Annotated in this window: 98 protein-coding genes, 1 tRNA gene and 1 pseudogene; 55 read left to right on the plus strand and 45 right to left on the minus strand. The window is 65.3% G+C overall.

Translation table 11 applies throughout. The features are described 5' to 3' along the window. A partial coding sequence (locus BLQ71_RS17125) for a hypothetical protein (RefSeq protein WP_133066214.1) occupies positions 1-821 on the minus strand: 821 nt, incomplete at its 3' end. Positions 822-1,216: 395 nt separating this feature from the next. On the opposite strand from BLQ71_RS17125, the pseudogene BLQ71_RS25805 reads away from it, so the two are divergent. Beyond that, a pseudogene (locus BLQ71_RS25805) lies at positions 1,217-1,936 on the plus strand (IS5 family transposase); the annotation flags it as partial. Positions 1,937-1,976: 40 nt separating this feature from the next. Here BLQ71_RS25805 and BLQ71_RS17135 read toward each other — a convergent pair. Further along, positions 1,977-2,813, minus strand: a complete 837-nt coding sequence (locus BLQ71_RS17135; RefSeq protein WP_198548559.1) for an amidohydrolase family protein — start codon at positions 2,811-2,813, stop codon at positions 1,977-1,979. Between the two features lie 227 nt (positions 2,814-3,040). On the opposite strand from BLQ71_RS17135, the gene BLQ71_RS17140 reads away from it, so the two are divergent. The 13 genes from BLQ71_RS17140 (at position 3,041) to BLQ71_RS17200 (ending at position 14,100) form a co-directional block, all read left to right on the plus strand. Beyond that, on the plus strand, positions 3,041-4,345 hold the full coding sequence (locus BLQ71_RS17140; protein WP_074622580.1) for an ABC transporter substrate-binding protein: 1,305 nt from the start codon (positions 3,041-3,043) through the stop codon (positions 4,343-4,345). 61 nt (positions 4,346-4,406) lie between these two features. Then, positions 4,407-5,303, plus strand: a complete 897-nt coding sequence (locus BLQ71_RS17145; protein ID WP_043141412.1) for a carbohydrate ABC transporter permease — start codon at positions 4,407-4,409, stop codon at positions 5,301-5,303. A gap of 3 nt (positions 5,304-5,306) precedes the next feature. Beyond that, positions 5,307-6,173 carry a carbohydrate ABC transporter permease gene (locus BLQ71_RS17150; protein ID WP_043141416.1) on the plus strand — a complete coding sequence of 289 codons (867 nt, stop codon included), beginning with the start codon at positions 5,307-5,309 and terminating at the stop codon, positions 6,171-6,173. Positions 6,174-6,176: 3 nt separating this feature from the next. After that, the gene (locus BLQ71_RS17155; protein ID WP_074622581.1) at positions 6,177-7,262 is read left to right on the plus strand and encodes an ABC transporter ATP-binding protein; all 1,086 of its coding nucleotides are present in this window, start codon (positions 6,177-6,179) and stop codon (positions 7,260-7,262) included. Between the two features lie 3 nt (positions 7,263-7,265). Continuing rightward, positions 7,266-8,378 carry a mandelate racemase/muconate lactonizing enzyme family protein gene (locus BLQ71_RS17160; RefSeq protein ID WP_074622582.1) on the plus strand — a complete coding sequence of 371 codons (1,113 nt, stop codon included), beginning with the start codon at positions 7,266-7,268 and terminating at the stop codon, positions 8,376-8,378. Position 8,379: 1 nt separating this feature from the next. Beyond that, positions 8,380-8,709 carry an L-rhamnose mutarotase gene (locus tag BLQ71_RS17165; RefSeq protein ID WP_074622583.1) on the plus strand — a complete coding sequence of 110 codons (330 nt, stop codon included), beginning with the start codon at positions 8,380-8,382 and terminating at the stop codon, positions 8,707-8,709. After that, positions 8,702-9,766 (plus strand): Gfo/Idh/MocA family protein, encoded by a 1,065-nt coding sequence (locus BLQ71_RS17170; RefSeq protein WP_074622584.1) that lies wholly within the window; start codon positions 8,702-8,704, stop codon positions 9,764-9,766. The genes BLQ71_RS17165 and BLQ71_RS17170 overlap by 8 nt, the downstream gene beginning before the upstream one ends. Continuing rightward, positions 9,759-10,205 (plus strand): MaoC family dehydratase, encoded by a 447-nt coding sequence (locus tag BLQ71_RS17175; RefSeq protein WP_074622585.1) that lies wholly within the window; start codon positions 9,759-9,761, stop codon positions 10,203-10,205. Before BLQ71_RS17170 ends, BLQ71_RS17175 begins: the two co-directional genes overlap by 8 nt. Beyond that, the gene (locus tag BLQ71_RS17180) at positions 10,202-10,516 is read left to right on the plus strand and encodes a UxaA family hydrolase (RefSeq protein ID WP_198548558.1); all 315 of its coding nucleotides are present in this window, start codon (positions 10,202-10,204) and stop codon (positions 10,514-10,516) included. The genes BLQ71_RS17175 and BLQ71_RS17180 overlap by 4 nt, the downstream gene beginning before the upstream one ends. Beyond that, positions 10,513-11,712 carry a UxaA family hydrolase gene (locus BLQ71_RS17185; protein ID WP_074622587.1) on the plus strand — a complete coding sequence of 400 codons (1,200 nt, stop codon included), beginning with the start codon at positions 10,513-10,515 and terminating at the stop codon, positions 11,710-11,712. The genes BLQ71_RS17180 and BLQ71_RS17185 overlap by 4 nt, the downstream gene beginning before the upstream one ends. Before the next feature lie 13 nt (positions 11,713-11,725). Beyond that, positions 11,726-12,463, plus strand: a complete 738-nt coding sequence (locus BLQ71_RS17190) for an SDR family oxidoreductase (protein WP_069209415.1) — start codon at positions 11,726-11,728, stop codon at positions 12,461-12,463. Between the two features lie 23 nt (positions 12,464-12,486). Continuing rightward, on the plus strand, positions 12,487-13,326 hold the full coding sequence (locus BLQ71_RS17195; RefSeq protein ID WP_074622588.1) for a fumarylacetoacetate hydrolase family protein: 840 nt from the start codon (positions 12,487-12,489) through the stop codon (positions 13,324-13,326). Positions 13,327-13,551: 225 nt separating this feature from the next. Beyond that, entirely contained in the window at positions 13,552-14,100 is a 549-nt protein-coding gene (locus BLQ71_RS17200) for a peroxiredoxin (RefSeq protein ID WP_043141444.1), read from the plus strand. A gap of 64 nt (positions 14,101-14,164) precedes the next feature. Here the strand turns inward: BLQ71_RS17200 and BLQ71_RS17205 are convergent, their stop codons facing one another. Both BLQ71_RS17205 and BLQ71_RS17210 read right to left on the minus strand, forming a co-directional pair. Further along, positions 14,165-15,301 carry a CaiB/BaiF CoA transferase family protein gene (locus BLQ71_RS17205; RefSeq protein WP_074622589.1) on the minus strand — a complete coding sequence of 379 codons (1,137 nt, stop codon included), beginning with the start codon at positions 15,299-15,301 and terminating at the stop codon, positions 14,165-14,167. Then, positions 15,298-16,437 carry an extracellular solute-binding protein gene (locus BLQ71_RS17210; RefSeq protein ID WP_074622590.1) on the minus strand — a complete coding sequence of 380 codons (1,140 nt, stop codon included), beginning with the start codon at positions 16,435-16,437 and terminating at the stop codon, positions 15,298-15,300. The genes BLQ71_RS17205 and BLQ71_RS17210 overlap by 4 nt, the downstream gene beginning before the upstream one ends. A 155-nt stretch (positions 16,438-16,592) precedes the next feature. Here BLQ71_RS17210 and BLQ71_RS17215 point away from each other — a divergent pair, with 155 nt between their 5' ends. After that, positions 16,593-17,381, plus strand: coding sequence for an IclR family transcriptional regulator (locus tag BLQ71_RS17215; RefSeq protein ID WP_043141937.1), 789 nt, complete (start codon positions 16,593-16,595; stop codon positions 17,379-17,381). Positions 17,382-17,460: 79 nt separating this feature from the next. Here BLQ71_RS17215 and BLQ71_RS17220 read toward each other — a convergent pair whose 3' ends face one another. After that, positions 17,461-18,345 (minus strand): LysR family transcriptional regulator, encoded by an 885-nt coding sequence (locus BLQ71_RS17220; RefSeq protein WP_229754793.1) that lies wholly within the window; start codon positions 18,343-18,345, stop codon positions 17,461-17,463. A 132-nt stretch (positions 18,346-18,477) separates the two neighbouring features. Here BLQ71_RS17220 and BLQ71_RS17225 point away from each other — a divergent pair, with 132 nt between their 5' ends. The 8 genes from BLQ71_RS17225 (at position 18,478) to BLQ71_RS17260 (ending at position 38,716) form a co-directional block, all read left to right on the plus strand. After that, entirely contained in the window at positions 18,478-19,653 is a 1,176-nt protein-coding gene (locus BLQ71_RS17225) for a cytochrome P450 (RefSeq protein WP_043141454.1), read from the plus strand. A 13-nt stretch (positions 19,654-19,666) separates the two neighbouring features. Further along, positions 19,667-19,990 carry a 2Fe-2S iron-sulfur cluster-binding protein gene (locus BLQ71_RS17230; protein ID WP_043141456.1) on the plus strand — a complete coding sequence of 108 codons (324 nt, stop codon included), beginning with the start codon at positions 19,667-19,669 and terminating at the stop codon, positions 19,988-19,990. Between the two features lie 39 nt (positions 19,991-20,029). Beyond that, the gene (locus BLQ71_RS17235; RefSeq protein ID WP_069209410.1) at positions 20,030-21,082 is read left to right on the plus strand and encodes a TRAP transporter substrate-binding protein; all 1,053 of its coding nucleotides are present in this window, start codon (positions 20,030-20,032) and stop codon (positions 21,080-21,082) included. Positions 21,083-21,608: 526 nt separating this feature from the next. Beyond that, positions 21,609-22,340, plus strand: a complete 732-nt coding sequence (locus tag BLQ71_RS17240) for a L,D-transpeptidase (RefSeq protein ID WP_157923317.1) — start codon at positions 21,609-21,611, stop codon at positions 22,338-22,340. Between the two features lie 655 nt (positions 22,341-22,995). Then, complete coding sequence (locus tag BLQ71_RS17245) at positions 22,996-23,916, plus strand: MotA/TolQ/ExbB proton channel family protein (RefSeq protein WP_157923316.1); 921 nt, start codon at positions 22,996-22,998, stop codon at positions 23,914-23,916. A 14-nt stretch (positions 23,917-23,930) separates the two neighbouring features. Continuing rightward, positions 23,931-24,542 carry a hypothetical protein gene (locus BLQ71_RS17250; RefSeq protein ID WP_133066174.1) on the plus strand — a complete coding sequence of 204 codons (612 nt, stop codon included), beginning with the start codon at positions 23,931-23,933 and terminating at the stop codon, positions 24,540-24,542. Position 24,543: 1 nt separating this feature from the next. Beyond that, positions 24,544-25,236 carry a hypothetical protein gene (locus tag BLQ71_RS17255; RefSeq protein WP_074622593.1) on the plus strand — a complete coding sequence of 231 codons (693 nt, stop codon included), beginning with the start codon at positions 24,544-24,546 and terminating at the stop codon, positions 25,234-25,236. Positions 25,237-25,390: 154 nt separating this feature from the next. Continuing rightward, positions 25,391-38,716, plus strand: coding sequence for a hypothetical protein (locus BLQ71_RS17260; protein ID WP_133066172.1), 13,326 nt, complete (start codon positions 25,391-25,393; stop codon positions 38,714-38,716). Between the two features lie 118 nt (positions 38,717-38,834). Here the strand turns inward: BLQ71_RS17260 and BLQ71_RS17265 are convergent, their stop codons facing one another. From BLQ71_RS17265 to BLQ71_RS17320, 12 genes are all read right to left on the minus strand, one after another. After that, positions 38,835-39,587, minus strand: coding sequence for a hypothetical protein (locus tag BLQ71_RS17265; RefSeq protein WP_074622595.1), 753 nt, complete (start codon positions 39,585-39,587; stop codon positions 38,835-38,837). Further along, a complete protein-coding gene (locus BLQ71_RS17270) occupies positions 39,580-41,766 on the minus strand; it encodes an AAA family ATPase (protein WP_074622596.1) in 2,187 nt (728 codons plus the stop codon). Before BLQ71_RS17270 ends, BLQ71_RS17265 begins: the two co-directional genes overlap by 8 nt. 57 nt (positions 41,767-41,823) lie before the next feature. Further along, entirely contained in the window at positions 41,824-43,371 is a 1,548-nt protein-coding gene (locus tag BLQ71_RS17275) for a hypothetical protein (RefSeq protein ID WP_133066171.1), read from the minus strand. A gap of 427 nt (positions 43,372-43,798) precedes the next feature. Next, positions 43,799-44,341 (minus strand): rhomboid family intramembrane serine protease, encoded by a 543-nt coding sequence (locus tag BLQ71_RS17280; protein ID WP_198548557.1) that lies wholly within the window; start codon positions 44,339-44,341, stop codon positions 43,799-43,801. Positions 44,342-44,433: 92 nt separating this feature from the next. Further along, the gene (locus BLQ71_RS17285; RefSeq protein WP_074622724.1) at positions 44,434-47,478 is read right to left on the minus strand and encodes a hypothetical protein; all 3,045 of its coding nucleotides are present in this window, start codon (positions 47,476-47,478) and stop codon (positions 44,434-44,436) included. A 105-nt stretch (positions 47,479-47,583) separates the two neighbouring features. After that, positions 47,584-48,828, minus strand: a complete 1,245-nt coding sequence (locus BLQ71_RS17290) for an enolase C-terminal domain-like protein (protein ID WP_074622599.1) — start codon at positions 48,826-48,828, stop codon at positions 47,584-47,586. Beyond that, on the minus strand, positions 48,821-49,975 hold the full coding sequence (locus BLQ71_RS17295) for an enolase C-terminal domain-like protein (RefSeq protein WP_074622600.1): 1,155 nt from the start codon (positions 49,973-49,975) through the stop codon (positions 48,821-48,823). Before BLQ71_RS17295 ends, BLQ71_RS17290 begins: the two co-directional genes overlap by 8 nt. Further along, positions 49,972-50,841: an alpha/beta hydrolase gene (locus BLQ71_RS17300; protein ID WP_074622601.1), complete on the minus strand. Its 870-nt coding sequence runs from the start codon at positions 50,839-50,841 to the stop codon at positions 49,972-49,974. The genes BLQ71_RS17295 and BLQ71_RS17300 overlap by 4 nt, the downstream gene beginning before the upstream one ends. Beyond that, the gene (locus BLQ71_RS17305) at positions 50,838-52,541 is read right to left on the minus strand and encodes an ABC transporter ATP-binding protein (RefSeq protein ID WP_074622602.1); all 1,704 of its coding nucleotides are present in this window, start codon (positions 52,539-52,541) and stop codon (positions 50,838-50,840) included. Before BLQ71_RS17305 ends, BLQ71_RS17300 begins: the two co-directional genes overlap by 4 nt. Next, positions 52,516-53,715, minus strand: a complete 1,200-nt coding sequence (locus BLQ71_RS17310; protein WP_083342289.1) for an ABC transporter permease — start codon at positions 53,713-53,715, stop codon at positions 52,516-52,518. Before BLQ71_RS17310 ends, BLQ71_RS17305 begins: the two co-directional genes overlap by 26 nt. Then, entirely contained in the window at positions 53,708-54,694 is a 987-nt protein-coding gene (locus tag BLQ71_RS17315) for an ABC transporter permease (RefSeq protein WP_074622603.1), read from the minus strand. The genes BLQ71_RS17310 and BLQ71_RS17315 overlap by 8 nt, the downstream gene beginning before the upstream one ends. 88 nt (positions 54,695-54,782) lie before the next feature. Next, positions 54,783-56,705 carry an ABC transporter substrate-binding protein gene (locus tag BLQ71_RS17320; RefSeq protein WP_074622604.1) on the minus strand — a complete coding sequence of 641 codons (1,923 nt, stop codon included), beginning with the start codon at positions 56,703-56,705 and terminating at the stop codon, positions 54,783-54,785. Between the two features lie 126 nt (positions 56,706-56,831). Here BLQ71_RS17320 and BLQ71_RS17325 point away from each other — a divergent pair, with 126 nt between their 5' ends. The 6 genes from BLQ71_RS17325 to BLQ71_RS17350 are packed head-to-tail and all read left to right on the plus strand — an operon-like array spanning position 56,832 to position 62,249. Then, positions 56,832-57,545 (plus strand): FadR/GntR family transcriptional regulator, encoded by a 714-nt coding sequence (locus BLQ71_RS17325; protein WP_074622605.1) that lies wholly within the window; start codon positions 56,832-56,834, stop codon positions 57,543-57,545. Next, positions 57,546-58,427 (plus strand): SMP-30/gluconolactonase/LRE family protein, encoded by an 882-nt coding sequence (locus BLQ71_RS17330; RefSeq protein WP_074622606.1) that lies wholly within the window; start codon positions 57,546-57,548, stop codon positions 58,425-58,427. A 4-nt stretch (positions 58,428-58,431) separates the two neighbouring features. Beyond that, positions 58,432-59,610, plus strand: coding sequence for a mandelate racemase/muconate lactonizing enzyme family protein (locus BLQ71_RS17335; protein ID WP_074622607.1), 1,179 nt, complete (start codon positions 58,432-58,434; stop codon positions 59,608-59,610). A gap of 1 nt (position 59,611) precedes the next feature. Beyond that, positions 59,612-60,523: an alpha/beta hydrolase family protein gene (locus tag BLQ71_RS17340; protein WP_074622608.1), complete on the plus strand. Its 912-nt coding sequence runs from the start codon at positions 59,612-59,614 to the stop codon at positions 60,521-60,523. Then, positions 60,517-61,323 (plus strand): NAD-dependent epimerase/dehydratase family protein, encoded by an 807-nt coding sequence (locus BLQ71_RS17345; RefSeq protein WP_172430876.1) that lies wholly within the window; start codon positions 60,517-60,519, stop codon positions 61,321-61,323. The genes BLQ71_RS17340 and BLQ71_RS17345 overlap by 7 nt, the downstream gene beginning before the upstream one ends. Positions 61,324-61,346: 23 nt before the next feature. Further along, complete coding sequence (locus BLQ71_RS17350) at positions 61,347-62,249, plus strand: 5-dehydro-4-deoxyglucarate dehydratase (protein ID WP_198548560.1); 903 nt, start codon at positions 61,347-61,349, stop codon at positions 62,247-62,249. 263 nt (positions 62,250-62,512) lie between these two features. On the opposite strand, the gene BLQ71_RS17355 is transcribed toward BLQ71_RS17350, so the two are convergent. Further along, positions 62,513-62,589 (minus strand) — tRNA-Cys (locus tag BLQ71_RS17355). Between the two features lie 324 nt (positions 62,590-62,913). On the opposite strand from BLQ71_RS17355, the gene BLQ71_RS17360 reads away from it, so the two are divergent. After that, entirely contained in the window at positions 62,914-63,465 is a 552-nt protein-coding gene (locus tag BLQ71_RS17360; RefSeq protein WP_069209393.1) for a prolyl hydroxylase family protein, read from the plus strand. Between the two features lie 64 nt (positions 63,466-63,529). Continuing rightward, positions 63,530-65,140, plus strand: coding sequence for a tryptophan halogenase family protein (locus tag BLQ71_RS17365; RefSeq protein ID WP_083342290.1), 1,611 nt, complete (start codon positions 63,530-63,532; stop codon positions 65,138-65,140). Between the two features lie 18 nt (positions 65,141-65,158). On the opposite strand, the gene BLQ71_RS17370 is transcribed toward BLQ71_RS17365, so the two are convergent. Further along, a complete protein-coding gene (locus tag BLQ71_RS17370; protein WP_043141518.1) occupies positions 65,159-65,863 on the minus strand; it encodes a winged helix-turn-helix domain-containing protein in 705 nt (234 codons plus the stop codon). Then, positions 65,838-66,134, minus strand: coding sequence for a hypothetical protein (locus BLQ71_RS17375; protein WP_052244479.1), 297 nt, complete (start codon positions 66,132-66,134; stop codon positions 65,838-65,840). The genes BLQ71_RS17370 and BLQ71_RS17375 overlap by 26 nt, the downstream gene beginning before the upstream one ends. Positions 66,135-66,333: 199 nt before the next feature. On the opposite strand from BLQ71_RS17375, the gene BLQ71_RS17380 reads away from it, so the two are divergent. After that, positions 66,334-66,666 carry a hypothetical protein gene (locus tag BLQ71_RS17380; RefSeq protein ID WP_043141521.1) on the plus strand — a complete coding sequence of 111 codons (333 nt, stop codon included), beginning with the start codon at positions 66,334-66,336 and terminating at the stop codon, positions 66,664-66,666. Positions 66,667-66,747: 81 nt separating this feature from the next. On the opposite strand, the gene BLQ71_RS17385 is transcribed toward BLQ71_RS17380, so the two are convergent. Both BLQ71_RS17385 and puuE read right to left on the minus strand, forming a co-directional pair. Continuing rightward, on the minus strand, positions 66,748-67,233 hold the full coding sequence (locus tag BLQ71_RS17385) for an ureidoglycolate lyase (RefSeq protein WP_074622610.1): 486 nt from the start codon (positions 67,231-67,233) through the stop codon (positions 66,748-66,750). A gap of 71 nt (positions 67,234-67,304) precedes the next feature. Continuing rightward, entirely contained in the window at positions 67,305-68,717 is a 1,413-nt protein-coding gene (gene puuE, locus BLQ71_RS17390) for an allantoinase PuuE (RefSeq protein ID WP_074622611.1), read from the minus strand. A 116-nt stretch (positions 68,718-68,833) separates the two neighbouring features. Here puuE and smpB point away from each other — a divergent pair, with 116 nt between their 5' ends. From smpB to BLQ71_RS17415, 5 genes are all read left to right on the plus strand, one after another. Then, the gene (gene smpB / locus BLQ71_RS17395; RefSeq protein WP_043141528.1) at positions 68,834-69,310 is read left to right on the plus strand and encodes an SsrA-binding protein SmpB; all 477 of its coding nucleotides are present in this window, start codon (positions 68,834-68,836) and stop codon (positions 69,308-69,310) included. A 109-nt stretch (positions 69,311-69,419) separates the two neighbouring features. Then, on the plus strand, positions 69,420-69,710 hold the full coding sequence (locus BLQ71_RS17400) for a hypothetical protein (protein ID WP_172430871.1): 291 nt from the start codon (positions 69,420-69,422) through the stop codon (positions 69,708-69,710). A 115-nt stretch (positions 69,711-69,825) separates the two neighbouring features. Continuing rightward, complete coding sequence (sseA, locus tag BLQ71_RS17405) at positions 69,826-70,686, plus strand: 3-mercaptopyruvate sulfurtransferase (protein WP_043141533.1); 861 nt, start codon at positions 69,826-69,828, stop codon at positions 70,684-70,686. 12 nt (positions 70,687-70,698) lie between these two features. Continuing rightward, entirely contained in the window at positions 70,699-71,883 is a 1,185-nt protein-coding gene (locus BLQ71_RS17410; RefSeq protein WP_074622612.1) for an amino acid aminotransferase, read from the plus strand. Between the two features lie 170 nt (positions 71,884-72,053). Further along, on the plus strand, positions 72,054-75,047 hold the full coding sequence (locus BLQ71_RS17415) for an error-prone DNA polymerase (protein WP_074622613.1): 2,994 nt from the start codon (positions 72,054-72,056) through the stop codon (positions 75,045-75,047). Between the two features lie 24 nt (positions 75,048-75,071). On the opposite strand, the gene BLQ71_RS17420 is transcribed toward BLQ71_RS17415, so the two are convergent. From BLQ71_RS17420 to BLQ71_RS17480, 13 genes are all read right to left on the minus strand, one after another. Next, positions 75,072-76,556: an inorganic phosphate transporter gene (locus BLQ71_RS17420; protein ID WP_074622614.1), complete on the minus strand. Its 1,485-nt coding sequence runs from the start codon at positions 76,554-76,556 to the stop codon at positions 75,072-75,074. 72 nt (positions 76,557-76,628) lie between these two features. Next, a complete protein-coding gene (locus BLQ71_RS17425; protein ID WP_308421213.1) occupies positions 76,629-77,087 on the minus strand; it encodes an NUDIX hydrolase in 459 nt (152 codons plus the stop codon). 245 nt (positions 77,088-77,332) lie between these two features. Further along, positions 77,333-77,944, minus strand: coding sequence for a class I SAM-dependent methyltransferase (locus BLQ71_RS17430; protein WP_074622615.1), 612 nt, complete (start codon positions 77,942-77,944; stop codon positions 77,333-77,335). 109 nt (positions 77,945-78,053) lie between these two features. Next, positions 78,054-78,560: a peptide-methionine (S)-S-oxide reductase MsrA gene (gene msrA, locus BLQ71_RS17435; protein ID WP_043141546.1), complete on the minus strand. Its 507-nt coding sequence runs from the start codon at positions 78,558-78,560 to the stop codon at positions 78,054-78,056. Beyond that, positions 78,557-79,006, minus strand: coding sequence for a peptide-methionine (R)-S-oxide reductase MsrB (gene msrB, locus BLQ71_RS17440; protein WP_069209387.1), 450 nt, complete (start codon positions 79,004-79,006; stop codon positions 78,557-78,559). The genes msrA and msrB overlap by 4 nt, the downstream gene beginning before the upstream one ends. A gap of 202 nt (positions 79,007-79,208) precedes the next feature. Then, positions 79,209-80,258: a tRNA epoxyqueuosine(34) reductase QueG gene (queG, locus tag BLQ71_RS17445; protein WP_074622616.1), complete on the minus strand. Its 1,050-nt coding sequence runs from the start codon at positions 80,256-80,258 to the stop codon at positions 79,209-79,211. A 99-nt stretch (positions 80,259-80,357) separates the two neighbouring features. Then, the gene (fzlA, locus tag BLQ71_RS17450; RefSeq protein WP_069209385.1) at positions 80,358-81,023 is read right to left on the minus strand and encodes an FtsZ-binding protein FzlA; all 666 of its coding nucleotides are present in this window, start codon (positions 81,021-81,023) and stop codon (positions 80,358-80,360) included. A 167-nt stretch (positions 81,024-81,190) separates the two neighbouring features. After that, entirely contained in the window at positions 81,191-84,253 is a 3,063-nt protein-coding gene (locus BLQ71_RS17455; protein WP_074622617.1) for an FG-GAP-like repeat-containing protein, read from the minus strand. Between the two features lie 175 nt (positions 84,254-84,428). Further along, on the minus strand, positions 84,429-85,589 hold the full coding sequence (locus BLQ71_RS17460; RefSeq protein WP_074622618.1) for a hypothetical protein: 1,161 nt from the start codon (positions 85,587-85,589) through the stop codon (positions 84,429-84,431). Positions 85,590-85,625: 36 nt separating this feature from the next. Continuing rightward, positions 85,626-86,048 carry a hypothetical protein gene (locus BLQ71_RS17465; protein WP_043141559.1) on the minus strand — a complete coding sequence of 141 codons (423 nt, stop codon included), beginning with the start codon at positions 86,046-86,048 and terminating at the stop codon, positions 85,626-85,628. A 116-nt stretch (positions 86,049-86,164) separates the two neighbouring features. Then, on the minus strand, positions 86,165-87,367 hold the full coding sequence (locus tag BLQ71_RS17470) for a tetratricopeptide repeat protein (RefSeq protein ID WP_074622619.1): 1,203 nt from the start codon (positions 87,365-87,367) through the stop codon (positions 86,165-86,167). A 2-nt stretch (positions 87,368-87,369) separates the two neighbouring features. After that, complete coding sequence (locus tag BLQ71_RS17475; protein WP_074622620.1) at positions 87,370-88,947, minus strand: SEL1-like repeat protein; 1,578 nt, start codon at positions 88,945-88,947, stop codon at positions 87,370-87,372. Between the two features lie 76 nt (positions 88,948-89,023). Then, positions 89,024-89,758, minus strand: coding sequence for a prepilin peptidase (locus BLQ71_RS17480; protein WP_074622621.1), 735 nt, complete (start codon positions 89,756-89,758; stop codon positions 89,024-89,026). Positions 89,759-89,870: 112 nt separating this feature from the next. Between BLQ71_RS17480 and gspG the strand changes: the two genes are divergently transcribed. The 7 genes from gspG to BLQ71_RS17515 are packed head-to-tail and all read left to right on the plus strand — an operon-like array spanning position 89,871 to position 94,282. Beyond that, a complete protein-coding gene (gspG, locus tag BLQ71_RS17485) occupies positions 89,871-90,326 on the plus strand; it encodes a type II secretion system major pseudopilin GspG (protein WP_074622622.1) in 456 nt (151 codons plus the stop codon). Continuing rightward, positions 90,311-90,766, plus strand: coding sequence for a prepilin-type N-terminal cleavage/methylation domain-containing protein (locus tag BLQ71_RS17490; protein ID WP_074622623.1), 456 nt, complete (start codon positions 90,311-90,313; stop codon positions 90,764-90,766). Before gspG ends, BLQ71_RS17490 begins: the two co-directional genes overlap by 16 nt. Further along, positions 90,751-91,119: a type II secretion system protein gene (locus tag BLQ71_RS17495; protein WP_162846279.1), complete on the plus strand. Its 369-nt coding sequence runs from the start codon at positions 90,751-90,753 to the stop codon at positions 91,117-91,119. The genes BLQ71_RS17490 and BLQ71_RS17495 overlap by 16 nt, the downstream gene beginning before the upstream one ends. Further along, positions 91,116-91,760 carry a type II secretion system protein GspJ gene (locus tag BLQ71_RS17500; protein ID WP_074622625.1) on the plus strand — a complete coding sequence of 215 codons (645 nt, stop codon included), beginning with the start codon at positions 91,116-91,118 and terminating at the stop codon, positions 91,758-91,760. Before BLQ71_RS17495 ends, BLQ71_RS17500 begins: the two co-directional genes overlap by 4 nt. Then, positions 91,757-92,638 (plus strand): type II secretion system minor pseudopilin GspK, encoded by an 882-nt coding sequence (gene gspK / locus BLQ71_RS17505; RefSeq protein WP_043141574.1) that lies wholly within the window; start codon positions 91,757-91,759, stop codon positions 92,636-92,638. Before BLQ71_RS17500 ends, gspK begins: the two co-directional genes overlap by 4 nt. Position 92,639: 1 nt before the next feature. Further along, the gene (gene gspL, locus BLQ71_RS26070; protein WP_074622626.1) at positions 92,640-93,803 is read left to right on the plus strand and encodes a type II secretion system protein GspL; all 1,164 of its coding nucleotides are present in this window, start codon (positions 92,640-92,642) and stop codon (positions 93,801-93,803) included. After that, entirely contained in the window at positions 93,800-94,282 is a 483-nt protein-coding gene (locus BLQ71_RS17515) for a type II secretion system protein M (protein ID WP_074622627.1), read from the plus strand. The genes gspL and BLQ71_RS17515 overlap by 4 nt, the downstream gene beginning before the upstream one ends. Before the next feature lie 4 nt (positions 94,283-94,286). Here BLQ71_RS17515 and plsY read toward each other — a convergent pair whose 3' ends face one another. From plsY to BLQ71_RS17545, 6 genes are read right to left on the minus strand one after another with little or no spacing between them, the layout of a single operon-like run. Then, on the minus strand, positions 94,287-94,877 hold the full coding sequence (plsY, locus tag BLQ71_RS17520) for a glycerol-3-phosphate 1-O-acyltransferase PlsY (RefSeq protein WP_074622628.1): 591 nt from the start codon (positions 94,875-94,877) through the stop codon (positions 94,287-94,289). Beyond that, entirely contained in the window at positions 94,874-96,175 is a 1,302-nt protein-coding gene (pyrC, locus tag BLQ71_RS17525; RefSeq protein ID WP_074622629.1) for a dihydroorotase, read from the minus strand. The genes plsY and pyrC overlap by 4 nt, the downstream gene beginning before the upstream one ends. Then, positions 96,172-96,558, minus strand: coding sequence for a hypothetical protein (locus tag BLQ71_RS17530; RefSeq protein WP_043141585.1), 387 nt, complete (start codon positions 96,556-96,558; stop codon positions 96,172-96,174). The genes pyrC and BLQ71_RS17530 overlap by 4 nt, the downstream gene beginning before the upstream one ends. Beyond that, on the minus strand, positions 96,555-97,094 hold the full coding sequence (locus tag BLQ71_RS17535) for a hypothetical protein (RefSeq protein ID WP_074622630.1): 540 nt from the start codon (positions 97,092-97,094) through the stop codon (positions 96,555-96,557). The genes BLQ71_RS17530 and BLQ71_RS17535 overlap by 4 nt, the downstream gene beginning before the upstream one ends. Before the next feature lie 15 nt (positions 97,095-97,109). Further along, positions 97,110-97,652, minus strand: a complete 543-nt coding sequence (locus BLQ71_RS17540) for an aspartate carbamoyltransferase catalytic subunit (RefSeq protein ID WP_074622631.1) — start codon at positions 97,650-97,652, stop codon at positions 97,110-97,112. Further along, complete coding sequence (locus tag BLQ71_RS17545; protein WP_069209369.1) at positions 97,649-98,599, minus strand: aspartate carbamoyltransferase catalytic subunit; 951 nt, start codon at positions 98,597-98,599, stop codon at positions 97,649-97,651. Before BLQ71_RS17545 ends, BLQ71_RS17540 begins: the two co-directional genes overlap by 4 nt. A gap of 168 nt (positions 98,600-98,767) precedes the next feature. Here BLQ71_RS17545 and BLQ71_RS17550 point away from each other — a divergent pair, with 168 nt between their 5' ends. From BLQ71_RS17550 to BLQ71_RS17575, 6 genes are all read left to right on the plus strand, one after another. After that, on the plus strand, positions 98,768-99,562 hold the full coding sequence (locus tag BLQ71_RS17550) for a uracil-DNA glycosylase (RefSeq protein WP_074622632.1): 795 nt from the start codon (positions 98,768-98,770) through the stop codon (positions 99,560-99,562). Further along, on the plus strand, positions 99,559-100,167 hold the full coding sequence (locus BLQ71_RS17555) for a LysE family translocator (RefSeq protein ID WP_074622633.1): 609 nt from the start codon (positions 99,559-99,561) through the stop codon (positions 100,165-100,167). Before BLQ71_RS17550 ends, BLQ71_RS17555 begins: the two co-directional genes overlap by 4 nt. Continuing rightward, positions 100,167-100,760 carry a metallophosphoesterase family protein gene (locus BLQ71_RS17560; protein ID WP_074622634.1) on the plus strand — a complete coding sequence of 198 codons (594 nt, stop codon included), beginning with the start codon at positions 100,167-100,169 and terminating at the stop codon, positions 100,758-100,760. Before BLQ71_RS17555 ends, BLQ71_RS17560 begins: the two co-directional genes overlap by 1 nt. 7 nt (positions 100,761-100,767) lie before the next feature. Beyond that, positions 100,768-101,310, plus strand: coding sequence for a molybdenum cofactor biosynthesis protein B (gene moaB, locus BLQ71_RS17565; protein WP_074622635.1), 543 nt, complete (start codon positions 100,768-100,770; stop codon positions 101,308-101,310). 82 nt (positions 101,311-101,392) lie between these two features. Beyond that, on the plus strand, positions 101,393-102,844 hold the full coding sequence (locus BLQ71_RS17570) for an efflux RND transporter periplasmic adaptor subunit (RefSeq protein ID WP_074622636.1): 1,452 nt from the start codon (positions 101,393-101,395) through the stop codon (positions 102,842-102,844). Positions 102,845-102,847: 3 nt separating this feature from the next. Beyond that, a complete protein-coding gene (locus BLQ71_RS17575) occupies positions 102,848-106,555 on the plus strand; it encodes an efflux RND transporter permease subunit (protein WP_074622637.1) in 3,708 nt (1,235 codons plus the stop codon). 33 nt (positions 106,556-106,588) lie between these two features. Here the strand turns inward: BLQ71_RS17575 and BLQ71_RS17580 are convergent, their stop codons facing one another. Further along, positions 106,589-107,386: a protein-disulfide reductase DsbD domain-containing protein gene (locus BLQ71_RS17580; protein ID WP_074622638.1), complete on the minus strand. Its 798-nt coding sequence runs from the start codon at positions 107,384-107,386 to the stop codon at positions 106,589-106,591. 141 nt (positions 107,387-107,527) lie between these two features. Here BLQ71_RS17580 and BLQ71_RS17585 point away from each other — a divergent pair, with 141 nt between their 5' ends. After that, positions 107,528-108,109: a YqgE/AlgH family protein gene (locus tag BLQ71_RS17585; protein WP_043141615.1), complete on the plus strand. Its 582-nt coding sequence runs from the start codon at positions 107,528-107,530 to the stop codon at positions 108,107-108,109. A gap of 306 nt (positions 108,110-108,415) precedes the next feature. On the opposite strand, the gene BLQ71_RS17590 is transcribed toward BLQ71_RS17585, so the two are convergent. Then, entirely contained in the window at positions 108,416-109,357 is a 942-nt protein-coding gene (locus BLQ71_RS17590) for an L-threonylcarbamoyladenylate synthase (protein WP_043141617.1), read from the minus strand. Between the two features lie 122 nt (positions 109,358-109,479). On the opposite strand from BLQ71_RS17590, the gene BLQ71_RS17595 reads away from it, so the two are divergent. From BLQ71_RS17595 to BLQ71_RS17610, 4 genes are all read left to right on the plus strand, one after another. Continuing rightward, a complete protein-coding gene (locus tag BLQ71_RS17595) occupies positions 109,480-111,180 on the plus strand; it encodes an acyl-CoA dehydrogenase family protein (RefSeq protein ID WP_074622639.1) in 1,701 nt (566 codons plus the stop codon). Next, positions 111,180-112,220, plus strand: a complete 1,041-nt coding sequence (locus BLQ71_RS17600; protein WP_074622640.1) for an MBL fold metallo-hydrolase — start codon at positions 111,180-111,182, stop codon at positions 112,218-112,220. The genes BLQ71_RS17595 and BLQ71_RS17600 overlap by 1 nt, the downstream gene beginning before the upstream one ends. A 137-nt stretch (positions 112,221-112,357) precedes the next feature. Then, a complete protein-coding gene (locus BLQ71_RS17605) occupies positions 112,358-112,492 on the plus strand; it encodes an aa3-type cytochrome c oxidase subunit IV (RefSeq protein ID WP_074622641.1) in 135 nt (44 codons plus the stop codon). Positions 112,493-112,528: 36 nt separating this feature from the next. After that, on the plus strand, positions 112,529-113,170 hold the full coding sequence (locus BLQ71_RS17610; RefSeq protein ID WP_308421212.1) for a hypothetical protein: 642 nt from the start codon (positions 112,529-112,531) through the stop codon (positions 113,168-113,170). Between the two features lie 9 nt (positions 113,171-113,179). Here BLQ71_RS17610 and BLQ71_RS17615 read toward each other — a convergent pair whose 3' ends face one another. Both BLQ71_RS17615 and BLQ71_RS17620 read right to left on the minus strand, forming a co-directional pair. After that, positions 113,180-113,497, minus strand: coding sequence for an AzlD domain-containing protein (locus BLQ71_RS17615; protein ID WP_074622642.1), 318 nt, complete (start codon positions 113,495-113,497; stop codon positions 113,180-113,182). Next, entirely contained in the window at positions 113,494-114,219 is a 726-nt protein-coding gene (locus tag BLQ71_RS17620; RefSeq protein WP_074622643.1) for an AzlC family ABC transporter permease, read from the minus strand. The genes BLQ71_RS17615 and BLQ71_RS17620 overlap by 4 nt, the downstream gene beginning before the upstream one ends. Between the last annotated feature and the right edge of the window lie 35 nt (positions 114,220-114,254).

Raw genomic sequence — 114,254 nt, forward strand, 5'->3', positions numbered from 1 at the left:
ATGAACTGCAGGGCCATGACCGCAGGCGCTGGATCCTCTCCGAAGGCATCCGCGACCCGGCGCCCGGCCTCCATCCCGTGCAAGTGCATGAAATATTGACCACCTTCACGGTGCAGGAGATCGAGGGCCCCGGCGCGATCCCCGGCGTGCAGCAGCGCCGCGATCCGCGCGGCTTTCGCGGCGCCGGGGGCGGGTGGTGCCGCAAGCGCTGCCGCGGACCAGGCGTCGGTCGCCGCGCGCAGGACTGCCGCCAGTCCCGGCGTTCGGATCCGCCAAGTGCCGCCCCGACATTCCGAGAGGGGGTCCAGCCAATGCAACAACTTGCGCTGCTCCGCCGGCAGTTCGGCGTCGTCAAACCCGCCTTCGGCGCGGCAGAGCCGGGCCACGATGTCGCGAATGGCCCTGGGGGTCTGCCGCAACAGGGCGCCCGCTTTTTCTGTCAGTGCGCGGTCATCCAGCGGCGCCTGGGCGAGGTGGTCGGACAATGCGGGCCAGCCGCCGGTTTTGGCGAAATGCGGATCCTGTCCCGGTCCTAGGAACAGGTCGCGGTTGCCGATCTCCTGCACGTGACCCATGTCCCGTAGCGCGGACAGGTTCGCCACCTGGTCGGCCCCGGCGCATATCACCGCCGGGGTGACGGATATCACGACGGGCGGATCCTCTGTCGACAACATGGAGCATTGGCAGCCCCCGTCCGGTCCGCCCAGTTTGCGGCGCATCGCCGTGAGGATTTCGGCCCTGCCGGTTCCCGGCAAGGCATCGATCAGCAGCACCAAATCCGCGCTGTGTTCGGCCAGAAAGGGAAGGTCGGCTGTTCTCATGCGGCCAGAGGAATGAATGTAAGGGCCATCGGAGGCAGGCCGTTCTGGCGCCGGGCACAGCCTTGCGATGCGACGATCTGATTTTTCCGGTCTGCCAGAGCCATTTTCCCTGTTAGTGCAAAAACCGCCTGGTTTCCATCCGGATCATGGTCTCGGGCGGTCAACGGCTGAGCACCTGATGTCCACGGACCGTTTGCCTGGCTGAGGACATTCGCGTTTCTAACGAGTTTTCGGGCGACGCCTATGATGACGACTTTGTGTGATTGCCCGGCGCCCCGAAGGCGGCACGCGAGAGGGGTTCCTGTTCGACCCGCAATCAGGCGGACAATCTATGGTCAGGACGCATTGATTTGGTTGGACGAGCGTGAGTCACCTTTCGAAAACGAGCGGTGAACATGTCAGGTCTTTTCTGGTTGAGCGATGCGCAGATGGTGCGTCTGGAACCCTGATTCCCGAAGTCCCACGGCAAGCCGCCGGTTGATAGTCGGTGAGTTCTGAATGGAATTATATTAATTAATCGCAATGGTTTAAGGTGCCGAGATGTGCTGAGGGAATACAGCCCGCACAAGACGCTTTGCAACCGTTGGAAGCGGTGGAGCGACAAGGGCTTCTTTGCGTAGATGGTGGCTGGCCTGGCTGCCCAGCACGGCGAGAAAAGGACGGTGATGATCGATGCTACCTATCTGAAGGTTCACCGAACTGCATCCAGTCTGGGCGCCAAGAAGGGGGGCAGTCGCCTGATCGGGCGGACCAAGGGCGGCATGAACACGAAGCTGCACGCCGTCTGTGACAGCCTGGGACGCCCCCTCAACCTGTTCGTCACGGCAGGACAGGTCAGCGACTGCATCGGTTCGCGGGCGCTTTGCGGCAGTCTGCCGGATGGCGGCCGGCTACTCGGAGATCGCGGCTACGATGCCGACTGGTTCCGGGAAGCGTTGAAAGGCAAGGGGATACGCGCCTGCATCCCCGGCCGGAAACAGCGGAAGACAACCGTCAAATACGACAAGCGCCGCAATCGGATCGAGATCATGTTCGGCAGGCTGAAGGATTGGCGGCGTGTCGCCACCCGCTACGACCGGTGCCCGAAGGTCTTTCTCTCGGCAATCACTCTCGCCGTGATTCACGCAACCCAACGGAAATCAATGGGTCCTGACCCTATAGCGACCAGATCCGCACGGCGTTGTCTGAGGCGATCGCGCGGGCTTCCTCTGCCGAGGCCTCCGACAGAATCTTGTGCGTAACCGCCACCCATTGGTCGAGCGAAGCGTTCAGCGTGCAGACCGGGCTGTCCGACCCCCAGACCACGCGGTCCCATCCGAAACAGCCGATGACATGCTCGACCCAGGGGCGGAGCGTGTCCAGCGTCCAGTTGGCATCCGCATAGGCGGTCACGCCCGAGATCTTTGCATTGACATGGTCGCGCCTGGACAGTTCCGCGATGCGGTCGGCCCAGTCGTCGAAGGCGCCGCCGGCGATGTCCGGCACGCCACAGTGGTCCAGGACAAAGACGGTGTCCGGGCAGGCATCCACAAGCTCGGCTGCAAGGTCGAGTTGCCGCGCCAGGACACAAATGTCGAATGGCAGGCCTTTGCCGCCCAGCTTACCGACATTGGCGCGGAACCGGTCAGAGCGGGACAAATCGTCGGGCATGGTGTGCAGCACCCGCCGAATCCCCTTGACCACGCCGGTGTCGAGCCCGTCGAGAAAGGCGTCGAACCCTTCGTCCTCTGGCCGGGCCGACGAAATCGCGCCGCGGATCAGGCTGTCGGGCCGGGCCATGAGCTCTGCGACCCAGGCGTTTTCCTTGCCGATGTCGCCAGGCGCGCAATCCACTTCCATGTGCAGCGTGCCCCCGATCCCGACGCGCCGAGCCGTCTTTTCGTAGTCCTCGTAGCTCCAGTCGCGGTTCAGCGGCGGGACGTCGGACAGCCACGGATAGCTGATGCGGTCGCGGTCGACGAGGTGAAGATGCGTATCGATCAGCATGGTCATGGTTCTGGTCTTTCCTCGGCCCGGGGTGCGGCATGTCTGCCTTCGCCCGGATTTGGGCGGAGGCGGTTTCTTTGGGGAGTTCAACTTGACTTGGCTGCGAAGTCAAGTTTAGATATGAAAGACGCTTCTGAATATGAAATCCGCGAGGCACGGAAGTGACGGGCGGACTGACATGGGGCGTGGGTGGCCCGGATGCCCGGGCGACACATCATATCGGGAGGAACGACATGACATTGAAAGCAACCGGCGCATCGCTGATCGCGCTTGCCATCGGGATGGCGTCCGGCGCGTCCGCCGCCGAGTTCGACGGCGTGGTCATCGACGCCAAGCTGATCGGCGGCCAGCAGTACGAGGCGCTATATGCGCGCATTGCCGAATGGGAGGAGATGACGGGCGCCACGGTGAACGTGATCTCGAAGAAGAACCATTTCGAGCTCGACAAGGAATTCAAGTCGGATATCGCGGCGCGCACAACCGGCTGGTGCGTCGGGTCGAACCACTCGTCCTTTGCCTCGCAGTATCCCTCGCTCTACACCGACCTTTCGGACCTGATCCCGCAGGAAACCATCGACGGTTTCGTCAAGGCGAACATCGACGCCGCCACTCTGGGCGGCAAACTGGTGATGCTGCCGCGCGCGCAGTTCGACGTTTCGGCGCTCTACTACCAGAAGGATATCTACGAGGACGCCGAACAAGCGGCGGCCTTCGAAGCGGAATACGGTTATCCGCTGGCGGTTCCGGAAACCTGGGATCAGCTCAAGGACCAGGCGATCTTCTTTGCCGATCCGCCGAATTTCTACGGCACTCAATACGCGGGCAAGGACGAGGCCATCGTTGGCCGTTTCTACGAACTGGTGGTCGCCAATGGCGGCAAGCTGTTCAACGATGACTTTTCGCCGGCGTTCAACTCGGACGCGGGCAAGGAAGCGCTGCAATGGTTCGTGGACCTCTACGAGGCGGGCGCCGTCCCGGCGGGCACCACCAACTATCTCTGGGACGACCTGGGCAACGGCTTTGCCTCGGGCACCATCGCGCTGAACCTGGACTGGCCGGGCTGGGCCGGGTTCTTCAACGACCCGAGCGCGTCCAAGGTCGCGGGCAATGTCGGCGTGGCCCCGGCGCCCAAGGGGTCGGCAGGTGTGCGCACCGGTTGGTCCGGCTTCCACGGTTTCTCGGTGACCGAGAACTGTGACAACAAGGAAGCCGCGGCCTCGCTGGTCGCCTTCCTGACCAACGAGGACAGCCAGAAGCTGGAAAGCTCGGCCGGCCCGTTGCCCTCGCGCACGGCGGTCTGGGACCATATCTCGGAACAGGCCAAGGATGATCCCTACCGTTCCGAGGTGCTGGCCGCGTTCAAGGAAACCGCCGCCACTGCCTTTGCGGTGCCGCCGACCGAATACTGGATCGAGGCCACAAACCTGATCTACCCCGAACTCCAGGCTGCCATCCTCGGTGACAAGACCGTGGACGAGGCGCTGGCCGACGCCGCTGATGCCGTCGACAGCCTGATGCAGGAAGAAGGCGTCTACTGACGCTTGCCAAAGGCGGGGGCGGTCAAATCCGTCCCCGCATCCTTCGACCCGGGACATCCGCATGAAATCCTTGAAACTGCCTCCGTGGCTGGTGCTGTTGCTGCCAGCCATCATAATCCTTGCGGCCGTCGTTCTGATTCCGCTGGTGCTGTCGCTCTATTCCAGCTTCACGGCCTACAAGCTGACGCGGCCGGACAGCCTGTACCGCTGGATCGGGACCTTCAACTATGAAAAGGCCATCGGCGACGCCAAGTTCTGGGCCGCCTTCGGGCGCACCGTCCTGTTGCTGACCGTGGCGCTGAACCTGGAAATGCTGTTTGGGCTGGGGCTGGCGCTGATGGTGTCCAAAGTGACACGCGGGCAGCGCGCCCTGCGCACCATGATGATGTTCCCGATGATGTTCTCGCCGATCCTGGTGGGCTTCCAGTTCAAGTTCATCTTCAATGACAACGTCGGGCTGGTGAACAACGCCCTGCAGTCGCTGGGCATCACCGATCAGGCGATCCCCTGGCTGGTGGATGGAAACCTTGCGATGTTCTCGATCATCTTTGCCGAGGTTTGGACCGCCACATCGGTCTTCGCGATCCTGATCCTTGCCGGGCTCTACGCCATTCCCAAGGATCCGCTTGAAGCGGCCAAGGTGGATGGATGCACCGCCTGGCAGTCCTTCCGATACGTGACGCTGCCCTTCCTGATGCCCTTCATCTATATCGCCATGGCGATCCGGTCGCTGGACGTGGCGCGGGCTTATGACATCGTGCAGATCATGACCAACGGCGGCCCCGCGCGGCGGACAGAGCTGCTGTGGACGCTGATCGGGCGCACCGGCTACGTCGATGCCCGCATGGGCTACGCCAACGCGATGGGCTACATCTCGATCTTCCTCGCGATCTTCTTCACCGTCTTCTTTTTCCGCAAGCTCACCGCCGCGCGGGCCGAGCTGGGCATGGGGGTCTGAACCATGGCGAGCAATGCCGCACACCGTACCCGCCGCCGCGCCCTGAAATGGCTGCATTTCTTCGGGCTGTTCCTGGCCATGATGGTGCTCTGCGTGCCGGGGCTTTGGGTCGTCCTCAACTCCTTCCGCCCGACGGTCGAGATCATGGCGAAGCCGCCGGTCTGGATCCCGAACGAGCTGAACCTCGATCACTACCGCGCCATGTTCGGCGGCGTGGGCGAGGGGGGCGTTCCGGTGCTGACCTACTTCCGGAACTCGCTGATCATCTCGGTGACCTCGACGGTCATCGCACTCCTGGTAGGGATGTCGGGCGGCTATGCCTTTGCCCGCTTCCGCTTCAAGGGCAAGGCCTGGATCTTTGTCGGCCTGATGTGCACCCGTGCCGTGCCGGGCGTGGCGCTGTCGCTGCCGCTGTTCATCATCTTTGCCCGGGTCGGCATCATCGACACGCATTTCGGCATGATCCTGACCTATGTGGCGATGAACGTGCCCTTCACGATCTGGCTGATCGACGGGTTCTTCCGTCAGATCCCGCCCTCGTTGGCAGAGGCGGCCCAGATCGACGGCTGCACCCGCTGGCAGGCCTTCTGGCAGGTGGAATTCCCGGTGGCCAAGGCGGGCATCGCCTCGGCGGGAATCTTTGCCTTCCTCACCTCGTGGAATGAATACGCGCTGGCCTCGCAGCTGACACGCTCGGTCACGTCCAAGACGATGCCGGTGGGCCTGCTCGATTTCCAGGCCGAGTTCACGCTCAACTGGGGCGGGATGTGCGCCCTTGCGGTGCTGATGATCATCCCGGCGCTCATTCTCACGTTCCTCGTTCAGAAACACCTCATTGCCGGCCTCACTTTCGGCGGCGTGAAAGGATAACAGATGGCTCAGGTCCACCTCCGCGACGTGGTCAAGAACTATGGCCCGCTTGAAGTCGTTCATTCCATCAACCTCGACATTGCCGACAATGAATTTGTCGTGCTGGTCGGTCCTTCGGGCTGTGGCAAGTCCACGACGCTGCGGATGATCGCCGGGCTCGAGGAGATCTCGGGCGGCGAGATCTTCATCGGGGACAATGTCGTCAACGACCTGCCCCCGCGTGAGCGCAACATCTCGATGGTGTTCCAGAACTACGCGCTGTACCCGCATATGACGGTGCGCGAGAATCTGGGGTTCTCGCTGAAGATCGCCAAGCGCCCGCAGGCGGAAATCGACAAGGCGGTGGACGAGGCGGCGGAGATCCTGTCGCTGACGCCGCTCTTGGACCGCAAGCCCGGCGCGCTGTCCGGCGGGCAGCGCCAGCGGGTTGCCATGGGCCGTGCCATCGTGCGGCACCCGGATGTGTTTCTATTTGACGAACCGCTGTCCAACCTCGACGCCAAGCTGCGCACGCAGATGCGCGTCGAGATCAAGAAGCTGCACCAGAAGGTGCGCTCGACCATCGTCTATGTCACCCACGACCAGGTCGAGGCGATGACGCTGGCGGATCGGATCGTGATCATGCGTGACGGTCATATCGAGCAGATCGGCACGCCGCTGGACGTGTTCGAGAATCCGGTGAACACCTTTGTCGCGACCTTCATCGGCTCGCCGCCGATGAACCTGCTGAACGGGGTCGTGCGTGATGGCGCCGTCGTGCTGGAGGACGGGACCACCGTGCCGGTTCCGCCAGGCTACCAGGCACGCGAAGGGCAGGCGGTGCAACTGGGGATGCGGGCGGACAACGTCATGCCCGTGGGCCATTCCCTGCCGCCCACCGAGCACATGGCGCAGATCGAAATGGACGTGAACCTGACGGAACCGCTGGGCACGGAAACCCTGCTTTTTGCCGAACTGGCCGGGGCGGAGGTGCAGGCCAAGATGCTGAATCCGCGCCCCGTCGAGGCTGGCGAGCGGATGACCTTCCAGGTCATGCTGGACAAGTGCCACCTCTTCGACGCCGAGAGCGGCGCGGCGCTGCGGGGCTGAGTCATGGCACGTATCACCCACGCCCGCGCCTTCATGGTGGACCTTGTGCCCAAGGTCCTGCGCACAGATGCCATCCAGTCGTTCAAGAGCCAGGAGACGATTTTTGTCGAAGTGACGGACGCCGACGGCGCCCGCGGCATGGGCTATTCCTACACCATCGGCGATGGTGGCCCCTCGGTTCTGGCCCTGCTGGAACATACCCTGCTGCCCCGGCTGATGGGGCAGGAGGCGGACGCGATCGAGGCGATCTGGCGCGACCTGCTTTTCTGGACCCATGCGACGGCGGTAGGGCCGATCATGTCGCTGGCCCTGGCGGCCATCGACACGGCGCTCTGGGATCTGCGCGGCCGCCGGACGGGCCTGCCGCTACACCTGCTGGCGGGCGGCGCGAAAACCTCGGTCCCGATGTACACGACCGAAGGCGGCTGGCTGCATATCGCGCCCGAGGCGCTGGTCGAGGATGCGCAGTCGGCACAGGCACAGGGGTTTCGCGGCTCCAAGGTCAAGATCGGCAAGCCGACCGTGGCCGGGGATGCGGCGCGGCTTGGTGCCGTGCGCGAGGCCCTTGGCGATGACTACGAGATCATGACCGACGCCAACCAGTCGATGACCGCGGCCGAGGCGCTGCGGCGCGCGCCGATGCTGGAGGCGCTGAACATCGGCTGGTTCGAGGAACCCTTGCCCTCTGACGACATCGCCGGGCACGCCCGGCTGCAGGCCGGAACGCGGGTGCCGGTGGCGGTGGGCGAGAGCCTCTACAGCCCCGGCCAGTTCGCCGGTTACATCGCGCAGGGGGCCTGCGGCATCGTTCAGGCGGATGTGGCCCGTGTGGGCGGCATCACCCCGTGGCTCAAGATCGCGCATATGGCCGAGGCGCATAACATCGCCATCTGCCCGCATTTCCTGATGGAACTGCACGTCAGCCTTGTCTGCGCGGTGCCGAACGCGCCCTGGCTGGAATACATCCCCCAGCTTGACGAGGTGGCCGCGCCGATGGCGCGGGACGGCGGCCTGGCGCTGGCACCAACCGGCGCGGGGCTGGGAATCGACTGGGACATGGACCGGCTCTCCGCGCAGACCGCGGAGGGCAGCCGCATCGAGATCCGGGAGGAATAACATGCAGAGACACGGGCAACTGATCGGCATCGGGGCCGAGGCCATCGCGGAATACAAGAAACTCCACGCCGAGGTCTGGCCGCAGGTGCTGGAGATGATCACCGCATGCAACATCCGCAACTACTCGATCTTCCTCAAGGAGCCGGAGCACCTGATGTTCTCCTACTTCGAATACGTGGGCGAGGACTTCGCGGCGGACATGGCAAAGATGGCCGCCGATCCGGTCACGCAGGAGTGGTGGGCGATCAACAAGCCACTGCAACGCCCGCTGGATACGCGGGGCGAAGGCGAGTGGTGGGCCGAGATGGAAGAGGTGTTTCACCATGACTGACCTGGCTCAACTGCGGCAGAGCGTCGAGATGCCGGAGAGCCCGAAACCTGTGGTGGTCTTCGGCGCAGGGTCCATCGTGACCGATGCGCATCTGCCGGCCTATCGCGATCTTGGCGTGCCGGTGGCGGGGATATTCGATCCCGACAGCGCAAAGGCGGTCGAGGTCGCCGAGGCATGGGGCACCAAGGCGCTTGCCTCGATGGAGGAGGCCGTGGGGCAGGGGGACGCGGTCTATGACCTCGCCGTGCCGCCCGTGGCGATCCCCGGCATCCTTGAGGCGCTGCCCGATGGTGCGGTGGCGATTATCCAGAAGCCGCTGGGCTCGGACCTCGCCGAGGCCGATGCGATCATCCGCATCCTGCGCCGCAAGGGCATCAAGGCGGCGGTGAACTTCCAACTGCGCTTTGCCCCGATGAGCCTGGCGCTCAAGGATGCGGTGGCGCGCGGTCTATTGGGCGAGATCGTCGATTTCGACGCCTGGCTGGCGCTCGACACGCCCTGGCATCTCTGGGAGTTCCTGGCCGATCTGCCGCGGGTCGAAATCCTGTTGCACTCGATCCACTACCTGGACTTCGTGCGTGACCTGATGGGCAACCCGCAGGGCGTCCATGCCCGCACCATGGGGCACCCGTCCTCGACCGTGTCCAACACCCGCACGGCGATGATGCTGGACTATGGCGACAAGGCGCGCTGTGCCCTGTCGATCAACCACAACCACAGTTTCGGGCGCAAGTTCCAGGCCTGCGAGTTCCGCATCTGCGGCACCAAGGGCGCGGCTTACATGAAGCTCGGCGTGAACCTGGATTATCCCAACGGCGAGCCGGACGAGCTGTGGCTGAATACCGGCGGCGATTGGGAACAGGTGGACCTGCAAGGCAACTGGTTCATCGCCGCCTTCCACGGGCGGTTTGCCCAGGTCCAGCGCTTTGCCGTCGGGCTGGACGACAGGCTCGAAGGTTCCGCCGAAGACGCCTGGCACACAATGGCACTGGTCGAGGCAGCCTATGAAAGCTCTGCCCGGCCGATGCATCCGATCAAGGAGGCACCTGATGCTTGAGCAGGTCAAATACTACGAGGACTACGAGATCGGCGAAGGCCGCGAGACCGTGGGCCGCACCATCACCGAGACCGATTTCGTCGTCCATGCGGGCCATTCCGGCGACTTCTTTCCGCATCATCTGGACGAGGAATTCTGCAAGACGCTGCCCTTCGGCAAGCGGATCGCCCATGGCACCATGGTCTTTACCATCGGGGTCGGTCTGACCGCGACGATCATCAACCCGGTGGCCTTTTCCTATGGCTATGACCGGATGCGTTTCATCACGCCGGTCTTCATCGGCGATACGATCCGCAGCAAGGTCGAGATCATCGGCAAGGAGGTCATGGAGAAACGTCCGGGCTATGGCCGTGTGTCGGAGCGGCTGGCCGTGTTGAAACACAGCGGCGAAACTGCGCTGGTGGCCGATCACATCTACATGGTGGAGATGAAATCGTGAGCGGTCCGTTTCTGTTGTTGCACGAGACGGATAACGTGCTTGTCGCGCGTCAGGTCGCGCCCGAGGGGCTGGAGGTTGCGCTTGAAGTCGGTCCCGTGACGCTCTCGCGCCTGATCCCGCTGGCGCACAAGATTGCGCGGCACGACATCGCGGAGGGCGCCAAGATCCTGAAATACGGCATGCCGATCGGCGTGGCGACGCAGGAAATCGCGGCGGGGGAGCATGTGCATGTGCACAACATCCGGTCCGATTATACGCCGACCCATGCCTTGCAGGATGCGGATGGCGTCAGCGCGGGGGTGGCACAATGACTGACCTGACAGGCTATCCCAGGGCCGATGGCCGCAAAGGCATCCGCAACACGGTTGTGGTGGCCTACCTGGTGGAGTGCGCGCATTTCGTGGCATCGAAAATCGTCACCGGGTTTCCGGACGACGACGTGCAACTGATCGGCTTTCCGGGCTGTTTCCCGAACGACTACGCCGCCAACATGATGGATCGGCTCTGCACCCATCCGAACGTGGGCGCGGTGCTGTTCGTCTCGCTGGGCTGCGAGAGTTTCGACAAGGTGCGTGCCTCGACGGCGGTGTCCGAGTCCGGCCGTCCGGTCAAGACGCTGGTGATCCAGAAGGCGGGCGGCACGGCCTCAACCGTGGAGGCCGGTCGCGACTGGGTGCGCGGCGCCTTGGGCGAGATCGCGGATATCCAGCGGGTGCCGATGGGCATCGACGAGCTGATCGTCGGCACGGTCTGCGGCGGTTCCGACGGCACCTCGGGCATTTCGGGCAACCCGGCGGCGGGTAAGGCATTCGACATGCTGGTGCAGGAGGGGGCCGCCTGCATCTTCGAAGAAACCGGCGAACTTATCGGCTGCGAGGAGATCATGGCGGACCGCGCCATGACGCCGGAGCTGGGCCAGGCCCTGCGCGAGAGCGTGCAGAAGGCAGAACGCTATTACGCGACGCTGGGCTATGGCTCTTTCGCGGCGGGGAACGCGGCCGGGGGCCTCTCGACCATCGAGGAAAAGAGCCTTGGCGCCTATGTCAAATCCGGCGACTCGCCGATTTCCGGGCTGATCAAGCCGGGCGACATTCCCCCGCGCGGGGGCCTCTACCTGATGGACGTGGTGCCGGACGGCGACGTGCGTTTCGGCTTTCCCAACATCTCGGACAATGCCGAGATCGTCGAGATGATCGCCAGCGGCGCGCATCTGTCGCTCTTCGTCACCGGGCGCGGCTCTGTCGTCGGATCGGCGATTTCGCCGGTCATCAAGATCTGTGCCAACCCGGAGACCTATCGCGCCCTGTCCGACGACATGGACGTGAACGCGGGCGACATCATCGAAGGGGTGCGCAGCATCGAGGCCGTCGGACAGGAGATCCGCGACCTCGTAGTCGCGACCGCCGCAGGTGCACAGACCAAGTCAGAGGCCATGGGCCACAGGGAATTCATCCTGACCTACAAATCATTCGCGCCCATCGGGCCGGCCTGCCTGCCCGCTGCGTGAGAAGGAGACAAACGTGAAAAGACTGAAAGGAAAGACCTGCGTCGTCACCGCCGCTGGTCAGGGGATCGGCCGCGCGACGGCAGAGCGGCTGGCGGCCGAGGGTGGCCGGGTGATCGCCACCGATATCAACGAGGCGGCACTTGCCGAACTCAACGCGATCGACGGGATCGAGGCCAGGCGGCTGGACGTGCTGGACGCCGGGGCCATCACAGCCTTCGCGGCAGAGGTCGGCACGGCGGACGTGCTCTTCAACTGCGCGGGGATCGTGCACAACGGCACCATCCTCGAGTCGACCGAGGACGAGTGGGATTTCGCTTTCGATCTCAACGCCAAGGCACAGTACCGCATGATCCGGGCCTTCCTGCCCGCGATGCTGGAGCAGAAAAGCGGCTCGATCATCAACATGAGCTCGGTGGCGGGGCCCGTAACCGGCCCGGTCAACCGTTTCGTCTACTCGGCCTCCAAGGCGGCGGTGGCGGGCATGACGCTGGCCATCGCGAATGACTACGTCACCCAAGGCATCCGCTGCAACGCCATCGCGCCCGGTACCGTGGATAGCCCCTCGCTGCATGACCGACTGCGGGCGACCGGCGACTACGATGCCGCGCTCAAGACCTTTATCGGGCGTCAGCCCATGGGCCGCATTGGCAAGCCCGAGGAGATCGCCGCGCTGGTCGCCTACCTGGCGGCGGATGAGAGCGGGTTCACCACGGGGCAGGTCCACGTCATCGACGGCGGCTGGACCGCCTGAACCGGAAACAAGGGAGTTCCCCCATGAAATTTGCACGATACGGAGAGCGCGGCGCGGAAAAACCCGCGCTGGTCGAAGAGGACGGCACGCTGCGTGACCTGTCGGCCCATGTGGACGACATCGCGGGCGACGCGCTGACCCGGCTGGACACGCTGAAGGCGATCGACCCGGCCAGTCTGCCGAAGGTCGAGGGCACGCCGCGCCTGGGGGCCTGCGTCGGGCGCACCGGCAAGTTCATCTGCATCGGCCTGAACTATGCCGATCATGCCGCCGAAAGCGGGCTGGAAGTGCCGCCCGAACCGGTGATCTTTGCCAAGTACACCTCGGCCATCTGCGGCCCGAATGATCCGATCATCATCCCGCGCGGTTCGGAAAAGACCGACTGGGAGGTCGAGCTGGGCTTTGTCATCGGCAAAAAGGCCAAATACGTCGACGAGGCAAACGCCATGGACCACGTCGCAGGGTTCTGCGTGATCAACGACGTCTCGGAACGCGCCTACCAGATCGAGCGGTCCGGCCAGTGGTCCAAGGGCAAGTCCTCGGACAACTTCGGCCCCACCGGTCCCTGGCTGGTAACGCCGGACGAGGTCGGCGACTTCGACAAGCTGCACATGTGGCTCGACGTGAACGGCGAGCGGATGCAGGATGGGTCGACCGCGACGATGGTCTACCGGGTGCCCTTCCTGATCTCCTACCTGTCGCAGTTCTTCACGCTGGAACCGGGCGACATCATCTCGACGGGCACACCTCCGGGCGTGGGTCTGGGCTTCACCCCGCCGAAATATCTCAAGGCTGGCGACGAGGTTCGTCTGGGGATCGAGAAGCTGGGCGAACAGCGGCAGGTCTGCGTGGCCGACGACTGAACGCCGCTGCATCGGACAGGACAAGGGCGCCCGCCGTGGCGCCCTTTTTCATGCGGGTCGACGGGCCAGGGAATGCCGTCGAAACGGGCGCCGGATCAAAGCCTGTGCATGCATAGCGGGTCTGCGTTCAGCCGGGCCATTTCCCCCGCGTGCCGGATTGCACTCCGGGCCCGTCCCTTCTATGGGCATGATCCGAAAATCCTCCCAATTGAAAGGACTTGTACCATGAAAGCCGGTGCTACCCTGCCCAACGTCACCTTCCACACGCGCGTGCGTGACGATGCCATCGAAGGCCCGAATCCATTTCGTTGGCAGGACATGACCACTGCCGATTATTTCAAGGGCAAGCGGGTCATCCTCTTCTCGCTGCCGGGGGCCTTTACGCCCACTTGCTCGACCTACCAGCTGCCGGGATTCGAGAAGAACGCCCAGGCCTTCCGCGACCTCGGCATCGACGAGATCTACTGCATGTCGGTCAACGACAGCTTCGTGATGAACCAGTGGGCCAAGTCGCAGAACCTCGAGTCGGTCAAGGTCATCCCCGATGGGTCCGGTGAGTTTTCCCGCCGCGTCGGGATGCTGGTCCGGAAGGACAACCTCGGCTTCGGGATGCGGTCCTGGCGCTATGCGGCGATCATCAACGACGGCGTGGTCGAAGCCTGGTTCGAAGAGCCGGGCATTTCCGACAACCACGGCGAAGACCCCTACGGCGAGTCCAGCCCGGAACGCCTGATGGACTACCTTGTCAACGAGAAGGCCGAAGCTGCCGCGTGACCGGGCTTTCAGGGAGGAGTAGGATTGAAACGGGCCCTCGGGCCCGTTTTTTTGTCCCGCGAACCTACCAGCCGGAGTCGAGCAGGGCGTTGGCGTCGCCCAGTTCAGGGGCGGCGGTAGTGGAGGCAGGGCGAACCCCGTCGATGCGGATCGGCAGACGGGTCGTCTGCATGTTGACCTCTTCCCCGCGCGAGATCGGCTGCACCATCTCCAGCGTTTGCAGGACACCGCTTTCAACGACGCCGTCCCAGTCCATCACCGGTGCGGCCCAGATGTCGGCCTCGACGAATTTCGCCATCCAGTGATCCGTCTCCGCCGTCTTCAGGCGCGCAGCCAATCCGGCTTTGATCTCGTCCCGGCAGGCAAAGGCGTCACGCCCGGCGATCTCCGGGTCGAGCCCGGTAATCTGCGCCAACAGGTCCAGCTTGCCCATGGCAATGGCCACATGCCCGTCCGCCGTCTCGTAGACGCCGTAAGGCGCGGCAAGATAGGCATGAGCCGGGTTGTTGGCCGAGCGTGTCGGCGTGCGGTGGCCGTCGTTCAGCCAGGTGGTCAGAAGCTCGAACTGGAGATCGGCCAGCACCTCGATCAGCGAGGTTTCCACCTGTCCGCCGATGCCTTTCACGGCGCGGCGGTAGAGCAGGGCCAGCACCCCCTGCGTCAGCGAGGCCCCGGCCAGCACGTCGGCAATCGGAAGGCCCATGGCAACCGGCCCGTCATCCCGCGCACCTGACAGCCACATGACGCCGGACCGCGCCTGCGCCAGCAGATCCTGCCCCGGAAGATCGACCCAAGGCCCGTCAGAGCCATAGCCGGTCACAGTGCCGTAAACGACTGTCGGATTGACGGCCTTCACCGCCTCGTAGCCAAAGCCCAGCCGTTCCATCACCCCGGGGCGGAAGTTCTGCAGCACCACGTCTGCCTCGCGCACCAGCGTCCAGAGCTTGTCGCGGTCAGTCGCCGATTTCAGGTCCACAGCGAGCGAACGCTTGTTGCGGTTGATGGCGTGGAAGATCGTGCTTTCGCCACCGATCTTCGTATCGGTCAGGTAGAGATAGCGCGACAGGTCGCCCATACCGGCGCGTTCCACCTTGACGACGTCGGCGCCGAGGTCGGCGAGTTTCAGGGCACAGTATGGCCCAGCCAGGAATTGCGAGAAGTCGAGGACCTTGAGACCGTCGAGGGGCAACATGTCGGTCATCCGTCGAAACTCTCGGTGAAACGGGATTGCAGCGCGTCAAGCGCGGCGTCCTGCATGCACTTTCCGGTCAGGGCATCCAGGATGATGTGCGAGGCCGCTTCCTGGAACCCCATGTAGCCCTTGTGCCGGGGCCGCAGCCAGGCAGCTTCGTGACTCATCCGGGTCTGGTGATAGGCCTTGCCGAAGCGGGCGTTGACCTGCGGGTCCGCCCAGGCAAAGGCATTGCCGGGCTGGCCGTTGTTCGCGGTGTAAAGCCCGCGCTGCACCTCTGCCGAGGCGACCCAGAGCGCGAATTCCGTGCAGATCTCCGGGTGTGTCGTACGGGCCGAGACAGCGAGGCCGGTGCCGCCGAGCGCCGAGCCGAGCGGGCCGCTTTCTCCCTCTGCCGGGATGTCGTGGTAGGTGACGATATTCGGGCGATAGCCGTCCTTTGCATAGGGTGCGTAGAGGTATGTGTAGGGGATCAGCGCAAAGCGATCCCCCTCGCTCAGCGCATCCAGTGCGGCGATCGGGTCCATGCCGTGACAGGCCGGGTCCACGAGGTCCGCCAGGGCCTGCATCGCCTCCAGTGTGCGCTTTGCCGCGGCGCGGTCGATGGGCAGGTCGCGTGTCACCGGGAATGCGCTGCCGATATTGGCCATGAGGGTAAAGAAGGACATCAGCACATGCGGCGGGCGCAGGGGCCAGAGCACGCGGCCGTCGCGGGCCTCGGCCATGATCTCTGACAGGCGCTTGGCCGGGGTAGGGCGCAGGTCGGGGCGGATCGCCTGCACCTGGCAGGCGGCATCGACCGGCAGCGCCCATTGGTGCCCGCCGTAGAAATAGCTGTGATAGCTCTTGCCGACGGTTTCCGCCTCCAGCCGCGCCAGCACCTCGGGGGCGCCGTGTCTGTCGATCGGCAGCAGGCAGCCGTCGGCCACCACCTCACCCACATGCGGATGGTCGATGATCATCATGTCATAGGCCTGCGCCAGTTCCTCGACCGGGGTGCTTTCGAACCCCTGGAGGGATCGCTTGTCCCAGGTGATGGTCACATGCGGGTAACGCTCTTGGAAGGCGGCGCTGGCGGCGACAAGCGGATCGTATCCGCGCGGGTCGGACCAGGTCATGCCTTTCAGGGTGCAGGCTTCGGTCAAGGTTTTCCTCCTGTTTTCGCCAGAATAGCGCGGAGACTTCACAAGTGAAAGAGGATTTTATATTTAATAGAGGCACGGTCTGCCATGTTGTCAGCGCAGCGCCGCACTAGGTATAAACGCCGGAGCACATCGGCATGGAAACGCCCGGGGGCAGGATGACCAGCACGACAGAAGAGCGGCCCGAAGAGGAGAAATACCGTGCCCCGGCGCTTTCCAAGGGGCTGGACATACTCGAACTGCTCGCCTCCGAGGCAGAGGGGCTGACCCAGGTGGAGATCGCCAAACAGCTGGGCCGGACCACCCCGGAGATTTTCCGGATGCTGATGGTCCTGCGCCAACGCGGTTATGTCGAACTGAACGCTGATTACGACCGCTACCAGCTCACCACGAAGATGTTCGAGGTGGCCCACAGGCACCCGCCGATCCGGCGCCTCACCTCGATCGCCGGGGATGCGATGCAGCGGCTGGCGGACCAGCTGAACCAGTCGATCCATCTTGGCATCATCCATACGGGGCGGGTGCTGGTGATTGCGCAGGTGGATTGCCAGGACATCAACATTACCTCAGTCCGGCTGGGGGCGCATATCCCGATCTACGACACCGCCTCGGGGAGGGTGCTGGCTGCCTGGATGGACAAGCCGGCGCTGGAGGCACTGATCGCGGAAGTCGGCCGCGAACCCGCAGATAAATACAGTGCTTTCGTTAAGGATCTGCCGGACGTGCGCAAAATGGGCTATTGCGAGTCACCCTCGTTGACCATCGCAGGGGTTCAGAACATCTCGGCCCCGATCTTCGATTTTTCCGGGAAGGTCACGGCTGCGGTCACCATTCCCTTCATCCACCGGCTGACCGGGACTTCTGTCGCCACGGCCGAGGAGTGCCGCGAGCGGCTTGTCGCCATGGCGGCGGACATCTCGCGGCGGCTGGGCGCCGGCGCGCGCTAGGAGGTCACCGGCGCGCAGCGGGCGAATCTTCCATTCCGAATCGACCAACGGACCGGTCGGGCGGCCATGCGCCCTGACCTCAAAGCGATGCCTGGACGACCCTGTGTATCAGCTCCCTGAGCCAGATATGCGGTGCCGAACGGTGGTGCGGCGCGGTCCAGACGAGATCGATGGAAATACGGGTGGCCAGCGGGAACTCGGAGACCTGCACCGAGTGGCCGAGAACCTTTGAAAGACGCTGCGGCACTGTTGCCACCAGATCTGAACCTGAAACCAGCTGCTCCAGTCCTGCCGGACTGGGCACGCGCAGGCCGATCTTCAACGCATGCCCCAGCTCTTTCAGGTCGACCAGATAGCGAGACGTCCAGCGACCACCGTAGGTGACCACGACGTGCAGCAGCGACAGATAGGTTTCCATGTCGAGGCTGGTGCCCGCCGCGGGATGATCCCGGTTCATCAAGCAGACGTAGCGCTCGTGGTACAGACGGCGGCGGTAGAAATCCGGGTCGTCTCTTTCGAAAGGGCCGATCAGGAGGTCCGCCTCGCGGTTTAACAGCCGTTCGTGGCCGATGTCCGACGCGTCAATGATGTCCAAGGTGATGCCCGGCGCCTGTGCGCGGATGGTATGAACGATCTGTGGCACCCAAAGGACACGTTCGTAATAATTGCATGCCAGGGTAAAGCGCTGCTGCGATGTCGCCGGGTCGAAATCCACCGGAGCCGCAAGCTGGCGGAACTCGCCAACCAGCCGCGCCGCCTCCTGCACGATTTCCTCGCAACGCGGCGTCGGATGGATGGCGCGGCCTTGCCGCACGAACAGCGGATCGTGGAAAACGCCCCGCAGCTTCTCGATGGTGTAGCTGACCGCCGACTGGTTGACGCCAAGCTCCTCGGCGGCGCGGGTGAAGGACCGCAGGGCATACACCCGTAACAGCATTTGCAGGGTGCGAAAATCGACGGACATGGGGTCTCGTGGCGTCTGCATGGTGTAGCCGGATCGAATTTATTGATCGTAATGATCTATTCCATCTTGTTGATGGATGAAAGCCGCAGGGGCATTAAGCGGCATCGACTGTGCAATCTTGGGAGGAGGGGCATGGCACAAGCACCAATCAACGAAGCGGTCTCGCTGGCCGATCTCGCCCGCGATCCCTATTCGATCTACCGGCGCATGCGCCTGGAGACACCGATCGTCGAGGTCCCCGCAGCGCGGCGGATCATGCTGACCAAGGCCAAACACACCAGGATGGTGAAGGACAACGCCGAGCTTTACAGCTCGGACGATCCCGTGACACCGATGCAGCGTGCCTTTCAGGCCCATACGTTGATGCGCAAGGACGGCCCCGAACACCGGGCCGAGCGCATGGCGATGCAAAAGGCTCTGTCACCCAAGGTGATCAAGTCCGACTGGGCAGAATTGTATCGAAAGATCGCGTCGGACTATCTCGATCGCCTTCCCCGCGGTGAGAGGGTGGACCTGTTTACCGATCTTTGCGGTCCGGTTGCGGCGCGCATCCTCGCGCATATCCTCGGCCTCGACGAAGCCAGCGACGCCGACATGATGCGCTGGTCGCAGACCCTGATCGACGGGGCGGGCAATTTCGGCTTTGCCGAGGACCCCTTTGCCAAGAGCGATGCCGCCAACGCCGAGATGAACGCCTATTTCGATCGGATCGAGGCGCGCCACAGGGCAGAGCCCAACAACTCGGCTTTCTCGATCATGCTGAACGCGGCCAACCCGTTGCCGATCGGGCAGATTCATTCCAACATCAAGATCGCCATCGGCGGCGGCATAAACGAGCCGCGCGACGCGCTGGCCACGATTCTCTACGGGTTGCTCAGCAACCCGGAGCAGCTGGAAGAGGTGAAGCGGACAGAGGCCTGGAGCGACGCCTTCGAGGAGGGCGTGCGCTGGGTTGCACCGATCCAGGCCTCGTCGCGCCGCGTCACGGAGGCACATCAGATCGACGGCATCGACATTCCCGAGGGCGTGACCCTGATGACGATCCAGGCTTCGGCCAACCACGACGAAGACCTGTTCGAGAATGGGCACCTGTTCGACGTGTTCCGCAAGAAGGCACCGCATCAGGCCTTTGGCAGCGGCCCACATCACTGCTCGGGCGCGCAGGTCGCGCGCAAGACGGTGGGCGAGATCATGCTTCCGATGATCTTCGAGCGCTTTCCGAACATGGAACTGGTGCCCGACGAAAAGGTGATCTGGCACGGGTTCGGGTTTCGCGGCCCGTTGAACCTGCCGGTCACGCTGAACTGAGAAAGGCAAGAGAATGGTTGAAATCACCTTTGTGCATCCCGATGGCAACCGCCGGACCGTGGGCGCGGCCCCCGGAACCTCGATCATGCAGGCAGCACGCGACAACGGCATAAACGAGATCATCGCGGAATGCGGCGGTGCGATGGCCTGCGCCACCTGCCATTGCTACGTCGATGACGCCTGGACGGACCGTGTCGGGCGCCGCGATGATGCCGAGGATGACATGCTGGACTTTGCAGAGGGCGAAGTGCGCGACACCTCGCGCCTGTCCTGCCAGATCGCCCTGAGCGAGGCACTGGACGGAGTGATCGTGCATCTGCCGGACGTTCAGGGATAACCGGATAACAGCACCAAGAAGACAACAGCGGAGGAAACCATGTCTTTCATTAAGCAATGCTCGGGACGAGCGCTGTGCCTTGGCGCCTTCATGGCCCTTGCCGGGCCGGCGGCGGCGCAGGAAGTGACACTGAACCTGCACCAGATGCTGCCGCAGCAGGCGGCGGTGCCGGCGCAAATCCTGCTGCCCTGGATCGAAAAAATCGAAGCGGCCTCGGATGGTCGTATCGCCATCGAGCATTATCCCTCGATGCAACTGGGGGGCGCTCCGCCTGAGCTCTACGACCAGGCGGTCGACGGGGTGGCCGATATCATCTGGACGGTTGTGGGTTACACGCCGGGGCGTTTTCCAAGCACCGAGGTCTTTGAACTGCCCTTCATGGTTTCGGATGCCCGTGCAGCCTCCTGTGCCTACTGGAAGATGTACGACTCCGCCATGAAGGATGGCGAGTTCTCGGACGTCAAGATGCTGGGAACCTGGGTTCATGGCCCGGGTGCGTTTCACACCAACGCGCCGGTCAAGACCCCAGCGGACCTGGAAGGAATGAAGATCCGTGGCGGCTCGCGGCTGGTCAACCAGCTGCTCGAACTGGCCGGGGCAGAGCCGGTCGGGATGCCGGTGCCGGCGGTGTCCGAAGCCCTGTCCAAGGGCGTGATCGACGGGACAACGATTCCCTGGGAGGTCACCTCGGCCCTGAAAGTGCCCGAGCTCGTGAAAAACCACACCGAGTTCGAAGGTCCGGCGCTTTATACACTGACCTTCGTTCTGGCGATGAACCCGGATGTCTATGCCTCGATGCCTGAGGACCTGCAAAAGGTGATCGACGAGAATTCCGGGCTGGAATTTTCGGTTTTTGCCGGAGGCACACAGGCGGATGCGGACGCGCCGGCCCGTGCCGTTGCCGTGGACATGGGCAACAACATCGTCACGATTTCCGAGGCGGATGCCGCCGAATGGCGCGAGCTCGTTCAGCCGGTCTATGATGGTTGGGTCGCGGATCTGGCGGAAAAGGGCCTGGATGGACAGGCCCTGATCGACGAGGCGCAGGCGCTCATGGCGGGCGACTGCCTGAACGCGACCGGATCGCTCTGAACCAGCCTCTACCCTTAATGGGTTTCCGTGGAGGCCGTTTTCTGGCCTGTGCCGATGAACCAGCCCACGCAGTGAGCGTGGGCTGGTTTTCTTCGGACCGACACGGCGCCCGAATGAAATGCCCGCGTCGCCGATGTCTTGTGGCGTGTGACCGGGCGCGTGGTCGTTCTGCGCCTTTTATGCAAAGTCATAGCCAACAGCCGGGCCTTTGGCCGCCCGGTTGTTCAGGAGGCGGCGTGCGCGGCAAGGGAGCATGACGTGGCGCCGAAAGGGTGGGTGCACTGGGCACTCGCCCCCTGAGGCGAATATCTCAAAGCGGCGCCATTCGCTGCGCCGGCGCGTAGCGATGGCAAGGCGGGGGTTGCGGATTTCAAAGGCCGCCACCTTGCGGTCGTTCCGAAATATGCGCGCCGCGCAACCGCTTGTCTGGTTACTTTCGGGGATATTCAGGCGCTGGCAGTGTCCCGCCTCATGAGTTTCGTAAAAATACTCTGTTGGAACTGATGGTCGTGCTATGGTTGTCAGAGTGTTTGATGCGAATCGAAGTTATTTTCTTATTGATCGATATATGATGGACTCGGGGGATTCCATGATAACAAGGCGTTGGGTTTTATTCGGTGGGGTGATTGGTGCTTTGCTCCCGCGCAGCGGGATGGCCAATTCCACCGATCTGGTGATCGAAGTGAATTTGCCTGCGGATCGCTGGCAAGCGGGTATCCTGAGGTTGAAGCGTGCAAATGGTGAGACACTCACCGAGGATCTGACCGTTTACGGAAAAGCTGACAATGGTCGCGCGGCCCAAGAGGGAAACCCTGCGCGCAGCCCGGTGTTGCCTTTTGGCGATACGCCGGAAGGTGGCTATTCCGTGCCCCGCATGGTGTCGACCGGGTCCGGAACTGCCTATACCGACCGCAGCTACGGACCCAATGGTGCGCTGGTGCTGAAACCCGAGTCCGGAGATGCGAAGGTTGCAGAAGGCAACGGGCGTACGGGGTTGCTGATACATGGGGGCGATCTGTCCTCGTCGGGCAAGCTGCGGGCAACGCATGGATGTCTCAGGCTGTCCAATGCCGATATGGACAGGTTGCTGGCCGCGATCCGCGAGGCAGGCAACAATCCGGTATTGCAGCGATGCGAGGTCGTCGAGGTGTCCGTTCTTGTCGGACCTACTGGCGTGGACGAACCCGGCCCCGATGAATCCGATCCTCCGCCGGGGATCGACGCCCTTCTTGAACCATTGGGGTTGCGTCTGAATTAACCACGGGGCCCGCGCCCGGGGACTGGCCAGCAGGCTGGCGGCTGCGCAATCCCGTATAGATTGACGGCCCGTCTTGCGTTTCCAGTTCGGCCAGATCGTGTTGCGGCCATAGATCGGAAGGATTTTCACAGTCTGCGGATAGCGCAGGGAGAGGCATGTGTTTGAAAGAACCTATGAAGAGTCGCGCAGGCGCGCCAAATCCACGTTTGACAAGCGCTTGCAGAAATATCTTCGCGCGAATTCATTGTTCTTTGCGATTCCGGCAATCGCGGTGTCGTGGATATTTGCGCTATTCCTGCTGTTTTTTCTGACCGCCTATCGACCCGAAGCGGCAACCGGTCTTCAAATCGAGTGGTTGACCAAGCAGGTCGATGTCCAGCCGGCCAGTGAGCAGGGCGAAACGAAAGCGCAATACGTCGTGATGCGCAATCGCAATGCGGCATTGTCTTTCCGGGAATATGCCGGTCGGACCGTTGGTGCCATTCCGCCCGCCTGCGCGATCACGGACGGCGAATTGCCGATCCCAAAACCGGATGCGAAGCCCGGCCAACCCATGTTGATCGCGGCGTTCGGCTGGGATCCGGACACACCGGGCCCGGGGGCCTCGAGCGGCGAGAAACCGACTTACGTTCCGTGCAAGTGGCGGGACCACCCGATGAGTTTCATGGCGGCAATCTCTCCGGATGTCGGGCCGGTGCAGAAATTCACCCTGCTGCTGCTGATCATCGCGATGGGAATCCTGCGCCGCAATCGCCTTTTCCGCAGGATCGAAAGCGAGTCCTGGCCGGAGGTTGATGAATACAACGTCGATCTGAACTTTCGGCTGAGCGAGGACGAGAACGGCTTTGAACAGCGTGACCCACGCGTTGCGCAACATCCGATCAGCTTCATCGTGCAAGGCGACAACCGCAACAGCAGCGAGCCGATCTACCCGACCAACCTGTTGCGGCTGGACCCGTTCACCGTCGAGAACTCCAAGACCGCGCGGTTCAACGCGACAGTGTCCTCGGTGCGGGACAAGTTGCTGGGAGCAACCCGGAATCGCAAGTTGGTCGGGCCGTTGGATCTCATCCTTGACGTGCTCAAGGCCGGAGCGCACACGGGCCGTGTCGGCGACGCGGAAAAGCGCATGCGGGTCGCGGTCTATGAATATGGCAACGATCTGTCCGACAGGTTGGAGACCGGGCATTACCTGATGTGGTTGATGCCGACCGTCGGTTTCCTTGGCACCATCTACGGGATCAGCGCCAGCCTTGTCCGTGCCAAGGGTCTGTTCTCCGGATCAGCGGACGGCGAGGCGAGCGAGTTCGAGGAAAAGATCCAGCTCGTCGTTGACGGGTTGGGCGTGGCCTTCGACACAACCTCGATGGCTCTCTTGTGTTCCGCGCTCCTCTACTGGGCGCTGGTCCGGTCGGAATCCGGGGTGCGAGAGGTCGTCGACAAGGCGCGCCGTAGCCTCTCCAACCTACTGATCGACCGCATGGTCGATCGGGACATGCGAGACGTGCCCTATGCCCTGGTGAACACGCCGGGTCCGGCGCCCGAACAGCAGTTCTTCGACCAGAACGGCGAGTGATCCACGAGGCCGCCATGTCCGATTTCCGCCATCTCGAACGCCCCCGGAGCAGGCCGGAAATCTTCGGCCTCTCCACGTTGGATACGGTGACCTGCGCCCTGGGCGGGGCGATCATCTTGATGATCTTCATGGCTGCCCTCACGGACCGCAAGGCCAAGGTGACGCTGACTCCGCACCGCAAGATCCTTGAGAGCGGCGACCGGGAGCCGGCGACACCGACCGCACGGGCGACGGCGACCTCTACCGCCGATCCCAAGGACATGGAAAACTTGGTGGTCGTGTACCTCGATGGGGCGGCAAGCCGGTTGGGACAGGCGCCAAGCATCGAAGCACCAACAAAGGCATGTGTGTCCTTGGATTTCCAGGTGCGCACATTGCGCAGCGCGCCAGAGCATTTCGGCACGGACGGGGATGATTTGCCGGTCGCCTTCTCGGTCTGGGCGGCGGGCGATGCAGCGCCTTGCATGGGCTTTACGCTGCATGTGCCTGCCGTCCATGCGGCGCCCTGCGAGGCGACACTCGTGTCCAGCGGGCATTACCAGACCCGTCAATTCTCGTCTTGTCGGGCATCGATGGTGTTCGAGTCAAACGGCGACAAGGTCTACCGTTTCGAGAGGGAGTACTGAGATGCCCATGCGGCGCGCCGGATTTGCCTGGATGTCCATGATGGACCTTCTGTTCGGCTTGTTCGGGGCGCTGGTGATCCTGACCGTGCTGATCACGCTGAAGCTCGGGGCCGACAGCGGTGTCGAGAAGAAACCCTTTCAGATGTTCACCTTCGAAGTGTTCAGCGACAAGGCCGACGTGCAGTCTGCCCTTGCGCGCATGTCCCTGGGGCTGCGTGTTGCCGTGCCGGACAAGGCGGGCTGTGCGATGGGGGCCAGTTTCGACACGGAGCGCTGCGAGGCGCAACTGTCGGCAACCAGGGACCAGGCGCCGGTCAAGTACCGTACATCGGTGCAAACCGGAGGCGGCGGGGGCGGCCTGCTGTCCGCCGCCCTGTTCATCGGCAACAATGGCCCGCTGGAGCTGACGCCTTTCCTGGCGAACACACCCGTGTTCGAAGAGATGGTGGCGGACCGTGGCAGCAGCCTGGTCACCATTCGGATGGGCCTGAAGTTCGGCGACCTGTTCTGGTCGCCCGCGCCGTTCTGCATGACGGTCGACGACGTGATCAGCCTGGCAAGCACGGACGAACAGGGGCTTGCGCCACTGGATATCTGCACGTTGCAACGGTGCAAGGATGGTCAGCAATACAGCCCCTGTGGAACCAAGGAACGTGAGATCACCACCAAGGGAGGAAAAATTGTCTTTAAGTGACACTTGGCGCCGGATGGCGCGTGCCGTCCTTTGTGGTGCCTTCCTGTTCGCGGCCCCGGTCCCCCCCGTTTCTGCACAAAGCACGGGAGGCGCGGATATCGCGGCCATTCGCGCCTCGACGCAGGCCCTGGCGGCGGGGCTTGGACGACCTGACATGATCCGGAGGACAGAGGAGGTCTCGCTGGACCTTATGTTCCTGTTCCAGGAGATGCAGAACCTGCAGTCCAGCCTGCCGCTCGTCGCGGATCTCTGCGGGCAGGGGCCCCTGACCCTGGAGGCGCTGGGGCGTACGGACTGCCTGTCGGGATTGATCGATGCCGAACGCCGTGCATGGCGGGTGTCGGCCGAGATCGCGGCGCAGATGCACCAGGTGGCGGGCATGTCACTGGCCGCGCGCCTGCCGTTGCCGACCATTCCCGAGGAAGAGCGCACCGAGGAGAGCCTGCGCGAGGTCGAGCTGTGGTGGCGGTACGCGGCGCCCACGGCTTTCGAGGCGGTTTCGCGGATCGGGCGCGAGTGGATGAAACACCGGGGCGGCGAAGCCCCGGACCGGGCCTTGCGCCGGATGGCGCGCGCCTTGCAACAGATCGAGCGCGAACCGGCAATTGCCCAGTTGCGTAACACGTTGGGACATGTGCCCGACTATCGGGAGATGAGTGACGCCCTGCAGGTGGTCGTTAATCCGGATCAGGCACTGGAAGCCCGCGCAGAGGCCGCGATGCGATTTGCCGCCGCCTATGCGGACGCACAGGCCCTCGAACTGGGAACCCTGTTCTCGACGCCAGTAGCGGAGGCGGCCTGCCTCGAACGCCTGCCGGCCGGGATGATCGCCGCCACCCGGGTGGATGGCGCGCTTTGCGTGGCGGCCTTTGAACGGCTGGCCGAGGCGGCGCAGGCGGAGGCGGGAGAGGTCCTGAACGGCGCTTTCGGCGCGCTGGCCCGAGAGGTGACGGCCAGCGCCCGGCAAGACACGGCCTTTACGGCGGCGCTGACAGAGGCGTTCGAGGCCCGGATCCTGACCCTGCGGCTGATGCTGGCCAAGGTCGAGGCGATTCCCGCCGAAGTCGAGTCCTGTGCCGAGGCCGCGCGCCTGATGGCAGCGGCCGATGTCACGGAGAATGCGCGGCGCGGCGGGCTTGACCGTCAGCGCCTGCGATTGATGTCGGAACGCCTCTCCGCCGTGGCGCGGGTATGTGGAGCGCAGGCGGTCACCGACCAACTGGACACCCTGTGTGACCAGGCCCGCGATGCCATCTCCGGCCCGGCCCTGCGGTTGGAAAGGGCTCTTGCCGACGCGCCGCGTGCCTTGCCCGGATGCCCGCGCGCCGGCACCCCGGGCACTGGTCCGGAATGTGCTCGGGACAGGATGCAGGTGGCCTGGGAGAGGTTCGTAAAGGCCGTCGATGTTCCGCAGATCGCCGAGATCTGCAAGTTGGACCCGGATCGGACCCTGGCTGACTGGCAGGCGGCCTCGGACAAGCTGGGCGAGGAGGGCAAGGCGGCCCTTGATGCGCTGGTCGAGGGCGCATTGGCGACGATCCGGGAAGATGCGATCGACGACGTGCGCACTGCCTTGGACCGTATCCGTATTCCTGCCGAGATCGCGGAAGGCGTCGAGCAGGCCCTGGCCGGACTGTGCCGGATCAGTGATCCGGGGCTTGACCGTGCCGGATCTGTTGCGAGGCAACTGGGGGATGCGGTGCTGGCCGAGGTCGGTTTGCTGATCGACGGCAAACGGGCCGAGGAGCTGGAGCCGTTGTGCAGCCTTGTGGCACGGGGTGAGCCCGTCCTTTCAGGGGCTGAATTGTCGGACATCGCGGTCCAGGCGCTGGGCGACGAAGAGGATCAGAGGATCGCGGCGGCGAACCGCGTGCTGGCAGCGCTGAAGACCTTGGGTGACAAGGGGGACGGGTTGATCGGCCGTCTGAGCACGGCGGCCATTGTGCTTGAAGGGGCGGCGCTGCTCGACAATGCGGTGGCTCTTGCCGGAGAGGAGGTCCAATGCGGACCCACGGGTGGGCCCGATCGGTTGCCGGGGTTCGACATGGGCATCCTGTCCAAGGGCGTGACCCGAAGCTTGACGGTCGAGGAGGGCATCTGGGCGATCCGGATCGAAGCGGACCTGGAACTGGCGATTTGCGGTGAGCGCGCCACGAGCGCAGATCAATTGCAGCAGGTCCTGGGCGTCGCGACCGCGACGGCCAGGTTGAGCGAAACCATCGTCATCGGCGAGGAGACCTCGCCTGACGCGGTGCGGCTGCAACTGAGCGATGCAATGCGCAAGGCCGTCGCCGAGGCGCGCATCGAGGCAGATCCCGACAAGGTCGCCGCCCAGTTGAAGCGCATCGTTCAGGCGTCGGGCTTGAGGATGCAGGATTTCGGGGCGCTGAACCTCGCGCTGCTGGAAGATGCCAGTTTCGATCCCGACCACGGGTTGCAGCTGCGGTTCGCCGTGCCCGACCCAGTGAACAGGACCTACTGTCTCAGCGTGCCGATGTCGAAACCCGCCGCCGACTGCCCCTCTTTCGAAGAGGCGGACAAGGTGGCCCGTGACATCGCGCTGGCCCTTGCCGAAGCCGCGATAGAAGATCTGTTGACACAGATCGCGCCGGTGTTTGCCCGGGGCGTGGCAGAGATCGACGCGGCAACGGAATTGCGCGATCTTTTCTCTGAACATGCCGAGGCGTCGGTGGTTCGCCGGACTCACGGCGGAGAGGTGGTCACCGGCCTGCGCATTTCCGTTTCTGCCAGTGCCTTCCGGTCGCTGACCGATGATCTGGGCCTGCCCGAGTTGCGGGGCGCCTATGTGTTCGATCTGGTCCCGTCGGACCGGGGGATCGCACAGGTCCATGTAAAGGCCCCCACCTTCGATTCCGGGGATTTGCTGCGCGCGGCATTGGGTGACGTTTCCGACAAACTGCTTGTCTTCACCGAGGTGGGCGAACCGGGCAAGCCGCCCCAGGGCATGAACCTGTCCGGTCGCAACAGGGAACCTTGCCTCAACGCCTATGTGCATCGTGTCGATTTCGGCTCGACGGCGCCGATGCGCGGACAGTTGGGGTATTTCTGCCTGAGGCCCGAGCAGCCCGATCCCTGGCTGGTGGTCGATGGCAAGGTCAGCGTGACAAGTGTCGACGGCAGCTGGCAACTGGCCTTGCGGGGCGTCACCCAGGACAGCGCGGACACCGACGTCTTTGAGCTTGAGGTCCTGGTGACGTCGCTCAGCCCGCTGTTCGACGGGTTGCGCCGCGTGGAAGGATTGATCGAGGTTACCCTTCGTGACGGGCATTTCACCCTGCCGTGGGACAGGCCCGAGAATGCGGAACTTTACGCCTATATCGAGCGGTCGTTGAGTGCGCAGATGCCGCGCGGTGTCCGCATCCACGGTGTCAGGTTGTCCACGCGCGGCATAGACATTTCGATCGATCCAAGCGGGGCGGCGCAGGATGCCTGGAGAGACCTGCAGAACATGGCGCTGGCGCAAGACGGCCCCTGGCAAGACTGGGCCAGAGATGTCGGCGCGGCCCTTGAAGAGGGGGCAGATTACTTCTGTAATACGGCGGCGCCGTTGCTTCAGTTGGGGCAGACCATCGAAAAGGGCACTTTGGTCGCCCTGCCAGAGATCTGTGGCGGTGCGGTCAACAGCGAAGGTACGATCCGGCTGCGCGGGCCAGAGCTGATCGAATGGGCTTGCAGTGCGGCCGGTGTCGGCGCCGGGTCGCCGGTTTCGGACTGCTATGTGACCTTGCCCGAAGAATTGAATGTCTGCGGGCGGAACATCAACCTCGACTTCGTCTGGGCCGGAGACGGGGGCAACCGCGAGGTGACCTCTCGTGAACTCAGGGATTGTCTCGAAGACCAGGTCGAGGCCCTTTTGCCCGAGGAGGTGGTATCGGTTGAAGGCGTCGAGCTTGGCTTCGAGGGAACCTGTGCCAGCTCGATGGACCTGGTCGATTGTGCCGTGATCGCCCGGATCGAGGTCTCGCTGGAGGACCTGATCGCGGATTACGAGGTCATGGGGGCCGACCTGCTTGCGCGGATCGGCGGTGACGACGGGGCGTGTCACCTGTCCGGGGGGGCGCTCTGGGCGACGGGCGTGGTCTCACTGGACGGGATGCTGCGCTTTGGCAGCGGCGATGCGGGGCTGGACGCTCTGGAAAGCCAGTTCCGCGCCTGCGTGCAGGCCCTGGCCGCAGCAGCGGCCGAGGTTGCGCTGAATGAGGTCAGCAAAGAGCTGGGCAGCGCGCTCTCGCTGGACGAGCTTTACGATGCCCTGGCCCAGGGGGGCGGGACGGTGCTGGATGGCACCCGGCATACCCTGGATGCCGCGCTGGGCGGGGATGTCGCCTGCCGGTTGAAGGGCCGCGATGCGGACTGCGGTGCCCTGACCGGGCCCGACGTCCGCGACGGCACCGTGACCGGGGCGGAAATGGTCGCCCAGTTTGACTGGCTGGATCAACGCCTGGCGCTGAAGGCGGATTTCGCTTGGAATTCGACCCTGATCGACGCGGGTGACCTGCGCCTTGATTTTTCGGACGGTGACGACCCGGCGGACCAGGTAAGGACCCGGGCCGTGAAATGGGCCGAACAGCAATGGCGGCATTGGGCGGATCCCGCCGATGCAAGGCTGTCCCTGTCCTGTCCCGGTACGCAGGATGACGACTGCCTGAACGAGTTGGCGCGCAAACTCGCGCGCAGCCTGTCCGGCGAGGTCCTGCGCTACGAGGGAGGGGCGACCCTGTCCCAGAGCGACACGACATTCGTGCTTTCGCTGCCCTTTATCGCGCAACTGGACCTGCTGGACCTGCGGGCGAATTTCGTCCTGCGCTGCACCCTGGACGTCAAGGCGTTTCCGAAGGTCGGCGCGCCGGAGTGTGACACCAAGGGCGCCAATCCCGAAGACCTGGTCATGCAGGCCCTGGCCAATGCTCTGGGACAGTCCGGCGTGCTGAATGCGGGGGACCGGATCGACCTGGCCATTCTTGAACTGACAATCGTGACCCGGCCAGCCTATGACCCGGTCACGCGCAAGATCGCCGTCACCGCCGAGGCCGGTTTTGCCAATCTCGGTCTGAGTGAAACGGTTCCCGCAAGGATCACGCTGGACCGTAACCTGAAGGTCGACGTGGATGTCGACGCAGAGGTCCTGGCGAGCAAGGTCACCGAGCAACTGGCCTCGGCCATCAACGATCTTGTCGGTGATTATGGTATCGAGATCATCAAACTGTATCCGCGTCCGCTCAGCGGAGGTTTGCCCACCGAACTGGTCATAGAAAGCCAGGCCAATATTGCCGGCTTCTTCGCGATCAGCGCGCCGACGGTCGTTCTGTCGGACAACGGCCTGAACGTCGAAGGCCCCAACCGGTTCGCAATTGCCTTTCCCGACGGCATTTCGATCCCGATACCTCCGATTGCGATCTGTCCGAACGGGGGCGCCATCGAGGACACCAAGCTGTCGATCTTTGCCGCCATCACCGTGGGTGAATGCAGTGCCAGCTACCTGCTGAATTACCGCGGCAGCGTGACGGTGGATATCGAACGGCCACTGAGGGTCGAGACCGAAGGCTCTTTGACCCTGCTCAGCATCATCCCGCTGGGCAGCAACGAGGGCTTGATGGACCTCGGTATCCCCCTGATCGAGCAGCGCGCCGAGATCGGCGGCGCTGTGTCCGACATCTTTGCCATGCGATCGGAATTCAAGATGGACGGCCGGACCCTGACGGTCGAGGCCGATGGCGACGTCAAGGTGTTCCGTGCGCCGGTGGGCGCAGGGACCTTCCTGCTGGACCTGGACGAGGGCATTCTCGACAGCACGCTGAAGTTCGATGTCGGGTTCGCCAAGGGTGACGGCGCCGTGCGCACCCAGTCCGGTTTTTCACGGCCCGAGGCGATGGCAAAGACCAGCATGTCCGTGGCAGGTTTCGATGCATTTGCCGCGGATCTGATGGCGCGCACCAACCTTCTGCGGACGCGGCTCAGCGTGCTGGGACTGCGGCTGACCGTTGTCTTTCCGGGCCTCGACGCGTTGAACCCTGACAAGATCGCCGACCTCATCAAGGATCTGCTGACGCCGAACTTCGAAAACCTGGACAAGGCCCTGGCCGCACTGCTGAGCGGCAATGTGACCATCAATCCCTTTGGCGATTTCGGGTCCGGTGGCGATGGCATGGGCGGCGATGGTGACGGCGACATGGGTGAAAGCGCCGAGGGCACCGGTGCGAGCGACCCGGGCGATGGTCTGGGCGACTCTGCCGATGCGCCTGCCCCCGATCAGGGGGAGCCGGCAGAGGTTCCCCTGGGTGGAACCCCCGGCATCCTGGGCGTCAAGACCGCCGAACTGTGGTTCCTGCCGTTGCAGGGCGACGCTGCCGGCCTGGTCCAGATCGGTACCGGTCCGCGCGGCACGCCGGACGAGGAGAAGGTCGCTGTGGCGCGAATTGCCGATGGCCATTTCGCCCCCGACGGCAAACCGCTGGGGCGTACCTTGTCGCTCTTGCCAGCGGGTTACAGCCAGTTGCAGGGCGGGACCATCGCCGAAGGTGGCGGCTGTGCCGCCGGTCGGGGCGATATCGTCTACCTGTACAGCGGCGATAAGGTCCCCCGTCGCGGGTTCTATGAACCCTGCCGTATCACCGGGCCGGATGGGCGCCCGCTGTCGGGCCTGTCGAACCTGGATGCCGAATTGCGCCGGGATATCATTGGCTTTCATGGGGCGCTGATCAGCGAGATGGGCGTGCGCCCCGAAGAGCCTGACGGCGATTACGGCCGGCTGATGCTGCGGGCCCGCATCGTGGATGCACAGGCCGACCACGGCCTGCGTGGCATGATCGGGTTTCAGCGGGTGGACGAATTGCTGATCGCCATGCGCGGCGCGCTGGACCCGGAGGCCGCGTGTGGTACCTCCGCCGCCCCGGTTCCCGGGGGAGAAATGAAGTCCAAGATCTTCTGGCTGACCGGGATGCGCAAAGGGGACATCGACAACCCTGAAACGGTACTGCAATCGGTGCGGGCGCTGTGGAATTGCGACGAGGGCACGCTTGCGCGGTTCGACCCCGAGAGCAAGCGCCTCGCCACGGCGGAGATCCTGTCCAAGAGCGGCGAAAAGGGATTCGAGCGGGTGTCCAAGATGGACCCGCCCAAAGACCCGCCGGTGACGCCGCCACCCTGGTGCTGCGGGGACGAAGACCCCGAGCCGACCCCGGTTCCGCCAACGCCGACACCCATTCCTCCGATCATACCCTGCGAGACCGGCTGCACCTCTGGCGTGCGCTTTGGGCCCGAGTCCGAGTTCGGTTGCGGTGTCTGGATCGACGACCGCCTCTCGGGCCGGTTTGCAGCGGGCAACCTTGGGGGAGAGGGCTGTGCGCCAGGAGAGAGCGCGCGCGCCCTGAACGCCGTGCCGGGCGGGTACTATCCCCTTGTCCTGGCGGGCGCAGAGAACAAGGCGCGATTGGCGCTGGCGCATGTGGAAAGTGGGTTCAGTGTCACCGCATCGGAAATGGCTTTTGTCACTGGCATGGATTTTGTCCCCGCCCAGTCCGACATGATGAACGGGTTTCTGCGGGTTTACGGGCGGGCGGACCCCTCCGGTCTTGAGAGCGCGCGGCTGTTGTCGATTTCCGCGCAGATCGAGGCGCTGGAGGGGCCGCACCCCTCGGGCGGGCGGCTTTGGTCCCTGCGGTCCGAACACGCTGCCTGGACGATCCGCCAGGCGGGGAACCGGATGGACGACGCCCGGGCGACGGCGGCGGTCGGCGTGCTGACGAAGGACGTGCGGGCGGTCGAGGTGCTGGATGACGCCCGGATGCTCGTGGAACGGCCTACGGGCTTGTGGCCGTACCGCTGGACGGGCGAGCGTTGGGAAGCGCTTGCAGAGGTATTGCGTCGACCGGGCACGGCGATGCTGGAACGGGACGTGGCGCTGGAACTCTATGACCGGATCCCGCAGGCGCCCGAGGCCTATCACAAGGTGCGGATCGTCGACTACGACCCGGCCATCAGTGCCTGGGCCTATGCCATCGGTGATGCCAATGGTGTGCCCGGGCGAATGGTCATTCGGAGAAGCGTCCGGGAAACCTCGGCCTTGGCACCGGAAATCCAAGGGATCTTGAATACGAAAAATCAGGATCATTTTTCGTATTCCGAGGAAAGGGATGCAATTTGGCTGAGGCTGATCGTTCCCGATGATGCAACGATGGCTGCGATTGGTGCGCGGGTCATTGGTGCGCCTGACTTGCCCAGAGTGTGCGTTTATTCGCCGAATGGGGCATTGATCCGCGGTCATCACTACACGGTTTCTGACTTGTCGGTCATGCGCTGGACAGTTCAGGAAAACGCGCGCAGTTCACTCGTCAAAGTCGACAATTTTCGGCGGGGACAAACGGTCATAGTTTCTCGAAGGCTGGAGACCAGGACGCCGAATATCAGCCGCTCCGACGTGATGAGCGGTTGCGTCGACAGTGAAACCAAAGGGGGGCTGGACTACTTCGGCCCTGACCCGCAGGTGACCGAAATCGCGGGTCTTGCATTGGCGCTGGAACGGGAGGGGGCCCTGCGGGCGCTGGCCGGGGACATGCTCGAAAACCCGGACAAGAGCGGGCTTGAGCTGTTCGAACGGGTCACTGTCGATCGCGGCGGCGCAGCTGTTGCCCGCAGCCTGTATCTTGCGGAAACGACCGGTGACGCACTGCTGTTCCACAGGTTCATGCCTGGCAAGGATGGGGTCGATGAGATCGGCGCCATCGCGCGGTTTGCAGCGACACCGCCGCCGCGCCATGCCTGGCCGGCGCTTGCGAAAGAACTGGATACGTCCGACGCCCCCGCGCCGACGATCACCGGCAGCGCGGTCACGATCCCCGTAGTAGAGGTCGACGAGGCCTGGCAAACGCCGCTGCCGCGTCATGAGGGCAACGGGCGCATCGTGTATTTCCTGAGCGACGACAAGAGCCGTTCGGTCGAGCTTGACGGCGCATTCGCCAATGATCGCAACATCGCGGCGGCCGTGCGCTACCTTTTGGAAACCGGGGCACGTCGCCTGACGCTGCTTCGCAACGAGCCGCCGGTTGCCGAAGTGCGCCAGCAGCTGTGCGGCCCCGGCGGGGCCTGTGCCGGCGAACTGGTGCGGCTTGCTCTGGGCGGGCAAACCGCCGTCACCTTGCCCCTGGTCCTGCAAGAGCCGCGCGGGGCGGGTATGGAGAGTGTGGTTTCGATCTTTGCCCGGTTGGCAGAGGAAAGCCCGGACAGGCTGAACGACAGGTTGCCAACCGGCGACCCCTGGGCGCAGCCCGGCGCCCGCGTTCTGCGCCTGACCCGGGACGGGCCAGCGCATGTCATCGCCGACGATGGACGCTGGGCCTGCCTCGATCTCGACAGGGCACTTGCGACCGCGCCGCAGGTGCGCAGCGCGCTTGCCAACTGGCCGTCGGCCCAGCTTTTGCCGGCGCAGACGGCCGCGCCCTGCGATGATCCGCAGGCGGTGACCTGGCGCATCGCCGCCGCCCGCAAGGCGTCCGGGGTGGGGCTGCTCTATCGCCTGGGTGCTGATCAGCCGCTGGATCTTCTGGCACTGAGCGAGACGGCCCCGCGCGTAACGACGCCCGCCCCGGTTCGCGATGCGATGAAAGGCGCGCTGGTCGAGGCCTTGCGCGACCGGATCGGACAGCGGGATGACCTGTCTGTCGTCACCCCCGGCACGGCTCCGACACATATCGATCCGGTTGGGCTTGTCGTCCTTCAGGTGACACGGCCGGGCGGAAAACTGGCCTGGGTGGCGGGCTTTCACCTGCCAAACCCCGATCCGACGGTGCCAGAGCCGCTGAACTGCGTGCTGGGTGAGGTTTCCGCCGAGGTCAGTCGCCCCCTAACCGAGGAGGAAAAACGGATGATGGTCGACCTGGTGGTCGGTGTCATCGATCAACCGGATCAGACCGCCTGCCCGACGGTGGAACGGCGCAGCATCAACCTTGTCGACGGGTCCGGGGGACCGCAGATCTGGATCGAGTACCCGGATCGAAAATCGCCGGGACCCGAGATCAAGAGCATGTTGCAACGCAGCCGCCACGCGCAGGTGACCTCGCCGGCATCGCCGCTGCCGGTCGACGTTTTCTACCGGCAGTTCGACCTGTTCGGAGGCAATGCGAGCCTGCGACTGGACACGCGCCTGTTCGACCAGCTGGAAGAGCCGAGAGCGCGCGCGGTGAGGGACGGGGTACAACGTGCCTTGCTGGAGCTGGCCAAGGCGGCGGGCGACAATCGCGTTCCGGACGCGACGCTTTATTGCCGGCCCGATTGCCGCCAGCTTGTCGGTGTGACGTCGCACGGTGACGGCATGGCGGTCTTGGCGCCGCAGGACGGGCAGGGAGTGCGGATCGTGGTGCTGGAGGATGCGCCACGCCAGTATCCCGACCATGTAGACGGCTTGTCGGCAGGGCTTGCAAGGGTCCATTTCGCGGACTGCGCAGACGCCCTGTGTCTTGCCCGGTTCAGCCTTGGGGTTGCGGGCGGTGCCATCGCGGCGGGAGAGTTGCCCCAAGGCAAGGTCTATGCGCGGTCTGCCAGCGGTACGGACCTGCGCTCTCTCGGTGTCCTGCCGTTGACGCAGGCCACCGGTGACCTTTCCGAGGTCGAAGGGGCGATGCGCTCGGTGCTTCTGGGGCGGATCGCGGCCCGCGGGGCGGCGTTTTCCGTGACGCCGCTGGTGGGGGGCGAATGGGCAGAGCCGGTCGCGCCGGTGCTGCTGGCCTTCCCTGTCGGTGGCGCGTCCCTGACCCGTCATCAGGCGGTCTTTGCCAATGGCGAAAACGGTCCTGCCTTTCACGTGTCCGAGACATCGTTGCCGTCTCCTTTCATTCGAACCGCACGGCAGAGCCTCATGGCCGATGGCGTCGATTGGGGGGCATCGGATCACCTGTTCTGGATGATCGGGGCGCCCTCTGGGGCGCCCGTTCTCTTTTCGCTGGAAGGGGAGCCTGAACGCGATGTTTTGTCGGTGCTGAACCGTCTTGATGCCGATCTCGCCCCCGCAATGACATTCGAAACGCCCTGTCACATCCCTGTGGAGCTGGGGGCGATGACCCTGACGGGGTTGGATCGTTTCGGGCCGCCGGTGTCTGCCGTATCCTGTCATCCGGTCAGCCCGGCGCTGGTATTTTTGGCCAACGACATGCCAGAGGCCGTCGTCGTGTCATTCCGGGGGGCGGCGCAAGTGACCATGTCGGGCCCGGCCGAAGACATTGCCGCGGGTGCCGCCGACCGTGCCGCACGACTGGCGCAGATGTCGGGCCCGGCGCTTGACGCCGGGATCGGGACCTTCGAGGTCGTGGCGACAGGGGATGGCACACTGATAGCCGCCAGCCGCCCGCCGGTCGGGGCCGAGCGGCTGATCTGGCGGCAAGCGCCGGATCTGACGGTCGAGCGTCTTGGCGGCTTTGTCGGGGCCGACCTTGAAGACGCCGACCACCAGCTTCTGCTGGTCGACCTTCGCGGGGTGGCAGATTTCAAGCCGCGTGGCGCGTTTCTGACGGTTGGGGAGCGACAGGGCGTTTTCTTTGACGGCAGGCATCTGAACGTGCCGGGGCAACAGGAGGTCATTCGCCGGTTTGCCTATCTCGGAACAGATCCCGTGAGTCCGGAAGATGATCTGCACCGGATCGCGAAATACCTTGAGGACACCGCCGACGCGTCTGTTCCCGACCAAAGCCATATTGCACATTCGTCGGGGCCGCTTGTCATTCTTGACCACGTGGCGGACCTGCTGGTGCGGGGGTGGGTTCAGCCCGCGCAAGGAGACTCACGATTGCTGGTGACGCCGGAGGCTTGGCCGGAGCAAGTCCCTGCGGGTGAGGTCGACTGGGTTGCCGGGTTTCTGTTGGGCGTGCTGGAACGTGGCAAAGACCTGCGGGCCTTTATCGGTCCCGAAGCTGGGGTCTTTGCCGCCTGTAGTCGTGCGTCACCGACCAGTCTGAGCCTGGATTTGGGGCAACCCGGGCCTTTGGACGTGACCCGCCAAGGAGAGCAGGTCTTGGTCAGCCTGGCCGGTCGCAGCTGTGACACCGCAAGGCGCCACCTGGGGTATGCAGTGCGCACCGTGCGCGCGAAACCGGACTACCATGCGCTGCACCTGCGCCCCGGGCGAAGCCCGACAGTGCCAAACCTTGTTATTGCCCAACAGGCAAAGTCGGATCCGGTGCAGGAGCTCTGGGGGGGCGTCACCGATCAGGAGTTCCTCTGTCGTGCCAGGCTTGACCCGGAGGCCGAGGTCATCGGCGGCTTGGCTGACTGGTTGTTGTCGGGCAAGGCGCCCTGTGACTGGGCGATTCACGATGCGGCGGGTAAGACCGCTCTTGTGTCAGGTCAGGGAGAGCTGGCGGTGATCGCCGGCAATCGTTCCCGGTCTGTCGAGGCGACTGCGCTGGCAGATGAACATCGGCTTTCCACCCTGACATGGTTCAGCGAGGCCGGGCTAAGAGCCTGCGCTGCGAGGCTTTCCCTGTCAGGCCCGCTGGCGACGGGGGCGCGCATCATCGACGATCCCTGCGGTTCACTGGCGATTGCCACGACAGCGGACCCGAGCTTTCGGCCCTTGGTGACGCGGGCACGGCCCGGCGTAGACCCGCTTGATCGCGCTTTGCTTGAGCGCCTCGCCACCGTCCTGGCCACTTCGGCAGAACCCGGCGAAGCGGCACCGTTTTGGCTGGACTTTCCTTACCAGACGCGTCGGACCGTGGTTGCCATTTTCGACGATCCCAAAGCCTCGGAGGTTCTCTTGCTTGGGTCGCGGGGCTGTGCCTGGGTGACCTTGGCCGGGACAACAGGGGTGGATGAGCTGGCCAGATTGCTGGAGCCCGGATTGCCGGGAAGCACGCCCCGGCATATCCAGGTGCAAACGCAGTCTCTTCTTGGTCCCTGGGGGGCGGTGACCCTGGTAGCTCAACGCCCGGATACGGCCTGTGCCAGGTCCGGGCGTGTGGACATGACCCCGCCGGGTTTGGTGATCTACAGCGACAAGTCTCCGCCGTGGACGTTTCGCGGCAACCGCCCGCATGTTGACCATGCATGGTACCCGCTTGACCTGACGGAGACGCCCCGGCAAGTCATCGCCGGCATGGCCACGAACACCAAAGTGGCGGAATATGTCGGCCATCAACTGCGTCCGGGGATCGGGCGCCGCGTATTATGGTTCAGTCCCGCGTCTGACCCGGCTCAGGACAAGGTCCGATACGTCTTGACCTGGGATAGCGACAAAGTGCTGTGCTTTGCCTTGCTGCACAGTCAGGACGAAGGCGCCGCGATTACGCGCGCCGGGTTCGAAAAGGCGGTCCGCCAATTGACGTCACAAGGTTATGGTCCTGAAGAGCTGATCAAGGCGTTGAACACTCTCGAAGGCGGGACGCCGAACGAACGCTGGTACGAGCCGCTTGCCGCCGATCCCAGGGGGCTGTTGGTCCGCGAGGCGGCCCCTGGGTGCCCACTGCAGGGGTGATCACGGCGTCCGGGCTAAGCGCAGTCGCTTGCCAGGTATCCGATTGAAACCTGTTGGGCTCGCTGGATCGGCAAGGGAGGCGGAAGATGGACAATTCAGGACAATTCCGCCGCGTGGTTCAGCGCAGGCGCGCAGAGGCCAGCCCGTCCAGGACGTCCGTAGCGTTTGACCCGTTGATGGGCTGGCAGACGGCCCGAAAAATCATCGGGTAGATATCGAGCGATTTGACGCGCCGCCCGTAGTACCTGACCTTGCACCCGTTTTCCTCGGATACGAAGGCGCCGGCCAGTTCGCCGGGGTCATGTGGCTGGAAGTACTTGAGGTACGACCGGACATCCAGAAAGAGGCTGTCTCGCATCCGAAACTCGACCGAGTCGAATTGCGCCTCGCAGGGGTACTTGCGGCAGGCATAGACGGTCAATTCACCCGGGCGGCCCTCGACAGGGTCAGGCTGGCTGAAGATCAGCACCTCTTCGCGCGAAAACAGCGTGATTGCGGCCGCGTCATAGGCCAGGCGTGCGCCTATGGGAATAGCATGCACGACCAGGTGAAACCCCAGGAAGATCGTGAACAGCGACAAGGCGACAAAGGCCGCGGCGCCGCGCGGCTTGCTGTATTGCTCGCCTCGGAAAGAGAACTTTCGGAACATCCAGCGGCACAGGCGCCAATACCAGCGGAACGGACGGTTGAAGACGTGCCAAGTCGGTCGAAGGTAGCGTTGCCAGACGATCCGTGCCGTGCCGATGAAACGATCCAGGAATAAGCCGATGGGGCCAAGACCCCGCGTCCCACGGTCTTGCTGCGCGGCTTTTTCCGCTTTGCGTTCGCGGATCAGTTGCTCTGCACGGGTTACCGGATCGTCGTCAGCCATATGTCAGCTCCACGCGGCCGCCGTCTTCCGCAGAATAACCGATGACGAGCGTGCCTTCGGTGTCGGGACTCGACAGGATCTTGCGGGCCACTTGCGGATAGACTTGGGACGCAAAAAAACCGGGGATGCCACGCGCGCCGTGGACAGGGTTGTACTGATCGGCGCACAGGGCCGAGACCTGCTCGGGCGCCATCTTGATTGAGACTGCATGGCCAGAGGACTGGATGCGCGTATTGACCTTGGAGATCTCACGTGCGGCGATCTTTTCGATCAATGCCAACGGCAAGGCCTTGAACCCGATGATGTTCTGGCGCCCGTTGAAACGGTTGAGGAATTCCGGGCGAAAGGTCTTTTCCAGCTCCAGCATCGTTTCGGACATGGCGCTTTCGTAGGTCAGGGTCTGATCCAGAAAGTACGGTTGGCCGATGTTTGTCGTCATCAGGATCAGCGTGTTCGCAAAGCTGACGGTCAACCCGCGGTTGTCCGTCAGGCGGCCATCGTCCAACACCTGCAGGAAGACATTGAAGACGTCGGGATGCGCCTTCTCGATCTCGTCGAAGAGGATGATCGCATGCGGATTCCGGCGCACCGAGTTGGTCAGGATGCCCCCGGCCTCGTATCCCTCGTAGCCCGGAGGGGCCCCGATCAGCTTGGCGAGGGCGTGCTTTTCCATGTATTCGGACATGTCGAAGCGCAGCATGGCCTTTTCGCTGTCCTTCAGAGCCATCGCCATCGCCTTGGCGATTTCGGTCTTGCCGACGCCCGAGGGGCCGCAGAACATGAACGAGCCTTGTGGCTTGTCCGGCTCCTTGAGCCCGGCATTGGCCATCAGAACGGCACCGACAAGCGTGTCGACCGCGTGATCCTGGCCAAAAACCCGGGCTTTCAGTGTTGCGTCGAGGGTCAGCAGTTTTTCACGTTCGTCCTGATTGAGCTTGTCCGCGGGGATGCCCGAAATCGCTGAAAACTCCAGCGTCACGGCCTGTGCCGATAGCTCGAGGCCGGCGTTCATCTCGGCTTCCAGCGCCTCGAAGGCGGATTTATTGCCTTCGATCGCCTGGGAGGCTTCGCGGATTTCTCCTTGAATGCGTGCCTCTTCGCGTGACCCGAAGCCTGCTCCGGTCAGCCGGGCGGAAAAGGCGGGCGGCTCTGCAGCAACGGGTTCAGGAGATTTTTCGGCTCGTGCGCGTTCCTCCGAAAGCTGTTCCTCGAGAGCCAGCAAGAGTTCCTCGCCGGACTTCTGGGCGCGCCGCAGCGCAGACAGTTTGTCGATCTTGGCGGTCCAGTCGGCCCTGGCCTCTACCTGCGTAGCGACAAGAGTGGCGCGCTGCGCCTGGAGTTGGGGCGTTGCCCCCTTGGCCAGCGCGGTGTCAAGCTCCGAGAGAGTGGCCTGCAGCCTGGCCAGATGCGGCGGCGTATCATGGGCCGACTGGCGATAAGCGGTCAGGGCGCGGTCGATCAGGTTGAGTGTCCGTTCGGGTTGGGCGCGCGACAGAGACAGGTCGGAAACGTGGTACTTGGCCGTCAGGTCAAGCGCGGCCGTTATGGCATCTTCGGACACCGGCACGCGGTGGTGTGCGGTCAACCGTTCGGATCCGACGCGAATGATCTCGCGCAGTGCGTCGCCGGCGGGTTCCCGTACCTCCATCAGGGTAAAGACTTCGCGCATGTTCGAATGGCACTTGAGGACGATTTCAAGGTCTTCGTCCCGTGCCTCAAGAATGCTCTGATAGCGTCCCTGCATCACATCGCGCATGATGGCGTTGATCAGATGGGTGCAGCCGTTGTTGCGGGCGGCGTCGATGAAATCGCGGAAATCGTCGATGACCAGGACCGATTGCGCCGTACGCAGCAGGGTGCGCCGCAGCTTGTCGAAGCCTTCAGTGATGCGTGCGTGCGACCCCGAGGAAAACAGGCCGTCCGTATCGAGCCAGAAAAACCGCTTGGACAGGATGTCGAACGGCAAGGAGGCATCGGCCTTGGCGGCCTCGAGCCCCAGGCAGATCGACGAGGCGCCCACGCCGCCAGGCCCGACCATCAGCACGTTGGATGCATGTTTTCGCATGAGCATCCCGCAGATTTGGCGCAGTTCGGAACCGCGCCCGACTAGGCGGAAATTCCTGCGGCGGCCAAGCAGATCGGCGCCGCGGATCAGGAAATCTTTGACGGTGTCAGGCATGCTCGGCTCCGGCAGGACAGATGACGAGGGGCAGACCAGGGCGGGATGCGGAACAGGTCAGGACTTGCCCAGTCCAAAGGGGTTGGGCGGTGCGTTCCGCTCTTCGGCTTCTTGCGCGACGTCTGCCGGCGAAGGGTTGCGCGTGCCGCCCTTGCCGCCGGCCACGTCTGCCGCCACCGACAGGGATTCCTTGACCGCGGCCTGCGTCTCGGCGGTCTGCCGTTCGATCTGGGCCAGGAGGTCCTTGGTCTCGGTCAGCCCTTCTCGGGTGATATGGGTCGCGGCCTTGATCGTCTCGCCGTATTCCGAGAGTTCGGACAGGGCATTCGTCAGGTCCTGGTTGATCTCTTTCGTCCCCAGGGCGACGCGGATCACCTCACGCTGGCCAAGCTCGGACGTCGTTCGGTTCATCCGTTCGAGCGACATTTTGGCAGCCTCCGAGCTTTCACCAAGCGCCGCAGCCGAAACCGCCTGCAGAACCGTCGAAAGCTGGTCGGCGACGCCCGCAACACCAGAGGTGTGGAGTTGCCGGGTCTTGGCCACCTGCTGCGCGTTCGCATCCTTCATCGAGTGTATCCGGTGTCCCGACGCGGTCAGTTCAGCCAGGACCGAAGTGGTGTCCACGTTCGAGCGACCGAGGTTCGAGATGTAGTCGTTGATGTCGCGTTCCAGTCGTTCCTGTCCCAGACGTTCCAGATCGCTTTCCGCGGCGTCGATGGCAGAGCGGATTTGCTGACGGCGGGTTTCGTTGGCGCCATCGACCTGCTTGGTCGCGTCGGACAGGATCGCGTACATCGAGCGCATGGTGAAATTGGCCTCGTCGAGGTTGTCGATCTGGCCGTTCATCTTGGTGAAATGCCCCAGAACCGAGGACACCCTGTTTTCGGTGGTGTCGATGAAATCCTGGGCCGAACCGACCAGCGCCTCTTGCCGGGCCTTGTGTTCATCCGAAGTGATGTCCAGAAGTTCGCGCAGTTTCTCCTTTTCCGCGGCGAATTCCGCGAATTCCGAATTGGCCGGGGCCTGCGTCTCCAGTATCTTGATCTCGTCGAGCAGGCTTTGCATCGCGTCGGTATGTTCGTCGATCAGCGCGTCGTTGGCTGCAATCTTTTCCAGCGCGCTTTTCTTGGTGCCGCCAAGCCCGAAAAAACCCTTGTCCTCGCGCAGCATGCCATTGTCAGTCTTCAATCCACGGACTTTGGACTCCAACTGGCTCAGCGTTTGCTTGAGGTCTGCCTTTTTGGTTGTGCGCTCCTTTTCCAGTTCGCGTTCGCGCAACAATTCCTCGAAGATATCGTAAGTCACTCCGTTCATGCGCAACGTGTAAACCGCATCGACGATATCCGTCAGCGGCGCGATCTGGTCTTCGAATGTCAAAAGGGCGGTATTGATCTGTTCGAAGACGTCCTTCAGTTCGCCGAAAGCCTCGGTGTCGGTGAGCGCGATGATTTCCTGCGCCATGCGCTTGCGTTCGAACTGGAGGTATTCTTTGAAGGCATTGAATTCAGACAGGTTTTCGCGCGCTTCGGACCGATCGTCGGTGAAGGTCAGTGCCTGTGTTACCCGCGCCAGCTTGTCTTGTGGCGCCAGGCCTTCGTCAAGCATGATCTTGTAGAATGTGTTGTCCTGTATGGCTGCAAAGGAGCGCTCCGCACCAGAAGGCTCATCCTTGGCCTTCGCGACCTCTGTCTGCCTGGTCTGCGCATTTTGCGAGACAAATTCCTGGGCAGTCGTAATCTTTTTTGCCTTTGGTGTGGATGCGTCTGACATAGGCCCCTCGCCACTTCTACAATACCCAGGGTCAACTGGTTCCTGTTATAAATTTGTGAAACATGTTCACGATGTCTCAGGCAATTCTGATATAGACATGGCAGGTCTTCGATTCCAGAGGGCTGCGTATAGACGCCAAATGTGGTGCCCGGAATACACTATTTGACTGGCGAGACTTTTGGGGTCCGTCCATCGCCGGACAGATTGCAGTTTCAAAACCTGCGGGTCGGCCAATTTCCGTCTTGCCGTGCCCGCCGCCCGTTCAGCCCGCCCCGCGCAAGGCCCTTGCTGCGACGATCCCGGCCAGCGCGCCGAAGAAATGGGATTCCCAGCTGACTCCGGGCTGTCCCGGCAGAACGCCCCAGACCATCGTGCCATAGATCACGGCGACGCCGACCGCCACCAGCAACGGCACAAGGCGTCTTTCGACAAGTCCACGCGCCACGAGAAAGCCGAACCAGCCGAATATCAGCCCCGAGGCGCCGACATGGATCGCCGCGGTGCCGAATACCCAGACGCCCAGGCCGCCCAGGAGGACGATGAGCAGCGAAGCCATGAGCGCCACCGAACGGGCCGTCAAGATCAGAAGCGCGCCCAGCACCGCCAGCGGCGCGGTATTGGCCGCTGCATGGGTGAGGGAGCCGTGCAGCAGTGGCATGAAGACGATGCCGTCCAGCCCGCCCAGCGACCTTGGTTTGAGGCCCAGCCAGCCATTAAGAGCGTAGCCGGTCAGCAGGTTGACTGCCTCCACGCCCCAGATCACGGCCAGAAGGGCGGCCAGCCCCCCGAAGTTCTTGAAATCCAATGTGCCAATCCATCCATGACCACGGCCCCGGCCAGCATCCCGGCCGGGGTTCTTTCATCATGGCCCAAAGATCCGCCCGGCGGAACCGGGCGTCAGGGCAGTTGCGCCGTGTCGCCCTGGATCTTCAGTTTCCAGTTCTCGATCAGCGTGCCCTTGGTCTTGAGCCGGCTGGCAAGGTAATACAGTCGCTGCGTCGCCGGCCCGTCTGGGGCGGTTTCGAAGCGCTGCTTGAGGTAGTAGGGCGGGATCGCCTGCGAATAGAGCGTGGCATGTACGGTCACGCTCGTGGGATCGACACCATCGGGCAGGGCGATCTTGTAGGTCAGCTCGTCCTTGCCCGCCATCACGCCCGCGTCCTCTGCTGCGCGGCCTTCGGGCATCGTGGCCTTCATGAAGGCGGCAGTCACGTCCGAGGTTCCGAACCGTTTCTCAAAGGCCTCTGTCCCCGGTTTCGCGGCGCCCCAGGGCAGCAGGCGGTTGTCCTTGGGGTGATAGACCCGGTGGACAAAGCTGGTGGTGAACTGCTTGTTCGCGTTCTGGGTCAACTCTTCGTAGATCTGCACCTGTGTCTGGTCGTCGATCAGGTCGTGATGCGGTTGATACAAAGCCTCTGTCGCGCCCTCCGGGACAAAATCCAGGAACTCTGTCTTCAGCGGATCGCCGTCCGGCCCGATGATGACTCCGGCGCCATTTGTGCACCCCGAACACCAGACCTGTTTGCCCGTGGCATCGGTCACGCGGACCTCGAGGAAGGCGCGGCGGAAACCGACGCCCGAGGGCAGGCGGTGCCCGGTCTTGTTGTCGACGGTGACAAGTGCCGTCAGGGTGCCGCCGCTGCCAGTCAGGCTCTGGATCTTCACATCCGCCGTTTCGTCCCGCGCCTGCAGGGCCATCGTGTCCATCGACAACTGGGCGCCGTTCGTGGCGTAGGTCATGGGGTCTTTCGGCCCCAGCCCCATTTCCTCGTCGAACTGCGATAGCATGGCGACCATGAAGGCGTTGAGCCCCACGAAACTGTGGCGCTTGTAATTGTCGCGGAAGGGCACCTCGATCTCGTCCTGCGGCAGGGCATGCGGCACGTCGGGCAGGTTGGTGTCCTGGATCGAGGCGATCTGCGTGGTGAGGCCGTCGATCTTGATCTTGCCGTCCAGCGTTTCGAAATTGCCCTTCATGTGGCAATCTTGGCAGGATCGGGCGGTGCCCGCGTCGGCGTATTGGCTGTTCTTCCATTCGAGGAAGGTGGCCTGTTCGACCGAGTGCTGGAACTTGACCAGCGGTTCGCGGTAGGTGGCGCCGTATTGATCGGACAGAAAGCTGACGGCGTTCTGCGCGGCCTTGTTCAGAACCGCCTGTTCGGCAGCGGTAAAGCCGGGCAAGGGGGCATCGGTGGGGGCGTCCACGTTGGGCAGGTTGATGGTGTGGCAGGCGCCGCACATCTCGCTGTCCTTGATATAGTCGTCATGCACCGGGGTGATGCCCATCGCGTTTTCCATCGGCTTCTGGCGGACATCGGCAAAGGGGCCGATCAGCTTGTCCGCCGGGGTCATGCGGAAGACGCCGGTTGTGCCGTTCATCAGGTAGGTGTCCAGCGGGTTGTAGTCCGGCTGTCCCTCGGCCCGTTCCGGGGGCGCGATGTGGTGGCAGACCGAACAGGAAATGCCCTCGCGCGCCAGGTTGCCATAGACGTGGTACTCATAGGTCCCGTCGGCGACCTGCTTGTCCTTTTGCTCGGTCGTCAGGGGTGTGTGCAGCAGCGCGTAGTCGGGTTTGAAGACATTGCCGTCCAGCCCCAGGTCGGGGTTGTCATGCGCGTCGATTTCCAGCTGTCGCTGGCCCATCGCGCCGTGGCAGGACAGGCAGGTGGTGCCAAGGTTGTCCGACAGCTCGCCCGCGCCGGCCTGTTTCAACAGGGCGAATTCGGATTCCAGCTGGGCGTAGAAGATCGGGTCACGCCCGGCGAGGCCCATCGGTGACCAGCGCCATTCGCCGTATTCCGAGATGTTGTAGCCCTTGCCGTAGTCCGACCCGGTCTTGATGAACATGGTCACGCCCGAGGGCGCCCCGCCGAGACCGCCGTGGCAACCGACGCAATTGTCCGAGGTCAGGAAATGCTGGGTGTCGTTCGGGCGGGCGGGGACGTGGTCCAGCCATTCGCTGGGCAGGGTCTGCAACTGCGCCCGCGCGATGTCGATCCCGTCCGTGGGCGGGAACATGGCGGTGAATTCTTTGTTGACCTCGACCGGCGAGGCCTTGGCCGCCGCCACATGCGCGGCGCGCATCGCGCCCGGATCATGGGCGTCACTCAGGTAGGACGTGATCATTGCCGACAGGTCGGCCCCAAAGGCCGGTTTCTGCGGCTTGGGCAGGTCGCGCCAGCTTTCATCGACACGAAAGATCAGCGGATCGTCGGGATAGCCCTCGACGTTTTCCAGCGCGGAAAAGATCAGCTCCTCGGCGGCGGAGGCATGGCAGCGCATGCACATCCCGTCGCCCCCTGCGCCGAGGGGCGGGCTGTAGGGCGGTTCAAAACTGTCGATCACGGGCTTGCGCGCGGCCATGTCGTCCTTGTCTGCGAAATAGACCGAGGCAAAGAACCAGCCGCCGTGCGACAGGGAACTGTCCTTGACCATGACGGTCCAGTTCAGGCCGCCGGTGTCATAGGCGAAATCGGTCAGTTCCGCGTCGACCTTGGCGGGTTCGTCCGGGTACTGCGCCACCAGCGCGGCGCGGTACTCGTTGTAGCGGGCGGCGGGTGGGGTCACCATCTCCTTGATGACGATGGCGCCGTCCGGAATGGCCCCGGTCCGTCCGCCTTCCAGCCAGGTGATGAGCTCGGGCGAGTAGTACATGCGCACCGCCGGGTGGATGCCAAAGCTCATATTGAAAACAAAGGGCCCGGTGTCGCGCCACCGCTTGTCTCGCTTCCAGTTCAGCCCGACGTATTCGCGACGGGCGATCCAGGGAAAGAGGACCTTTTCGTAGTCGATCAGCGGCAGGCTGCCGGGCAAGGGCAGGTCCGCGGGTTTGGCGGTCCCGCCCGGGTCATATACGGGATCGGCCGCCTGTTGGGCGGCGGTCAGGGGGGCCAGAACCTGGCACAGGCACAGAACCAAAGCGAAAATTCCAGGACGCCGCATGATCAACTCCGATTGAAAATCAATCACTAGAGTCGCCTAAAAGGCGATTCGGCGAAACCTGCAGAATGAAAAAAATGTGAGTGGCGTGTTTCGGCCGGCCCGGACTCAGAACTTTGGCCGACCGAATTGCCAGTCCGGCCAGTGCTTGCGCATCTCGGTGGCATCGTCGCGTTCGGTGATCCCGGCGTCCAGGAAATTCTGGTGCAGGCGGGCCAAAGCGGTCCGGTCCAGCGTGACGCCAAGGCCGGGGCCATCGGGGACGCGCAGCCGCCCGTTGCGAAAGGCCAGCTTGCCGCCCTCGATCACCTCGTCCGTCTGCCAGGGCGAATGCGTGTCGCAATCATAGGTCAGGTTCGGGGTGGCGGCGGCGAGGTGGGTCATCGCCGCCAGGCTGATGCCCAGGTGAGAGTTCGAATGCATCGACAGGCCCAGCCCCCAGATTTCGCAGATCTTCGCCAGCTCGCGGCTGGCCTGCAGCCCGCCCCAGTAATGGTGATCGCTGAGGATCACGCGAAAGGCGTCCTGCGCCATGTTGGCGGGCAGGTGGCTGGGATGGACGACATACATGTTGGTTGCCAGCGGAATATCCGTGGCGGCCTGCACGCGCGCGTTGCCCTCGATCCCGACGGTCGGGTCCTCCAGGTACTCGATCAGCCCCTCGAGTTGGGGCAAGAGGCGCAGGGTGGTCTCGACCGTCCAGCCGCCGTTGGGGTCGATCCGCAGCGGCGCCTCGGGGAAGGCGGCGCGCAGGGCGCGCAAGCCTTCGATTTCCTCCTCGGGCGGCAGGATGCCGGCCTTGAGCTTGATGGCGTCGAAACCATGTAACTCCTTGAAACGGTGCGCCTCATCGACAAGCTGTTCCGGTGTCAGCACCTCTCCCCAATCGTCGGGATCGGCGCCGGAATGGCCGGCAAACTTGTAAAAGAGGTAGGCCGAAAAGGGCACATCGTCCCGCACCTGCCCGCCCAGTAGGTCGCAGACCCGCCGCCCGGTGGTTTTCCCCAGCGCGTCCCACAGGGCGACCTCGACCGCGCCGACGACGCGCGGCAAAAGCCGTTCATCGCCGGAATAGCCCTCATGGCCGCCTCTCACGGCCTGCCGGGCGCGCGCCCAGAGGCCGTTCAGGTCGGTCACCACCAGCCCAGGCAGCAAGGGGGCCAATGCCGCCAGCCCGTCCAGCACGGCACGGGTGCCATAGCTTTCGCCAAGGCCGATCACGCCGCCTTCGGTCTCGACCTCGATGATCGAGCGCAGGGCAAAGGGCTGGTGACAGCCCGCGTTGTTCAGGAGCGGCGGGTCGTAGAATGCGATCGGGGTGACGCGCAGCTCGGCGATGCGGGTGTCAGGCATTCACGAGGTTCCCCTTGATGTAATCCATGTTCAGATCCTGACCCAGGCCCGGATCCTCGCGCCCGTGGACATAGCCTTCGGCGTCCATCTCGTCGTCGATGCGGTTCTGGTATTCCTTGGGCGCGTCGTAGTCGATGAACGGATGCAGCAGCCCGCGTTCATAGAAGCTGGTATTGTGGATCGCCAGCGCGACCGACAGGTTGCCGGCGCCGGTGCCGTGCATCTCGGTCGACATGTGGAAACACTCTGCCATGTTGGCGATCTTCATCGCCGGGCTGATCCCGCCCACGTCCCAGACGCCGGCGCGGACGATGTCGCAGGCATCGTGCTTGACCCATTCGGCGCGGGTCCAGTGCTTGCCGGTCATGGTCTCGGGGCCGAGAATGTTCAGGGGCGTGTTCTGCGTCAACCACTTGTAAGAGGACATGGATGCCTCTTCCATCGGCTCTTCCATCCAGCGGAAATCGAGCTCTGCCAGCTTGTTGGCCAGCCAGAGGACCTCTGTTCGCGAATAGAAGTGATGCGGGTCCAGCATCAGGGGAACATCCGGTCCCACCGCCTCTCGCACGGCGGCGCAGGCCTGGTAGTCCTTTTTCGGATCGGGCGCGCCGGGCATTGGGGGCATCCAGCCATGCAGCTTGACCGCCTTGTAGCCGCGGGTATTCACCATCCAGTCGGCAAAGCGGGCGTAATCCTCGGGCGTTGCCAGCCCGTTTTCCAGGTCGTCGCCGCACATGGTCGAGCCATAGGCGAGGATCCTGGGCCGCGCGCCGCCCAGCAGCTTCCAGACCGGCTGGCCCGACACCTTGCCCTTGAGATCCCAAAGCGCGAGGTCGACCGCTGCCAGCACGCGGTCGGTCAACAACCCACCCCCCAGCCGCTGCCACTTGTAGACCTTGTACCAGAGCTGTTCGGTGCAGAGCGGGTCCTGTCCGATCAGGTTGGGCCGCACGAAACGGTCAAGCAGCGGTTCTGCCATGTCCTGCGGCCGGGTGACGACATGGCCCTGGTGGCCGTCATCGGTGGTGATGGTCAGCAGGCCCGAGGTGGTGTCGCTTTCGGGTCCGGGGTGGCCGTGGCCGTCACTGTCGCGGACCATGCTGGTCTTGTGGCGGAAGGTCCTGGCGGTGATCGTCTCGATTTTCATGGCTGCTCCGGATCGGCAAGAAAGCGCGCCGCCCGCGTCAGGCAGGCGTCGGCGGCGGGCACAAGGCGCCCGCGGTTGATGAAACCATGTGTCACGCCGGGTTCGACGTGCAGGCTGTGGGGGATGGAAAGCAGGGTCAGCCGTTCGGCCAGCGTGGTCGTGTCATCGCGCAGCACGTCGATCCCGGCGGCGATCAGGCAGCTGGGCGGCAGCAGGCGCAACTGGCCGTCGCTCGCCTTGAGCTGGCACAGGCGCGGGTCGGTGGCATGGGCGCCCTGCGGGTCGTAGAGCGAGAACAACTCCTGCATCCGGGCGCGGGTCAGGCCGAACCCCTCGGCATAGCGGCGATAGCTGGGCGTTTCGAAATCGTCGCCGAAGACGCCATAGAACAGGACAAGGCCCTGAACGGGGGCGTCGAAGGCCAGGGCCAGCGCCAGGTTGCCCCCGGCAGAGGCCCCGGCCAGCACGAAGGGGCGGTCGGGATAGCGGCCGCGAAACTGGTCCAGCGCGGCGCGGCAATCCTCCAGCCCGGCGGGAAAGGGGTGTTCGGGTGCCAGCCGGTAAGAGATCGAGATCACCGTGCAGCCGCTGTCGCGCGCCATGATCTGGCAGGCGCGTTCATTCAGCGCGATGGAGCCGCCGGTCCAGCCGCCGCCGTGGATATAGAGCATCACCGGGCCGGCGGCCGCGCCGTTGTAGACGCGCGCCGCCTGCGACTGGCCCGCTGCTCCGGTATAGTCGGTGTCCTCGGTCGGCGCCCAGTCGGCGCCCTCGGCCCAGAAGGTCGCGGCCTCGGAGTCGGACAGGTTTTCATGCGTCCGGATCGCCTCGGCCATGCCGGGGGCAAGCTGGTCCTCTTCGGTCATGTTTCGGTCACGTAGCGGTGGCGCTGGCGGGTGCCGCGCAGTTTCGGATCGGGGATCGGGACCGAGGACAGCAGAGCCTTGGTATAGGGGTGCTGCGGGTTGGTGATGATCTCCTCAGTCTCGCCGATCTCGACGATCTTGCCACGGTACATCACCGCCACCCGGTCGCAGAAATAGCGGATCACCGCCATGTCATGGCTGATGAAGATGAAGGACAGCCCCATCTCGGCCTGGAGTTTCAGTAGCAGGTCCAGCACCTGCGTACGGATCGACACGTCCAGCGCCGAGGTCGGTTCGTCCGCGATCACCAGACGGGGTTCCAGCGCGATGGCCCGGGCGACGACGATCCTCTGTCTCTGTCCGCCCGAGAACGCATGCGGGTAGCGTTCCATCATGCCCGGGTCCAGCCCGACCTCGGTCAGCAGTTTCGCGACCCGGTCCTCAAGCTCCTGTCCCTTGGCGATGCCGTTCACGATCAGCGGTTCGGCGATGATCTGCTTGACCGTCATGCGCGGGTTCAGCGAGGCGAAAGGGTCCTGGAAGATCATGCGGATCTGCTTGCGCGTGTCGCGCAGCTGGTTCTTGTTCGCGGCGATGAGGTCGCGCCCGGCATAGTCGATCACACCGGCGTTCGGATCGTAGACACGTGCGATGCAGCGGCCCACGGTGGTCTTGCCCGATCCGCTTTCACCTACGATCCCAAGCGCCTCGCCCTGCTTGAGGTCGAAACTGACGCCATCGACGGCCTTGGTCACATCCGTCACGCGCTGGAAAAAGCCCTCTTTCTTCTCGAAACGCAGTTGCAGGTTCTCGACCCGCAGGATGTTGCCGCTGTCGCCCGCCGGGCGGACCTTGGCCGCCGCCGGTTCCTCCAGTCGCCGCACGGCGTTGAGAAGTTTCTGCGTGTAGGGGTGCTGCGGCGCTTCGAAGATCTGGTGGATGTCGCCCTGTTCGACGACGTGGCCCTTTTCCATCACCACGACCTCGTCGGCGATCTCGGCCACCACGCCCATGTCGTGGGTGATGAACATGATCGCCATGCCAAGTTCGGTCTGGAGGTTTTTCATCAGGTCCAGGATCTCGGCCTGGGTGGTGACGTCCAGCGCGGTGGTCGGCTCATCCGCGATCAGCACGTCGGGGCGGCAGGACAGCGCCATCGCGATCATCGCCCGTTGCCGCATCCCGCCGGAGAATTCAAAGGCGTAACGGTCCACCGCCTTGTCCGGGTTGGGGATCTCAACCTGTTTCAGGACCTCGATGGCCAGGTCGCGGGCCTCTTTTTTCGACACGTCGCGGTGCAGGCGGATGGCCTCGATGATCTGGCTGCCGATGGTGTGGACCGGGCTGAGCGACGACATCGGCTCCTGAAAGATCATCGCGATCCTTCCGCCGCGGATCTGGCGGATCGCGGGGCCGCGCGGGTCCAGCGCGGTCAGGTCGATCTCTGTCCCGTCGGGATTGAACAGGATGCGCCCGCCGTTGATCTTGCCCGGCGGTGGAACCATGTTCAGGATCGTCCGCGCGGTCACGGATTTGCCCGATCCGGACTCGCCCACGACGCAGGTTGTCTTGCCCCGGTGCAGGTCAAAGCTGATCCCGTGCAGCACGTCAAAGACGCCCTGCCGCATGGAAAACCCCAGGTTCAGGTCCTGGATCTGCAGGATGGGTTGCATGTCAGTGGCCATAAGGATCCGCGGCATCGCGCATGCCGTCCCCGAGAAAGTTGAAGGCAAGGACCGCGACGACGACAAAGCCGCCCGGAATGAAGAGCCAGGGCGCCTGGCTGATCGAGATGATGTTCTGCGCCTCTTTCAGCAGCACACCCCAGGAAATCGCCGGGGGTTGCAGGCCGAGGCCGAGAAAGGACAGCCCGGTTTCCGCAAGGATCATCAGCGGTATGGCCAGCGTCAGCGAGGCGATGATGTGCGACGACAGCGACGGCAGCATGTGGCGGAAGATGATCCGCCCCTCTGACGCGCCATCCAGCCGGGCCGCGATGACGAAATCGTCGTTCTTCATCGCCAGGAATCGGCCCCGCACCACGCGGCCCAGTTCTGTCCAGCCGACGAGACTGACGATGAGGGTGATGACGAAATACTGCTGGTAGATCGGCCAGTCAGGCGGCAGGGAGGCGGCCAGCGCCAGCCAGATCGGGATCGTCGGCAGGCTGAGCACGAACTCGATCATGCGCTGGATAACCGCGTCGACGCGGCCGCCGTAATAGCCCGAGAGGCCCCCCAGCGTGATCCCCAGCACCAGGCTGATTGCCACCCCCACCAGGCCGATCGACATGGAAATCCGGGTGCCATAGAGGATGCGGCTGAACATGTCGCGGCCCAGCCTGTCTGCGCCGAAGATGAAGAATTTTTCGCGAGGGTCCTGCGTGGCAAAGAGGTGGCGATCGGTCTCCCACAGGCCCCAGAACTTGTAGTCGGCACCACGTCCGAACAGCGTCAGGTAGATCTTCTCTTCTGATTTGACGTAGCTGACGGCCAGCGAGGCGGGATCGCGCTGGCGGTCCATCTTCCAGACGTAGGGACGGATGCGGATGCCCTCGTCCGTGCGGTCGATCAGGTGGATCATCTGCGGCGGGTGATAGACCGCGCGCCGGTTCTGTTTCGTCGGGTCGTCGGGGGCCACGAACTCGGCAAAGATCGAGACCAGGTACAGGAGCCCGATGATCCAGAGCGCGAAGACCGCCAACCGGTGCCGCTTGAACGCCCACCAGGTCAGCTGCCACTGCGAGGCGATGGCGACCTTGTCGGGCGCCTTGTCCGGGTCGATGGCCGGGGCGTCGTGCAAATGGCTTTCCGCCGGCACTGCCGCGCTGTGCGGGTCGTCCTCGGGGGTGGTGTTCGTGGTCGTGTCACTCATAGCGCACCCGCGGGTCGAGAAGGACAAGAAGGATGTCCGAGATCAGCATGCCGATCACGGTCAACGAAGACAGCAGCAGGACAAAGGCGCCGGCCAGGTACATGTCCTGCGACAGAAGCGCCTGCAGCATCAGCGGCCCCGCGGTGGGCAGCGACAGGACGATGGCCGTTACCACGGCGCCGGACACCAGGTTGGGCAGCACCCAGCCGATGGTCGAGATGAAGGGGTTCAGCGCCACGCGGACCGGGTATTTCATGATGAGGGCAAATTCCGACAGGCCCTTGGCGCGGGCGGTGTCGACATAGGGTTTGTTCAACTCGTCCAGCAGGTTGGCGCGCATGATGCGGATCAGGCTGGCGGTGGCCGAGGTGCCCAGAACGATGACCGGCAGCCAGAGATGTTCGATCAGGTTCCAGACCTTGGCGGCCGACCACGGGGCATTCTGGTACTCGGGGCTGAACAGCCCGCCGACATCGGTGCCGAAGTGGACCACGCCGATATACATCAGGATCAGCGCCAGCAGGAAGTTGGGGGTTGCCAGGCCGATGAAGCCAATGGTCGTGGCGATGTAGTCACCGATGGAATACTTGTGGACGGCGGAATAGACGCCGATGGGAAAGGCCACGGCCCAGGTGAACAGCAGCGTCGCGAAGCTGAGGCAGAGCGTCAGGCCCATCCGCTCCCACACCAGGTCGGACACCGGCTGGCGCCATTCGAAGGACATGCCGAAATCGCCCTGCAGCAGGTTCGCAACCCATTTGAAATACTGGACATAGAGCGGCTGATCGAGCCCGAAGCGCGCGCGCAGGTTGTCGATGGAGGCCTGGTCCAGCAGTTCGTTCGATTCGCCCAGCTTGGCGATATAGGTGGTCAGGTAGTCGCCCGGTGGCGCCTGGATCAGCAGGAAGGCCACGACGGAGACAGCGAACATGAACGGGATCATCCAGATGATCCGTTTGAGGATATAGCGCCAGATCATGGGGAACCTCTTGCGTCAGGCCCGTGACGGTCGCGCGGCCTGCGTCGGGTGGGTGGGGTGCGCAGATGCTGCGCACCCCGGCGGCGGATCACTCCGCGTAAAAGTACGTCTGCGGCAGGGTCGGACCCGGATCGGGGTACATCCACGACCCCGGCAGGGCCTCCGGCACGTTGCGCAGCTTGGCGTTCACGACGCCGTAGACGCTAGGCCGGGTGGTGATGCCGATGATCTCGAACTCTTCCGCCGCGATGCGGTGGATCTCGCGGAAGATGTCCAGCGCCTTGTCCTGGTCGGCCTCGGCCTTGAAGTCATCGTAAAGCTGGAAGCGCTTTTTCATGGACTCGCTGGGTTCCTGTCCGTCCGCGCCGACCGACAGGTGCCAGCGCGCCCAGGGGATGGCAAACCAAGAGGCCTGCGGGTGGATCGCCAGCACGTCGCGCGGGCTCAGCGTCGGGTCCAGGCCACCGGGCGCGCCCCAGACCATGAAGTCATGCTCGTTGGCCTCGCCCCGGTTGTAGTAGATCGACCGTTCCACGCTGCTGGAGTTCAGGCCGATGCCGATCTGCGACCACTGATCCTTGATGATCTCAAGGCTGTCGCCCCAATGCGGCACCTCGACGCCCGGATAGTTGACGTTGAAGATGATCGGCTCTCCGGACGGGAACAGGCGGATGCCGTCGTCGTTGCGCTCGGTATAGCCTGCGGCGTCCAGCAGTTCGTTGGCCCGGTCCGGGTCAAAGTCGGTGTGCTGGCGGCCAAGTTGCTCGTTGTAGAGGATGTGCTGGGGCAGGGGGCCGATCTGCCAGGGTTCACCGACGCCCTGGTAGACGATGTCGATGATCTCTTCGCGGTCGATGCCCAGCGACAGCGCGATCCGCACGTCCTTGTTGGTCAGGAAGGCCCGCATCTCGGGGTCCTTGTGCGTGTGGTTGAAATGGATCGCCATGTCGTTGGAATCCGCCGCGGTGCGCTGGTACAGCTTGTACCCGCCCTTGTCCTGGTTCTGGTACAGCACCGGCTGGTTCGCCAGCGTCGCGATCCGGCGGGCCTGCATGTCGACGTTGCCGGCAATCGCTTCCAGCAGGATCGCCTGCGCGTCCTGCGACACGCCCCATTGCAGCCGGTCGACGTAGGGCAGTTGGTTGCCCTCGGTATCGACCTGCCAGAAGTAGGGGTTGCGCTCCATGATGACCTGGGTGGACCCGGCGGTATAGCCGTCGCCGGTGACGATCCAGGGGTCCAGCGTCGGGCGTTCGGCATTGGCCCAGCGGTTCGGCGCCTCGACCTCGCCGCATTTCAGGCGGTAGAGGCTGGGCCAGTCCTCGACCGCCTCTGTCGCGTCGACCATCTGCTGGACGTCGGCGTTGTACTTCGGGTGGAACTGCTGGCAGTAATGCTTGGCCCAGAGCACCGGTTCCTGCGCCAGAGGCGTGGCAAGCTCGGTCAGGAAGGTGCCGTAGGGGGCGGCGAATTTCAGGGTGACGGTGTAGTCGTCGATCTTTTCCGCCGTCATCACCTCGCCGCCGACGACGAACCGGGCCGGGGCGTTGGGATAGAACTCCTTGTTCTGCAGCAGATCCTCGACGAAGAACATGATGTCATCGGCGGTAAAGGGTTCGCCGTCCGACCATTTCAGGCCCTCGCGGAGGTGAAAGGTGAATTCGGAACTGTCCTCGTTGACCTCCCAGCTTTCGGCGATGTTGGGCACCACGCCCGAAAAGTCCGGCTTCCACCGGGTCAGGCCCTGGGGCATGACGAACCGCAGGATCGAGTTGTGGTCGTTCGAGCCGGACAGGAAACGGCGGATGGTGCCGCCATATGTGCCGATCTCGTTCAGTGGCTCGATCACCTCGGGCTGGTCGGGCAGGCGGGCGTCCACCTCGGGCAGGTCGCCGGCGGCGACCTTGTCGGCCAGCATCGGCGCATCGGTATATGCGGCGGCGGCCAGTGGCATCAGCAAGGCGCCGATAGCCGCAGAGGCCAGCGATGCAATTCGCCAGTGTTGGGTCATGTCTCTCCTCCCTGAACGCGTGAATCGCGCTTTTTCAGTGGCCCGACTCTGCATCACGTTGACAACTTGTCAAACTAATTTTTAAATGTTGTAAGGTGCCGAGGGGCGCTGCTGCTGGAGAAGAAGATGGCTGAGGCACAGGGGGCAAGACCGACACGCGGCGGGACGCGGCTTGAGGAAAGCGTTTATTCCGAATTGCTTGACGCGATCCGGAACGGGACCTTTTCGCTGGGGCAGCGTCTGCCCAGCGAAAACGAGCTGGCGAGTGACTATGGCGTATCGCGCCCGGTGGTGCGCACAGCCCTTGCCCGCTTGCGCGAAGATGGGTTGATCGTGTCGAAGCAGGGGGCCGGATCTTTCGTCAGTGTCGGCCCGCCCAAGGAGGGCGCGGGGTATGAGCCGCTTGGCAGTATCGACGACATTGCCGCCTATTTCCGGTTTCGGCGCTTTGTCGAGACCGAGACGGCGGCGCTGGCGGCGGCGCGGGCCACGGCGGCGGATATCGCCGAGTTGCGTGGTTATATCGCCGATATGCAGGACTTGGCCGAGGCGGGCACGGCAACGGTCGAGCCCGACCTTGCGTTTCACTTCAGGATTGCCAAGTTGTCTGACAACCGATTCCTGCTTGAAACCATGAAGATGCTACGCCCGCACATGCTGTTCATCGGCAAGTTCGTCCGCTCGCTGGGGCGGACAGGCTATGCAAAGGGCAAGCGCGACATGAGCAGCGAACATCAGGCCATCGTGGATGCGCTGGAGGCTGGTGACGCGGCGGCCGCCCGCGCCGCCATGAGCGCGCATATCGACGGCTCGGAAAACCGGGTCTTCAAGGGGGAGTAGATGGGGATCGAGATCACATGCGTTGCGCCGGTGGGCGCCGGGGTTGGCGAGGGCGCGGTCTGGGACGACCGGGCGCAATGTCTCTGGTGGGTCGATATCCCGGCGGGCGTCATCTATCGCTATGACCCGGTCACGGGCGAGAACCGAACCATCGAATACGGCGAACCTGTCGGGTGCCTTGCGGTGCGGGAGCAGGGCGGGCTGGTGCTGGCGACGAAATCCGGCTTCTGGCTCTTCGATCCGGAGACGGGGGCACGCGAGGCGATCCACGACCCGGAAGCACATCTGCCGGACAACCGTTTCAACGACGGTGCGACCGATGCGCAGGGCCGGTTCTGGGCAGGAACCATGAAGGACGGCGGAGAGCCCGAGGCGCTTGGCGCCTTCTATCGGCTGGACCCGGACGGGGCGGTGACGGCCTGGCGCGATGGGATCTTTACGACCAACGGGCTGGCCTTTTCGCCCGATGGGCGCCGGATGTATTTCTCTGACAGCAATCCGGGCGTGCGCACCATCTGGGCCTGCGATTATGACACGACGACCGGAACACCGGGTGAACCAGAGGTATTTTTCGATACGCGTTCGGTGCCGGGGCGCCCCGACGGCGGCACCGTGGACGCCGAGGGGTGTTACTGGCAGGCGGGCGTTTCCGGCTGGCAGCTCTATCGCCTTTCCCCGGAGGGCGAGGTGCTGATGACCATCGACATGCCGGTGGAAAAGCCCACCAAGCCGATGTTTGGCGGCCCGGATCTGGCCACGCTTTACGTCACCTCCATCGGTGCCGGGCTGTCGGACGATCCCGCCCAGCCAGACGCCGGTGGCCTTTTCGCGATCACCGGCCTTGGCGTCACCGGCCTGCCGCAACCTCGTTTCCAGGGATGACCCGATGAAGATCACCGGCCTGCGCAGTTTCATGTCCCGCGACGGCAACCGTCCGCGCGTCATCGTGGCCATCGACACGGACGAGGGGATCACCGGCTGGGGGGAGTGCTATAACCACGGCCCCGACCGGGCCCTGCCGCCGCTGCTGGACTATCTCTATACCCAGATCGAGGGCGAGGACCCGCGCCGGATCGAACGTCTGATCCTCAAGCTCTATCAGCACAGCCGGTTTCCCCCGGGCGCACTGGGCCTGGCGGCGATCTCGGCCATCGACCACGCGCTCTGGGACATCTCGGCCAAGGCCGTGGGCCTGCCGGTCTACATGATGCTGGGCGGGCATGTGCGTGATCGGGTGCGCGTCTACCTCGGTGTCTACTCCGCGCCGGACGCGGGTGAGATCCACGACCATTGCGCCGCCATGCAAGAGGCGCACGGCTTCACCGCCTTCAAGCTGTCACCCTATCGCAACGACATCCATGCCGAGCCCTGGGGCAAGGTGATCCGGGCGACCACGGACTGGGTGGCAGAGCTGACCGCGCTTTGCCCCGATTACGAGTTCGCCTTTGACGCCCATGCGCGCATTTTCGAGCCTTGGCAGGCGGCGGAACTGGGCAACGCGCTGGCGCCCTTCCATCCGCTGTTCTTCGAGGAACCTATGCGGCCTGAGAATATCGAGGCCTGGGGCGCATTGAAATCGCAGCTGCGGGTGCCGCTGGCCACGGGCGAAAGCCTTTATTCCCGGTTCGAGTTCCTGCGCCTGTTGCAGGCGGGCGGGGCAGACATCATCCAGCCAGACATCTGCGCAGTCGGTGGCCTTTTGGAGATGCGCAAGATCGCCGCCATCGCCGAGGCCTTTTACGTCCCTGTCGCGCCGCACAACCCGATGGGGCCGCTTGCGACGGCGGTGAACCTGCATTTCGCCGCCGCCTGTCCGAACTTCAAGATCCTCGAATACCGGCTGCCCGGCACTTCGGCCTTCCTCGGCCGCGACCTTGCTCCGGTCGATGAGGCGGCAGGCTATGTCCGGGATCCCTACATGCCGGTGGACGGCTACCTGGAATTGCGCCCGGACCGACCCGGCTGGGGTGTCGAGATTGACGAGGATTTCCTGAAGACGGATCGCTACATTCATTGGGAGCGCAAGCTGCCCATCCGCCCGGACGGATCGACGGCCTATACCTAGGATGAGCGGCGACCCCGAAACCCTGCGCGCCACGCTGCGCGACTTGCTGGCGCTGCCCGAGGTTCGGCCCGAACCCGTGGCCCAGGTACAAGGGGCCGAGGTGGCCGATACCGGGTCGCGGATCGAGCTGCGGCTGGACGGAAAGCCCGCGACGCTCTGGCTGCCGGAGGGAGAGGGGCCCTTTCCCGCCGTTCTTTATTGCCACGCCCACGGCGGGCAATTCGATCTGGGGCGTCGTGAAGTGGCAGAGGGCGCACGTTGGTTGGCGTCCCCTTATGGTCCCGACCTTCTGGCCGCCGGTCATGCCGTGCTGGCGATGGACATGCCCGGCTTTGGCGACCGCCGGTCCGAAGGCAGCGAAAGCGCCCTGGCCAAGGCCGGGTTCTGGCGGGGGCAGCCCCTGTTCGGCCAGATGGTCGGGGATCAACTGGCGGCCTTCGACTGGCTGGCCGGTCATGACCGGATCGATAGGACCCGCATCGCCGTGCTGGGCATGTCGATGGGGGCCGCGCTGGCCATGTGGGTGGGGGCGCTGGAGTCCCGGGTGGCGGCGGTGGCGCAATTGTGCATGCTGGCCAGCATCGAGGGGTTGATCGAAACCGGCGTCCACGACCGTCACGGCCTGTACCTGATCGTGCCGGGGGTGCTGCGCCACACGGACATGGGACAGGTCGCCGGCCTGATTGCGCCGCGCCCGCAATTCGTGGCTCATGGCCGCGAGGATCCCTTTACCGCCATCCCCGCCGGGGCGCAGGCGACACTGGACCTGCGCCTTGCCTATGACGCCACCGGGCAGACCGACCAGCTGGTGACCTGGATCGACCAGGAGACCGGCCACAAGGAAACCCCGGCCATTCACCATGCGGTCCTGCAGTTCCTGGACCGCGCACTGACCAAGAGGACACCATGCTGAAGAAACTGCTGATCACCGGCGCTACGGGCAACCTCGGCGCCGTCTGCCGCGAGCGGCTGAAGCCCATCGCAGAAACCATCCGCCTGTCCGACCGCCCCGGCGCCGACTTGGGGCAGGCCGCCCCGCACGAGGAACTGGTGCCCTGTGACCTGGGCGACAAGGCAGCGGTCGAGGCGCTGGTCGAGGGCTGCGACGGCATCGTCCACATGGGCGGCCAGTCCGTCGAGGCCAACTGGGACACCGTGCGCAACGCCAATATCGACGGGGTCTTTCACCTGTACGAAGGCGCGCGCAAATCCTCGGTCAAGCCGCGCATCATCTTTGCCAGTTCGAACCATGCCATCGGTTACTACAAGCAGACCCAGCGGCTGGACGCCAACAGCACGCCCCGGCCCGACGGCCTTTACGGCGTGTCCAAGGTGTTTGGCGAGGCGATGGCCAGCATGTACCACGACAAATACGGCATCGAGACCGCAAGCGTGCGCATCGGGTCCTGCTTTCCGGAGCCCAAGAACCACCGGATGTTGTCTACCTGGATGAGCTTTGACGATTTCATGCAGTTGATCGAACGCGTCTTCATGGTGCCGCGGCTGGGCTGTCCCATCGTCTATGGCGCCTCGGCCAACGGGGCCTCCTGGTGGGACAACCGCGAAGTGGCCTACCTGGGCTGGCAGCCGAAAGACAATGCCGAGCAGTTCCGCGCCAAGATCGACGCCGAAATGGACCCGCCGCCCGCCGACGATGTCAACGCGCTCTACCAAGGCGGCGCCTTTTGCGGCGATGGCATCCACGAAGACTGAATGCACGAGGATTCAAAGACATGATCGACCCTATCGCCCTGCGCGACATCATCCGTTCCGGCCTGCTGTCCTTTCCGGTGACGCCCTTCGATGCCGATGACAGGTTCAACCCCACGGCCTTTTCCGCCCATCTCGAATGGCTCAGCCCGCACAAGATCGCCGGGCTGATCGTCGCCGGCGGCACGGGTGAACTGTTCTCGCTGACCCCTGCCGAGGTGGTCGAGGTGGTCAAGACCGCCCGCGCCGCACAGCCCGGCCAGCCGGTGATCGCTGGCTGCGGCTATGGCACCCGCATGGCCTGCGACATGGCGCAGGGCATCGAGGCGGCGGGTGGTGACGGCATCCTGCTTTTGCCGCATTATCTGATCGGCGCGCCGCAGGACGGGATCGAGGCGCATATCCGCACCGTCTGCAACGCCACCAACATGGGCGTGATCGTCTACAATCGGGGCCAGTCGGTTGTCTCTGCCGATACGCTTGCACGCCTGGCCGAGGAGTGCCCCAACCTGATCGGTTTCAAGGATGGCACCGGCGACATCGACACGGTCCGCCGGATCACAATCGGGCTGGGCGACAGGCTGGCCTATGTCGGCGGGATGCCCACGCATGAACTGTTCGCGCAGGCGTTCCGGGGGGCGGGCGTGGATACCTATTCCTCTGCCGTCTTCAACTTTGTCCCCGAAACCGCGCTGGAGTTCCACGCGGCCTTCCAGGCGGGCGACGATGCCAAGTGCGAACGGATGCTGACCGACTTCTACTATCCCTTCGCCAGGGTCCGCGACCGCAAGACCGGCTACGCGGTGTCCGCCATCAAGGCGGGTGTGGCCCTGCGCGGGTTCGACACCGGCCCGGTGAGATCGCCGCTGACCGACCTGACCGGTGAAGAGCGCGAGATGCTGAAGGCCGTGATTGGCGAAAGACGGTAATTCTGCGGGGTTCAGGCGCGAATTATTTGAACGGCGGCAAGGGAATCTGTCGCCGTTTTCTATTCCAGAGTTTTCCGAGTTATTTTCCCGGATTTCAGGGTTTCGAAACGTGTTGTTTCAACACCTGGATCAGGGATTCGGAAAGGTTCAATGGTCAACTCGCCCGACGCAGAGCCCGAACCTGATTCTCCCACTCATCGCTGCGGGCCGGACCGTGAAGCTGTCATGTGGTTGTTAAGCTCATGTTTTGTTGGGGTGATGTTTGGAGATGCAGACGGGACTCGAACCCGCATGCTCCGGATTTGCAATCCGGCGCCATAACCAATTCAGCCACTGCATCCAATGGCGGTAGGCATTGGTCTCGAACCAAATTCTTGGGAAAGAACGCAACGATTAGCAGTCGTGCCCCGCACCTTGCGGGTTTACCTACCGGAGGGAGGTCAGCAACAACTGCGATATGTCATTTGCGTGGTCATGCCAAGACAAATAGGCGGGCGTGTCTCATTGGTCAAGCTATTTGTTCGAATGTGCGGTCCGGAATTCCGGACCCCAAAACGCGCTGCAAAAGAAATGTGACGTTTTCGGCCTTTCATGTCGCAAACAGACCGGTATCCGTCGCGGGCCGGTGGCATGCGGCTCGGATCCTTTCCATCGGGGCATCTGCATGCTGTCACCCTATTCTCTCGACCGGATGTTTTCCGACACCGAGTGCGACCAGATCATCCGCCTGACCCAGGCACAGGACTTCAGCGACGCCGGCCTGGTGCGCGGGCGCCAGAATGAGAACATCCGCGTCGCCCGCATCACCTGGCTGGACGAAGAGGGCGAGGGCGCCTGGGTCTTTCGCCGGGTGATGGAAGTCGTGCGCGACGTGAACCGCGCGCATTTCAACTTTGCCCTGACCGAGTTCGCCGAGCGGGCGCAGGTCGCGCTCTATGCCTCGGACGCGGGCGGGCATTTTGACTGGCATTCCGACATCGGTGCCGGCACCTTTGCCCAGAAGCGCAAGCTGACGCTTGTCGCACAGCTGAGCGAAGGCAACGCCTACGAGGGCGGGCGGCTGGAGCTCAACGGCAACGGGCAGGTGGAAACAGCGGATGCGACACGCGGCAGCGCCATCCTGTTCCCCAGCTTCACGTTGCACCGGGTGACACCGGTATCGCGGGGCCAGCGCTATTCTCTGACCACCTGGGTCCACGGGCCGGAATTCACCTGACCCTTTGCCATTTCGCCGCCTGCCGTTAGGCTGACCCGGCGTAAGTTGCGGGGAGGGCAGCGGCATGGGCGATCCGGTCACATCCATCACCATCGTGGGGGGCGGCACGGCCGGTTGGCTGGCGGCCGTTTTTCTGCGGACGAAATGCGCCCCAAAGATCAAGATCACCCTGATCGAGTCGCCCAACGTGCCCACCGTGGGCGTCGGCGAGGCGACGGTGCCGCACATGCCCGTCACACTGCGCGAGATGGGCATCGACGACCAGGAGTTCATGCGGCGCTGCAACGCCTCGTTCAAGATGGGGGTGATGTTCAACGACTGGAACGTCGACCGCAAAGGCAGGTTCATCCGCTACATGAATCCCTTTGCCAGCCCGCCCCGGATCGAGGGCGTCGAGGCCGGTCACTATTTTCAGGCCTACGGCGCGGGCAACCGGGATTACATCCGGTCCTTTTCGCCGCTCATGGATCTCTTTGAATCCTGGAAATGCCCCTTTTCCCTGAACAAGCAGGGTGAGGATCCCATGCCCCGGGCGGGATATGCCTATCACCTCGACGCGGTCAAGTTCGCAGGGCTCCTGGCAGAGCGGGGCCGTGACCACGGTATCGAACACATCCTGGACGACGTCGACGATGTCGAGCTGGACGAGCGCGGATATGTCGCCGCGCTGGTTTTGCGGGAAACGGGCCGGCACCCGGTGCAGCTGGTCCTCGATTGCACCGGCTTTCGCGGGCTGGTCATCCAGAAGGCGCTGGGCGAACCCTTTGACAGCTATGCGGACTACCTGGGCAACGATCGTGCGATGGCGCTGCAGGTGCCGCATCCCGATCCCGAAAAGATCCGCGCCGCGACGCAATCCACCGCGCTGGGCGCCGGGTGGAGCTGGGCGGTGCCGCTCTTCAACCGCATCGGCACGGGCTATGTCTTTTCCTCGGCCCATCGTACGGACGACGAAGCCGCCGAAGAATTCCTGGCGCATCTGGGCGACATGGCCCCGCCGGGGGCAGAGCCGCGCGTGATCCCGATGCGGGTGGGCCGATCGCGCCGGGCCTGGGTCAAGAACTGCATCGCTCTGGGCCTGTCGGGCGGGTTCATCGAACCGCTGGAGTCCACCGCGATCCACATGATCGACATGGGCCTGCGCTGGCTGTTGCAGTACTTTCCCAGCCAGGACTACGAGGACGCCACCCGCGACGCCTACAACCGGGTGTCTGACGGGATGTTCAACGAGGTGCGGGACTTCATCTGCCTGCATTACCGCCTGAACAACCGCACCGACGATCCCTACTGGATGGATTCGCGCACCCAGCTGAAGATTTCCGACCGGCTGGAGCACCTGCTGGACCTGTGGAAGCACCAGTTGCCCACGCCACTGGACGTGCCCTCGGCGCATCTGTTCACCTACAACGTCTTTACCGCCGTGCTGCTGGGCAAGCAGGTCTATGACAACGGTTATGGCGACGGGCAGTTGAACCGTTCTTTCGCGCTGCCCGAGAAGCCCTGGAAGGCGTTTCTGCGCCAGTCCGCGGCACGAAACCGGGCTGTGCTGGACCACAAGGCGGATCACCGCCGGGTGCTGCTCGCACTACGTGGGGAGTTGCGCGCGGGCATGCGGGCCAGCACGCGCCTTGGTGAGGTCGATGAGTCGGGCGCAGCGGAATCCGCGCTGTTCTGAGATGGCGGTCCGAGCGGTTCAGACCACCTCGATCACGCCCTTGTCGATGGCCAGCATATAGCCCCGGCGGGCGATGTTCTTGACCAGCAACTCGCTGACCATCTGGTTGCCCAGACCGTCGCGCAGCCGCTTGATCCGCGTCGCGCCAGAGGCCTCGTCGCAATCCGCCTCGGCCTTGCCAGAGATCACCGCCTCGATCTGGCTGCCGGTCAGCATCTCGTCGTCCAGCCGGGCTTCGGCCAGGACGGCCAGCGTTTCCATCATCGCATCGGTCAGCTTGAACCCCATCGTGTTCAGGTAGACGGTATTTTCCTCGCGCGAGATGATCAGGCTGGACACCTCGATGCCGGATCGTTCAATCTGGGCCATCCGCCGGTTGAGCGACACCAGCATCACCAGAAAGACCAGCGCAGCGACCAGCAGCGCAGCGGAAAAGACCAGCAGCACGAAGATCACGACGCGGTAGCTGGCCAGCGTGTCGGAAAAGGCGGTGCCGGACTGTGCCAGGATCTCCAGCAGCTTGACCTCGGCCTGGCTGGCAAGGTTGTCGTTTTCCAGGAAGATGCGTTCGACACGCGCGTTGAAGGCATTGCCGTCCGGCAGGGTCAGCAGCAGGACGGCCCCGGCCAGACCCAGGATGGTCACGATGGCGACAATGCCCAGCGTGACGATGCGGCTGCCAGAACGGCGGCTTTCGCTAGCGGTAATAGTGTTGCTTTGCAAATTCGAGTTCCGATGCGGTAGGGGGCGAATTGGTGACCTTGACGATGCCCAGAACGACCCATCCGCCCGATGAAATGCGCGACCGGACGGCGCGTTCCGGCGACGACGGGCAAGAGCCCGAGCTGCGCACGATGCCGTAGTGCAGCCCGTATTTGGGCGTGTCGCGCTTGGCCTTGTAATGGATGTAGCAATCCGCCGCCGCGGCGCCGGGCATGGCCAGGGCGACAATGACGAGAGCAGCGGAAATCAGGCGGGCAAGGGTCGGGGACATGAGGGTACGCCGGGTTTGGGACATGATCCCAAACTGCGCTGCCCGGTCGAGAAATTCAATAACGCGAAGGGCCTGGCAGGGCGGTTATCCAATATCCACGGGCTGATATTGAGCCGCCGGACGGGCCGGCAGGACGCTGGGGTCGGGAGTCGCTGACTTGACGCGGCTCTGACCCTTACCCGTGAGAGGAGAACACCTCATGTCTGCACGTCTCATCACATCCATCGTTGCTGCCGGTGCGCTGGCCCTGTCGCTGACCGCGGCCTCGCCGGCGCAGGCCCGCAACAACGACGACCTCAAGAGGTTCCTCGGCGCTGCCGTCGGACTCTACATTCTTGGCCAGGCGATCGACAATCACCACCGTGGCCGGGTCGTGATTCAGCGTCAGCACAACGGGCACTGGAAGCATCGCCATCACAACGGCGGCAAGTGGAAAAAGCGGCACCACAACGGCGGCAAATGGAAACGCAACGGCGGCCATCACAACGGATGCCGCAACGGTTGGAACCGCCACGGCCAGCGTTGCTGGTAACGCCTCCGGCACCCAGGATCGAGCAGTCCCCGACCCGGGGGAGAGAGGGGTCTCTGCGGAGGCCCCTCTTTCGTTTGATGCTCAGGGCAGGATGATCTCGACCGGCGGGTCGAGCCTGACCTCTTCGAGGTTGGCGGTCTCCCCGATCCGGTCCACCACGGCAAAGAGGCCGGGCGCGGACAGGGGCGTCAGCACGCCATGCCAGGTGCCGCGATGGAAATTCACCCCCTGCCCGGGTCCGGCGAGGAAGGCGTGGATCGCGCCGGGCCTGTCGCCCGGTTCAGCCACGATGACCAGCCAGGGATTGCGGTGCATGGGCAGGAAGGCCTGGCTGCCGTCCGGGTGGCGTTCGACCAGGTCGAGCAGGTAGGGCAGGGCGCGCGGCTCGGCATCGAACAGGCTGATGCCGGCCCGCCCGCCGGGACCGAAATCCAACTGCGCGATGTCATGGTGGCGGCCGCATTTTCCCGCGTTGATCAGCTTGTCGGGCGGTCCCATGACCTCCAGCACTTCGCCGAAAGGGGCAAAGGCGCTTTGCGTCAGCGGTCGTGCGATGATCTGAGGCATGTCCTTTCCTTTCGGTAGAGTGGGCACCGCCCCGCCCTTCGGGATATTTTCACAAAGAAGAAGCCGAGGCGTCAGAGCAGGGCGTCGAGGCGCAGGCGTGCGATCCGTTCGACCTGGCGGCAGGCCTCGGTGAACTCCGTTTCGCTGTCATTGCCAAGGCGTCGTTCGAAAGCGGCGAGAATGCCCTGCTTGTCATGGTCGCGCACGGCGATGATGAAGGGAAACCCGTGCTTTTCGGTGTAGGCGTCATTGAGTTCTGTAAAGCGGGCGCGTTCCTCGTCGGTCAGGGCGTCAAGGCCCGCGCTGGCCTGTTCGGCCGTGCTTTCGGTGGTCAGGCGGCGCGCAGCGGCCAGTTTCCCGGCCAGGTCAGGGTGGGCGCGCAGCACGTCCAGCCGTTCCTGTTCGGTGGCGCGGCGAAAGGCGCGGGCAAGCGCATTGGCCAGCCCGGCGGGGCGGTCGTGCGCCGGACCCAGTTCCAGGTCCCAGGCGCGGTCCGCGATCCAGAGGCTGTGTTCGTAGATGCCCCCGAACCGGGTCACGAAGGTATCGCGGTCCATCTGCGAGGGGCGCTCTGCCGTGATCGGCGGGTGGGTGGCGGCCCAATGTTCGGCGATTTGCAGGCGGGTCGGGGTCCAGACACCCTCATGCGCGGCGATATGGGTGAGAAAGCGTTTCAGCCCGGCGATCTTGCCCGGGCGTCCGATGAGGCGGCAGTGCAGGCCCACGCTCATCATCGCGGGTTTCCCGGCCTCTCCCTCGGCGTAGAGCGTGTCGAAGGCATCGCAGAGGTATTGACCGAAGTCCTGTCCCGTCACCCAGCCCGGCGCGCCGGCAAAGCGCATGTCGTTGGCCTCTAGCGTGTAGGGGATGACCAGCTGGGCACGCCCGCCGATCTCTTTCCAATAGGGCAGGTCGTCGTCGTATGTGTCCGAGATATAGGCAAACTGCCCGGTCTCGGCAGTCAGCGCGACGGTGTTCATGGAACAGCGCCCGGTGTACCAGCCGCGCGGAGGCTCTCCGACGACCTCGGTGTGCAGGGCAATGGCCTCGGCGATCTGGGCGCGCTCTTCGTCCTCCGGCATGTCGCGGTGTTCGATCCATTTCAGACCGTGGCTGGCGATTTCCCAGCCCGCCTCCTTCATGGCCTCGACCTGTTCGGGTGACCGGGCCAGCGCCGTGGCCACGCCGTAGATCGTCAGCGGGATGCCCGCGCCGGTGAATAGGTCATGCAGGCGCCAGAATCCGGCGCGGGCGCCGTATTCATAGATCGATTCCATGTTCCAGTGGCGTTGTCCCGGCCAGGGCGCGGCGCCGGGAATGTCCGACAGGAACCCTTCGGACCCTGCATCGCCGTGCAGCAGGCAGTTTTCGCCGCCTTCCTCGTAGTTCAGGACGAATTGCACCGCGACCCGCGCGCCGCCGGGCCACTGCGGGTCGGGGCGGTGGGGGCCGTGGCCGATCATGTCGCGGGGATAGCGGTTCATCTCTGCCTCTTGGTCTGGGTCTGTCACCTAGGCACTGCGACCGGCGCTGATTGTCAAGTCCGAGACCCGCCGCGGGTGGTGGACAGGCCCCGCGCCAGTGACTATCTAGGCGCATCATGGCCAAGAAACCCGACAGCAACCCGAACTACAAGGTGATCGCCGAGAACCGGCGCGCCCGTTTTGACTACGCGATCGAGGATGACCTCGAATGCGGCGTCGTGCTGAACGGGTCCGAGGTGAAATCCCTGCGCGAGAACACCTCGAACATCGCCGAGAGCTATGCGGCGGTTGAGGATGGCGAGCTTTGGCTGGTGAACAGCTATATCGCGCCCTACGAGCGCGCGATGTTCGGGCATGAGGAGCGGCGGCGTCGCAAGCTCTTGTGCTCCAAGCGTGAACTGGCCCGGCTCTGGAACGAGACCCAGCGCAAGGGCATGACGCTGGTGCCCCTGGTGCTGTATTTCAACCACAAGGGCATCGCCAAGATCAAGATCGGCATCGCCAAGGGCAAGAAGAACGTTGACAAGCGCGAGACCGAGGCCAAGCGCGACTGGAACCGTCAAAAGCAGCGCCTGCTGAAGGAACGCGGCTGACCCCGACGGCGCGGGAGGGGAAAGCCTGCGCGCCATTCCCTTATCGCTGGCCTGCCCGGCCCGCTACCCAGTCCGCGCCCCTTGGTGGGGCGCAGGAAAGGGAGTGGACATGGAACTTTTCATTGCACTGATCTCGGGCGCGGTCGGCGGCAACCTTGCCGGCGGGTTGGTCAAGGGCATCAACCAAGGCACGCTGATCAACTCGATAGCGGGTATTGTCGGGGGTGGCCTGGGCAGTACCCTGCTGGGAATGCTGGGCGCGCCAGACGTGGCCGGGCAGGCCGGTGCTGTGGGTGGGCTGGATATCGGTACGATCATTGGCCAGGTCGCCAGCGGCGGTGTCGGCGGAGGTGTCGTTCTGGCCGTGGTCAGCGCGCTGCGTGGCATGATGTCGAAGTAATGCGCCGGTCTCCGGGGTGGCATTTCCTGCCCCGGAGGACAGATCGCGGCGCGACGCGCTTGCAAGCGGTGGCCCTCTTGCCTAAGCACACGGTAATGACCGCTGTGGGGGGCCCATGTTCGCCGACGATCCCAAAACGCTCGTTTCGACCGAGTGGCTGGCCAAACACCTGAACGATCCCGACCTGCGGATCCTGGATGCCAGCTGGTACCTGCCCGACATGGGCCGCGATGCCCGTGCCGAATACGACGCCGGACATATTCCCGGCGCCCGGTTTTTCGACATCGACGAAATTTCGGATGCGCGGTCGGACCTGCCGCACATGGCGCCGCCGCCGGAAAAGTTCATGTCGCGGATGCGCGCGATGGGCGTGGGCGACGGCCACCAGGTCGTGGTCTACGATGGCGCCGGGATCTTTTCCGCCGCCCGGGTCTGGTGGCTGTTCAAGCTGATGGGCAAAGATGACATCGCCGTGCTGGACGGCGGGTTCGCCAAGTGGCAGGCCGAGGGCCGCGAGATCGAGGACATGGATCCCATCGTCCGCGACCGGCACATGACCGTGCGCCGCCAGAACCACTTGGTGCGCGACGTGACCCAGGTGTCCGCCGCCGCCAAGCTGAAGAATACCGAGGTGATCGACGCCCGGTCGCCGTCGCGCTTTGCCGGCGAGGAACCCGAACCGCGCGAAGGCCTGCGGGCGGGGCATATCCCGGGGTCCAAGAATGTCCATTACCGCAGCCTCCTGACCGAAGACGGCACGTTGAAGGACGCAGATGCGCTGCGTGCGGTCTTCGTGGCGGCGGGCGTGGACCTGGCCAAGCCCGCGATCACCACCTGCGGGTCGGGTGTGACCGCCGCGATCCTGAGTCTTGCGATGGAACGCATCGGCAAGAGCGACCATTCGCTATATGACGGGTCCTGGGCGGAATGGGGCGCCTTCCCGACGCTGCCCGTCGCCACGGGACCCGCGGAATAACCGGAGACAGAGATGTTCGAGACGATCAAGGAACAACCCGCCGACAAGATCCTGATGCTGATGCAGGCCTTCCGCGAGGACCCGCGCGAGGACAAGATCGACCTCGGTGTCGGCGTCTACAAGGACGCCGATGGCAACACGCCGATCATGCGGGCGATCAAGGCCGCCGAAAAGCAGCTTTGGGAAGACGAACAGACCAAGGCCTATACCGGGCTTGCCGGCGATCCGGGTTTTGCCGACGTCATGGTGGCGCTGGTGCTGGGCGATGCGGTCGCGCGTGAGAACGTGGCCGCGGCGGCGACGCCGGGCGGCACAGGCGCGGTTCGCCAGGCCTTTGACATGGCGCGCATGGCCAACCCGAACGTCCGCGTCTTTGTCAGCGATCCGACCTGGCCCAACCACCTGTCGATCCTCAAGCACATGGGGATCGAGACGGTCATGTACCGCTATTTCGACAATGAAAGCGGCGGCGTGAACTTCGACGGCATGATGGCCGACCTCGCGCAGGCGGGCAAAGGCGACATCGTGCTGGTGCACGGCTGCTGTCACAACCCGACCGGCGCGAACCTGAACGCGACCGAGTGGAAGGCCCTGATCGACCTCCTGAACAAGACCGGCGCCACGCCGATGGTGGACCTGGCCTACCAGGGGTTCGGCGACGGGCTGGACGCGGATGCGCAAGCGGTGCGCATGGTGGCCTCCTCGGTGCCGGAATGCCTGATCGCGGCCTCCTGTTCGAAAAACTTCGGTATCTACCGCGAGCGCACCGGCCTGTTGATGGCCGTGGCGCAGGACGGCGGCGCGAAGAAGCTGAACCAGGGCACGCTGAACTATCTCAACCGGCAGAACTTTTCATTCCCGCCGGACCACGGCGCGCGGCTGGTGACCTATGTCCTGAGCGACGATGCGCTGAAGGCCGAGTGGCAGGCGGAACTGGAAGAGATGCGCACCGGCATGCTGGCCCTGCGCGAGCAACTGGCGGGCGAATTGCAGCGCCTGTCGGGGTCGGACCGGTTCGGCTTTCTCGCGCAGCACCGCGGCATGTTTTCGCGCCTGGGCGCCACGCCTGAACAGGTCGAGACCCTGCGCCGGGATCACGGCGTCTACATGGTGGGCGATTCGCGCATGAACATCGCGGGTCTGAACGCGAAGACCGTGCCGCTGCTGGCCGAGGCCATCGTGAAATCCGGCGTCTGAATTAATTGAGCGGGCCCTTCGGGGCCCGCGCTTTGTATCTCGTCGGTCCGCCTCCGGCTCCCTCCTCGGGGTGCCTCCGGCGGGGAGTATTTCCGCCAAGAAGAAGCATGGGGTCCGGGCAGCGTTCTGCGGACTCGAAATGAGAACAAAGGGGGAATATATTGCCCCGCATGTTCGCCGAGCTTTGCATCACCTCGAACTTCTCCTTTCTCACCGGGGCCTCGCACCCGGAGGAGTACATGGAGCGTGCGGCACTTGCGGGGGTGTCTGTCATTGCCCTGGCGGATGTGAATTCGGTTGCGGGAATCGTGCGGGCGCATAGCGCGGGGCGCGAGATCGCGCGGCAGGTGGCGGAGCTGGAGCGGCTGGAGACAGAGGGCGGGGTGATCGGCCCGCCGGCGCCGCCGGGTCTGCCTGTGCCGCCGCGTGCGCCGGTGCGCAACGTGCCCCGGCTGATCCCGGCGGCGCGGCTGGTCTTTACCGAAGGTGTGGAGATGGTGGCGCTGGCGGGGTCGCGCGTGGGCTGGGGGCATTTGTGCCGGATGCTGAGCGCCGGTCGGCTGCGGGCGGAAAAAGGCGCCTGTCACCTGCACCTGTCGGATCTGCCGGAGGGCGTGGAGGGGCTGGAGTTCATCCTCCTGGCGCCGGACCGGGTTGGGGCGGGCTGGTGCGGCCATGTGGCGGCGCTGGTGCGGGGGCAGGGCGCGCGGATGCACCTGGCACTGGCGCCGCGCTATGATGGCGAGGATGCGCGCCGGTTCGACCGGCTGGCGGCGCTGGCGACGGAGCTGGGCCTACCCACCGTGGCCACGGCGGCACCCGTCATGCACCACGGACGGCGGCGGCGGCTGGCGGATGTGCTGACGGCGATCCGCAGCGGGGTCCGCGTGGATCAACTAGGCCGGGCGGCGCTGGCCAACGGTGAACAGCGGCTGCGCTCGGAAGGCGAGATGCGCCGCCTGCTGGGTCCACATGCGCAGGCGGTGGACCGGGCTGCCGCGTTGGCGGCGCGCTGTGCCTTCGACATCGCGTCCCTGCGGTACGAGTACCCGTCGGAGATCGCGCAGGGAGAGACCGCGCAGGCGCGGCTGGCGCGGTTGGCGCATGAGGGGCTGGCCTGGCGCTATCCGCAGGGGGCGCCGGAGAAGGTGCAGAAGATGCTGGCGCATGAGCTGGATCTGATCTCGCGGCTGAACTACGAGCCCTATTTCCTGACTGTCCGGGACATCGTCGCTTTTGCCCGGTCGCGCGGGATCCTCTGCCAGGGGCGCGGCTCCGCGGCCAATTCCATCACCTGCTATTGCCTGGGCGTGACCTCTGTCAGCCCCGAGGTGGGGACGATGGTGTTCGAGCGTTTCGTGTCCGAGGCGCGGGACGAACCGCCCGATATCGATGTGGATTTCGAACACGAGCGCCGTGAGGAGGTGATCCAGCACATCTACGAGACCTACGGACGCCACCGCGCGGGTCTTTGTGCCACGGTGATCCATTACCGGGGGAAGCGCGCCATCCGCGAGGTCGGCGCCGCGATGGGGCTGAGCCAGGACACGATCGGGGCGCTGTCGTCACAGCTCTGGGGGTTCTTCTCCGCGCAGGGGCTGGAACGGCAGCGGATGCGGGAAATCGGGCTGGACCCGGACGACCGCCGCCTGATGCTGACGATGGAGCTGATCCACGAGATCATCGGCTTTCCCCGCCACCTCAGCCAGCATGTCGGCGGTTTCGTCATCACCGAGGGGCGGCTGGACGAACTTGTGCCGGTGGAAAACGCCGCGATGGAGGGGCGGACCGTCATCTGCTGGGACAAGGATGACATCGACGCTCTGGGCATCCTCAAGGTCGATGTGCTCTCGCTCGGGATGTTGACCTGCATCCGCAAGGCCTTTGACCTGGTGGCGCGTCACCACGGGGCGCGGCACACGCTGGCCACCCTGCCGCCCGAGGATGGCGCGGTCTATGACATGCTGTGCAGGGCCGACAGCGTGGGCGTCTTCCAGGTCGAGAGCCGGGCGCAGATGAATTTCCTGCCCCGGATGCGGCCGCGCACCTTCTATGACCTGGTGATCGAGGTGGCGATCATCCGCCCCGGCCCGATCCAGGGCGACATGGTGCACCCCTACATCCGCCGTCGCAACGGCGAGGAAAAGGTGCAATTCCCCTCGGACGAGTTGGGCGAGGTGCTGGGCAAGACGCTGGGCGTGCCGTTGTTCCAGGAACAGGCCATGCAGATCGCCATCACCGGCGCGGGCTTCACCCCCGAACAGGCGGACCGCCTGCGCCGCTCGCTGGCCACCTTCAAGAAACACGGCAATGTCAGCGAGTTTCGCAGCCTGTTCCTGCGCGGCATGGCGCAAAAGGGCTATGACCGGGCGTTTGCCGAACGCTGCTTTTCCCAGATCGAGGGGTTCGGATCCTATGGTTTTCCCGAAAGCCATGCCGCCAGCTTTGCGCTGCTGGTCTATGCCTCGGCCTGGCTGAAATGCCATCACCCGGGGATCTTTGCCTGCGCGCTGCTGAATGCGCAGCCGATGGGGTTCTATGCGCCGGCCCAGATCGTGCGGGATGCGCGCGAACACGGGGTGATGGTGCGGCCGGTCTGCGTCAATGCCAGCTACTGGGACAATGTGATGGAGCCGGACGGCAAGGGCGGGCTGGCGCTGCGGCTGGGCTTTCGCCAGATCAAGGGACTGGCCGAGGAAGAGGCCACCTGGCTGACCCATGCGCGGGGCAACGGCTACATGCAGGTGGCCGATGTCTGGCGCCGGGCCGGGTTGGCGCCCGCGGTGCTGGAACGGCTGGCGGAGGCGGATGCCTTTGCCGCCCTTGGCCTTTCGCGGCGCGAGGCGCTGTGGCAGGCCAAGGCGCTGAAGACGGGCGGGGAGCTGCCGCTCTTCTCGCGGGATCTGGACGGCGAGGCCATTGCCGAGGTGGCGGCTTGCCTGCCGCAGATGACGGAAGGCGAACAGGTGGTCGAGGATTACGTCGCCATGCGCCTGTCCCTGCGGGCGCATCCGGTGGCGCTGTTGCGGCACATCCTGACGCCCGGGGCGGGGCAGGGGGTGGCGCCTGCGACGGATCGAGGTCCGGCAGAGCTGCGCGCGGACCTGGCGCGCGCCGGGCGGCGCCACCCAAGGGACTTGCCCAGCCCGGTGAAACGGGAGTGACAGGGCCCCTGAGGGTGGAAAGGCTCAGCCGCTGATGCCCTGGATCACCAGGAACAGGCCCGCGGACAACGCCGCGGCGGCGGGCACGGTGATGACCCAGGCCGCCACGATGGTCATGAAGTGCGACCGCCGCACCAGCTTGCGGCGGCGGCGTTCCTCGGGCGCAAGGGCCGGCAGGCCGGTGATCGCGCTCTTGGATTTCCGCATCCGCCGCTCGGTGTCCCATTCGCGGAAGAACCCGACGCCAAAGACCCCGCCCACGGCGATATGGGTCGAGCTGACCGGCAGGCCCAGCCAGCTGGCCACGATCACCGTGATCGCCGCCGAAAGCGCCACGCAATAGGCCCTCATCGGGTTCAGCTTGGTGATCTGGTTGCCCACCATGCGGATCAGCTTCGGCCCGAAGAGGAACAGGCCAAAGGAAATCCCCAGCGCGCCGATCACCATGACCCACAGCGGGATTTCCACCGCGTGGGTGAAATCGCCGGTCGACGAGGCCTGTACGATGGCGGCCAGCGGGCCGACCGCGTTGGCCACGTCATTGGCCCCATGCGCAAAGCTGAGCAGCGCCGCCGAAACGATCAGCGGGATGCCGAACAGCACCTTGAGAGACTTGTTCCGGTTTTCCAGGTTGGCCGATTGCCTGCGGACCACCGGGATCATGATCAGCCAGGCGATCACGGCCACCCCGACGCCGATCATCAGGGCGCTGCCCAGCTCGATCTTGACGATCTTCTTGAGGCCCTTGACCGCAAGGTACGAGGCAAAGGCCCCTGCCATGATGCCGACGAGGACCGGCACCCATTTGCGCGCGGCGGCGATCTTGTCGTCGCGGTAGATGATGTTGGCCTTGATGAACCACAGGAACCCGGCGGCGATCAGCCCGCCCAGCAGGGGAGAGATCACCCAGCTGGCGGCAATGGCGCTCATCTGGCCCCAGCTGACGGCGGCAAAACCTGCCGCCGCGATCCCGGCGCCCATGACGCCGCCCACGACCGAATGCGTGGTCGAGACAGGTGCCCCGATCCATGTCGCCAGGTTCACCCAGAGCGCCGAGGCCAGCAGCGCCGCCATCATGGCAGAGATGAAAGCCCCGGAGGTGCCCAGGCTTTCCGGCGCGATGATGCCCTTGGCGATGGTCGATACCACGTCGCCCCCGGCCAGCAGGGCGCCGGCGCTTTCAAAGACCGCGGCGATCACGATGGCCGCGCCCATCGACATGGCATTGGCGCCCACGGCGGGTCCCATGTTGTTCGCCACATCGTTGGCACCGATGTTCAGCGCCATGTAGGCGCCAAAGGCGGCGGCCACGACAACGATGAAGGTGTTGTTGGTCTGCCCGAAGACAAGCGCCGCGACCAGTCCCGCGAACACCACGAAGATCAGCGCGATTCCAAAGCCCATCATCGGGCGGCTGACATAGGCCGTGGCCTGTTCCAGAGTCGAAAGCCGGCCCAGGTCGCGGTCTAGCGTCTCCAGGTGACTTGGATCCAGGTGTTCGTCCGACATGCATTTCCCCCCGTTTGGCCGGGGGGCCTATGTCAAATGCGGCCTCGGAGCAAGATCAACACGGTTGCAGGGTCAATTGTCCCCGAAATCGAGGAGAATTTGCCTCAGTCCCGGCTCGTCGACCATTCCTGCTGCCTCAGTTGGCGTGACCCAGCGGCGCACTCTTTCACGGGCTTCGGGGAACCGATCCTCCAGCGACCGGACCTCGACCGGAAAGACCAGCATCTCGACGGTGACCGGCAGGCCCGAATTCTTGATCTTGTCGTAGACATAGGTGCCGATGGGGCGCTCTGCCGTCCGGCCCGGGCGCACCCCGGCTTCTTCCCAGGCTTCCACGACGGCGGCCTCGCTGGCGTTCTTGCCGCGCATCAGCCAGCCCTTGGGGATGACCCAGCGCCCGGTGCCGCGGCTGGTGATCAAAAGGACGCGTTTGTGACCGTCGTCGATGCGGTAACACAGGGCAGCCGTCTGCAATTGCCGGGGCCGTTGCAGCATCGGCAGCGCGAATTCCGCGCCGGTTTTCCTGATCAAGGAAAAGAGTTTCCTTATGATTCCGCCTCGAATGGTCGACCCTGCTGTCACGTAGTCCTGCCTCGTCCCGTTGCCCTATTGCCGAAAGATCGCGCACAATAGGCAACGGTTGGCCTTTACGCAAATACCCCTGATATCCGGTGACTGTCCTGTTTCCCGGCTCGACAGACTATCTGGGGTGCTCAGGGGCACAAGTCAAATCCCGTTCCCGTAACCGGATGCCCGGGTTGCAGGGAAATGCGCGGTCAGACCGCGCGGGCCACGACCAGCCAGTTGGGCAGCTTTTTCGGATAGCCTCCGCTTTCCACCACCTCGAAACCGGCCGCGCGCAGTTCGTCCTCGATCTGGCCGGGCCGCAGCGAATGGACGGGGCCGGGCGCCTTGCCGACCTTCTGGAGCGCCCAGATCAGCGGCCGGAACCAGGGTTTGCCACCCAGGCAGGGCGTCTTGGAGATGAACAGCCCGCCCTCGGGCAACAGGCCGCGCACATGGGTCAGAACCGCCGCCCTGTCCGCGACCAGGTGCAAAAGGTTGAAGGCAAGCACCGCGTCGAAGGGCTGCCCGGCCCCGGCACTTTCCGCGGGAGCAGTGGCAAAGCTGACATTCGGCACCTGCGCGGCCTTTTCGTTCGCGATGCGTACCATCTCTCCGGAGACGTCGGTGCCCAGGATCTGCCCCGCATTCCCGGCCAGCTTCAGCGCCGTCGTGCCGGTGCCACAGCCGATTTCCAACACGTTCATATCCGGACGCAGCCAATGCCGCACCCGGTCCAGCGTGGCCTCGTAGGCCTCGGTGTTGCCAATGGGCTGCTTGGCGTATTTCTCTGCAATCCCGTCCCAGAATGCCTCTGGTGTCATGTCGGTTCTCCAATCTCCTGAGCTTTCCCGCATATAGGCGGAGGGCCGGAGAATAGGGATTGCCCAATGTGGCAAGGAAGCCATGCGCAAACGCATGGCTTCCCCGGTGTCATTCCGCTGCGTCGCGCTTGGGCAGCACCCAGTCGGCGCGCGGGAAATGGCAGGTATACCCGCCCGGATAACGTTGCAGGTAATCCTGGTGCTCGGGCTCCGCTTCCCAGAAATCGCCCACGGGTTCCACCTCGGTCACCACCTTGCCGGGCCAGAGCCCGCTGGCCTCGACGTCGGCGATGGTGTCCAGCGCGCATTGCCGTTGGTCCTCGTCGACATAGTAGATGGCCGAGCGATAGCTCATGCCCATGTCATTGCCCTGCCGGTTCAGCGTGGTCGGGTCGTGGATCTGGAAAAAGAACTCCAGTAGCTGCCGGTAGGAAATCTTTGCCGGATCGAACAGGATCTCGATCCCCTCGGCATGGGTGCCGTGGTTGCGATAGGTGGCATTGGCAACGTCACCGCCGGTATAGCCCACGCGGGTCTTCTCGACCCCGGGCAGCTTGCGGATCAGCTCTTCCATGCCCCAGAAGCAGCCTCCGGCCAGAACAGCACGGTCTGTCATTCGATCTCCTCCACCTGGTCGATGTAATCAGAATAGCCCTCGGCCGCCATGTCGTCACGGTGGATGAACCGCAGCGAGGCCGAGTTGATGCAGTAGCGCAGGCCGCCCCGGTCCATCGGCCCGTCAGGGAAGACATGGCCTAGGTGGCTGTCCCCGTGGCGCGACCGCACCTCGGTCCGGATCATGCCATGCGTGGTGTCACGCAGCTCGACGATATTGTCCGGCTCGATGGGTTTGACAAAGCTCGGCCAGCCGCAGCCCGATTCGTATTTCGCGGCGCTGGCGAACAGAGGCTCGCCCGAAACCACGTCCACGTAGATGCCCGGCTCTTTCATGTGCAAGTATTCGCCGGTCCCCGGGCGCTCTGTTCCGCTCTCCTGGGTGACGTGGTACTGCTCGGGCGTCAGGCTGTGGATAACCTCCGGTCTTCGTTCATATTTTGCCAAGTTGTTCTCCTCTCGGATCGGGTCCTGTCCTGTCCCTGCATAACATGGGTTTCATCGGCGCAAATCAAAGCCCGTTGTCACGGACCTCACGTTGCCTTGCGCGCCTCTTGCGCGAACCGGGTGTGGCTGCCATGTAACGGTCGAGTGACAAGCTCTTTCTCCCAAGAAACCGAGGTGTCGCTCCGGGCGCTGAGATGGCAGCTCAGCGCCCGTCCCCTTGTTCCGATCCCAGGCGCAGCACGGCCCAGCGGGCCGCGTCACGCACCGCCGGGTCCGCATCCTCGCAAAGCGACTGGACAACGGGTCTCAGCTCGGGCCGGCCAGAGTTGCCGATGGCATAACAGGTGTTCCGCACCATCCGGTCCCGCCCGATCCGCTTGATCGGAGAGCCGGAGAACCGCGCCCGGAACGCCGCGTCGTCCAGAACGGCCAGGTCCGCCAGCGGCGGCGCCAACAGGTCCGGGCGCGCGTGGTATTTCACCTCTTCGGCGCGGCGGGCGAACTTGTTCCAGGGGCAGACCGCCAGGCAGTCGTCACAGCCGTAGATCCGATTTCCCAGCGCGGGCCGCAGCGCCTCGTCCACCGGCCCCTTGTGCTCGATGGTCAGGTAGGAAATGCAGCGCCGCGCGTCCAGCTGGTAAGGCGCGGGAAAGGCCCCGGTCGGGCAGATGTCCAGGCAAGCCCGGCACGATCCGCAGTGATCCCGCTCGGCCCCGTCCACCTCCATCTCCAGCGTGGTAAAGACACAGCCCAGGAACAGCCAGGATCCCAGCTCGCGGCTGACCAGGTTGGTGTGCTTGCCCTGCCAGCCCAGCCCCGCCGCCTGCGCCAAGGGCTTTTCCGGCACCGGCGCGGTATCGACAAAGACCTTCACCTCGCCGCCCGCCTCGGCGATCAGCCAGCGCGCCAGCCGCTTCAACCGCTTCTTGACCACGTCATGATAATCGCGGTGCTGGGCATAGACGCTGATCGCCGCCCGGTCGCGCCGGTCCAACACCTCCAGCGGATCGTGTTCGGGGCCATAATTCTCGCCCAGCATGATGACAGACCGCGCCTCGGGCCAGAGGACATCGGGCGCCCCGCGCCAGTGCACCCGATCCGCCAGCCAGTCCATCTGCCCGTGATAGCCCCGGTCCAGGAAGGCGCGCAGCCTGCCCATCACTTCGGGCACGTCGCCGGGCCGGCAGATGCGCGCCTGTGCAAAGCCGATGTCCCGCGCTTCGTCCTTCAGGCGTTCGGTCAGTTCCCTCACGACTCCCCCTGCTTCTTCTTGGCAAAAATACTCCGGGGGAGTCCCGCAGGGACGGGGGCAGCGCCCCCACCGATCTTTCGCAGAAAGATCGCCTCGGTTTCAGAAATCCAGGTCGGCATAATGGGCAGGCGGCGGGAACCCCGGCACCTGGTCGGCCAGGATGGCGCGGAAGGCCGGACGCGACTTGATCTTGGCGTACCAGTCCTTGACCACGCTCGACCGGTTCCAGTCCACGTCAGAGATGTAGTCCAGCGCCGACAGATGCGCGGCGGCGGCGAAATCGGCCAGGGTCATGTTGTCGCCTGCCAGCCAGCGCCGGTGATCCAGCAGCCAGGCCATGTAGTCGAGGTGATACTTGATCGCCTTGGCCCCGGCCTTGACGTTGCCGCTGTCGGGGAATCCGGCCTTCATCACCTTCTTGTTGACCCGCTCGTACAGCAGTTTCGACGTGACCTCGTTGTGGAACTTGTCGTCGAACCAGCCGACCAGGCGGCGCACCTCGTAGCGGGCGTCGGCGGACCGCGGCATCAGCGCCGGTTCGGGGTATTTCTCCTCGATCCATTCGCAGATCGCCGCCGACTCGGCCATGATCTTGCCGTCGATGCGCAGCACCGGCACCTTTGCCGCCGGGTTGCGGCGCATGAAATCCGGGTCTTTCTCCCAGTAACGCTCCTCGACCAATTCGCATTCGATCTTCTTCTCGGCGAGGCTGAGACGGACCTTGCGGCAAAAGGGCGAGAGGGGGACGTGGTAGAGCTTGGCCATGACCTTCCGATGCCTGAGGGGAACCCCCTCTACTTGCCGTGAAAGCGGGCCGGGTTCAACGGGGTTGATCCGGGCAGGGGCGGACGCACTCGGTAATCCGCCCATTCAAGGCGCCGGAACCCTGTCCCGGCAGTCGCGGGGCGGCCCGTTCAGGCCGCCCTCGTGCCTTATTCGGGGGCGGAACGGCGGATACGGTACTGGGTCTCGGGCGCGAAATCGCCTTCGATCACCGTTTCGCCGCCATCGGCCCAGCGGACCGCGATGCGCACCGCCTTGTCCGCGTCGCCCAGCCCGAAATGCGCCACCGGCGCATCGAAGGACATGAAACCGCCGCCAAGCTGGATCTCCTGCATCCGCGTCACGCCTTGCGAATCCGTCACCGTGACCTCGGCGCCGATGCCGTCGCGGTTGCCCTGCAGATCCTCGAAACTCACCGTCAGCGCCTTGTTGTCCTGCGCGTTGTTGCGGAACACCGCCAGCGGCCCGTTCACCGTGTAGGTCACGATGTCCAGGTCGCCGTCGCCGTCCATGTCGAACCGCGTCGCGGCGGCGGTCATCAGGTAATCCTCAAGTCCGAAGGGGCCGGAGGATTCCACGAACCCCTTGCCGGTGTTGCGGAAGAACATGTTCGACGGGCTGACCTCGTTCGGGACCCAGGTGCCGTTGACGATATAGACATCCTTCCAGCCGTCCTCGTCGAAATCGGCGATCTTGGTGTCCCAGCTCCAGCCGCCGATATGCAGGCCCCAGTCCTTGGCCACATCCGCATAGCCGCCCGCGCCATCCGGCGTCAGCAGCACGTTGTAGTTCTTGATCTGCGGCAGGGCGGCGTCCGCCTCCTGCGCCTCGATCGGGCGCGGCGGCTTGAAGTGCACCACGCAGTAGGAATGCGCCTTGACCTGGTCTTTGGGGATCATGTCGCAGATCGCGGCATCCTTGCGCTGGATCGCCAGGTCCTTGATCAGCATGGCCTTGCATTCCACCTGGTCGCGCCCGGTCAGTTCCTGGCAGCGGCTGGCATAGGTCGGGTCAAAGCTGTTGCCCGACTTGTACCAGGTCTTGATCGCCATGTTCTTTTCGCAGGTCGCCCGCAGGTCATCGCGCTTGATGATCGCGCAATAGTGTTCCAGCGGCTGCATCTTGAGGATGTTGGACACGCCCGAGGACCGCCCGGCGATCTGTGCCAGGTAAAGTTCCGGTGCGCCGTCGTTCATCAGGTCCGCCGTCTTGATCGCCATCGTCGTGGTGGTCGTATGCGGCATGGTTCCGTCCTGGTAGGTCACGGCGCGGAACCCGCCTTTGCCATCCCCCATGTAGAAATAGTCCGGAATCTCGAAGTCGTTGCCCAAAAGCAGGTCCTGGTTGCCGTCCCGGTCAAGGTCTGTGAACAGCATCGACAGTGTCTCGCCGGGGATGCCGGGCAGAACGGTGTAGGATGTGCCTGTCAGCGCGCCGTCCTCGTTCCAGACCACGCGGTTGCGCGATTCCTCACCCGGGATACGGCGATACCAGCCTGCGGACCAGTTCCCCAGGCCCAGGTCCAGGTCGCCGTCGCGGTCCGCGTCGCCGAAACTCAGCGCCATCGTCAAGAAGGTCCCCTCGGTGTTTTCCACCTTCTGCGGCGCACCGAACCCGTCGGGACCGTTCATCATGACGAAATTGCCGCCCCGGTAGGTGGCCAGGAAGAGGTCACGGAACCCATCGTTGTCGATATCCACGATCGCCGCGTTGAAGACCGGCGCATTGGCCAGTTCGCCCAGGTCGATCTCCATCGGGGAAAACTGGCCGGTGCCGTCATTGGCAAACAGCCGCAGACCCACCTCGGTCGAGGCGACCGCCAGATCGATGTCGCCGTCATTGTCGATGTCGCCCGAGGCCAGGCTGCGGCCCTCCCAGAAGGGAGGCCACATGTCGGCCATCGTGAACTCGATCGGTTGATCCAGCCCGATTTCCCAACCTTCAAGCCGGGTAAAGCCCCGGTCGGCGGTGGGCGAGGGATCTGCAAAGGGGCGCGGCTCGACGATGATGCGGGGCGCGTCCTCGGTGGTCACGGTCCAAGGGTCGCCCTCGGCGGCCTCGGCGGCCCAGAGCAGGCGCTGCGGTTCCTGAACCTCGCTGGTCAGCAGGCGCAGCGCGCGGTCGGTCTGCCAGTCGTGGTAGTAATGCGCCCCGGCGCCTGCGAGGATGCCCAGCACGGCTATGCTGGCGCCCAGCTGGACGGCGGCCCGCATGCCCACGGATTGCGCGACGATGAAGAAGGAATAGATGCTGAAGCTGCCCAGGGTGAACAGCAGTGCCATCACGTAGCCGTGGCTGAGCCCGACCCCCAACAGCGCCCCCGTGACAACCACGTCAAAGGCGATGGGCACCGGCAGAAAGACCCCGACAAGGCCGATCAGCACCAGCGCAACCAGGCTGAAGGCCAGTCCGGTGATCAGGTCCTGCGGCAGCAGCGTTGCGACCACGGCGCCCAGGATGCCTGCCAGCAACATCAGCGGCACGGTCATCTTGAAGATGTACCAAAGGTTCTTCAGGTAGCCGATGACCACGTCCTTGACGGCGTGGTGCACACCCGGCAGCGGGGCTGGCGGCACGGTGGCCACGCGCTGCGCCGGGGGCAGCTCGGTTTCCGGCAGATTTCGGCAGATCAGCGGCACGACCACGAGGATGACCAGCAGGCTGAGCGCGATCTTGGTCACGGCCATGTAGACCGGCAGCAGGCTGAACAGCATGGTCAGCACGACCACGTTCAGAGTCGGCGAGGCGATCATGGCCGACAGGGTCGTTTCCGCCCTCAGGCCCCCGGAATACATCCCCCGTGCGATCGGTGCGGCACAATTCACGCAGACGCCCAGCGGCGTGCCGATGACCAGGCCCAGGGCGCTGTTGGCGAAACTGCCCTTGAAGCTCTTGCGCCGCACATAGGGCGCGGCGGTCAGAAAGGCGGCGGCAAAGAGCACGCCGAAGGTCATGCCCTTCTTGTTGGTGTTGATCCAGTTCAGCGTCGACCAGAACATCCGCTCCAGCACGGTCATGTCCTCGGTCAGGGCGAATTTCGCCTCGAAGCCCAGCGGGTCCTCCAACTGGATGGCGCCCGACATGATGGCCTTTTCCCCAAGCGCGGGGTAGCGCGATCCGGTCCAGAAGAGATAGGCCAGCACGACGACAATGGCCAATGCGAACCCCAGGCGCAGCCAGTCGGTGCGGGGGCTTTGGGTGTCCGAGATCATGTGTCCCTCTTGAATCCTGCCGACCTTCTGGCCGGTCTTTCACTTGGTGTTGCCGTGCCAGCCACAGGGCGTGGCCCGTGCACGGTGCATGCGGCGTGAAAACGCCCCGCCTGCGGGGGCAGACGGGGCGCGTGTCACACCCGTTTCATGGCGGAGGCACAGCCCCGCCCCCGGCTCAATCGACCTGGGTGGCCAGCGCTTCTTCCAGCACTTCGATCCGCTTGTTCAGCTGCGAAATGTAGATATGCGCGTGCTCCAGTTCGTTCAGCATGCCCAGAACCTTCTTGGTCAGGTCGTACTGGCCCGCCTCTGCGGTGGGGCCGACGTTGGGTAGGTAACCCAGGTCGTACATCATCTGCGCGCGGGCAGAGATCGGCAGGATATCGTAATCGGCGTCAAAAACCGCGTCACAGCCGATGGAACAGCTGCCCGTGGTGGTGATCGAGCCGGTGATCGTCAGGTCGCCGTTCGCGCCCAGCGTGAACTCTGCCGCGCCGCCGTTGCCGTTGATGATGAACCCGCCGCCCGCTGTGGCCAGCGCCCATTTGTCCGAGGTGTCGGTGTTCTGCATCCGCAGGCCCACCTCGCCGTTGTTGTCCAGTTTGATCAGGTTGCGCAGCGCCACCGACCCGTTGACCTCCTGGACATAGAGCGTCGCTGTGCCATCGGAGCGGCGCACATGCAGTGCCTCGCTGGGGGCGTCTGTGCCGATGCCGATCTCGCCGGTCGAATCGATGTAGAGGCTGTCCTCGGGGGCGCCGGGCTTGGCGCGGAAGAACAGGCGAGAGCCGTTGGTCACGTCGCGGATGAAGAAGTTGGCCTCGTTCGCGGCGATGTCGTAGACCTGCGGGGCGAACCCGTCCGACCCGTCCTGCTCCAGGCGCAGGGTGGGGGTGTTGCCCTCGACCACGTGGATGTCGACCACCGGCTGCGCGGTCTTGATGCCCAGGTCGCCATCGGCTTCGACGTAGAGAGAGTTGGCCGGCGCGCCGGCCTCGACACGGAAGGGGATGCGCCCGGTGCTGTCGTCCTGGAAGGCCAGGTAGTTCAGCCCGCCGTTGGAGCTGTCGTTGGCGACGATCTGCCAGTCGACACTGGGAAAGCTGCCGCTGTTCGACGTGTCCAGGAACTTGATCCGCAGGTTGTTTTCCTTCAGCCGCAGCGTGTCGAAGCCGAAGTTTTCGCCGTTCACGCAGTCGGTGCCGACGCACAGGCTGCCGTCCACGATCACATCATCGAGGAAAACCTGGTCAGCCGCGGCCTGCTGGCCGATCATCATGCAGGCGCCGAGGCCCGCCGCTGCAAGTCCACGGGTCGGGAAGCTGGCTTTGCTCATGTTCTTGTTCCTTTTGCGCCTTTGATGTCTTGAAATTCAGTTGTCGTCTTCGGTCATTTCGTCCGGAGTCGTTATGACGCCCCGCGAGACGATGAATTGACCGGTCAGGTAAAAGGATTCCGCAGCCATGTCGGATGCCAGGTCGCCGCGCCCGTTGTTCATCGGGTTCACGACCTTGACCTGCTTGTCCGTCGCCGCCGTCAGTTCGTAGCGATAAACCCCGTCCATCGCCTTGGCGCGGTCCAGCTCGAAGACCGGCGTGCCCGAAGAGGCAAAGACCGTCGTCACCTCACCCTGCGGAGAGACGACATCCAGCGTGGCATTGGTCAGGCCCAGCCAGTTCACGAACCAGAAAGCCGTCGAGTTGTGTTGCGCCACTGGATCGGCGGCCTGGGCCATGCCGGCCAGGCTGGTGGTCAGCGCGGTCGCGATGATGGGTATGTATCGGAAAATCCGCATGTCTGTCCCGTGCAACGAAATCATGGGGCCGCGGCGGCACCGCGTCCCGTATCTGAGCGAACTATGCATCGTCATGTTACGTTTGGTCAAGGAAATCACGCGTTTTGCGTGTATTTCTAATTTTCGGCATCGCGCCACTCGGACCATTTCGCCTCAGCCCGTTTCTGGGCTTCGTTGACCTGGTCAGCGGTCATGCGGGCGCTCCATTGCGCGTTCAGCCCGGTGGCGCCGTCAAAACCGGCGGACCCGGCAAGGACAAGCCACATCTGCCCGATGACATAGTCCTGTGGCACACCCGAACCCCGGAAATACATCATGGCGAGGTTGGCCATCGAGGGCGCATGCCCGGCCTCGGCGGCCCGGCGCAGCAATGTGGCGGCCCGGATCGCGCTGCGCGGGTCTGTGGTGCCTTGCTGCAACATCATGAAGGCCAACTGGAATTCCGCTACCGGGTCGCCACTGCGTGCGGCCCGTTCAAGCACCTTCAGGCCGGCCTGGTCCGTGGGAGGAGGGGCCAGCCGGGGATCGTAGATCACCTGCGGCGATTGCGCGCCCTTCGTGCCGCCGCCTTCGCCGCCACGCCGATAGTACTGCATGGCAAGCGCGTCGCTTTGCGGAACGCCAAATCCGTTCTCGTAAAGGACGCCGAGGTTGGTCAGCGCCTGCGGCAGCCCCTGGTCCGCGGCGGCCTTGAAAAGGTCGGCGGCCCGTTCATAGTCCTGCGCGACGCCGTTGCCCCGGACATACAGCAACCCAAGGTTGTTGAGCGCGCGCAGGTGTCCCTGGTCTGCGGCCTGTCGATAAAGCCTTGCGGCCTCTTCGAAGTCTTGTGGTACGCCGGTGCCGTTCTGCAGCAGTACGGCCAGGCTGACCGCGGCCTCGACATGGCCTGCCTGCGCGGCCCTGCGATAGAGATCGGCAGCACGCGCCAGGCTGGCATCGTCAGTTTGCGTGCTTTCCAGAACCAGCCCCAGGTCGTGCAGGTGCTCTGCCGCGCCGCCCTTGGCCGCGCGTTCCAGCAGTTCGATGGCCCGGGGGATGTCGCGGGGCACGCCAAGGCCCGCATGGTGCAAGCGGCCAAGCCGGTTGGCGGCCTGCAGGCTGCCCGCCTCGGCGGCCAGGCCATACCAGCGCGCCGCCCGGGCAAAGTTCTGCACCACTCCGTCGCCGGTCTCGAACCGTTCGGCCAGCGCCAGCTGCGCGGCCATGTCCCCGGCCTCTGCCGCCGTGCGCATGGCCGCCAGCGGATCGGTCTGCGCCTGGACCGCGGGGCTGACCAGGGCCAGCGCGATCGCCAGCGCGGAAACGGCGGCGCGCACGGTCAATTCCCCCCGAGTGCCGGCCCGCGCTCTGCGTCGGCCTCGAACCAGGCGCGGGCGGCGGCCTGGGCCTGTGCCAGCTGTTCGGGTGTCATCAGGTTTCCCAGCACCTCGCGCTGCTCGGGCGCGTCCGGATGGCCAAAGGTGGCGGCGATGTTGTACCACTTGTGCGCCTCGACATAATCCGGCACGCCGCCGTGATCGCCGCGCGCCAGCAGGCCCGCCAGCGCGAACTGCGCCGGCCCGTTGCCCAGGTCGGCGGCCGAGCGCAGCAGGGCGACGGCCTCGTCCCGGTGCGCCTCGTCGCTGTCCAGCAGGTGCCGCCCCAATGCCGATTGCGCAGCGGGATCGTCCGCCTCGGCGCGGGCTTCCAGCCAGGTCAGCGCCTCGGCGTTCCCGGCCCGCAGCGCGGCCAGGACCCAGGGCACGGCGCGCTGCGGCGCGACGCGCCCGTCCAACTGCCCGGCGGCGGCCAGCCGTCCCAGCTCGACCCGGGCCAGCGCGTCGTCATCCGTTTCCAAAGCGCGGGTATAAAGCGCCACTGCCGTGTCGAAATTCGCCGTCACCCCTGTGCCCGTCTCGTACATGCGGGCCAGTGCCACCATCGCCCGGCCCAGTCCATGCTCCGCGGCCCGGCCGTACCAGAGCGCCGCCTGCGTCATATCCTGTGGCAGAGTCTGCCCGGCGGCAAAGGCATAGCCAAGGTTGCTCATCGCGCCCGCGTCGCCGGCCTGCGCTGCCTGTCCCAGCCAGCGCAGCGCCTCTTGCGGATCGGCGCTCACACCGTCGCCGGTCAGGTAGCGCGTGCCCAGCATCCGCTGGGCCAGCACATGCCCCGATTCTGCAGCGCGGCGATACCAGTCCAGCGCCTCGGCGCGGTTGGTCACGGGCGTGTCGGCCGTATCCAGCAGGGTTGCCAGTTGAATCTGTGCATCCGCGATCCCCTGTCCGGCGGCGGCGCGCAGCCAGCGTATCCCCTCGTCGCGGTCACCCGTTTCGCTGTTGAGATGGATCGCGGCGAGGGCGAACTGTGCCTGGGCATGGCGCTGTTCGGCGGCGGCCAGCAGCCAGTTGTACGTGGCATCCGTGTCGCGTTTGACCCCGTCGCCGTTCTGGTACAGCAGGGCCAGCAGGTATTGCGCCTGGGCATCGCCACGCGTTGCGGCCCGGGTCAACAGCTCTGCCGCGCGGGTCGCGTCCCGTTCCGGCCCGCCGGGGACCTGGCTGAGGTAGAGCCGCGCCAGCAGGGTCGCCGCCTCGGCGTGGTTCTGCTCGACCGCCCGTTCCAGCCAGAGCGCCGCGCCCTTGGGGTCGCGCGGGCCGCCGCGCCCCTCGATCAGGATACGGCCATATCGGTACTGTGCCAGGGCGGTGCCGGTCTCTTCGGCCAGCACCTTCAGCCCCTGCCGCACGGTCACGAAATCGCCCCGGTTCCAGGCCTGTTCGATCTTGGCCATCTCGGGCAGGTCCTGCGCCTCGGGAGGCGGGTCGGCGGCGTCCTGTGCTGCCAATGGCAGCGGGGACAGCGCCAGCGCACTGGCCAGGACGGCAGAGAGGAAGGGGCGGCAAGAGGTGGTCATGGCGGCTCCGTTTCACGGGCAGGTCGTGGCGCCCGACCCTAACGATCCTGACGCGATGTGCGAGCGGTTTATGCGCCTAGAGGATGGTTTCGCGCAACAGCCACAGCAGGCCGGCACTGGCACAAAGCGCGGTGCCGAAGGGCAGCGGAAGGTCGCCTTTCGGCGCGCGGTGCCGCAGCAGGGCCGCCGCCAGCGCCATCAGCGCCGCGACCAGAACCAGCAGGGGCAACTGGGCGGGGCCGGTCAGCGCGCCAAGACCTGCCATCAGCTTGACGTCGCCCAGGCCCAGCCCCTCGCGCCCGCGCAGGGCGGCATAGGCGATGCGCAGCGCCATGAAACTGCCCGCACCGATCAACCCGCCCGCCAGCGCCCACAGCAACTGCCCCTGCACCAAGGCCACGCTGAGGCACAGCGCCGCCAGCGCGGCTGTCAGGGCATCGGGCAGGCGAAAACTGCGCAGGTCGCTGATCGCCAGCGCCAAGAGCAGCCACAGCAGGAGGGCCGAGCACCAGATCTCCCACCCGGTGCCGCCGCGCAACAGGGCCAATACGGCAAGTCCCAGCGCCGCCAGTTCCATCAGCCAGAGCCAGCCGGGCACCGGCGCCCCGCAATGGCGACAGTGCCCGCGCAGCAGGGGGTAGGACAGAAGTGGCACAAGATCACGCAGGCCCAGCCGCGCCTTGCAGGCACGACAGCGTGACGGCGCCATGACCACGTCCTCTCCACGCGGCAACCTGTCCGCCAGCACCGCCATGAAGGAACCGGCGGCAGGGGCTATCAGCAACAGGAAAAGGGTCGAAAAGACGTCCATTCCGGCCCTCCCTGCCGTGTATCCCGCCTGCGTGGCGGCGATTGTCTGCTCCGGGGTTCTTGGCTAGGATCGCCGCAAAACGTCAAGAGGCGCCTCGGGCGCAGGGGAGCATATGAGCGATACTTCACAGGCCGCGCCGCGCCGTCCCGCCGACGCGGGCTTTTCCCTGCTCGAACTCATGGTGGTGGTTGTCATCCTGTCGATCCTCGCGCTGGTCATCGTGCCACGCGTCATCGACCGGCCCGACCAGGCCCGTGCCGCCCGTGCGCAATCGGACATCGGGGCGATCCAGGCGGCGATCAATCTCTACCGGCTGGACAACTTTCGCTATCCGACCACGGACCAGGGGCTGGCGGCGCTGGTCAGCCGCCCCTCGTCGGATCCCGTGCCGGCCAACTGGGCCTCGGGCGGCTACATGGACCGCGTGCCGCAGGACCCCTGGGGCCGACCCTACCAGTACCTGCAACCGGGTGTGCACGGCGATTTCGACGTCTTCACCTATGGCGCCGACGGCGTGCCGGGCGGCACCGGGGCGGATGCGGACATAGGCTCGTGGACGGGGGGCTGAGATCCGGCGACGCGGGGTTCAGCCTGCTGGAGCTGATGGTCTCGGTCGCCGTGCTGGCCGTGCTGGCAGTGGGCGTCGGCCTGTCGACGGGGGCGGCGGTGCCCGGCGCCGAACGCGACGCGCAGCGGTTCCAGCGGACGTTCGACCAAAGCTGGGCGCTGGCGATCCTGGCACGGCAGGAACAGGGGCTGGAGATCACGCCGCGTGGCCTGACCCTGTCCCGGCGCACTACCGACGGCTGGGACGAGACGCGGAGGCTCTTTGACTGGCGGGGGCAGGCGCGGCTGGTCTCTTCGACGCCGATGCCCGCAGGCACGCCGCGCATAAGGCTGCACGCCGATGGCGGGACCAGCGCCTTTGCGCTGACCTTCTCGGGCGGGGGGGAGGTCTGGCGCTGTGCCAGCGATGGATGGAGCAGGCTGACATGCGTCCCCGACTAGGCCGAACCACAAGGGGCCTGACCCTGCTGGAGCTGGTGATCGCCATCGCCATCCTGTCGCTGGGCACGATGGCCACGCTCAAGGCCACGGGACAGGCGCGGCTTGTCCTTGGTGGGGCAGCGCCGCGCGTTCTGGCGCAACTGGCGGCGGAAAACCGGGCCGAGGCGCTGCGCCTGCCCGGTGCCGTGGACCTGCCCGACACCGTGACCCTTGGCCCCTACCTGTTTCGCGTCGAAACCCGCCGCCGCGCCACCGCGGCCGGGCTGATCCGCGCCGACATCACGGTGACATCGTCCGAGGGGCCGGGGGCGACGCTTGTCACTTTCCTGCCCGGCGGAGGGGCGCCGCGATGAAGGGCACGCGCGGGCTGACGCTGATCGAACTGGTTGTCGCGATGGCGCTGTTCTCGCTGGTCGCGGTGATGGGCATGCAGACCTTGAACGGCACCATCCGCACCCGCGACGCGTTGGGTGGACGGGATGACCGGGACCGGGCGCTGGCGGTCACATTGGCCCTGTTGCGCAGCGATCTGGACCGCGCCGCGCCGATGCTCTTTCACGCCCCGGACGGCCCCCCGCAATCGGCGCTCACCTTCAATGGGAGCGTCCTGGCTCTGACGGTTTCGGCGCTGGACGGCACAACCGCGCCTTTCCAGCGGGTCGAATGGCGATATGACCGGGCGACCGGCGGACTGTCGCGCGCGTCCTGGCCGGTGTCTGCCCCCGCCAGTGCCGCGCAGCGCAGCCCCGACCGGGTGTTCCTGACCGGGGTCGAGAGCGTTCGCCTGCGCAGCTACTGGGAGGGGCAGGGGTGGGTCGAGGGGGCAGGCGGCGGGCTGGTCGGTCCCGCAGCCGACGCTCCGGATGCCCTGGACGAGGATCGCACCTTTGCCCGCGTCGCCAATCTCTATTCCGATGTCCTGCCAAGCGCAGTCGAATTGACCTTCAACCTCGACGGGCTTGGAGAGATCCGCCTGCTGGAGGCGCTGCCATGAGTGCGACGCGCGGATCGGTCCTGGTCAATGCGCTGGTGCTGGTGGGGGCGCTGGCGGCCGCAGCGACGGTGCTGCTGGTGCGCGCCGGGCACAGCGTCGAACGGCAGCGCGCCTGGCAGGGGGCCGCGCAGGCAGAGGCCTATCTGGACGGGGTCGACACGCTGGCGATTTCGCTGCTTCAGGGTGATCCCGGCCCCGCCGACCACGCGCAAGAGGCCTGGGCCCAGCCGATCCGGGATGCCGAACTGGATCGGGCGCGGGTCAGCGGCGGGATCGCGGACCTGCAGGGGCGGTTCAACGTCAACTGGCTGGCGGTGCCAGAGGACGTGCAGGCGCATGAGGCATTTGTACGGCTGCTGGGCGGGCTTGGCCTGCCACAGGAGACGGGCCGCGCGATCCGGGATTTCCTCTCCCCCGGCGGCCCGGCCGATGCGGCGGCCTATGCCGCGATGCGGCCAAGGGGCGGCCCGATCAAGGACCCCGCCCAGCTCCGGGCCATTCCCGGCCTGACGGACCGGCAATTCGCCCGCCTGTCGCCGCTGATCGCGGCCCTGCCCAGCGACACGCGGCTGAACGTGAACACCGCCCCGCCCGAGGTGCTGGCCGCCTGGCTGCCACAGCTGACCGGCGCGCAGGCGCGGGCGTTGGTGGCGGCGCGTCAGCGCAGGCCATTCGGTTCAGTCTCGGACCTTTTGCTGGCCCTTCCGCCCGCAACGGCGGCCGAGGTCGACGACACGCGGCTGACCGTGGGCAGCGACTGGTTCATGGCCCGCGCCACGGTTGACTTCGAGGGGCGGCGCCTGTCGCGGCGCACGGTCTTGTACCGCCAGCCGCTTCCCGTCGGGGTGCGGGTCGATTATCGTTTGCCGGATGGCTGATTTGGCAGAGTTTCCCTTACCGCCGGACGACCCCGGCCTGGCCACCGCGCCTGTCGGTGGTCCCGTTCCGCGCGGGCGGTACGTCGCGCTTGTGCCGGGCGAGGCGGTGCCGCTGGTCACGCTGGACCTGCCGGACCGGTTGCGCGGTGTTGCGCGCGAACAGGTGGCACAGCGGCAACTGGCGGACCTGCTGGGGCCAGAGGCCGGCGCGTTGCAGATGCGGCCCTTTGCGCTGGACGGCAATGCCGAGGGCTGGACCCGCGTCCTGGTGGTGGACCGCGCGGCGCTGGAGCGCTGGCGCGGACAGGTGGGCAAGGGCTGTGTCGCGGTGCTGCCCGACTACCTGGCACTGCCGGTCGACAATACATGCTGGACCGTTGCGGGAACACCCGACCGGCTGCGCGCGCGCTTTGGCCCGGCGGATGGCGTGACCACCACCGAGGCTGCGCTCTGTCTGCAGGCCGAGGCGATCATCGCGCGGGACGGTGCTCCGGAGCGTGTCCACCGCTATGGCCCGCCCTTGCCGGAGTTCGAGGCCTGGCTTGCCGCGCGGGATATTCCCGTGGTTGCGGGGGCGCCGGACAAGCGGGCGGACCTGCGCGCCTTCTCGCGCGGGGAAACCGGGCTGGACCTGCGGGCTGATCCGCAGGCCGCACGCGGGCGGCTGCGCCGACAGCTCTCGGCCTGGCGCTGGCCGGTCCTGACCGGGGCCGTGGCCGCCGGACTCTGGGCTGCGGCGCAGATCGCCGTGATCCGTGCCACCGAGGCGGAGACCGCCGCACTGACCGCCCGCGCGATGGAGCTGACGCGGGCCGAATTTGTCACCTCCGGGCCGATCCTCGACATGCGGGTGCAGATCGCCCGTGCGTTGGCCGAGCAGCGCCGCGCGCTGCGCGCTCGCAGCGGGGACAGTTCTCCGCTGGATCTCTTTGCCGGGGCGGCGCCGGTCCTGTCCGGTGCGGGGGCGCGTCTGGACACCGTGGCCTGGGCGCCGGAGGAGGGGCTGCAACTGGTGCTGGAGATGGGCGATTTCGCGGCGGTCGATGCGCTGGTCGACAGCCTCGCCGCCGAAGGGCTGCGGATCACCGTGCGCGACGCGCGCCTGGGCGGAGTGGGGGGCGTTATCGCCGACCTGACGATCCGGGAACCGGAGCAGGGCGGATGACCGGGCGCATGGTGGAACATCTCTTGCGCCTGACGGGGCGCGAACGGCTGTTGCTGGGGGTCATGGCGCTGGTGCTGCTGCTGGGCGCCGGGGTCGGGCTGCTCTGGCCGCTGGCGGAACGGCGCGCGGCCTCTGTCGCGGCTCTGGAAGAGGCCCGTGCGCTGAATGCCTGGGTCGCGGCGCGGGCCGAGGATGCCCGGTTGCTGCGCTCGGCCGCCGGGCCGGGACCGGCAGAACCGATCGGGCTGGCCGCGGTGCAGCGCAGCCTTGAGGGGGCAGGCCTGTCCGGCAATGTCGCCACGCTGTCGGCGCGGCAGGGCGGCGGGATCGAAATGCGGTTCGAGGCGGTCAGCTTCGACGTGCTGATCGGCTGGCTGACGCAGGTCGAGCCGGTCTGGGGCTATCGTTTCGCGGGCTTCCGCCTGGACCGTGGCGCGGAACCCGGGCTGGTGGATGCGCGGATCGAGGTCCTGCCCTGAACGCCTATTTCTGGCCGATCTTCGGTTCCGTCCCGGCGCGCAGCCGGGCGAGGTTGGCCGAGTGCCGCCACCAGACCAGCGCCGCCAGCAGGACCCCGCTGACCAGCAGGTCCGCGCGTCCGGTGACGAGCATCCAGACCGGCGCCCCCGCCGAGGCGGCCAGCGCCCCCACCGAGGAAATGCGCGACAGGTAGGCCGCCGCCGCCCATGTGGCGCAGCACAACAGGCCGATCGGCCAGGCCAGTGCCAGCATCAGGCCAAGGAAGGTCGCCACCCCCTTGCCGCCCTTGAAGCGCAGCCAGACCGGAAAGCAATGGCCGAAAAAGGCCGCGACACCCGCCGCCTGCACAGCGATGCTGTCCGCCTCGAAGGCGCGGGCAATCAGCACCGCCGCCGCCCCCTTGCCGCCGTCCAGCAGCAGGGTCGCCAGCGCCGCCCCCTTGTTGCCGGTGCGCAGCACGTTGGTCGCGCCGATGTTGCCCGACCCGATCTGGCGCAGGTCGCCCAGGTTCATCGCCCGGGTGATCAGCACGCCAAAGGGGATCGACCCCAGCAGGTAGCCAAGCGCGGCCCAGAGGATCACCAGGCCGCTCATGCCTCGAACACCCGCGTGCCGCCGACCCATGTGCCCAAGACCCGGCCTTGCAGGCGGGCGCCGTCAAAGGGCGTGTTCTTGGATTTCGAGCGCAGCTTGAACCGGTCCAGCACGATGGGCTTGTCCGCGTCGAACATGACCAGGTCGGCGGGCGCCCCCGCTGCGATCCGTCCGCAATCCAGCCCCAGCCGTTTCGCAGGGTTCAGCGACAGGGCGCGGAACAGCGTCGGCAGATCCAGTTCGCCACCGTGGTAAAGCCGCAAGAGCACCGGCAGCATGGTTTCCAGCCCCACGGCGCCGCTGGCGGCCTCTTCGAAGGGCAGGCGCTTGCTCTCTTCGTCCTGCGGGCTGTGATAGCTGCCGATGATGTCGATCAGCCCGGTGCGCACCGCCTCGACCACCGCCTGCCTGTCTTCCTCGGAGCGCAGCGGCGGCGTGACCTTGAAGAAGGTGCGATAGTCGGCCACGTCCATCTCGTTCAGGGTCAGGTGATGGATGGACACCCCGGCTGTGACGTCAAAGCCGTTGGCCTTGGCGCGTTCCAGTGCGGGCAGGGCGCGGGTGGTGGTGATCTTGTCCGCGTGGTAGCGCACGCCCGTCATCTCGACCAGGGCGATGTCACGGTCCAGCCCCATGCGCTCCGCCATCGGAGAGACCGAGGGCAGCCCCCGCAGGCTTGCGAATTTTCCGCTTGTCGCGGCGGCACCCTGCGACAGGCCCGGATCCTGCGGGTGGCCGACGACCAGCGCATTCAGCGAGCGGGCATAGGTCATCGCCCGGCTGAGCACCTTGGTGTCGCGGACCACGTTGTTGCAATCGGTAAAGGCCACGGCCCCGGCATCCAGCAGGAAGCCGAACTCCGTCATCTCGCGGCCCTGCCGGCCCTTGGTCAGCGCCGCCATCGGCAGGACGTTGACCGGCGTTTCCTCGATCGCGCGGCGGCGGATGAATTCCAGCGTTTCCGGCGTGTCGATGCAGGGCTGCGTGTCGGGGCGCGTGACCATCGTGGTCACCCCGCCCGCCGCCGCCGCCTGACCGGCGCTGCCATAGCTTTCCTTGTGCCGCTCGCCGGGTTCGCAGACCTTCACCCCGATGTCGACGATGCCGGGCGCCAGGAAGGCATTGCCCGCGTCGACCCGATCCGGCTGGATGTTTCGCGCGCGAAACATGCCTTCAAAATCAGTGTCTTGCGTTAAGATTTCGGTAATCTTTCCGCTTTCGATCAGGAGCGCGCCGGGGGTAATCTCCCCGGCTTCGGGGTCGATCAGGCGGGCGTTGTGGATCAGGGTCTGGGTCATTCTTGGCCTCTCGGGCGGGCGGCCTCGATCCGGGCGATGGTTGCCTGCGGATCGGCCTGGAACTTGATCAGGTGCTTGTCGCCGGTTTTCGTGACGATCTGGACGGCGGCACCGATGGCGCGGATCTTCTCGACCTGGTCCAGGGGCACGCGGCGCTCGCCGGGGCCTGCAAGTACGCCATCCTCCAGCCGCCAGGCGTGGCCCAGTTCCTCGTCCATCAGGTACCAGCCGCGCAGGGCGACGGCGGCCAGCCCGCCGATGGCGCCGGTCCAGACATGCGCGTTGCCGAGCGCCCAGAGGATCGCCATGCCAAGCGCCATTGCAATGGCGGCCATGATCCAATGGGTGCGGATATAGGTGGCGCGGTCGGGAGTGAAGGTCATGTCCGGCCCCGCTGGATGCCGCGCATCAACCCGTAGACCTTGCGCGCCTCGTCGATGTCATGAAAGCCGATGCGGGTCTCGTAGCTGCCCTTTTTGCCGCGCCGCCATTCCGAGGCAAAAATCACCGAGCCCGGGGTGCCATCCTCCAGCGTCAGCTGGTTGTCCGGGGTGATCGCGTAGCTTTTCAGCTGCTTTCCCTTCAACGGCAGTTCGGTGGCGATGAAGGCGCGGGTGTCTGTCAGCGTGTACCAGGTGTGACGGCGCAGGTAGGGGCGGCCCAGAAGCGGCCAGCAGATGATCCCGAGGCCGACCATGAAATGGATCATGCCGAAGACCCAGAACAGCCCGCCCACGCCGGAGACCAGCGCCATCCAGACCAGCGCGAAACCGGCAAAAAACGTGCCGAAGACCATGAGGAGGATATCGCCGATGCCCAGCCGGATGCGGGCACCGGGACGGCCCTGCCAGAGGATCGTCTCGCCCGGGTCGAGCAGCCCCTCCCACCCGCTTTGTGGGGCCTGGTCCTGCACGTTCATCTCACGCCTCCCATCTCATACCAGCGCCAGCCAGAGCACCAGCGCCAGGATCAGCGCGACGGCGGCGAGGATGAGTTTCAGAAGGGGCGAGTTGCCGCTGCTACGTCGCGCGGCGGGCTGTGCGCCACCCTGGCCCCGGGCCGCCCTGGATACCGGGTTGGCGCCGCCTGCGGTGGGGCGCGCCTCGCCGTAGCTGCCAACGAGGGTCAGCGGCGGCGCGATGGTCAGCTCCTGCGAGGTGCCGTCAAAGGCCTGCGGCGGCAGCACCACCGCATGCCCCTTGAGTGCGTCGATGCGTGCGCGGTCCTTTTCCAGCGCGCGGGCAGGCACGTCGTAGGCCGCCGAGAGATACTGCGAGAGCGTCATTTCGCCCAGGTCGCGGATCGAAATCACGTCGACAAAGCTTTCGCGCAGGCGCGTTGCGCCAAGCGCGTATTTCAGCGGCCATTCACCCGTACCCGCCATCTGGGTGAAACGCTCGACCGCCTCGGGGGGCAGGTCGAGATGGGTGAGGTAAAGCGTTGTGCGGTCAGACCCGTTGACCTGCACCCTGGTCATGTCATCACCTCGGTCGGGCGGGCGCGCAGGTTGCGGGCCAATAGGTCCATCGCCGCCATGCGTACGGCGACACCCATTTCCACCTGGTCCTGGATCACGCTGCGGTTGATGTCATCGGCCAGGGTGCCGTCGATCTCGACCCCGCGGTTCATCGGGCCGGGGTGCATGACGATGGCGTCTTCCCTGGCGTGGCTCAGCTTTTCGGCATCCAGCCCGTAGCGGTGGTAGTACTCGCGTTCCGAGGGGATGAAGCCGCCGTCCATGCGTTCCTTTTGAAGGCGCAGCATCATGACCACGTCCACGTCCTTCAGCCCCTCGCGCATGTCGTCGAAGACCTCGACGCCAAAGGCGTCGATGCCCGAGGGCATCAGGGTCGGCGGGCCGATCAGGCGGATGCGGTTTTCCATCTTGTGCAGCAGCAGCAGGTTGGACCGCGCCACGCGGGAATGGGCGATGTCGCCGCAGATGGCGATGGAGAGCCGGTGCAGCCGCCCCTTTGCCCGGCGGATGGTCAGCGCGTCCAGCAGTGCCTGGGTGGGATGTTCGTGCCGCCCGTCCCCGGCGTTCAGCACCGCGCAGTTGACCTTTTGCGCCAGGAGATCGACCGCGCCGGAATGCGGGTGGCGCACCACCAGCAGATCGGGGTGCATGGCGTTCAGAGTCATGGCGGTGTCGATCAGGGTTTCGCCCTTCTTGATGCTGCTGGCCTGCATCGCCATGTTCATCACGTCCGCGCCCAGCCGTTTGCCCGCCAGTTCGAAACTGGCCTGGGTGCGGGTGGAATTCTCGAAGAACATGTTGATCTGGGTCAGCCCGGCCAGCGCATTGGCGTGCTTGTCGCGGCGGCGGTTGAAATCGACATATTGATCGGAGAGGTCGAGGATCGTGGTGATCTCGTCCGGGCGCAGGGGCTCGATCCCCAGCAGATGGCGGTGGTCGAAGCGCATTCGGGTCCCTCGGTGGCGTTCTGGACCTTTTATGTAGGGTGCCCTTGCGGGGCAAGGCCCCCGGCAGGCCCGAGGGCGCGCCGCGTGGCGATGTTGCGTGGGGGTATTTTCGCCAAGAAGAAACAGGGGCGATTTTCTTTGCCCCCGGCGGGGGCTAGGGTGACGGACATGGAGAACATGGACTGGTACGCCGCGAAGGCGCTTCTGGAATGGCAGCTGGAGATGGGGGTGGACGAGGCGATGCTCGACGCGCCCGTCGACCGTTTTGCCGCCCATGAGGCCGAGCAGGAGGCGCTGAAGGCGCAGCACGCGGCGCGGGCGGCGGCGCCCGGGGGCGGGCGCGGCGCGGCACCGGTCAAGGCGCCCGAGGTCGATCCGGTGGCGGAGGCGGGCAAGCTGGCCTCTGGCGCGGCGGACCTGGGGGCGCTGCGGGATGCGCTGGCGAGCTATGAACATTGCTCGCTCAAGCGCGGCGCGCGCAACCTGGTCTTTGCCGATGGCGTGGCGGGGGCGCGGGTGATGCTGGTGGGCGAGGCGCCGGGGCGGGACGAGGACCTGCAGGGCAAACCCTTTGTCGGGCGGGCCGGACAATTGCTGGACCGGATGCTGGCGGCGGTGGGGCTGAGCCGCGCCGAATCGGTCTATATCACCAATGTCCTGCCCTGGCGGCCACCGCAGAACCGTGACCCGAAGCCTGACGAGATTGCCATGTTGCTGCCCTTCCTGCACCGGCACATTGCCCTGGCCGATCCCGATCTGCTGGTGATCATGGGCAATACATCCTGCCAGGCTCTGCTGGGCAGGCGGGGGATCACGCGGCTGCGCGGGACATGGGTCGAGGCGGCGGAGCGCCCGGCGCTGCCGATGCTGCATCCCGCCTACCTGCTGCGCAATCCGCAGGCGAAACGCGAGGCCTGGGCGGACATGCTGTCGCTGAAGGCAAAACTGAGGGCACTGGAATGATCGTCGACCCGATTCTGTTGCTGGCTTTCATTCCCGCCGGGCTGGCGCTGAACGTGACGCCGGGGCCGGACATGATGTTCTGCCTGGCGCAGGGGCTGCGCGGGGGCGCGCGCTGTGGCTGGGCGGCCTCCAGCGGCGTGGCGCTGGGCGGCATGGTGCATGTGCTGTTGGCGGGGCTGGGGCTGGGGGCGCTGGTCGCCGCCTTGCCAGGGGCCTTTGACGTGATCCGCTGGGCGGGGGCGGCCTACCTGGCCTGGATCGCCTGGAAGACGTTGCGCACGCCCATCGCGGGCAGTGATGCTCCGCCCCTGGCGCCCGCGCAGGCCTTTCGGCAGGGCTTTGTCGTCAATATCACCAATCCGAAATACATTCTCTTCGTGCTGGCCTTCGTGCCGCAGTTCATCGACCCGGCGAAGGCGGTCCTTCCGCAGTTCCTGGTCTATGGCCTGCTGATGTCGATTGGCGGCGTCACGGTGAACGGGCTTGTCGGCCAGTTCGCGGGGCGTCTGCGGCGGCGGCTGGAGGGCGGGACGCGCACGGAACGCGCATTGCGTTACACCTGTGCCACGCTCTTTGGCGGGCTGGCGGTGCGTCTGGCGGTCTGATGCGGGTGCTGGCCTTTTCCGACCTGCACCTGTCGCGCCGCCATGCGCGGGCCTTGGTGGAGGCGAGCGGCGAGGCCGACCTGGTGATCGGCGCCGGAGATTTTTGCCATGTGCGCGAAGGCCTGGACGAGGCCATGTCGCTGCTGGAGGGCGTGCCGGCGCCGATGGTGGTGGTGCCGGGCAACAGCGAGACGGCCGAGGAGCTGCGCGCCGCCGCCTTGTCGGGGACAACCGTGCTGCATGGCGACGGGGTCGAGGTGGAGGGCCTGCGGCTTTTCGGCCTTGGCGGCGGCATTCCGGTGACGCCCTTTGGCGACTGGTCCTTCGACCTGACTGAGAACCAGGCGGCGGAGATGCTGGACCGCTGCACCGGCGCCGACCTGTTGATCACCCATTCGCCGCCCAAGGGAATTGCGGATGTCACCTCGCGCGGTGCGTCGGTCGGTTCGACCGCGATCCGCGACGCCATCGCCCGGCTGCAACCCGCGCTTGCGGTTTGTGGCCATGTGCATGATTGCTGGGGCCAGGAAGGCCGGATCGGGGACAGCCGCGTGGTGAACCTCGGGCCTGGGCCAAACTGGTTCAACCTGTGAGGACATCATGAGCCGTATCGACGAATCCAAGGAGTTCATCCCGGTCCGAATCGCCATCCTGACCGTGTCGGACACGCGCGGGCTGGAGGATGACAGATCCGGCGACACGCTGGTGCAGCGGTTGACCGACGCGGGCCATGTCCTGGCCGATCGCGCGATCGTGAAGGACGAGCGCGCGCTGATCGCGGACAAGCTGCGCGGCTGGATCGCCGACCCGGAGGTCGACGTGGTGATCTCGACCGGGGGGACGGGGCTGACCGGGCGCGACGTGACGGTCGAGGCGCACAGGGATGTCTACGAAAAGGAGATCGATGCCTTCGGGACGGTCTTCACGATGGTTTCCTTCAAGAAAATAGGGACTTCCGCGGTGCAGAGCCGCGCCACGGGCGGCGTTGCCGGGGGCACCTACCTGTTTGCGCTGCCGGGCAGCACGGGGGCCTGCAAGGACGCCTGGGACGAGATCCTGGGGCTGCAGCTGGATTATCGGCACCGCCCCTGCAACTTTGTCGAGATTTTTCCGCGCCTGGACGAACATCAGCGACGGAAGTGATCGCGAGCTGCGTATAACTCCCCGGGGTTTGAATGCATCCCCGCGCTTCTATTTCAGAAGGGTGCACCGCGGAGTTTGAAAGATGCGCTTTTTGCGAAAGAGCCTGACGGGGCTGTTCCTGTTGTCGCTGACCCTGGGGTTGCTGGGGTTTGCCGGGATCATGGTGCGCGATGCCGTCGAGGCGCGTATGGCCGAAGAGGCCCGTGTGCCCCAGGCGCGCGAGCGGGTCTTTGCGGTCAACGTGGTGCCGGTGGCGTTCGAAACGGTCACGCCGGTGCTGACCTCTTTCGGTGAGGTGCAGAGCCGCCGGACGCTGGAGCTGCGCGCGGCGGCCTCTGGCGCGGTGGTGGAACTGGACCCGGAATTTGTCGAGGGTGGGCAGGTCGAGGCCGGGCAGCTGTTGGCGCGGATCGACCCGGCGGATGCCGAGGCCGCGCTGGACCGGGCCGAAAACGACCTGCTGGATGCGCGGGCCGAGGTGCGCGAGGCCGAACGTGCCCTGGTCATCGCAAAAGATGAGCTGGTTGCTGCCGAAGAGCAGGTGGTGCTGCGCGAAACCGCGCTGCGGCGCCAGCGTGACCTGCTGGATCGCAACGTCGGCACGGCGGCGGCGGTGGAAAGCGCGGAACTGGCGCTGGCCAGCGAGCGGCAGTCGGTGCTGACCCGGCGCCAAGCGGTGGCCACCGCCGAGGCTCGTATCGACCAGGCCGCGACCCAGTTGCGCCGGTCGGAAATCGCGCGGGACGAGGCCGAGAGACGGCTGGACGACACCCAGATCCGGGCCGCGTTCGCGGGCACGCTGTCGGATGTTACGGTGGTGTCCGGTCGGCTGGTCTCTGCCAATGAACAGCTGGCGCAGCTGGTGGACCTGCAGGCGCTGGAGGTGTCGTTCCGTGTCTCGACCCAGCAATACGCGCGGCTGCTGGACGGGGACGGACGGCTGCGGCAGGCGCCGGTGAGCGTGGCGCTGGATGTCTTCGGCACCAATATCACCGCCGCGGGCCGGATCACCCGGGACAGCGCCGCCGTGGGCGAGGGCCAGACCGGGCGGCGGCTGTTCGCGGTGCTGGACGCGCCGCGCGGCTTCAAGCCGGGGGATTTCGTCACCGTTCGGATCGAGGAGCCGCCGCTGGAGCGGGTGGCCCGTCTGCCCGCCACGGCGGTGAACGCCGGTGGCGAGGTCCTGGTCGTTGGGGCCGAAGACAGGCTTGAGACGGTGGTGGTCGAGGTGATGCGGCGCCAGGGCGATGACGTGCTGATCCGCGGGCGGGGCCTTCAGGGGCGCGAGGTCGTGACCGAACGCACGCCGCTCTTGGGCGAGGGCATCAAGGTCAAGCCGCTGCGCACCGGCGCTGCGCCGAAACCCGAGGCCATGCTGGAACTCAGCGAAGACCGGCGCGCCCGGCTGGTCGCCTTCATAGAGGCCAACACGCAGATGCCCGAGGCGGTGAGGACCCGCATCCTGGCACAACTGGCGCAAAAGGAAGTGCCCGCCGAGATTGTCGAGCGCATCGAATCCCGGATGGGGGGCTGAGGCATGGCACGGGCGCTTCCCTCTGCCGCTGGCGGGATCTTCGGCTATTTCGTACGCCACCCCACGGTGGCCAACCTGCTGCTGGTGATCATGCTGGCGGCCGGTATCCTCGCGGTGCCCAACATGCGGGCGCAGTTCTTTCCCGATATCATCATCGACGAGATCGACGTCTCGGTCCGCTGGGACGGGGCGGGGGCCGAAGATGTGGACGCGGCCATCGTGCAGGTGCTTGAACCGGCGCTGCTGGCGGTCGAGGGGGTAATCGCCTCCAGCGCCGTGTCCCGAGAGGGGCGGGCCGCCATCGAGCTGGAGTTTGAGCCCGGCTGGGACATCGCGCGCGCCGCCGATGACGTGCAACAGGCGGTCGACGCGATCACGACGCTGCCCGAGGACGCGGATGAGCCCAGCGTGCGGCGCGGCGGCTGGCGCGACCGGGTGACGGACCTTGTGATCACCGGGCCGGTGGGCGTCGATCAGCTGGCGCGGTTTGCCGACGAACTGGTGGTGCGGCTCTTTGCGGAGGGCGTGACACAGACCACGATCCGGGGCCTCGCGGCACCCCAGACGGTGATCGAGGTGCCGGTGCAGAATCTCATCGCCCACGACGTGACCATGCGCGAGATCGCCGACGCCATTGCCGCCGAGGTGCAGGCAGACCCTGCGGGCGACGTGGCGGGGGCTGGCGCGCGGGTGCGTACGGGGATCGAGAAACGCTCTTCCGATGCCATAGCGGATATCGTGCTGCGGTCTAACCCGGACGGCTCCAGCCTGACGGTGGGCGACGTGGCGCTGATCCGGGTCGAGGGCATCGACCGCGAACGCAGCTATTTCGTGGGCGAGAACCGGGCGATCTCGATCCGGGTGGACCGCTCTGCCGAGGGCGATGCCATCGGCATCCAGGCCACGGTCGAAGAGGTCGCCGCCGAGCTGACCGCCGTGTTGCCCGAAGGTGTCAAGATCGACCTAATCCGTACCCGGTCGGAATACATCACCGGGCGGCTGAACATCCTGATCGACAACGCGGTGACGGGACTGGTGCTGGTGGTCATGTTGCTGTTCCTGTTCCTGAACACGCGCACGGCCTTCTGGGTGGCGGCGGGCATCCCCACGGCGCTCTTGTCTGCCATCGCGCTGATGTACGTGGCGGGGCTGACGATCAACATGATCTCTCTGTTCGCGCTGATCATCACGCTGGGCATCGTGGTGGACGACGCCATCGTCGTGGGTGAACATGCCGACCATCTGGCGCGCCGGGGGCAGGGGCCGTTCGATGCTGCCGAGAACGCGGCGCGGCGCATGGCGCTGCCGGTGTTTTCGGCGACGATCACCACCGTCATCGCCTTCTTCGGCCTGACCGCCATCGGCGGGCGGTTCGGCGACATGATCTCGGACATTCCCTTCACCGTGATCGTGGTACTGATCGCCTCGCTGGTGGAATGTTTCTTGATCCTGCCCAATCACATGGCCCATGCGCTGAAGCCGCGCGTGCAGCGCGGCACGCGGTGGTGGCGCGTGGGGCTGGGCGTTGTCGGGGTGACTCTGGTCGCCGTCCTGGCGGTGGCGTTGCTGACACTCGCGGTGCTGGCGTTGCCGGGTGTTGTTGCGGCGCTCTGGGGGCTGGCCGGCGCCGTGCCGGGGGCGATCACGACGGCGCAAGGCGCCGCCGTGGACCTGCGGGGGGAGATCTGGGGGCAATTGCCGGTGCTGGCCGGGGGACTGGCGCTGCTCGTGGCGGCGGCCATTGCGCTGCGCCTTGTGGTCATGCCCCGGGACGAACGCGCGCCGGTGCTGCGGATGCTGTCCGACGGCGGGATCGACATGGCTTCGATCCTGGTCAACCGCGGCTTCCGCTGGATCCGCGAGCGCCTGTTCCGCCCCTTCATGCGCGGGATCGTGGCCGGGCGCTATGTGGTCTTTGCGCTTCTGGTCGTGGCGCTGGCGACGCAGGTGACCGCCTTGATCCGGGGCGATGTCACCTGGCGGTTCTTCAACTCGCCGGAACAGGGGTCCGTCACCGGCAACTTTGCCATGTCACCTACCGCCACGCGGGCGGACACGATCGAACAGATGCGCCTGTTCCAGAAGGCCGCCGATGAGCTGGGCCGCGAATACGAGGACCGCTATGGCCGCAACCCGCTGGACTATGTCCTGGCCGAGATCGGCGGCAACGCGGGCCGGTCGCTGCCCGGTGCGGATACCAAGGACCCCGAGCAACTGGGCGCCATATCCATCGAACTGATCGAGGCCGACCTGCGGCCCTATTCCTCGTTCGCCTTCGTGGGCGAGCTGCAGGAGCGTGTCGAACGCCACCCGCTGGCCGAGACGATTTCCTTTCGCGGCTGGCGTGGCGGGCCGGGGGGCGATTCCCTGGACGTGCAGTTCTATGGCGCCAGCTCCGAGGTGCTGAAATCCGCCGCAGAGGATCTCAAGGAGGCGGTTCTGCGGTTCCCCGAGGTCTCGGCGGTCGAGGACAACCTGTCCTACGACAAGGACGAATTGATCCTGGAGCTGACGCCACAGGGGCTGGCGCTGGGCTTTGACATCGACGGGCTGGGGCGCGTGCTGCGCAACCGGCTGGGCGGGATCGAGGCGGCGACCTATCCCGACGGGCCGCGCTCTGCCGAGATCCGCGTGGAACTGCCCGAGGGCGAACTGACCGCCGATTTCATGGAGCGGATGCAACTGCGCACGCCCGGCGGTGCCTATGTCCCGCTGGCCGATATCGTGCGGGTCGAACGGCGCACCGGCTTTTCCACCATCCGCCGCGAAAACGGGCTGCGCGTGGTCTCTGTCACCGGCGACATCTCCGAGGATGATGCGGCGCGGGCCGAGGAGGTCGTCAAGGCGCTGCGCGAGGAGATCCTGCCGCAGATCGCCGAGACGCGGCAGGTGGACTATCGCCTGGCCGGGCTGGCCGAGCAGGAAAGCGATTTTCTCACCGATGCGCGCAACGGGCTGATCATGGTCCTGTTGGGGATCTACCTTGTCCTGGCCTGGGTCTTTGCCAGCTGGACGCGGCCCTTCGTGGTCATGGCGATCGTGCCCTTCGGGCTGGTGGGAGCGATCTATGGCCACGCCTTGTGGGATGTGCCGCTGAGCATGTTCACGGTGGTGGGGCTGTTGGGGATGACGGGGATCATCATCAACGATTCCATCGTTCTGGTGACGCAGATCGACGAATACGCCAAGGATCGCGGGCTGATCCCCTCGATCATCGACGGGGCCTCGGACCGATTGCGGGCGGTCTTTTTGACCACGGCAACAACGGTGCTGGGGCTTGCGCCGCTGCTGTATGAAACCTCGTCGCAGGCACAGTTCCTCAAGCCCACGGTGATCACATTGGTCTACGGGCTGGGATTCGGCGTGGTGCTGGTGCTGCTGATCGTGCCCGCGCTGGTGGCGATCCAGCACGACATGGGACAGCAGTTCGCGGCGCTCAAGAAAGGGTTGCAGTTCCGGGGCGCGGGGCTGCGCGGTGTACTGGTCACGGCGCTGATCGCAATACTGGGATGGCTCGCGGCGACGCTGGGATATACCGGGGTCACGGGTATGCTGATGCCGGGGCTGCCCGCCTTGGGCGGTGTGTCGCCGGAGGTCGCGGCGCTGGGGCTGTTCCTGCTGGGGGCTGTGGCGGTGCCGCTGGCGATCTACATGGGCGGCGGGATCGTGATGCTCTGGCGACGCGGAGCGCGGGCAAAGGCGGACGCCTGACCGCCGGCCTGCGCCGCTTTCCCGGCCTGCGGGTCAGCCGCTGCAGCCGGTCAGTTCCACCGGGATGGTGCCGCCCAGGATGGTGATCCGCAGGCCCGAACGGTCGAGCGCGAAGACGCCGCCGGACATATGTGTCACGCGGGTCTGCGCCACCAGCCGCCCACCCTGCCACGACGTGCTGGGATCGGCGACCCAGAGGTTCGGGTCCGACGTCTCGATCACCGTTTCCTCGCGTCCGGTGCCGCGCGGCATGGCAATCGACACGGTCAGGCCCATGCCCTTGGCTTGTGGCGTGATGCGGCAGGAGACGCCGGTCACGCCCGCGTCCTCGGCCCCGAAGGGCACGTCGGCCATCGCGGCCGCGATCCTTGCGTCGGGTTTCGTCTGACCGGCGGGCAGGCTGGCGGACACGCGCAGGCGGTGCGGCAGGCAGACGTCCTTGCAGATGCCGATGTCGATCACCCCGCCCAGGCGCGCATCCTTGCCGGGCTGGCTGGGGCGGATCCTGAGCGGTAGGATCACGTCGCCCTTGTAGCCGACGGACCGCATGTTTTCCTGCCAGAAGACGTGCGGCGCGGGCCAGTAGACGCCGATGGCCGACATGTTGCGCGCGCCGCTCCAGTCGAACTGGGGCGGGATGCCCGCATCGCCGGGTGAGCGCCAGTAGGTTTTCCATCCCGGGGCCAGCTTCAGGTGCAGCGCGGCCATGTGGTCGCCATTGGGCAGGCGCCACCCGGGCAGGATCTGCGCCTCGACCACGTCGTCATAGGATTGCGCGGCGGCAAGGCCGGGCAGCAGCATCAGCAGGAGCGTCACAAGGATCTTTTTCATGTCCTTGGATTTGGCCCTTCCGGACTGAAATGAAAAGTCACGTTCCGGCGACCCTGCCTATCAGTTGACGAAGATGTGACGGTCTTGCCAGTCCTCGCACGGGCGGTCATGGTAAACCCGTGCAATGCGAAAGGGAGCCATATGGCAGCCGAGACCGGAACCCCACAGACCAACCTGACCGGGCATCTGCTGATCGCCATGCCGGGCATGGGGGATCCTCGGTTCGAGCACAGCGTCGTCTTCATCTGCGACCATTCCGACGAGGGCGCGATGGGGCTGATCGTGAACAAGCCCAGCAATGACGTGGACATGCCGACCCTGCTGTCGCAGCTGGACATCGACCAGGTGTCGGACCTGTCCGAACGGTCGGTGCATTTTGGCGGACCGGTCGAGATGGGGCGCGGATTCGTGCTGCACACGCCGGATTACCATTCGGTCGTGACGACGCTGGAGGTGCGCGACGACATCCACATGACAGCGACCCTGGACATCCTCGAGGACCTTGCCCGAGGTGAGGGGCCGGAGAAATGGATGATGATGCTGGGCTACGCCGGCTGGGCGGCGGGCCAGCTGGAAGGCGAGATTGCCGAGAACGGCTGGCTGGTCTGTGACGCCTCGCCCGAGCTGATCTTCGAGATGGCCGACATGGACAAGTGGGAAGCCGCCCTGAAGACGCTGGGCGTGGCCGCCCTGGCGCTGAGTTCCGCGGGCGGCCGGGCCTGAGGAATCGGGAGGGGGCCGGACGGGACTCGGGCTGCGCCCATCGCCCGCCCGCCACCCCTCGGCTGGCCCATGCCGGAACGTGAGGCCTTGTGGCAGGTTGCGCCGGCTTCAAGGGCTCACCAGCAAACAGGCCCGTGCCTGTGTCCCGTATCCACCTCTCTCTGATTGATGCCTGAGGCACAAGCCCGTGCCCCGCAAGGGCAAGCCGCGCAAGGCGCGGGGCTGCGCCCCCTTGCAGGCCCCGGTCCTGTGCCTCTGATCGGCATCAGCGAGAGGCGGCTCCGGGAAACAGGCTCTTCGGAAGGGTCAGCGTTCGGCGGCGGCGCGGCTGAGCCGGTCGTTGATCGCGATGCCCAGGCCCAGGTGCGGGATCGGGGAGATGGCGATTGTCGCGGCGCCGGTGGCATCGAGCCGATGCAGGTATTCGAACAGGTTGGCGGCGGCCTCTGTCAGATCCTCGCCGGGCGAGAGATTGAGGTCGCAGGGCACGGTGCCGAAGCCCAGCCGGGCCTCGCCCGGTTCGAAGTCCACCGCGTTGAGGCGGACCCGTGCGCGCGGCGCGTAATGCGACCGGGTCTGGCCCGGGGCGGTGATGCCGTCGGTTTCGCGGCGAAGCGCGATGCGGGTGTCGAGGACCTCGTTCAGCGCTTCCTCGGTGATGCCGCCGGGACGCAGCAGCGTGGGCGGCGTGCCGGTCAGGCCGAGGATCGTCGATTCCAGCCCCACGGCGCAGGGGCCGCCATCGACCACCGCCTCGATCCGGTCGCCAAGCCCCTCGAGCACGTGGGCGGCGCGGGTCGGGCTGATCTGACCGGAGCGATTCGCCGATGGTGCGGCGACCGGCCCGCCGAAGGCGCGCAGAAGGTTCTGCGCCACCGGGGCGGCGGGTATCCGAACCGCCAGGCTGTCGAGACCGGCTGTCACCAGCCGCGACACATGCGCGCCCTCGCGCAGCGGCAGCACCAGTGTCAGCGGGCCGGGCCAGAAGGCATCGGCCAGGGCCTGGGCGGCCTCGGACCAGATCACCAGGTCTTTCGCGGCGTCGAGGTCGGCCACATGCACGATCAGCGGATTGAACTCGGGGCGCTCTTTGGCCTTGTAGATACGGGCCACGGCGTGATCCTGCCGCGCATCGGCGCCCAGCCCGTAGACCGTTTCGGTGGGAAAGGCGACAAGACCGCCCTCTGCCAGGATGCGCGCGGCGCGGGTCAGGTCCTGGGTGCTGGCGCTGAGACGTAGGGCAGGCATCGCGGCGACCCCTTATGACGCGGCGTTCCGGTTGAAGCGCGGGCGGCGGGAAGTACCCTCACACCCGCGCTGCGCGCGTGCTACAAGAGCGGCGCGTCCTTGCCAAGCCGGAGGAGACACCCATGCCATATCGTGCGCCGATCGATGCCTACATGCGGCTTTTGCGCGACGTTGTCGGCTATGACGCCGTTGCCGCGACTGACCGTTTTGCCGAAGCGAACCATGAAACCGTGGCCGCCGTTCTGGGCGAGGCCGGAAAGCTGTGTGAGGAAGTACTAGCGCCGCTGCAGCGCAATGGCGATCTTGATCCCGCGCGGCTGGAGAACGGCGTTGTGCGGACCTCGAAAGGCTTTGCCGAGGGGTTCAAGGCGCTGGCCGAGGGCGGCTGGATCGCCACATCGGCGCCGGAGGCCTATGGCGGCATGGGGCTGCCGCTGACCGTGACCACCTGTGTCAACGATATGATGGGCGCCGCCTGCCTTGCGCTGCAGCTGAACCCGCTGATGAGCCAAGGCCAGATCGACGCGCTGGAACATCATGCCAGCGACGAGCTGAAGGACTTGTACCTGCCCAAGCTGATCTCGGGGGAATGGGCGGGGACCATGAACCTGACCGAGCCGCAGGCCGGGTCGGACGTGGGGGCATTATCGTCGAAGGCCGTGCCCAACGGCGACGGGACCTACGCGGTGACCGGGCAGAAAATCTATATCTCCTGGGGAGACAACGACTTTTCCGAAAACGTCTGCCACCTGGTGCTGGCGCGTCTGCCGGATGGCGTGCCGGGGACCAAGGGGATCAGCCTGTTCCTGGTGCCCAAGCGGATCCCGGATGAAAACGGTAACCCGGGCGTGGCCAATGACCTGCATGTGGTGAGCCTGGAACACAAGATGGGCCTGCACGGTTCGCCGACCTGCGTGATGCAGTACGACGGCGCCCGCGGCTGGCTGGTAGGGGAGCCGCATGACGGGATGCGTGCCATGTTCACCATGATGAACAACGCGCGTCTGGGCGTTGGTGTGCAGGGGGTCAGCGTCGCCGAGGGCGCGCTGCAACACGCGCTGGGCTATGCGCAGGAGCGCAAGCAGGGGCGCAGCCCCGAGGGGACGATCATCGGCCATGCGGACGTGCGCCGGATGCTGGCCACCATGAAGGCCGAAACCTTTGCCGCGCGGGCCATTGCCCTGTCGCTGGCGGTGGCGATCGACATGGGCAACGCCACCGGCGATGCCGAGTGGAAGGCGCGTGCCGCCCTGCTGACGCCGATCACCAAGGCCTTTGGCACGGAAACCGGCATCAAGGTGGCCAACCTTGGCGTGCAGGTGCATGGCGGAATGGGCTATGTCGAGGAAACCGGCGCCGCTCAGTACCTGCGCGACGTGCGGGTGACGGCGATCTACGAGGGCACCAACGGCATCCAGGCGATGGACCTTGTCGGGCGCAAGATGATGGACGGGGGCGAGGCGATCTTTGCCCTGCTGGACGAGATCGAGAGCGGCGCCGAGGCGGCGCGCGGCCAGATGCCGGAGCTGGCAGAGCCGGTCTGGCAGGCCGCTGAATCGCTGCGCGAGACCACCGAGGCGCTGGTGGCGCGCGACATGGGCGACCGTTTCGGCGGCGCCGTGCCCTACCTGATGGGGTTTGCCCGCGTGCTGGGGGCGCATTATCATCTGCGCGCGGCCCTGGCTGCGCCGGACAGCGCCGATGCCCGGCTGGCAGGCTTTTACATCCAGCGACTGCTGCCTGAACATGCCGGGTTGTTGGCCGAGGCCCGGGCCGAGGTCGGCGCGCTAGCGAACCTGAAGACAGAGGACCTGGTGGCGTGATGGACGGAACGGTGCGCGCAATCCGCTATCCCTGGGAAACGCCGCCCGCCCCGGGTGAGGCCATCGAACTGGCCGAGGGCGTGCTGTGGATGCGCCTGCCGCTGCCGATGAAGCTGGACCACGTCAACGTCTACGCGCTGGATGACGGGGACGGCTGGACCGTGGTCGACACCGGCTTTGCCTCGCGCACCTCGCGTGAGCTGTGGCAGGGCCTGATGGCCGGGCCGCTGGGCGGCAGGCCGGTGCGGCGGGTGGTGGTGACCCATCATCACCCCGACCACATGGGGTTGGCGGGCTGGTTCCAGACGGCGCATGGCGCCGAACTGGTGACGACACGCACCGCCTGGCTGTTTGCCCGTATGCTGCAACTGGACGCACAGGACCGCCCCACACGTGAAACGCTGGACTACTGGCGGAGCGCCGGGATGGAGCCGCGCATCCTGGAACAGCGGATGGCGGAACGACCCTTCAACTTTGCCGACGTGGTGGCGCCGATGCCGCTGGGCTTCACGCGGATCAAGCAGGGCGATGTCCTGCGCATCGGCGGGCGTGACTGGGACGTGCATGTCGGCAACGGCCATGCGCCGGAACATGCGACGCTCTGGTCGCGGGACGATCATCTTGCGCTGGCCGGGGACCAGATCCTGCCCTCGATCAGTTCCAACCTCGGTGTCTATGCGACCGAACCCGAGGCGGACCCGGTGGCCGACTGGCTGGAATCCTGCGAGCGGCTGGCAACGCTGGCGCGCCCAGATCACCTGGTCATGGGCGGGCACAAGCTGCCCTTTACCGGGCTGGAGCTGCGCATGGCGCAACTGATCGAGAATCACCACGGCGCGCTGGAGCGGCTGCACGGGCACCTGGCCACGCCACAGACGGCCGGAGACTGTTTCCCGCCGCTGTTCAAGCGCCGGATCGGGGACGCGGAATACGGGTTGGCGCTGGTCGAGGCGATGGCCCATTGCCTGCATCTCTGGCACGAGGGACGGGCGGACCGAACCCGCCGCGACGACGGCGCCTGGCTGTTTCAAGCCGTCTGAACGGGCACAAGGCTCACATCTGCGTGCGCCGGGGGCCAGGCGCGACATCCTGGCCCCCGGCGGTGCGTGACAGGGGCGCGGAATTGCGCTAACTCATCACGGAAAGCAAACACGGGACAGGCCGCAGGAAAATCGACATGGCTGAGCACAAGCACGGAAGCATGGACATCACCGTTCAGGAAAAGACCTTTGAAGGGTTCATCAATTTCACCATCCGCACGGTCATCGTGATCCTGTGCATCGTCATCTTCATGGCGATCTTCAATTCCTGATCGGACGAACCGCCCCTCGGGGCGGGGTGGGGTAAAATGATGAACAGACGTGCGGCGATGGCGGGGCTTGGTGCCTCGGTTCTCGTGGCCGGTTGCGCAGGCAGCGTTTCCGGTCCCGACTCGACACCGGAACAGGCGGCCGCCGCCGCCTACCGTCACCCGGGAGAGCCGGAGATCATCCTTTACACGATGATCAACAACCGGACCGGGTCCGGTGCGCATTCCTCCATGCTCATCAATGCCCCATCGCAGCGGGTGATCTACGATCCCGCCGGCTCTGTCCGGTTCCAGAACGTGCCTGAAATCGGCGACGTTCTTTACGGGATCACCCCGCAGGCCAAACAGTTCTTCGAAAGCGCCCATGCCCGCAGCACCTACCGGATGCTGGCGCTGCGCCGTCCGGTGGACGGTGCGGTGGCGGAGCGCGCGCTCAAGCTGGTCCAGTCCAAGGGGGCGGCGGCGCCGGCCCTGTGTTCCAACGCGGTGTCCGACACCCTGGGCCAGCTGCCCGGGTTCGAATCGCTGGGCGGCATCTGGACGCCGATGAAGCTGGCCAACCGCTTCGAAAAACTGCCGAACGTCAGCCGTCGCGAGCTGCGCGAAAACGATTCGGATGACAAGGACGCGGCGATTGCCGCGCTCGAGGCCGGCAAGACGACCCAGGCCGGTCAGCCCTGATCCGGGCCGTCAGAACGGCAGCCAGGCGCCCGCGATCATGACCGCGGCGCCCGCGCCGACAGCGCCATAAAGGCTTTTCGTGACATAGCCGACAATCAGCGCAGCGGCGGCGGCGGCCAGCCGCAGGGGATCTGTTTCGCCGCCCGTCGCGCTGGGCCAGATCACCAAAGGCGCCACCAGCGCGGGCATGACCGCCACGGCGGTATAGCGCAGGTGCCGCAAGAGCCAGTCCGGCATGGCCCTGTCGCCGACCAGCCCCAGAAACACGAAGCGCAGGGCGAAAGAGCCCAGGCCCATCCCGATGATGACGATCCAGAGGTCTTTCATGCGCCCGGCCTCCGGTCTGCCTGCAACCCGGCGCGGCGTTCCACTTCGGCGCCTGCCATCATCCCTGCCACAGCGCCGACGATCAGGCCGAGGTTGTAGGGCAGGAACGCGAAAGCCAGCGCCATGAGCGCCGCGACCAGGGCCGCCGCGCGATGGGCGCCGGTGCGCAGCGCGGGCGCGAAGAGCGCGATAAAGGCGATGGGCAGCACGAAATCGAGGCCCAGCTCGGGCGGAACGGCCTCACCGGCCCAGGCGCCCACGAGGGTGAAGAGGTACCAGGGCGGGCAGATCGGCGTCGCGACCCCCATGAAAAAGGCGAATTTCTCTGCCAGTGTCTGCTGCGGTCGTTCTTCGTAATCGATGATCGAGGCCGCATAGACCTGGTCCACCAGGAAATAGGCGACGAACATCCGTTTCCATAGCGGCAAGGGGCCCAGATGCGGCGTGATCGAGGCGGAATACATGGCCATCCGCAGGTTCACGGCCATCGCCGAAACCAGCACGACGATGGTCGGCGCATTGTCCTGCATCAGCTGGACGGCGGTGAACTGCGCCGCGCCCGCGATGACGACGATGGAAAACATCAGCGTTTCAAAGACGTTCAGCCCCGCATCCGTCGCCACAACGCCGAACAGCATTCCGAAAGGGCCGACCACGAACAGGAAGGGCAGGGCATTTCGCACCCCGCGCCAATAGCTTGACATCACATCTGTGCCGTCCATGACTACACCCTCACTAACGTACTTCGCCCTAGCCC

This window comes from Antarctobacter albus (assembly GCF_900101505.1).
Taxonomy (GTDB): Bacteria; Pseudomonadota; Alphaproteobacteria; order Rhodobacterales; family Rhodobacteraceae; genus Antarctobacter; species Antarctobacter albus.

Excerpts from the sequence above, each read along its gene's own strand:
- BLQ71_RS17135 (WP_198548559.1), bottom strand. The coding sequence starts at position 2,813 with ATGACCATGCTGATCGATACGCATCTTCACCTCGTCGACCGCGACCGC.
- BLQ71_RS17140 (WP_074622580.1), top strand. The coding sequence starts at position 3,041 with ATGACATTGAAAGCAACCGGCGCATCGCTGATCGCGCTTGCCATCGGG.
- BLQ71_RS17145 (WP_043141412.1), top strand. The coding sequence starts at position 4,407 with ATGAAATCCTTGAAACTGCCTCCGTGGCTGGTGCTGTTGCTGCCAGCC.
- BLQ71_RS17150 (WP_043141416.1), top strand. The coding sequence starts at position 5,307 with ATGGCGAGCAATGCCGCACACCGTACCCGCCGCCGCGCCCTGAAATGG.
- BLQ71_RS17155 (WP_074622581.1), top strand. The coding sequence starts at position 6,177 with ATGGCTCAGGTCCACCTCCGCGACGTGGTCAAGAACTATGGCCCGCTT.
- BLQ71_RS17160 (WP_074622582.1), top strand. The coding sequence starts at position 7,266 with ATGGCACGTATCACCCACGCCCGCGCCTTCATGGTGGACCTTGTGCCC.
- BLQ71_RS17165 (WP_074622583.1), top strand. The coding sequence starts at position 8,380 with ATGCAGAGACACGGGCAACTGATCGGCATCGGGGCCGAGGCCATCGCG.
- BLQ71_RS17170 (WP_074622584.1), top strand. The coding sequence starts at position 8,702 with ATGACTGACCTGGCTCAACTGCGGCAGAGCGTCGAGATGCCGGAGAGC.
- BLQ71_RS17175 (WP_074622585.1), top strand. The coding sequence starts at position 9,759 with ATGCTTGAGCAGGTCAAATACTACGAGGACTACGAGATCGGCGAAGGC.
- BLQ71_RS17185 (WP_074622587.1), top strand. The coding sequence starts at position 10,513 with ATGACTGACCTGACAGGCTATCCCAGGGCCGATGGCCGCAAAGGCATC.
- BLQ71_RS17195 (WP_074622588.1), top strand. The coding sequence starts at position 12,487 with ATGAAATTTGCACGATACGGAGAGCGCGGCGCGGAAAAACCCGCGCTG.
- BLQ71_RS17200 (WP_043141444.1), top strand. The coding sequence starts at position 13,552 with ATGAAAGCCGGTGCTACCCTGCCCAACGTCACCTTCCACACGCGCGTG.
- BLQ71_RS17205 (WP_074622589.1), bottom strand. The coding sequence starts at position 15,301 with ATGACCGACATGTTGCCCCTCGACGGTCTCAAGGTCCTCGACTTCTCG.
- BLQ71_RS17215 (WP_043141937.1), top strand. The coding sequence starts at position 16,593 with ATGACCAGCACGACAGAAGAGCGGCCCGAAGAGGAGAAATACCGTGCC.
- BLQ71_RS17220 (WP_229754793.1), bottom strand. The coding sequence starts at position 18,345 with ATGTCCGTCGATTTTCGCACCCTGCAAATGCTGTTACGGGTGTATGCC.
- BLQ71_RS17225 (WP_043141454.1), top strand. The coding sequence starts at position 18,478 with ATGGCACAAGCACCAATCAACGAAGCGGTCTCGCTGGCCGATCTCGCC.
- BLQ71_RS17230 (WP_043141456.1), top strand. The coding sequence starts at position 19,667 with ATGGTTGAAATCACCTTTGTGCATCCCGATGGCAACCGCCGGACCGTG.
- BLQ71_RS17235 (WP_069209410.1), top strand. The coding sequence starts at position 20,030 with ATGTCTTTCATTAAGCAATGCTCGGGACGAGCGCTGTGCCTTGGCGCC.
- BLQ71_RS17245 (WP_157923316.1), top strand. The coding sequence starts at position 22,996 with ATGAGTTTCATGGCGGCAATCTCTCCGGATGTCGGGCCGGTGCAGAAA.
- BLQ71_RS17250 (WP_133066174.1), top strand. The coding sequence starts at position 23,931 with ATGTCCGATTTCCGCCATCTCGAACGCCCCCGGAGCAGGCCGGAAATC.
- BLQ71_RS17255 (WP_074622593.1), top strand. The coding sequence starts at position 24,544 with ATGCCCATGCGGCGCGCCGGATTTGCCTGGATGTCCATGATGGACCTT.
- BLQ71_RS17260 (WP_133066172.1), top strand. The coding sequence starts at position 25,391 with ATGATCCGGAGGACAGAGGAGGTCTCGCTGGACCTTATGTTCCTGTTC.
- BLQ71_RS17265 (WP_074622595.1), bottom strand. The coding sequence starts at position 39,587 with ATGGCTGACGACGATCCGGTAACCCGTGCAGAGCAACTGATCCGCGAA.
- BLQ71_RS17270 (WP_074622596.1), bottom strand. The coding sequence starts at position 41,766 with ATGCCTGACACCGTCAAAGATTTCCTGATCCGCGGCGCCGATCTGCTT.
- BLQ71_RS17275 (WP_133066171.1), bottom strand. The coding sequence starts at position 43,371 with ATGCTTGACGAAGGCCTGGCGCCACAAGACAAGCTGGCGCGGGTAACA.
- BLQ71_RS17285 (WP_074622724.1), bottom strand. The coding sequence starts at position 47,478 with ATGCGGCGTCCTGGAATTTTCGCTTTGGTTCTGTGCCTGTGCCAGGTT.
- BLQ71_RS17290 (WP_074622599.1), bottom strand. The coding sequence starts at position 48,828 with ATGCCTGACACCCGCATCGCCGAGCTGCGCGTCACCCCGATCGCATTC.
- BLQ71_RS17295 (WP_074622600.1), bottom strand. The coding sequence starts at position 49,975 with ATGAAAATCGAGACGATCACCGCCAGGACCTTCCGCCACAAGACCAGC.
- BLQ71_RS17300 (WP_074622601.1), bottom strand. The coding sequence starts at position 50,841 with ATGACCGAAGAGGACCAGCTTGCCCCCGGCATGGCCGAGGCGATCCGG.
- BLQ71_RS17305 (WP_074622602.1), bottom strand. The coding sequence starts at position 52,541 with ATGCCGCGGATCCTTATGGCCACTGACATGCAACCCATCCTGCAGATC.
- BLQ71_RS17310 (WP_083342289.1), bottom strand. The coding sequence starts at position 53,715 with ATGAGTGACACGACCACGAACACCACCCCCGAGGACGACCCGCACAGC.
- BLQ71_RS17315 (WP_074622603.1), bottom strand. The coding sequence starts at position 54,694 with ATGATCTGGCGCTATATCCTCAAACGGATCATCTGGATGATCCCGTTC.
- BLQ71_RS17320 (WP_074622604.1), bottom strand. The coding sequence starts at position 56,705 with ATGACCCAACACTGGCGAATTGCATCGCTGGCCTCTGCGGCTATCGGC.
- BLQ71_RS17325 (WP_074622605.1), top strand. The coding sequence starts at position 56,832 with ATGGCTGAGGCACAGGGGGCAAGACCGACACGCGGCGGGACGCGGCTT.
- BLQ71_RS17330 (WP_074622606.1), top strand. The coding sequence starts at position 57,546 with ATGGGGATCGAGATCACATGCGTTGCGCCGGTGGGCGCCGGGGTTGGC.
- BLQ71_RS17335 (WP_074622607.1), top strand. The coding sequence starts at position 58,432 with ATGAAGATCACCGGCCTGCGCAGTTTCATGTCCCGCGACGGCAACCGT.
- BLQ71_RS17340 (WP_074622608.1), top strand. The coding sequence starts at position 59,612 with ATGAGCGGCGACCCCGAAACCCTGCGCGCCACGCTGCGCGACTTGCTG.
- BLQ71_RS17345 (WP_172430876.1), top strand. The coding sequence starts at position 60,517 with ATGCTGAAGAAACTGCTGATCACCGGCGCTACGGGCAACCTCGGCGCC.
- BLQ71_RS17360 (WP_069209393.1), top strand. The coding sequence starts at position 62,914 with ATGCTGTCACCCTATTCTCTCGACCGGATGTTTTCCGACACCGAGTGC.
- BLQ71_RS17365 (WP_083342290.1), top strand. The coding sequence starts at position 63,530 with ATGGGCGATCCGGTCACATCCATCACCATCGTGGGGGGCGGCACGGCC.
- BLQ71_RS17375 (WP_052244479.1), bottom strand. The coding sequence starts at position 66,134 with ATGTCCCCGACCCTTGCCCGCCTGATTTCCGCTGCTCTCGTCATTGTC.
- BLQ71_RS17380 (WP_043141521.1), top strand. The coding sequence starts at position 66,334 with ATGTCTGCACGTCTCATCACATCCATCGTTGCTGCCGGTGCGCTGGCC.
- BLQ71_RS17385 (WP_074622610.1), bottom strand. The coding sequence starts at position 67,233 with ATGCCTCAGATCATCGCACGACCGCTGACGCAAAGCGCCTTTGCCCCT.
- puuE (WP_074622611.1), bottom strand. The coding sequence starts at position 68,717 with ATGAACCGCTATCCCCGCGACATGATCGGCCACGGCCCCCACCGCCCC.
- smpB (WP_043141528.1), top strand. The coding sequence starts at position 68,834 with ATGGCCAAGAAACCCGACAGCAACCCGAACTACAAGGTGATCGCCGAG.
- BLQ71_RS17400 (WP_172430871.1), top strand. The coding sequence starts at position 69,420 with ATGGAACTTTTCATTGCACTGATCTCGGGCGCGGTCGGCGGCAACCTT.
- sseA (WP_043141533.1), top strand. The coding sequence starts at position 69,826 with ATGTTCGCCGACGATCCCAAAACGCTCGTTTCGACCGAGTGGCTGGCC.
- BLQ71_RS17410 (WP_074622612.1), top strand. The coding sequence starts at position 70,699 with ATGTTCGAGACGATCAAGGAACAACCCGCCGACAAGATCCTGATGCTG.
- BLQ71_RS17415 (WP_074622613.1), top strand. The coding sequence starts at position 72,054 with ATGTTCGCCGAGCTTTGCATCACCTCGAACTTCTCCTTTCTCACCGGG.
- BLQ71_RS17420 (WP_074622614.1), bottom strand. The coding sequence starts at position 76,556 with ATGTCGGACGAACACCTGGATCCAAGTCACCTGGAGACGCTAGACCGC.
- BLQ71_RS17430 (WP_074622615.1), bottom strand. The coding sequence starts at position 77,944 with ATGACACCAGAGGCATTCTGGGACGGGATTGCAGAGAAATACGCCAAG.
- msrA (WP_043141546.1), bottom strand. The coding sequence starts at position 78,560 with ATGACAGACCGTGCTGTTCTGGCCGGAGGCTGCTTCTGGGGCATGGAA.
- fzlA (WP_069209385.1), bottom strand. The coding sequence starts at position 81,023 with ATGGCCAAGCTCTACCACGTCCCCCTCTCGCCCTTTTGCCGCAAGGTC.
- BLQ71_RS17455 (WP_074622617.1), bottom strand. The coding sequence starts at position 84,253 with ATGATCTCGGACACCCAAAGCCCCCGCACCGACTGGCTGCGCCTGGGG.
- BLQ71_RS17460 (WP_074622618.1), bottom strand. The coding sequence starts at position 85,589 with ATGAGCAAAGCCAGCTTCCCGACCCGTGGACTTGCAGCGGCGGGCCTC.
- BLQ71_RS17465 (WP_043141559.1), bottom strand. The coding sequence starts at position 86,048 with ATGCGGATTTTCCGATACATACCCATCATCGCGACCGCGCTGACCACC.
- BLQ71_RS17475 (WP_074622620.1), bottom strand. The coding sequence starts at position 88,947 with ATGACCACCTCTTGCCGCCCCTTCCTCTCTGCCGTCCTGGCCAGTGCG.
- BLQ71_RS17480 (WP_074622621.1), bottom strand. The coding sequence starts at position 89,758 with ATGGACGTCTTTTCGACCCTTTTCCTGTTGCTGATAGCCCCTGCCGCC.
- gspG (WP_074622622.1), top strand. The coding sequence starts at position 89,871 with ATGAGCGATACTTCACAGGCCGCGCCGCGCCGTCCCGCCGACGCGGGC.
- BLQ71_RS17495 (WP_162846279.1), top strand. The coding sequence starts at position 90,751 with ATGCGTCCCCGACTAGGCCGAACCACAAGGGGCCTGACCCTGCTGGAG.
- BLQ71_RS17500 (WP_074622625.1), top strand. The coding sequence starts at position 91,116 with ATGAAGGGCACGCGCGGGCTGACGCTGATCGAACTGGTTGTCGCGATG.
- gspK (WP_043141574.1), top strand. The coding sequence starts at position 91,757 with ATGAGTGCGACGCGCGGATCGGTCCTGGTCAATGCGCTGGTGCTGGTG.
- BLQ71_RS17515 (WP_074622627.1), top strand. The coding sequence starts at position 93,800 with ATGACCGGGCGCATGGTGGAACATCTCTTGCGCCTGACGGGGCGCGAA.
- plsY (WP_074622628.1), bottom strand. The coding sequence starts at position 94,877 with ATGAGCGGCCTGGTGATCCTCTGGGCCGCGCTTGGCTACCTGCTGGGG.
- pyrC (WP_074622629.1), bottom strand. The coding sequence starts at position 96,175 with ATGACCCAGACCCTGATCCACAACGCCCGCCTGATCGACCCCGAAGCC.
- BLQ71_RS17530 (WP_043141585.1), bottom strand. The coding sequence starts at position 96,558 with ATGACCTTCACTCCCGACCGCGCCACCTATATCCGCACCCATTGGATC.
- BLQ71_RS17535 (WP_074622630.1), bottom strand. The coding sequence starts at position 97,094 with ATGAACGTGCAGGACCAGGCCCCACAAAGCGGGTGGGAGGGGCTGCTC.
- BLQ71_RS17540 (WP_074622631.1), bottom strand. The coding sequence starts at position 97,652 with ATGACCAGGGTGCAGGTCAACGGGTCTGACCGCACAACGCTTTACCTC.
- BLQ71_RS17545 (WP_069209369.1), bottom strand. The coding sequence starts at position 98,599 with ATGCGCTTCGACCACCGCCATCTGCTGGGGATCGAGCCCCTGCGCCCG.
- BLQ71_RS17550 (WP_074622632.1), top strand. The coding sequence starts at position 98,768 with ATGGAGAACATGGACTGGTACGCCGCGAAGGCGCTTCTGGAATGGCAG.
- BLQ71_RS17555 (WP_074622633.1), top strand. The coding sequence starts at position 99,559 with ATGATCGTCGACCCGATTCTGTTGCTGGCTTTCATTCCCGCCGGGCTG.
- BLQ71_RS17560 (WP_074622634.1), top strand. The coding sequence starts at position 100,167 with ATGCGGGTGCTGGCCTTTTCCGACCTGCACCTGTCGCGCCGCCATGCG.
- moaB (WP_074622635.1), top strand. The coding sequence starts at position 100,768 with ATGAGCCGTATCGACGAATCCAAGGAGTTCATCCCGGTCCGAATCGCC.
- BLQ71_RS17570 (WP_074622636.1), top strand. The coding sequence starts at position 101,393 with ATGCGCTTTTTGCGAAAGAGCCTGACGGGGCTGTTCCTGTTGTCGCTG.
- BLQ71_RS17575 (WP_074622637.1), top strand. The coding sequence starts at position 102,848 with ATGGCACGGGCGCTTCCCTCTGCCGCTGGCGGGATCTTCGGCTATTTC.
- BLQ71_RS17580 (WP_074622638.1), bottom strand. The coding sequence starts at position 107,386 with ATGAAAAAGATCCTTGTGACGCTCCTGCTGATGCTGCTGCCCGGCCTT.
- BLQ71_RS17585 (WP_043141615.1), top strand. The coding sequence starts at position 107,528 with ATGGCAGCCGAGACCGGAACCCCACAGACCAACCTGACCGGGCATCTG.
- BLQ71_RS17590 (WP_043141617.1), bottom strand. The coding sequence starts at position 109,357 with ATGCCTGCCCTACGTCTCAGCGCCAGCACCCAGGACCTGACCCGCGCC.
- BLQ71_RS17595 (WP_074622639.1), top strand. The coding sequence starts at position 109,480 with ATGCCATATCGTGCGCCGATCGATGCCTACATGCGGCTTTTGCGCGAC.
- BLQ71_RS17600 (WP_074622640.1), top strand. The coding sequence starts at position 111,180 with ATGGACGGAACGGTGCGCGCAATCCGCTATCCCTGGGAAACGCCGCCC.
- BLQ71_RS17605 (WP_074622641.1), top strand. The coding sequence starts at position 112,358 with ATGGCTGAGCACAAGCACGGAAGCATGGACATCACCGTTCAGGAAAAG.
- BLQ71_RS17610 (WP_308421212.1), top strand. The coding sequence starts at position 112,529 with ATGATGAACAGACGTGCGGCGATGGCGGGGCTTGGTGCCTCGGTTCTC.
- BLQ71_RS17615 (WP_074622642.1), bottom strand. The coding sequence starts at position 113,497 with ATGAAAGACCTCTGGATCGTCATCATCGGGATGGGCCTGGGCTCTTTC.
- BLQ71_RS17620 (WP_074622643.1), bottom strand. The coding sequence starts at position 114,219 with ATGGACGGCACAGATGTGATGTCAAGCTATTGGCGCGGGGTGCGAAAT.